The sequence below is a fragment of the Microcella sp. genome (assembly GCF_025808395.1).
In the GTDB taxonomy this organism is placed as follows: Bacteria; Actinomycetota; Actinomycetes; order Actinomycetales; family Microbacteriaceae; genus Microcella.
The window spans coordinates 1,651,845-1,767,187 of sequence record NZ_CP075524.1; the positions used below are offsets into that span (position 1 = coordinate 1,651,845).

Genomic DNA, 115,343 nt, shown 5'->3' on the forward strand with positions numbered 1-115,343 from the left:
GACATGCCCCCATGCTAGGGCGCTTGTAGACTGACGCACGACACCGTGGAGGACGAATGGCTCAGCTGTTGATCCTGACCTCGCAGGTGAACACTGACGTTCTTCCGGCGCTGGGGCTGCTCAGTCATCGGGTGCGCCGCATTCCGGCCGAGCCCGCTGCGCTCGTCGGCGCGCCTCCGGCCGATGTCATCATCGTCGACGCCAGGGCAGACCTGCAGAGCGCGAAGTCGTTGTGCAAGATTCTGACCGCCACGGGGGCGGGGTCGCCCATCATCGTGGTGCTCACCGAGGGCGGCCTCACAGCGGTGAACGCCGAGTGGGGCGTCGATGACGTGCTGCTCGACACCGCGGGCCCCGCCGAGGTGGATGCTCGACTGCGCCTCGCCGTCGGCCGCCAGTCGCGCGACGAGGGGTCGAGCATGATCCGCGCCTCGGGGGTCACGATCGACGAGGCGAGCTATTCGGCGAAGGTGCACGGCCGCACGCTCGACCTCACGTTCAAAGAGTTCGAGCTGCTGCGGTTCTTCGCCACGCACCCGAGTCGCGTGTTCACGCGCGAGCAGCTGCTGAGCGAGGTGTGGGGCTATGACTACTTCGGCGGCACCCGCACCGTCGACGTGCACGTGCGGCGCTTGCGCGCCAAGCTCGGCGACATGGAGTCGCTCATCGGCACGGTGCGCAATGTGGGCTACCGGTTCACGGTGCACGAAGACGACGCCGAGCAGGCCGCGAACCGCGTCGGCGCCTAACGGCTGAGGGCCGCCAGCCGGTCTTCGCCCACTGGCTCGTCGCCGAGCAGCGGCAGCACGGCGACCCTCGGGGCGAGGGCTCTCACGCGGTCGATCTGCTCGAGCTCGGCCCGTGCGCGCTGGCGCAAGAACGGCGACTCGGGCTGCGCCGCAGCGACCGAGTTGTTGATGACCCACGCCCAGGGCGTGATGCCCGCTCGAGCGAGGTCTGCCTGCAGCTCTGCCGCTTCGAGCACGGGGGTCGTCTCGGCCAGGGTCACGATGATCATCTTGGTGAGCGCGGGGTCTTGCAGCCGCATCATGGGGGTCGTGAAGTGCATGCCGGCCGGCATGTTGCGGGCGATCTCGCGGTGGTACGACCCCGTGGCGTCGAGCAGCAGCAGCGTGTGGCCGGTCGGCGCGGTGTCGACGATGACGAAGCGCGAGCGCGCGGCCGAGATGACTTTCGAGAACTGCTGGAAGACCGCCACCTCGTCGGTGCACGGCGACATCAGGTCTTCTGCCAGCGCCGCGCGCCCCGCACCGTCGAGAGCGGCCCCTTTCGTCGCCATGACGTGCTCGCGGTACAGGCGCGTCGACTCGGCGGGGTCGATGCGCGAGACGGTCAGGCGGTCGACGTCGCCGTGCAGGGTCTCGATGAGGTGCGCCGCGGGGTCGGTGGTCGTCAGATGCACATCATGGCCCCGGTGCGCGAGCGCCACGGCGAGCGCGGCGGCGACGGTGGTCTTGCCGACCCCGCCTTTGCCCATGCACATGATGAGTCCGTGCCCGTCGCGCTCGAGCTCGTCGACGAGCGCGGCGAGGCCGCGGTCTGCGAGTGCGTGAGCTTCGAGGTTCGGGATGCTCGCCGCGACCCCCGCCGCCTCTGCCGTCTCGGCGGCGGGTGGTGCGAGCAGCCCGCGCAGAGCATCCACCCCCACCATGTTCACGGGGCGAAGGTCGATGAGGTCTCGCGGCAGCTCGGCGATGCCGGAGGGCATGGCCGCGATCGCGGCCTGCTCGCGGTCGCGCACGGCTCTCGCCAACGGCTCGTCGCCGGCCCGCTGCGGCAGCACGCCGTTGATCACGAGGTGCGCCTCGGTCATGCCGATCTCGGCCAGTTCGTGGTGCGTGCGATGCAGTTCGGCGAGCGACGATGGCTGGGCTCGCGCCACCAGAATCATGCGTGTCGACTGCGGGTCGGCGAGCACTCGCACGGCGGCGGCATACATCTCGCGCTGTCGCTCGAGCCCTGCCATGGGGCCGAGGCACGAGGGGTCGCCCTTGCCGTCGTCGAGAAAGGTCGTCCACGACCCTGGCAGCTGCAGCAGGCGGATGGTGTGCCCGGTCGGCGCGGTGTCGAAGATGACGTGGTCGAACTGCGCGGTCAGCGACTCGTCGGCCAGAAAGCCGGTGAACTCGTCGAATGACGCGATCTCGGTCGTGCACGAACCGGAGAGGCTTTCGACGATGCTCGCGAGCTCTGCCTCGGGCAGCAGGCCTCGCACGGGGCCGACGATGCGCTCGCGGTACTGCTCTGCCGCCTGCTCAGGGTCGATCTCGATGGCCGAGAGGCCGGGCACCGAGGGTATGGGGGTGATCGCGTTGCCGATCGTCGCACCGAAGACCTGCCCGACATTCGACGCGGGGTCGGTGCTCACGAGCAGCACTCTGGCGCCCTCGTCGGCGAGGTGGATGGCTGCTGCACAGGCGATCGAGGTCTTGCCGACGCCGCCTTTGCCGGTGAAGAAGGCGAAGCGGGGCAGCGCCGTGAGAAACCGCGCCGCAGTGCCAGAGGGCACCGGCAGAGTCGTGGGCATGACTCCATGCTCCCACTGAAGTGATGCGTGCCGCAGGGTGACGAGCGCGCGCTGGTCTACAGCGGTCGCACCTCGATGCCCAGCTCGAGCGCCAGCTCGCGCACGTGCGAGGCGATGAGGTCGCGGGTGTGCCGAATTCCCGACTTGCCGCTCGTGCTCTCGAGGGTGATGCTCCACGTGCGGAAGGGGTGGCCCTCGAGCGCGGTGAGCGAGTCGTTGCAGTTGAGCACGACGATGTGGTCTGCCGCGGCGATGAACTCGGGCACGACGGGCTTCGGATACTCGCCGAAGACCGCGACCCCCACCTCGTCGAGCGTCTCGATCACTGCGGGAAGCACGCGTGCCGAGGGGGTGTCGCCCGCGCTGACCACGCGGGTCTCTGGCGAGGCCGTCGCCCGCAGAATCGCCCCCGCGAGCTGCGAGCGCCCCGCGTTGCCCGAGCACACGAACAGCACCGACGGCGGCCGCGGAGCGTCTCGGTAGTGCTCGACCCAGCGCAGCGCCTCGAGTCGATCGGCGGCGAGCTGCGCGGTGAGCGCTCGAGCGTGCTGCGAGGGATGATCGAGGTGGCGGTAGCGTCGCAGGCTGTCGAGCACGATCTCGTGCACGACGTCGTCAGAGAACTGCGGCGCGAACTTGCCCGAGAGCCTTGCGGCCACCCGATCGACGACGGCGAGAGCGTCAGGTGCCTGCACGGTCATGCCTGTCGCCCCCATGGTCGTCAGCGCCGCACGCTCTGTGACGGTCGCGTAGCCAGCAAACGCGCACCGTGTGAACGGGCGGTGAACGTGCTGCAACTGCCGCGAATCCATTGGGCGATTGCTGACACAATGGCGCCATGCACGACTCGGGAATGACAGACACCGGCTACCAGGTCGACGGCGGTGTCGGCGGCGACTTTCTCGACGACTACGACGAGTCGACGAGCATCGACGACGGCACCCTGCCGATCGAGCGCTATCTCGACCGAGAGTTGAGCTGGTTGCGCTTCAATCAGCGCGTGCTCGAGCTCGCCGAAGACGCAGCGGTGCCCTTGCTCGAGCGTGCCAATTTTCTGGCGATCTTCGCGAGCAACCTCGACGAGTTCTTCATGGTGCGTGTCGCGGGGCTCAAGCGACGCATCGTCACGGGCCTGGCGGTGCCCACGAACACCGGGCGGGCGCCCGCCGACGTGCTCGCCGACATCAACGCTCTCGCCCTCGAGCTGCAGCTGCGGCACGCGGCCGCCTTCCATGACCTGGTGAAGCCCGCGCTCGACGACGCCGAGATCCACATCGAATCGTGGGCAGACTTGAGCGAGAGCGATCGCACCAGGGTCGACGAGATCTTCACGCAGCAGATCTTTCCGGTGCTCATGCCGCTCGCGGTCGACCCGGCGCACCCCTTCCCTTACATCTCGGGCCTCTCGCTCAACCTGTCGATCCGGGTGCGCAACCCGAAGACGCAGAAGGTCGAGTTCGCGCGCCTCAAGGTGCCGCAGATGCTGTCGCGCTTCGTGCAGCTGCCAGACGACGGCTCGGGCAGACTGCGGTTTCTGACCCTCGAAGACCTCATCAGCAATCACCTCGACCAGCTCTTTCCCGGCATGCAGATTCTCGAGCACCACGAGTTTCGCGTCACGCGCAACGAAGACGTCGAGATCGAAGAAGACGAGACCGAGAACCTCATTCAAGCGCTCGAACGCGAACTGCTGCGCCGCCGATTCGGCCCGCCCATCCGCCTCGAGATCACCGACGACATGGATGCCCTCACTCTCGAACTGCTCGTGCGCGAGCTCGGCATCACCGAGCAAGAGGTCTATCGCCTGCCGGCTCCCCTCGACCTGGGCGGGCTCTTCGAGATCGGCAAGCTCGATCGCCCCCACCTGAAGTACCCCAAGCACGTGCCCGTCACGCCCGTGCAGCTGCAGCCCGCCGAGCCGAACTCATCGCCCGACGTCTTCGCCGCCATCTCGCGCGGCGACATTCTCGTGCATCACCCCTATGAGTCGTTCGCCACGAGTGTGCAGGCGTTTCTCGAGCAGGCGGCACGCGACCCCAACGTGCTCGCCATCAAGCAGACGCTCTACCGCACGAGCGGCGACAGCCCCATCATCGAGGCGCTCATCGACGCCGCCGAGGCGGGCAAGGCCGTGCTCGCCCTCGTCGAGATCAAGGCGCGGTTCGATGAGCAGAACAACATCGAGTGGGCGCGCAAGCTCGAGAAGGCCGGAGTGCACGTGGTCTACGGGCTCGTCGGCCTCAAGACCCACTGCAAGCTCGCGCTCGTGGTGCGGCAAGAGAGCGACGGCACACTGGCGCACTACGCGCACATCGGCACGGGCAACTACAACCCCAAGACGAGCCGCATCTACGAAGACCTGGGGCTGTTCACGAGCGACGACCAGGTGGGCAAAGACCTCACGCGGCTGTTCAACGAGCTCTCGGGTTATGCCATCGAGAAGAAGTTCAAGCGCATGCTCGTCGCCCCTCGCTATCTGCGCCGCGGGCTGCTCAAGCTCATTCGCACCGAGACCGAGAATGCCCGCGCGGGGCGTCCGGCGGGCATCCGCATCAAGATCAATTCGCTCGTCGACGAAGCCATCATCGACGCGCTCTACCGGGCGAGCCAGGCGGGCGTGCCCGTCGACATCGCCGTGCGGGGCGTGTGCGCGCTGGTTCCGGGCATGGATGGCCTCAGCGAGACCATCCGCGTGCGCAGCGTGCTCGGCCGCTACCTCGAGCATTCGCGCATCTTCGCGTTTCACAACGATGGCGACCCGCAGGTGTTCATCGGCAGTGCCGACATGATGCACCGCAATCTCGACCGCCGCATCGAAGCGCTCATCAGGCTCACCGATGCTGCGCATCTCGCGCAGATCGACGAGCTCTTCGACACCACGATGAGCGAGTCGACGGCGTCGTGGCACCTGCAGCCGTCGGGCGATTGGCTGCGTGTGCACCAAGATGAGAAGGGTGAACCACTCGCTGACCTGCAGAATGTCGTCATGAGTTCGATCGCGAGCCGACGACGAGGCGGGGCTGCCCGCGCATGACGCCGCCCTCGGTGACGACCCGACCTGACATCGTGCAGGCGGCCGGCGCTGTCGTGTGGAAGATGGTCGACGGAAAGGCACGCATCCTGCTCGTGCATCGCACGCAGCACAAAGACGTGTCGTTGCCCAAGGGCAAGGTCGATCCTGGCGAGACGCTGCCGCACACGGCGGTGCGCGAGATCGCTGAAGAGACGGGCTTCGACGTCGTGCTCGGTGCGCCGCTCGGCGCCGTCGAATACACCCTGCCGAACGGGCGCGACAAGATCGTGCACTACTGGTCGGCCGAGGTCGACGCCGGCGCCGCCGAACGCCACAGCTATGAGGCCAACGGCGAGATCTTCGCGCTCGAATGGGTGCCGCTGACGAAGGCGGCCAAGAAGCTCACCTACGAGCACGACGCAGACGTCGTCGAGCGCTTCGCCGCCCAGGTCGACGCCGGGCGCGCGCGAACGTTCGCGCTCATCGTGCTGCGGCACGGCAAGGCGATGCCTCACGAGCGCTGGGACGGCCCCGACCACACCCGCCCCTTGCTGCACCAGGGCATCGAGCAGTCGGCCTCGGTCGCGGGCGGCGTGGCCGCCTTCGGCCCTCAGGTGCTCGTGAGCAGCCCGGCCGCCCGATGCGTGGCCACCATCGCTGCGACAGCAGCGCTGACCGACATCGCCGTCAAGCACTCGCGCAGCATCAGTCAAGATGCCTACAGCAGCGACGGCGATCGGGTGAGGGCTCACGTCGCCAAGAGGCTCGCGAAGCGGCGCACCACTGTGCTGTGCAGCCACGGCCCGGTGATTCCGCAAATCATCGCAGCGGCCGCCGAACTCGGCGGGGCAGCGGTGACGCCCGAGCTGCGTCGAGGTGCCGCGTTGTCGACCGGGGAGTACACCGTGATGCACTTCGCGCTCGAGGGCGAGCGGCCGTGGCTCGTAAGCATCGAGACGCACTCTCCCGTGCTGGTCTGAGTCAGCCGCTCGCGCGTTAACCTGCTGTTAACCTTTCTCGGCCTGAATGTGCTTGACTTCGCTGGCGGCGTTCGCGCGTCGACCCGTCGTGCTGTTGACCTCCATCGAAAGGGCTCGGGTGCTGTTCTCGCGCATCGCCGTCGGCGCCCTCGCACTCGCCTCGGTGGTGAGTCTCGCGGCCTGCGCAGTGAACGAACGAGACCGCGTGATTCTGCCCGGCAGCCTCGTCGGAACCCTCGACGGCTCAGGCTCGTCGGCTCAGAGCGCCGCACAAGAGGCGTGGATCGCGATGGTGCAGAACGCCAACGGCGGCCTCACCGTGAACTACGAGCCCTCGGGCTCGGGCGCCGGCAGAGAAGCCTTTCTCTCAGGGGGCGTCGACTACGCGGGCTCTGACTCGCCGCTCTCGCCCAGTGAGCTCGAGGGAGCGTTCGGGGGATGCGTCGACGGCACGACAGGCATCGACCTGCCTCTCTACATCTCGCCGCTGGCGATCATCTTCAACGTCGAGGGGGTCGACCGGCTCCGCCTCGACGCCGCGACGACGGCGCGCATCTTTCGGGGTGACATCACGCGCTGGAACCACCCCTCGATCGCCGCACTGAACGAGAACACCCGGCTGCCTGACGCCACCATCACCGCGGTGCACCGCTCAGACGCCTCCGGCACGACGAAGAACTTCACCGACTATCTGGCTCAAGCCGCGAGCGACGAATGGGGGGTCGACGCAGCCGACAACTGGCCGTTCGGCGGCGAGTCGGCGCAAGGCAACTCGGGCGTCGTCAACGCCGTCACCAACGGCATCAACACCATCGGCTACGCCGATGCCTCACGGGCAGGAGGGCTCGGCATCGCCTCGCTGCTGGTAGGCGACGAGTTCGTCGACTACACGCCCGAGGCCGCGGCCAGAGTGGTCGAACTCTCTCCGCTCGAAGACGGCCGAGCCGCGAACGACCTCGCGATCGCGATCGACCGCACCATCGACGAGCCGGGCACCTACCCGCTCGTCCTCGTGAGCTACGTCATCGCCTGCGAGCAGTACCGCGACCCCGACACTGCAGAGCTCGTACGGGGCTTCCTCGAGTTCGTCGCGAGCCCCGAGGGCCAGGCGGTCTCGGCCGAGTTCGCCGGTTCGGCCCCGCTGAGCCCTGGGCTCGCCGAGCGAGTGACGGCAGCGATCGGCAGCATCCGATGACGGCGACCGCGCCACGAGACACGCTGGCCTCTGCCGCCCGCGCTCGACTGGGCGACGTGGTCTTCAGGCGACTCGCGGTGGCGGCTGGTGTCACGATCTTGCTCGCGCTCGCCGCCGTCGCCGTGTTTCTCGTCGCCCAGTCGATTCCGGCGCTCATCGCCGACCCCGCCGACCTGCGGGGCCAGCCCGAGAGCTTCTGGCACTACGTCGGGCCGCTCGCTTTCGGCACCGTGTGGGCTGCGGCACTCGCACTGCTCATGGCGGTGCCGCTGTCGATCGGCATCGCGCTCTTCATCTCTCACTACGCCCCTCGTCGACTCGCCCAGCCCCTCGGCTACATCGTCGACCTGCTCGCGGCGGTTCCGAGCGTCGTCTACGGGCTCTGGGGCATCACGGTGCTCGCACCAGCGGCCGTGCCGTTCTACACCTGGTTGACCGAGAACCTGGGGTGGATTCCTCTCTTCGCGCCGCCCGCCTCAGGAACGGGACGCACGGTGCTCACGGTCGCCATCGTGCTCGCGGTCATGGTGCTGCCGATCATCACCGCCCTGTGCCGCGAGGTCTTCGTGCAGACCCCCGTGCTGCACGAAGAAGCGGCGTTCGCCCTCGGCGCCACGCGCTGGGAGATGATTCGCATGGCGGTCTTTCCCTATGCACGATCGGGCATCGTCTCAGCCTCGATGCTCGGGCTCGGGCGCGCACTCGGCGAAACCATGGCGGTCGCGATGGTGCTCTCTCCATCGGCGATCGTGAGCCTCGCCATCTTGACCCCCGAGAACCCGTCGACCATCGCGGCCAACATCGCCCTCAACTTTCCTGAATCGGCCGGTCTTCAGGTGAATGCACTCATCGCCACCGGGCTCATCCTCTTCGTCATCACGCTCGCCGTGAACTCGATCGCCCGTGCGATCGTCACGCACCACGAGCGAGGGCTGGAGTCACGATGACCTCGGTCGCCGCACAGCCCAACGCCTACACCTCGGGGCGACTGCCCCGGTGGTTCGCGCCGACCCTGCTCGGGGTCTCAGTCGCGGCAGGCATGGGCGTCATCGGCCTGCTGGCGGGTGCCGGTGCGATCGCCGAGTTCTCGATCGTGCCAGCGATTCTGCTCGGGGCACTCACCTACGTCGTGATGATCACCGTGATCTCACGAGCGGCCGAAGGCGGCCGCGCAGCGACCGATCGACTCGTCACGGCACTCGTCGTCTCGGCCTTCGTGATCGCGCTGCTGCCGCTCATCTCGCTCTTGACCACCGTGATCATCAACGGCACCGACCGGTTCGACATCACGTTCTTCACCCACTCGATGCGCAGCGTCATCGGCGACGGCGGAGGCGCGCTGCACGCCATCGTCGGCACGCTCATCATCACGGCTCTCGCCACCGTCATCTCGGTGCCGGTGGGGCTGTTCACTGCGATCTACCTGGTGGAGTACGGCCGAGGGCGCCTGGCACGATCGATCACATTCTTCGTCGACGTGATGACGGGCATCCCCTCGATCGTCGCAGGGCTGTTCGCCTACGCGCTCTTCGCCCTCATCTTCGGCGAGGGCTTGCGCATGGGGTTCGCCGGGTCGATCGCGCTCGCCGTGCTCATGATTCCCGTGGTCGTGCGATCGAGCGAAGAGATGCTGAAGCTCGTGCCGCAAGAGCTGCGTGAGGCCTCATACGCGCTCGGTGTTCCGCGCTGGCGCACGATCGCCAAGGTCGTCTTGCCGACCGCCGCCGCCGGCATCATCACGGGCATCACGCTGGCCATCGCGCGCGTCATCGGCGAGACGGCGCCGCTCTTGATCGTGGCCGGCTTCACCTCGAGCATGAACTACAACCCCTTCAGCGAGCGCATGCAGAGCCTGCCCGTGTTCGTCTACACGCAGTACGCCAACCCCGGTTCGCAAGTCGACTACTACCTCGAACGCGCGTGGGCCGGAGCCTTGACCCTCATCCTCATCGTGATGGCGCTGAACCTCATCGCCCGACTCGTGGCGCGCGCCTTCGCACCGCGCACGCGCCGCTGACCCCGAACCGCACCAGGAGCCCGACGTGTCGAAACGCATCGAAGTCACCGACCTCAACGTCTACTACGGCAGCTTTCTCGCTGTGGAAGGGGTCACCCTGACGATCGAGCCGCGCAGCGTGACCGCCTTCATCGGGCCTTCGGGCTGCGGAAAGTCGACGTTCTTGCGCACGCTCAACCGCATGCACGAAGTGATTCCCGGCGCTCGCGTCGAGGGCGAGGTGCTCATCGACGGCAACAATCTCTACGCCCCCGGTGTCGACCCCGTGCTCGTGCGGCGCCAGGTCGGCATGGTGTTTCAGCGCCCCAACCCTTTTCCGACCATGTCGATTCGCGACAACGTTCTCGCCGGAGTCAAGCTCAACGCACGCCGCATGCCCAAGGCAGAAGCTGACGAGCTCGTCGAGGCCTCGCTCAACGGCGCCAACCTCTGGAACGAGGTGAAAGACCGTCTCGACCGTCCGGGGGCGAGCCTGTCTGGCGGGCAGCAGCAGCGCCTGTGCATCGCCCGCGCCATCGCGGTATCACCCGATGTGCTGCTCATGGACGAGCCCTGCTCGGCCCTCGACCCCATCTCGACCCTGGCGATCGAAGACCTCATCGAGCAGCTCAAAGACGACTACACGATCGTGATCGTCACGCACAACATGCAGCAGGCCAGCCGCGTGAGCGACAAGACAGCCTTCTTCACGATCGCGGGCACGGGCAAGCCGGGCCGACTCATCGAGTACGACGACACCACGACGATCTTCTCGAACCCCGCGCAGAAGTCGACCGAAGACTACGTGTCTGGCCGGTTCGGCTAGACCGAGGCGATCACCCGAAGCGGCCCGAGATGTAGCCCTCGGTGCGCTCGTCTTTCGGCTGCTCGAAGATCTGCGTCGTCATGCCGTACTCGACGAGCGTGCCCGTGCGGCTACCGGTCGCCTCGTCTTGTAGCACGCTGAAGAACGCCGTGCGGTCGGCGACTCGAGCGGCCTGCTGCATGTTGTGCGTGACGATCACGATCGAGTACGTGTCGCGCAGCTCGTGCATGAGGTCTTCGATGCGACCGGTCGCAATCGGGTCGAGGGCCGAGCAGGGCTCATCCATGAGGATGACGTCTGGGTCGGTCGCGATCGCGCGTGCGATGCACAGGCGCTGCTGCTGACCGCCCGAGAGTCCGTAGGCGTTCTGCTTGAGCTTGTCTTTCACCTCGTCCCACAGTGCCGCGCGGCGCAGCGTGCTCTCGACGAGGTCGTCCATGTTCTCGACGTTCATGCCCGTGACGCGAGGGCCGTAGGCGATGTTGTCGTAGATCGACTTCGGAAAGGGGTTGGGCTTCTGGAAGACCATGCCGATGTGACGGCGCACCTCGATCGGGTCGATCTTGGGCCCGTAGATGTCGATGCCGTGGTACTCGACGCGCCCCTCGACGCGCGCGGTGGCCACCAGGTCGTTCATGCGGTTGAGGCACCGCAGCACCGTCGACTTGCCGCAGCCCGAGGGCCCGATGAGCGCCGTGATCTCATTGACACCGAACGCCAGGTCGACGTTGCTCACGGCGTGGAAGTTGCCGTAGTAGACGTTCAGATCGTCGATGGTGAACACCGTGCGGTGCGGCCAGGATTCTGGACGGGTCTTTGCGGCTGGGTCAGTCATGAGATTCCTCAGTTCGTGGTCGGGTCAGAGTTGGCGGGCGTACCTGGCACGCAGCCAGATCGCGACCGAGTTCATGGTCAGCAGCAGGGCGACGAGCACGAGGGCGCCCGCTGCGGCCAGCACGCGGAACTCGTCTTGCGGACGCACCGCCCACTGGTAGATCTGCACGGGAATCGCGCTGTACGCACCCTCGAACGCGCTCTCGGGCAAGAACCGCACGAAGGTGGTCGCGCCGACGAGCAAGAGCGGGGCGGTCTCACCGATCGCCCGTGACATCGCGAGGATGGTGCCCGTCAGAATGCCGGGAACCGACAGCGGCAGCACCTGACGCCAGGTCGTCTGCCACTTCGTGGCACCGAGCCCCAGCGACGCGTCGCGCAGGGTCGGGGGCACGCCTCGAATCGCCTCTCGAGACGAGATGATCACCGTGGGCAGCACCATCATCGCGAGGGTGAGCGACCCCGCGAACGCGACGAAGCCCAGGCTCAGGGGGCCGCGCACGATGAAGGCGAGGCCGAGAATGCCGAAGACGATCGAGGGTACTGCGGCGAGGTTCTGAATGTTGACCTCGATGACGCGGTTGTACCACTTGTCGCGGTCTGCATACTCTTCGAGGTAGATCGCCGCGCTGACACCGAGCGGAACGATCGTGACGAGCGTGCCGAGCATGACATACGTCGTGCCGACGATCGCGGGCAGGAAGCCCGAGGTGTCGGTGTTGATCGACGACGGCATCTGCGTGAACAGATTGAGGTCGAGACGGTCAGAACCGCGAATGGCGACGAAGATGAGCAGCGTCGCGAGCATGACGAGGCCGAGCATGATCGAGAACAGCAGCACGGCGCGGAAGAGCTCGCCCTTGATGTCGATGCCGACGCGATCGAGTCGAATCGTCGAGCTGCGGGTCGCCTCCACGGCGATGCGGGTGCGCCCTGACGTCTTGCTCATTCGTATACCTCTCGGAATCGACGCACGAGTGCGATCGCGATCAAGTTGACCGTCAGCGTGATCAAGAAGAGCAGAGCGCCGACGGCGAAGACGGTGTAGTAGGCGGTGGTGCCGGTCGAGACATCTCCCGTGGCAGTGCGCCCGATGAACGCGGTCATGGTGAGAATCGGGTCGTTCGGCCACAGCGAGATGTTCGCCATCGCACCAGCGGCCATGAGCACGACCATGGTCTCGCCGACCGCGCGCGAGAGGCCGAGCACGAACGAGGCCGTGATGCCTGAGAGAGCGCTCGGCACGATGACCTTGGTCGCCACCTGCATGCGCGTGCTACCGAGACCGTAGGCGGCCTCGCGCAGGGCACGCGGCACTGCGTTCATCGAGTCGTAGGCCACCGAGGCGACGGTGGGAATGATCATGACGCCGAGCACGAGCCCGGCCGCAAGCACGAACTGGAATCCGGGCTCTTCACCGAGCTTGCCGGGAATCCAGGTGGGCCAGTTGTCTTTCAGCAGCGGCGCGACGAAAAAGAGGGCGAAGATGCCGTACACGACGGTCGGGATTCCCTCGAGAATCTCGAGCAGCGGCTGCAGAACCTTGCGCGTTCGCGGGCCCGCGTACTCGCTCATGTAGATAGCCGAGGCGAGCCCTGCGGGCAGAGCGATGACCGACGAGTAGATCACGATCGCCGCGGTGCCGGCGACGATGTGCACGACGCCGTAGGTGGGGGTCGCGAACAGGGGCGCCCACGGCTCCATTGAGAAGAAGCGGTCGAAAGGCACCTCGCGGAAGAAGTCGATCGTCGGCAGGATCAGTGCGACCACGATGCCGATCGTGATGAGCACGGCGAGCGCGGCAGCCAGAAACAGCCACGCCACGATCATCTTCTCGCCGATGCGCTTCGTCTTCGCGGTGAGCGAGAACTCTGCATCGGGGGTACTGGTGATCGTGGTCGTGGCCATTCCTGGACTACCTTCGCTCGTTGGTGTGCGGTGCTATGCCGAGTTAGAGCAGCGACTGCAGACGCTGCAGCGCCTCAGCCTCTTGGTCGGCGTTCAGCGGGATGAAGCCCGCCGTCTCGGCGATGCGAGCCTGGTTGGTCACGTAGAACTCGAGGAACGCGAGCACCTGAGGCTTCTGCAGAGCGTCAGCCGAGGGGTACACGTAGAGCTGGCGACCGAGCGGGCTGTACTCGCCCGTCAGCACGGTGTCGAGCGACGGTGCGACGCAGTCGCCGTTGTCGTTCGCGACCTCGATGGCGCGGATCGAGTCACCCGCGGCCTCGACGAACGAGAGCGGGATGAAGGCCGAGTTGCCGAGGCCGCCCTGCACACCGAGCACCGCAGCGTTGTCGTCTTCGCCGATGTCGTTGTAGGCCGCGTTGATCGCACCGCTCTCACCGTTGATCTCTGAGGTGAAGAAGTCGAAGGTGCCCGAGTCGGTGCCGGGGCCGTAGAGGATGATCTCTTGGCTCGGGAAGCCGGCGCGCACGTCGGCCCAGTTGGTGACGGGGTTCTCGGGGCGCCACATCGACGAGATCTCGTCGACCGTGAGGCACGTAGCCCAGTCGTTGTCGGCGTTCACGACGACTGCGAGGCCGTCGTTGGCGACACCGAGCTCGACGAAGTCGATGCCGTTGGCCTCGCAGCGCTCGGCCTCGTCGTCTTTGATCTGACGCGATGCCTCCGAGATGTCGGTCTCACCGTTGCAGAACTTCTCGAAGCCACCGCCGGTGCCCGAGACACCGACCGAGACCTGCACGTTGGGCTGGATCTCTTCGAAGAGCTCTGCGGCGACCTCAGTGTTGGGGGCAACCGTCGACGAGCCATCGATGATGACCGCGCCGCTGAGCAGCTCTTCGCCCGCGGGGGGCTCTTCGGCGGGAGCGTCGGCTCCGGCACAGGCGCTGAGCACGAGGGCGGCGGCCGCGAGCGTCGCCGCGAAAGCCCCCGTCTTGCTGTATTTGTTGAACACTTTTGCGATCCCTTCGTTGGCGGCGTGAGGGCCGCCTACCAGAATGTGACGTGTCAGCCGGTGGCCGACGCCCTCATGCAATCCACCGCACATGGACGGCAAGTAAACGGCCGGAGTCTTGCAGGGCAATACCCCGTGCCAGAGTCACCGCGGCGCCCAGACCCGCCCGCATGCCTGTCGGCTGGCGGTCGAGAACGCGGTCATGAGTGCGAGCATCGGCCCTCTCGGTGAACGACGGGTGAACGCCGAACGACGAATCGGGGCTCAGCGTGCGGCGATGAGCAGCCTCACGAGGGCGAACCCGATGGCGGCGCCCACGAGCTGCGCGGCGATGAACGGCAGCACGCTCTCGGGGGCGATGCCGGCGAAGCTGTCGCTGAGCATGCGGCCGACGGTGATGCCGGGGTTCGCGAAGCTCGTCGAACTCGTCGCGAAGTAGGCGCTCGTGATGTAGAGGCCCACCGCGGCGGGCACCCAGGCGCGCTGATCGCGACGGACGAGGGTCAGGATGACCGCCACGAGCCCGGCCGTGGCGACGAGTTCGCCGAGCAGCAGCCCTGGTTCGCCGCGCACGGTCGTGCTGACCGAGAGGGCGACCGACCGGAACATGAGGTTGGCGACGACAGCGCCCGCTGCGAAGCCCAGCAGCTGCGCGGCGATGGTGGGGGCGATCTCGCGTGCCGGCACGCGTCGGTCGGCGACGAGCGCGAGCGTGACGGCGGGGTTCAGGTGGGCTCCGCTGACCGGCCCCAGTATAAGGATGAGCACCGTGAGCGCCGCGCCGGTAGCGATCGCGTTGATGAGCAGCTGCACTCCGACGTCGTCTGAGATCAGGGTTGCCATGATGCCCGAGCCGATCACCGTGCCGCCCAGCACGCCGCTGCCCAGCGCCTCGGCGGCGAGTCTGATCGGCAGTCGCCGGGGGGCCACGACGACCGCGTCGGCAGAAGAGGATTCAGTCACGACGTCACTGTACGGGAACGAATAGACTCAGGTCTATGCAACATTCGCCGCGGGAGCCATCGGGTGGCGTGCGCGGGCTCGCTGCGCCGGGCCTGGCCGCTCTGGGCGACGCGACTCGTGCAGAGATCGTTCGCATTCTGCGTGATGAGCCCTCGCGCTCAGCGACGGTCGGGCGCCTCACGGCGTCGCTCGGCCTGCGTCAACCGACCGTGTCGCACCATCTCAAGGTGCTCGCGAGTGCAGGAGTCGTCGAGCGAGAGCCGCGCGGGCGCGAGGTGTGGTACTCGTTGCCCGACGCCGTCTCTGCCCGCCTCGACGAATGGCTCGAGCCGCCGGCGCCCGGCACGGTGAGCGGCAGCCTGCTGTCGAAGATCATCGATGACCTGACGATGAGATTCGTCGGCACCTTCTCGCGAGAGAGCGTCGAGCGGGTCGTGCTCGAGAGCTACGACCTCTTGCGCGAGCGCGACGGCTCTGGGCGCTCGCTGTCATCGGCGACCGCGCAGTTCGCCGCCGAACGACTGGCCGCGCGCGCGAGGGGCGACCGACGCGCCGACGCGGGCGACCCCGTCGAGGTGCTCTTCGTCTGCGTGCAGAATGCTGGTCGCTCGCAGCTCGCGGCGGCGATCATGCGCCACGTCGGAGGCGAGCGCGTGCGCGTGCGCACCGCAGGCTCGGCCCCGGTCGACCGCATTCGACCTGCCGTCGTGACAGCCCTGGACGAGATCGGGGTGCCGCTCGGCGGCGAGTTTCCGAAACCCCTCACCGACGACGTCGTTCGGGCAGCCGACATCGTCGTGACGATGGGCTGCGGTGACGCCTGCCCGGTGCTTGCCGGGCGCCGCTATCTCGACTGGCAGGTCGATGACCCGGCAGGGCAACCGCTCGAACGAGTGCGTGCGATTCGTGACGACATCGATGAGCGTGTGCGGCAGCTGCTCGCCGAGGTGCTGGGCTGAGCATCCCGCTCGCTCAATATCGACCTGCGTCTATACTTTCAGCATGACCTCTCACGCCCCCGACCGACCCACCGTGCTCTTCGTCTGCGTGCACAACGCCGGGCGCTCGCAGATGGCCGCCGGCTACCTGCAGCATCTCGCCGGCGATCGCGTCACCGTGCTGTCGGCCGGCTCAGAGCCCAAAGACCAGATCAACCCCGTCGCTGTCGCCGCGATGGCAGAAGAGGGCATCGACATCGCCCACAACGTACCGAAGGTGCTGACGACCGAATCGGTCGCCGAATCTGACGTCGTCATCACCATGGGCTGCGGCGACGTGTGCCCGGTCTTTCCCGGCAAGCGCTACGAAGACTGGGCGCTCGACGACCCGGCAGGGCAGGGCATCGACTCGGTGCGCGTGATCCGCGACGACATCAAGGGTCGCATCGAAGCGCTCATCGCCGAGATCGCGCCGGCGCACTAGCCGAAGCCCTCACACTCTGTCGGGCTCGCGCAGCGCGAGGGCGATCGAGGGCAGGGTCAGCGCCAGACCCTCGAAGGCCCAGAAGATCGCCATGGCGGCACCCCACGAGATCTCGACCGTCACCAGGTCGTTCTCGCTGACGATGACGAACCAGATCAGTGCCGCAGTCGCGGCGACGAGCGTCAGACCGACGAACCAGCGGTAGGCGTCGACGTACGACCTGTCGCGCTGCCGCGATTGGCGCTCATCGAGATACTCTTCGGGCAGGTCGGCGATGACTCGCACCGACATGCGCAGCGCCCACCAGGCGACGGCGGCGAGGCCGACCACCCCGAGCGCGGCGAGCGCCGGCAAGAACAACCACGCGAGTGGCATGGCGACGAGCATCGCGATCATGACGCCGACGACCGCGAGGCGGCCGCCGCGCGTGCGCAGGGCATCCCATCGCGTGTCGCGCATGACGCTCTCTGCCATCTCAGACACGGCCTTCTCGTTGCGCTCTCGAGCGCTGAGCTTCTTCTCGCTCATGGTGACTGCTCCACTTCTGTCTCGGCGAACGGGGTCAGGGAGAAGAGCTGCTCGACCGGCGCGCCCACGAGGTGCGAGATGCGCAGCGCCAGCGCCAGCGACGGGGCGTACTCGCCCCGCTCGAGGTAGCCCACCGTCTGGTAGTGCACTCCGACGGCGTCGGCGAACTCTTGTCGGCTCAGCCCCACGCGCACTCGGTGGTCTTCGATGCGCGTGTAGACCGGGTCTTCTGACTTCGGCTTTCGTCCCATGTCTGTAGCATAAATACTATGTAGTAATAATACAACACTGGAGTGCGACGCGGTGCAGAGACCGTGCCGGCGCGCTCAGGCGGTGGCGCTCAGGCGGTCGCGATCGCCACGATCGGGTCGGTCGTCGGAGCCGGGCTGCCCGACGCGGGCTCGACGGTGACCCCCACGATCGTGCCCGCTTCGAAGACGCCCTCGAGCACCTGCACGACGGTCTCACCCTCGTCGACGGCGAACAGGCCCGCCGGCGTCGGAACCCCGTCGGTGATGTACCACAGGGCGTAGCGCTCGTCGTCACTCAGCGGCTGCAGGCCCTCGAACACCATGACCGAGAGGCCCACAGACTCTGACGACACGAGCGTGGCCGAAGCGCCGCCCGCCACCGGTGAGACCAGCGTCGACACATCGGGTGCCGCGACGATCGCGGCGAGCTGCTCGCTGGCGCTCGACTCGACCGGTCGCACCAGGTCAGCCGCGAGCACGCCGCCGAAGAACACCGCGGCCGCGGCAGCCGCCGCCGTCACGAGCATGACCGGCCGAGAGAACCAGCGTGCGTTCGCACGACGCTCGGCTGGCGACCCGGCACCGCGCTCGAGGGTCGACTCGTCGGCGGCATCGTCGGCGGCAGGCGAGAGCTGAGGGGTCGAGGCGATTGCCGCCATGATCGAGCTCTTCAGCCCGGCAGAGGGCTCGACCGGTGGCACTGCGAGCCCCAGTGCCGCGCGCACGTCGTCGAACTCTTCGTCGCGCATCGCATCGGTGCCGTCGACGTCGTCATCGAATCGACTCATGACGCCACCCCCAGTTCTTCGCGCAGCCGCATCATGCCGTCGCGCAATCGAGTCTTCACTGTTCCCATCGGAATACCGAGCATGGCCGACACCTCGCTGTGGCTGTAGCCGCCGTAGTAGGCAAGCTCCACAGCCTGCCGCTGCAGCTCGGTCAACCGGCTCAAGGCCTTCTCCACTCGGTCATGTTCGATGCGGATCTCGACGCTCTCGACAACCGAATCGAAGTCTCGATCGAGATCACGGATGCCCACCCGGGTGTCGCGGTCGCGCGACGACTGCGCGCTGCGCACGCGATCGATCGCCCTCCGGTGGGCCATGGTGAGCATCCACGTCACCGCTTTTCCCTTATTCGGATCAAAGCGGGGAGCGGTTTGCCACACCTCCAGCAGCACCTCCTGCACGACCTCTTCAGACTGCGCGTGGTCTTTCAGCACGTGACGCACCAGCCCGAGCATGCGCGGGGCGATGATGTCGTACAACTCGCTGAACGCGCGCTGGTCGCCCTGCGCCACACGCAGCAGCAGAGCATTCGTGGTCTCGACCAGAGTGTCGCCCGCAGGCGCGGCATCGTCGAGTTCGATATCGGAGGGCACGAGTACCAGCATCTCAGCTACTCCCTGTCGAGACGGCCAGAAAGGCCGGTGAGGCGGGTCTCGGGTACCCTCCCCACCGGCCGGTGGTCGGCGCTGGCGCGCCAGCTGGTGCTACTGAATGCCGAGGTTCGCGGCGATACCGCCCGCAAGAGCCTGCGCGGTCATCGGCATGTGGCTCGCAGCCTCTTTCAGCAGGTCGAAGTACGCCGGGTCGCCGGCGATGTTCGCGTCGATCGCCGCGAGCAGGGTCACAGCGTGCATCTCGAGCTCGGCCTGCACTGCTTCGGCAGGCAGCTCGGGCACCACAGAGTTGATCAGCTGCCCGAACGACACCGCGTAGGCGCCCAGGTCGGCGACCGCCTGCTCGGCCATGGCCTCGTCACCCGTCGCCTTGCCGAGCGTGTAGTTCACGAAGAACGGAATGTGCGAGCGCCATGAGTCGAGAAACGGCTGCTCAGCGTCTGGATAGGCCGAGCCCACGAGTGCGGCCACCTCGACCGAGTTCGCGTCGAGAGCTGCGACAGCCGCCTGCACGTTCGGCGTGGTCAGGTCGCCACCGTCTTGCAGCGCCTGATCGATCGCGGCACCGGCGAGGTAGACGTGGTCGGCGAGCAGAGCGGTGAGCGCCGCGCGCAATCCGGCACCGTCACTGTTGACCGTGTCGATCGTGGTGGCGGCAGGTGCCTCCATCGGTTCGTCGGCCGGGGCTGCGGTCGAGCAACCGGTCAGAACGAGAGCGGCAGCCAGGCCGAGGCCGGCGAATGCGGTTGTGGTGCGCATGATGTGATCCCCTTATGTGTTGGTGATGGTGCGGTGATGGTGCGGTCATTCCTCGACGATGACGCGAGCGTTCATCGTGAGGTGCGGCTGGCAGAAGTACAGGTACTCCCCCGGCTCGGTGAAGGTGAACGAGAACTCGTCACCGGGCTGGCCCGCCGGCGCAAGAGCGTGATCGAACAGTCCGTCGGCCGCTTGCTCGCCGCGAAGCCCGGTGCTCTCATTGACGTCGCCCCAGGCACCCGACGTGATCGTGTGCCCGATGGTCTCGCCGTTGCGCCAGGTGACGGTCGTGCCGACCGCCACCGTGATGGTGTCTGGCATGAACCGCAGCCCGACAGTGATCACCTCGTGCTCGCCAGGCTGCTCGCTCGACTGCCCTGCGCAGCCCGTGAGGGCGACGACGAGGGCGACGAGCGTGGCGCTGAGGCGCAGACGGTTCGCAGTCGGTGACATGCCTCGTGTTCGGCGCCCAGGGGGTGACGGTTTGCCGACGACCGGTGCCCTCGGCGAACTCTCAGGTTCAGCGACGCTCGGCACCCGACGTTCGGGCATGAGAAAGCCGAGCCGCAGAACGCCTCTCGGCGAGTGGCCGCTCGTAGCGGCGAGAATTGGAGCCCGGGGTTACTGCGGCCCGGCTAGAGCAGTGTAACCGCGATGACCTGTGCGGCATTCCCCGAGCATCCGTCGCCGTGGGATGCTCGGTCTCAGTCGAGCGAACCGCTGCGCTCGAGGCGGGCGCTCGCCGTGAAGTCGTGCGCGCTCGAGTCGAGGCGCGCGGCCCGAGTCGTCAGCTCTGACGCCCGAGCGTCGTCGGCGGCCGAGTCGGCGTCGTCAGCGAGATCGGCGGCCCCGGCCGCTGCAGTGCGGCAGAACGCCGCAGCGCGGTCGAGCGCGATCGCGAAGTCGCCCTGGTATGCACCCCGCAGCACCTCGTCGGCGAGGCGCTGAATCTCGGCGGGGCCCGTCGGGCTCTCGGCGCCCGCGACGACGACATCAGCCGTCGAGAGCACCTCGCTGCCCCGCTGGTAGATGAGCGCGACGCCCGCCGGGTCGGCGCGGATCAGCGCGCGCAGCAACGACAGCCGCCACAGCACCCCCGGCAGCGAGCGCGCCGCCGCCTGCGACCACAGTTCGGCCAGGGTGTCGAGGCCGTGCTCATCGGTGTAGGCCACCATGCGCTCGATCAGGTCGGGGTCGTCGCTCGCACGCACTCGGTGCACGAGGGCTCGAGCAGAGTCGTGCGCGATGCGCAGCGTCACCGCCGGGTCGAGCCCGCCCTGCTGCACATCGAAGGCGTCGCTCGGCAGCCGCACCGGGCGACGTGGACGATCAGACATGCGGTCAACGCTAGCCCGCAACACTGTGCGCCGCGGCGCGGTAGATTAGAAGGTGCGGGCCTCTAGCTCAGTTGGTAGAGCAACGGACTTTTAATCCGTGGGTCGTGGGTTCGAGCCCCACGGGGCCTACTCTTCACTTTCGTGACCGTGCACTGCACGCTCACGCAAGCCCGACGGGGCCTACTCTTCTCAGTTTCTGAAGCCGTCGCGCGGGCCGGGGGTGTCGGCCGTCACCGTGAACTGGCCGATGACGGTCTCACCGTCTGACAGATACACCTTCACACTGAAGACGGCGTTCGGGTTCGTCGTCGACTTCGCCGAGTTGCGCGCCAGATCGAGCTCGCTCACCCGCACATAGCCGACCTCGCCCTCGTCAGAGAGCGTGAGCATGAGCTTCGGCACCGAGTCGTTGATCGGGCTACCGTACGTTTCGCCGTTCGCGTTGACGGCGAACTCGACAGGTCCGCCGAGAATCTCGCTCGAAGGCGACACCGAGTCGGTGAACGCGTCACCCAGCAGGGGCGCGACAGCGAATCCGCCGCCGACCACGGCAAGCCCCACCACCACCAGAACGATGGTCTTCGGTGCTACTGCCATGCGATTCCCCCGTCGACGATTCGTGCGTCGAGCACGCGGAGGGCATCCCCCTGCCCCCTGTGCTCATCCAACCAGTACCTCGGCTCGGGGTACAGCCCTGCCCGCACCCCCCTTTCGCGGGGAAACCCCCGGTTCTACGCGGGGCGGCAGATGCCCCAGCTGCCCGACCACGACGCACCGGGCGCGAGCCAGCGCAGCCCGGCCCCTGAGTTGAGGGCATCGGCCGGTGCCGTCATCGGCTCGACGGCGATCGCCGTGACGGGGCCGTCTGCCGTCGGAAAGATGCGGGTGATGAACAGCTGCAGCCACTCCCAGTCGCCGTCTTGCCACACTTCGGTCTCGGTGCCGTCGGGCGCGGCGAGCACGGTGCGGATGACGCCGTCTGGGTCGGGCTGCACGCGGAAGGCGTCGTCGAGGGCGAGCTCGCCGACGACTCGGCCCTCACTCAGATTCCACAGCCCCGTGGCCGGCTCCATGCCGACCGGGTTCAGTCGGTCATCGACCATGACGTGCTCGACGGTGCGAGCCGTGATCGTCAAAGAATCGACCGGATGCGCACCGACTCTGATGAACGGGTGGGTTCCGACAGCGAGGGGCGCCGACTGCGCACCCAGGTTCGTCGCCGAGTGGGTGACGCGAACACCGTTGCCGGTGAGCCGGTACTCCACCGTCGTCCACAGGTGAAACGGCCAGCCGTGCTGCGGCACGACTGCTGCGCCCAGCGTCACGGCATCGTCGCTGCGCTCGACCAGCTGGTATGTGGTGTTGCGCAGCAGGCCGTGAATCGCGTTGTTCTTGTCGACCTCGGTGATGTCGAGCTGCTGCGCTGCGCCGTCGAGCATCCAGACGCCGTCTCGCACCCGATTCGGCCACGGGGCGAGCACGATGCCGCAGCCGAACGGCGCCGTCGAGCTCTCGACATAGCCCTGCACGAGGTCGTGACCGTCGACGGTGAGCGACCGCAGCGATGCGGCCACGGCCGTGATCGTCGCTTCGACGGTGCCGTGCGCTCCGTCGTGGCGCAACGAGTGCTGCGTGCCGGTGGGGGGAGCGGGGTGGTGGGTGGCCTGGTCGTGCGTGGTGGTCATTCCGTCAGCCTAGTGAGCGCGCACTCTGACGAGCGAGACCGCCAGGCCCACGGCCCGCAGTGCTGCGACTCGGTCGGCGGGCGCCGCGTCGTCGGTGATGAGCTCGTCGAGCTCGTCGAGCGCCGCGACGCGGCCGAGGTGCACCTGCCCGAGCTTGGAGGAGTCAGCGACGAGCACGCGCCGCGCAGCACTCGCCACCATGCGGCGCTTCACCTCTGCCTCGGGAAGGTTGACGTTGGTGACGCCCGCCTCGGCATCGACGCCGGTCGCCCCCAGCACGGCCAGGTCGACGCGCACATCGTCGAGCAGCGTCGTGGCGAGCGGGTTGACGAGCGAGTGCTGCAGCGAGCGCAGTGTGCCGCCGGTGACGACGACGGTGAAGCGGGGCATCGCCTTCTCGAGCGCGAGCGCGATCGTGAGGCCGTTCGTCACGACCACGAGCTCGTCGAGGTCGGCGCGAGCAACAAGAGCGTGGGCGACCGCGAGCGTCGTCGACCCCACGTCGAGCAGCAGGCTGTCACCCGACCGCACGCGCGACGCCATCTCGACCGCGATCGCTCGCTTCGCCCTGCTCAGTCGCGTGCGCGACTGCTCGACACTGCTCTCGCGCTCGGCGACGAGGCCCCGCGGCATCGCGCCGCCGTGCACTCGCGTGACGCGGCCGTCGCCCTCGAGCACGGCGAGGTCGGTGCGCACGGTCACCTCGCTCACCCGCAGTTCACGGGCGAGGTCGACCACGCGGGCGAAACCGCGGTCGGCCACGAGGGTCGCGAGTCGTTCGCGACGCTGCGGTGCGGCATCCATGGTGCGCCCTTTCGATACTTGTCGATATCGAAAGCGTACTCTTTGCGAGATCGCAAGCCCCTCGCCGTACCATCGGGGAGTGCCGATTCGCTTTCATGCCACGACCCTTGCCGACGGGCGCGAGCTCATCTACGTCGACGACGCCGACACGACCCTCGGCGACACGCGCTCGATCGACCGCCGCGTGCTCGACCCACGCCCCGAGACCGCCAGCATGCGGCAAGACGTGCTGAGCGGAGAATGGGTGTCGATCGCGAGCAACCGGCAGAACCGTGTCTTCATGCCGCCGCCCGACCAAGACCCGCTCGCACCCGCCAGCGACGAGAACCCGAGCGAGATACCCAGCAACTACGACGTGGCCGTGTTCGAGAACCGGTCACCCAGCTTCGGGCCGGCGCTCGAGCACGAGAACGCGCCGAAGGGCCTGAACGACCTCGCCGAGATCGGCATCGGCCGCACCCGCACGAGCGTCGGGCGCTGCGAAGTGGTCTGCTTCTCGCCCGAGCACGAAGGCTCGTTCGGCTCGCAGAGCGTCAGCCGCGCGCGCACCGTCATCGAGGCATGGGCGCACCGCACGGCCGCGCTCAGCGCGATGCCCGGCATTCAGCAGGTGTTCCCCTTCGAGAACCGCGGCGCCGAGATCGGCGTCACCCTGCCCCACCCGCACGGGCAGATCTACGCCTACCCCTTCGTCACCCCGCGCACCCGCACGCTGCTGCGCTCGATCGAGCAGGTCGGGCCAGACCTCTTCGCCCGCGTGCTCGAGAGCGAGCAGGCGAGTGAGCGCGTCGTGCTGCGCGGCGAGCACTTCACCGCGTTCGTGCCCTTCGCCGCCCGCTGGCCCCTCGAAGTGCACGTGCTGCCCCACCGGCACGTGCCCGACTTCGCCGGGCTCACCGACGACGAGAAGGACGAGCTCGCCCCGTTCTATCGGCGCCTGCTGCGCGGCATCGACGCGCTCTACGAGACCCCGACGCCCTACATCGCCGCCTGGCACCAGGCACCCGTGCACGTCGGGCGCGACACCGTGCGGCTCATGCTGCAGGTGACGAGCCCCCGCCGCGGCGCTGACAGACTGAAGTACTTGGCCGGGTCGGAGGCCGCGATGGGCGCCTTCATCGGCGACGTCGCCCCCGAAGCCCAGGCCGAGTTCATTCGCAACGGAATCGAGAGCACCGGCAATGACTGACATTCGCGACGACGCCCGCGAGGGATTCGAGGCCGTCTTCGGCCATGCGCCCGACGGCCTCTGGTCGGCCCCCGGACGCGTCAACCTCATCGGCGAGCACACCGACTACAACGAGGGCTTCGTGCTGCCCTTCGCGATCGACCGACGCACGGTCGTCTCCCTCGGCGTGCGCGACGACCGCCTCGTGCGCGTCGCGAGCACCTTCGCCGACGAGCTCGCCGAGATCGACCTCGACGCGCTCTCGCCCGACGCCCTCGGCGGCTGGTCTGCGTACCCGCTCGGTGTCGCGTGGGCGTTCAGCGAGTTCGGTGCCGACCTCGCCGCCGTGCCCGGCGTCGACCTGTTCATCGACTCTGACGTGCCCGTCGGCGCGGGGCTCTCGAGCTCGGCCGCGATCGAGAGCGCCGTCGCCCTCGCCCTCAACGATGTCTGGCAGCTGGGCCTCGACCGCCGCACCCTCGCGCGCGTCGGCCAGCGGGCCGAGAACGTCGCGGTCGGCGCCCCCACGGGCATCATGGACCAGTCGGCGTCGCTGCTGGGTGCACTCGACCACGCCGTCTTTCTCGACTGCCGCACGCTCGAGAGCGAGCTCGTGCCGCTCAGACTTGTCGAAGCCGGGCTCGCCATCCTCGTCATCGACACTGGCGTCAAGCACAGCCACGCCACCGGCGGCTACGGCGAGCGCCGTGCCGCGTGCGAGCGCGGGGCCGCCGCGATGGGCGCATCGTCACTGCGCGACCTCACCGTCGACGACCTGCCGCGCGCGCAGCAGCTGCTCGATGACGTCACCTATCGGCGCATCCGCCACGTCATCACCGAGAATCAGCGCGTGCTCGACACCGTTGCCGTGCTGCGTGATCAGGGCGCATCGGCGATCGGCGAGCTGCTGGATGCCTCGCACCGCAGCATGCGCGACGACTTCGAGATCTCGGTGCCCGAGCTCGACCTCGCCGTCGAGACCGCGAACGGCGCCGGCGCGATCGGCGCCCGCATGACCGGCGGCGGATTCGGCGGCGCGGCCATCGCCCTGGTACGCGTCGACGACCTGTCACGAGTGCACGTCGCCGTCGACAACGCGTTCGGCGAGCACGGCTTCGGCCAGCCAGACACCTTCGTCGTCACGGCCTCAGACGGGGCCGCGCGCAACTAGCGGGTGATAGCGAGCGTCTGCGCCGTCGACTCGAGCACCTCGGCGGCGAGCGCCGGGTCGTCGCCGATGCTGCGGCCATAGCTCGGCACCATGCGGCGCAGCACGGGCCGCCACGCTTCGAGTCGGTCTGGGAAGCACTTCTCGATGACCTCGAGCATGATCGGTGCTGCCGTCGAGGCTCCGGGCGACGCCCCGAGCAGGCCAGCGATCGAACCATCGGCCGACGCGACCACCTCGGTGCCGAACTGCAGCACACCGCCCTTGCCCGGCTCGTTCTTGATGATCTGCACGCGCTGCCCGGCCGTCATCGCGTACCAGTCGTCAGCCTTCGCGTTGGGATAGAACGCGCGGAGGGCATCCAGCTTCTTCGATGGCGACGCCAGCAGCTCGCCCACCAGATAGGTGACCAGATCGAGGTTGCGCAGCGCGACCTGCACCATCGGCACGATGTTGTGCCAGCGGATCGAGGCGAACAGGTCGAACCACGAACCGGTCTTCAAGAACTTCGGCGTGAACCCTGCATACGGGCCGAACAGCAGGCTCGCCGTGCCGTCGACGACGCGAGTGTCGAGGTGCGGCACCGACATCGGCGGTGCACCGACCGACGCCTTGCCGTAGACCTTCGCGTGGTGCTGGGCGACCACGCTCGGCTCGTCGCACCGCAACCAGCCGCCGCTGACCGGAAAACCCCCGAAGCCGCGAATCTCAGCAATACCGCTCTTCTGCAGCAGCGGCAGAGCATGACCACCGGCTCCGACGAAGACGAAACGAGCCGTGACCTCAACCGGCGTCATGCCGACCTCGTGCCGCAGGCGAAGCTTCCAGAGCCCGTCGCGCGTGCGCGAGATGCCGGTGACCCGGTGCTCGCGCTGCACCGTCGCGCCCCTCGACTCGAGTCCCTCGACGAGCAGCTTCGTGAGCGCACCGAAGTCGACGTCGGTGCCCGCCGTCGTGCGCGTCGCCGCCACGGGCTGGCTCTTCACGCGGCCCGGCATGACGAGGGGCGCCCACTCGTGAATCTGCGCAGGGTCGTCAGAGAACTCGAAACCGGCGAAGAGGGGGTGCTCGCGCAGAGCCTCATAGCGCTTGCGCAGGTACTCGACGTTCTTCTCGCCCCACACCATGCTCATGTGCGGGGTCGCGCTCAGAAAGCTGCTCGGGTCGGGCAGCACCGATTCGCCCACCAGGTATGACCAGAACTGCCGCGAGACCTGAAACTGCTCGTTGATGACGACGGCTTTGGCGATCTCGATCGAGCCGTCGGGCCGCTCGGGGGTGTAGTTGAGCTCGCAGAGTGCCGCGTGGCCGGTGCCGGCGTTGTTCCACGGGTTCGAGCTCTCGAGGGCCACATCGCTGAGTCGCTCGTAGATGCGGATATCCCACTCGGGCTCGAGCTGCTGCAGCATCGTGGCGAGCGTGGCGCTCATGATGCCTCCGCCGATCAGCACGGCGTCGACGGGTGTCGCCTCAGAGGGTTCGGTCACGCCACGAGTTTACCGGCGCGCCGCAGTGCCGCCGTCGACCGCCGTTAGGCTGTGCCGGTGACTCTTGCCCTTCTTGCCGTCGGCGCAATTGGGGGGCTTTTCTCGGGACTGTTCGGGGTCGGCGGGGGCCTGCTCATGGTGCCCCTGCTCATGTGGTGGGCCCGCATGCCCCAGCGACGGGCCACCGCCACCTCGCTGCTCGCCATCGTGCCGACCGGCATCGTCGGATCGATCGGCTACGCCATCGGCGGTCAGATCGACGTGCTCGCCGGCGTCATCATCGGCGCAGGCGCCATCGCGGGCGCACCCCTCGGCACGCTGCTGCTGCGACGACTGCCGATCGTGTGGCTGCGGTGGATGCTCATCGCGGGCATGCTCGCCGCCGCGGTCTACCTCATGCTCGTCGAACCCGATCGCGGGGCAGCACTCGCACTGACGCCCGCCTCGGTGGCGGGCCTCGTGCTGCTCGGCGTGACGATGGGAGTGCTCGCCGGCCTCTTCGGGATCGGCGGCGGCATCGTCGCCGTGCCCGTGCTGATCGCGCTGTTCGGCATGGGCGACCTGCTCGCGAAGGGCACCTCGCTCGTCGCCATGATTCCCGCCGCAGTGGTGGGCACGCTCTCGAACCGTCGCGCTCGACTCGTTCGCGTGCGCGACGGGCTCATCGTCGGTGCCGCCGCCGTCGTCTTCTCACTGGCCGGGGTCGCCCTCGCCTTCGTCATTCCGCCTGCGCTGTCTGGCCTGCTGTTCGGCCTGCTGCTCGTCGCCGCGGCAGTGCAGCTCATCGTGCGCACGCTGCGACAGCCTCGCACCGAATAGCGGCTACAGCCCGAGCTGCTTCAGCGCGGCATCCATGCGCTCGGTCATGAGCGCATAGCCCTCGTCATTGGGGTGCAGCCCGTCACTCGCCATCTCTCCCGGCCTGCCCGCTATCCAGGTGCCGGCACCGGCGATGTGGTCTGCGCCGATCGCGAGCGCTTCACGCTGCACCCAGCCCGCGATGATGCCGAACGACTCCGGTTGCCGAGCCGTGTACCAGAACGGTTCGACGACGATGATGCGGGCATCCGGAAGCCCCTTGCGAAGCCGCTGCAGGTCGGTGGCGATCTGCGCCTCGATCGCGTCGGCCGCGTACGGAAAAGCGAAGTTGTCGTTGAGCCCCATGGTCACGAAGACGATGTCGGGGCGCTTCTCGATGATCATCGAGGGCAGGTCGCCGTCGCCGAAGAGCGTGCGGCGGTTGATGAAGCCCAGACCGTTGACGCTCGGGTTGAACTCGCGCCACCCGCGGTTCTCGGCGATTCGCGTCGACCAGCGTGCGCTCGGGTCGCTCGCGCCCGTGCCGAGCGTGTACGAGTCGCCGTAGAAGGCCGCGAGCGGCGCGGCCGCGCCGCTCGACGGCGACGGCGACGGGGCGGTGGATGCGCACGCGACGAACAGCGCGGCCACCACGCCCCCGGCGAGCACAGCGAGGGTAGCGCGGCGAGTGGTCATGCCGAGTATTCGACGCCCTCGGGCTGACAGTTCGCCGAGCGCAGCGGTCAGAGATCGGCGGCGGTCACCGGCTCGAGGGTTGGTCGCTTGGGTTCGCGATTGTCGCCAGAAGACCGGCCGGTGAGCCGACGGCCGATCCACGGCAGCACATAGTGCCGCCAGTATTCGGCGGTGCGCGGGCGCACGAGCTCGTCGTGATCGTCTGGCGCCGTCGAGGCATCAGCGATGGGCACCTGCAACGCGGCCAGCACATTGCTCGCGGCGATGGCATGGCCGCGAGCGTTCAAGTGCAGCCGATCGATCGACCAGTACTGCAGGTCGGGCAGGCGATCGTCGAACCAGTTGTCGACGAACACGATGCCGGTGCCCTCGAGTCGGTCACGCACAGCCTCGGCGAGCGCATCACCGCGCTTCTCGAATGACGCCCCCATCGGAATGTGCCGCGTCGGGTTGCCGCCGCTGACGACCACGGTGCTCACGCCGGTTTCGGCCGCCCTGACCGCCGCCTCGACCAGTCGGTCGGCGACCGCCGTGATCGAGACCCGCGGCCGCAGAATGTCGTTGCCGCCGCCGTTGATGCTGAGCAGCCGCGGGCCGAGCTCGAGAGCTGCGGGCAACTGATGGTCGATGATCGGCGCGAGCAGGCGCCCCCGAATCGCGAGGTTGGCGTAGCCGATCGACCCGCCCGCCGCGTGCGCGAGGCCGACGGCGACGAGATCGGCCCAGCCGCGCGGTGTTCCGTCGGCCCGCTCGTCACCCATGCCCTCGGTGAAGCTGTCACCGATTGCGGCGTAGCTCGTGACGGGCTCGGCGCGTGTGACGGGCTCGGCCATCGCGGCTACGCGGCGACGACGAGCTGCGCAGCCACCAGCTCGGCGAGCTGCACCGCGTTGAGCGCTGCGCCCTTGCGCAGGTTGTCGTTGCTGATGAACATCGCGAGGCCGCGGCCGTCTGGCACTCCCTCGTCGGCGCGGATGCGACCGACCAGAGACGGGTCGACTCCGGCGGCGTCGAGCGGGGTGGGAACATCTGCCAAGGTCACGCCCGCAGCGTTTGCCAGAAGCTCGCGCGCGCGCTCGGGGCTCAACGGCCGTTCGAACTCTGCGTTGATCGAGAGCGAGTGGCCCGTGAAGACGGGCACGCGCACGCACGTGCCGCTCACCAGCAGATTCGGCAGCTCGAGAATCTTGCGGCTCTCATTGCGCAGCTTCTTCTCTTCATCGGTCTCGCCGAGGCCGTCGTCGACGAAGCTGCCCGCCTGAGGAATCACGTTGAAGGCGATGTGGGTCGGAAACTTCTGGGCGTCGGGCATCGACACAGCGCGCCCGTCGCGCACGAGGCCGATCGCGTCTTGCGCGACCGCGGCCGTCGCCTGCTCGAGCAGCTCTTCGCCGCCCGCGAGCCCCGCACCCGAGACCGCCTGGTAGGTGCTGACGATGAGTCGCCTGAGACCCGCTTCGGCGTCGAGCACCTTGAGCACCGGCATGGCCGCCATGGTCGTGCAGTTGGGGTTGGCGATGATGCCCTTCGGCGGGTTCGCGAGGGCGTGCGGGTTCACTTCGGCGACCACGAGGGGCACCTCTGGGTCCATTCGCCAGCCGCTCGAGTTGTCGATGACGGTGACGCCCGCGGCGGCGAAGCGGGGCGCCTGCGCCTTGCTGGTCGTGGCGCCGGCGCTGAAGATCGCGATGTCGAGACCGCTCGGGTCGGCCGTCGCGGCGTCTTCGACGGTGATCGGAGTGCCATCGAAGTCGATGGTCGTTCCGGCGCTGCGCGCGCTCGCGAAGAAGCGGGTGCTCGCCAAAGGCATCGCGCGCTCGATCAGCAGCTGCCGCACGACGGCGCCGACCTGGCCAGTGGCGCCGACGACGCCGAGGTTCACGGGGGTGGTCATGAGGGTCAATCGTACTCGGGGCGCTCGCCGCGTGACGCTAGCGGCCGGTGCCCGCGTAGACGACGGCTTCAGCCTCGCCGTCGAGACCGAATGCCGTGTGCACGACCTGCAGCGCCTGGTGAAGGATGTCGGCGCGCATGACGACCGAGATGCGGATCTCTGAGGTGCTGATCATCTCCATGTTGATGCCCGCATCTTTGAGCGCCGTGAAGAGCTGAGCAGACACGCCCGCACTCGTGCGCATGCCACCGCCGATGACCGACAGCTTGCCGATCTGGTCGTCGTAGCCGAGCGCTTCGAACCCGAGCGTCGACTGGGTCGCGCGCAGAGCGGTGAGCACCTTCTCGCCGTCGCTCTTCGGCAGGGTGAAGCTGATGTCGGTGCGGCCCGTCGTCGCCGCCGACACGTTCTGCACGATCATGTCGATGTTGGCGCCCGTCTCGGCGACGATCGTGAAGATGTCTGCTGCCATGCCCGGGGTGTCGGGAACCCCGGCCACAGTGATCTTGGCTTCACCCAGGTCGCCGGCGACTCCGGTGATGATCGGCTCTTCCATGACTTCTCCCTCTTTCGGGGTGACGACCCACGTGCCTTCATTGTTCGTGAACGAACTGCGCACGTGCAGCGTGACGCCGTGGCGTCGAGCGAACTCGACGGCGCGAATGTGCAGCACCTTCGCACCCGCCGCAGCGAGCTCGAGCATCTCTTCGGTGGTGACGGTGTGCACCTTGCGGGCGTGCTTCACGATGCGCGGGTCTGCGGTGAACACTCCGTCGACGTCGGTGTAGATCTCGCACACCTCGGCCCCGAGCGCCGCAGCGAGGGCGACGGCGGTCGTGTCGCTGCCACCACGGCCGAGCGTGGTGATGTCGCGGCTGTCACGGTTGAAGCCCTGAAAGCCTGCGACGATCGCGATCGCACCGTCGTCGAGCGCCTCACGCACGCGCACGGGGGTCACGTCGACGATGCGAGCGGCGCCGTGCCGGGCATCGGTGATCATGCCCGCCTGGCTGCCCGTGAACGACCGTGCGTCGTACCCCATGCTCTTGATCGCCATCGCGAGCAATGCCATCGAGATGCGCTCACCCGTCGTGAGCAGCATGTCCATCTCTCGCGGCTCAGGAAGCGGAGACACCTGGTAGGCCAAGTCGATCAGCTCGTCAGTGGTGTCGCCCATCGCGCTCACGGCGACGACGACCTCGTTGCCGGCCTTGCGCGTCTCGACGATGCGCTTCGCGACCCGCTTGATGCTCTCGGCGTCTGCCACCGACGACCCACCGAACTTCTGCACGATGAGGCTCACGGCGGTTCTCCTGGCGGGGCGGGGACGGATGTCGATGGCGGCGGGAGCTGTGTGGATGCGCGCCCGCGGCGACGGCGCGACGGCGGTGACGAGCCTTGAGCCTCGATTCTACTGCTGAGGGATGCCCGCCGCGGCATGCAGCGCTTCACCGTGCGCTGCTCAGCGCTCAGTGCTCGACGGTGCGACGACCTTCGAATGCACGGCCCAGCGTGACCTCGTCGGCGTACTCGAGGTCTCCGCCGACGGGCAGACCGCTCGCCAGCCGCGACACTCGCAGGCCAGGCTGCACCAGCAGACGGGTGAGATAGGTAGCTGTCGCCTCTCCTTCGAGGTTGGGATCGGTGGCGATGATGACTTCGGTGACGGTGCCGTCGTTGAGCCGCGTCAGCAGCTGCGCGATGCGCAGATCGTCGGGGCCGATGCCGTCGATCGGGCTGATCGCCCCGCCGAGCACGTGGTACAGACCCCGGAACTCTCGGGTGCGCTCGATGGCGACGACGTCTTTCGCCTCTTCGACGACGCAGATCGTCGTCGGACTGCGTCGCACATCGCGGCAGATCGAGCACTGCGCCTCTTCGGCGACGTTGCCGCAGATCTCGCAGAACCGCACCTTCTCGCGCACGTCGACGAGCAGCTGGGCGAGGCGCCCGACATCGAACGACTCGGTCTGCAGTATGTGAAACGCGATGCGCTGCGCCGACTTCGGCCCGATGCCGGGCAAGCGCCCGAACTCGTCGATGAGGTCTTGAATGATGCCGTCGTACACGTCAGCCTTCGTCTCGGAATGGGTCGGGAGCATCAGCGCTCGACGGTCGGTCGAGGTCGACGGGGCCGGCCGGCGTGCTGACGCTCGTCGATGAGACCGGCGACACCGTCGGCTCGAGCACCTCTTCGAGCAGGAAGGTCGCGCCGAGCACTTCGCGCACGACGGCTTCGCCGTACCGTTGACGACCAGCGGCCTCAGCAGGATGCTGCCCTGCGGGCTTCGGCGCTACGGCGGCCTCTGCGATGGGCTCGGTCGACTCGGTCGACTCAGGCGGAGTCTGCTGAGCTGATGCTGGCTCGGTCGCCGCCGGCTCGGCGGAGGCTGAAGGCCGGGGCGTCGGAGGGGTGGATGCCGACTCTTGCTGCCCGACGCTCGCCGTATCGGTCGTCGACCGGGGAATCGGTGCGACGACCCAGTCGGTCACCGCTGCGGCTGGCACCGTCGGCGCGGGAGGGCCAGGGTCACCCGGCGCTCGGGTTGCGGCAGGGTCGGGGTCTGAGGCCGCGTCAGCGGGGGCATCGGTCGCTGAAGAGGGGGTGGCCGCCTCTGAACGCGCGACGTCACGCTGCCCGGGCTCGACCCTGATGCGAAACTTCACTCGCACGCCCGTCACCCGCTCGATGGCGGCTCGAACATGCTCACTCACACTGTCGGCGGGTGCGGCGCGTTCTTTGAATGCGGCGGCATCTGCTTCGCTCGTGAAGCTGATCGTGAGAACGTCTTCGTCGAGGGCTGCCGGCGTGGTCGCGAAGACGACCGTCCACGAGCTGCGCTTGACCTGCTGCACAGCATCGAGCACGGCGGGCCAGGCCTCGCGCACGGCATCAATCGTGAGGGGTGCGCGGGCGGGAGTCGGCTCGGCCGCCACCGCGGGCTTCGGCGAGGCGACGTCGGGAACTGCGGGTTTCGGTGCAGCGACGTCGGGAACTGCGGGTTTCGGCGCGGGCAGGTTCTGCGGGGGTGCAGCGGCTGGTGCCGCGCTTGCCGGGGCAGCAGCGACAGGCGCCTTCGGCGCCTCGTCGCCACCGAGTGCGACGAGCACCCGGGCGGTCATGAGTTCGAGGTGCAGGCGGGGCGAGGTCGCTCCGGTCATCTCGGTGAGCGCACGGTTGACGACGTCGGCTGCTCGAGAGAGCTCGGCCGGTGCGAAACCGTCGGCCTGGTCGCGCATGCTCTGCAGGTCGACGTCGGGGATTCCGTGCAGCACGGTCGCCGCGTTGTCGGCGGTGGCCTGCACGACGATGAGGTCGCGCAGGCGTTCGAGCAGGTCGTCGACGAATCGTCGCGGGTCTTGACCCGTCTGAATGACCCGGTCGACAGCAGAGAATGCTGCAGCCGCGTCTCTCGCCGAGATCGCGACGACGACCTCGTCGAGCAGCGCGCCATGCGTGTAGCCGAGCAGGGCCACGGCGCGCGCATAGGTGACGGTCGACTCGTCGCTGCCGGCGATGAGCTGATCGAGCAGCGACAGCGTGTCGCGCACCGAGCCGCCGCCCGCGCGGACGACGAGCGGCAGAACGCCCGGCTCGATGGTGACCTTCTCGCTGTCGCTGAGCTGCTGCACGTAGTCGAGCAGCTGCGCCGGCGGCACAAGCCTGAACGGGTAGTGGTGCGTGCGCGAGCGGATCGTGCCGATGACCTTCTCGGGCTCGGTCGTGGCGAAGATGAACTTGATGTGCTCTGGTGGCTCTTCGACGATCTTGAGCAGAGCGTTGAAGCCCTGCGGAGTCACCATGTGGGCTTCGTCGAGGATGAAGATCTTGTAGCGATCGCGGGCTGGCGCGAAGACGGCTCGTTCACGCAGGTCTCGAGCATCGTCGACACCGTTGTGGCTGGCGGCGTCGATCTCGACGACGTCGAGCGAGCCGCCGCCGTCACGGCCGAGCTCGACGCAGCTCGGGCAGACTCCGCACGGGGTGTCGGTGGGGCCTTCGGCGCAGTTGAGGCAACGAGCCAGAATGCGGGCGCTCGTCGTCTTGCCGCAACCTCGGGGCCCGCTGAACAGGTAGGCGTGATTCACGCGGTCGCCGCGCAGCGCTGCGCGCAGCGGGTCGGTCACGTGACTCTGGCCGATGAGCTCGGCGAACGTCTCGGGCCGATAGCGGCGATAGAGGGCGGTGACCACGTGCCCAGCGTAGTCGTCACCTCTGATGCTCGGGCCGGGCATCCCCGCCTCAGTGAACGAGGCGCGAGGCGGCGTGCGCGATGGCGAGCTCTTCGTCGGTGGGCACGACGAGCACCGCGATCGGCGCATCGTCGGCCGAGATCACGCGGGCGTCTCGAGAGCGCGCGGCGTTGCGGTCTGCATCGATCTCGAGCCCCAGGTGACCGAGGCCGTCGAGCGCGCGCGCCCGCAACGACGACGAGTTCTCGCCGATACCGGCGGTGAAGACCACGGCATCGAGCCCGCCCAGCTGAGCGAGGTAGGCCCCGACGTAGTGCCGAATGCGGTGCGCCCAGACGTCGAGCGCGAGCGCAGCATCCGCGTCGCCCGCCTCGAACGCCGCTTCGACGTCTCGCATGTCAGCCGAACCGGTGAGCCCGACCATGCCGCTGCTCGCGTTGAGCACGGAGTCGAGTTCGGTGCCCGAGAGGCCAGAGCGCAGCAGGTGCAGCAGCACGCCGGGGTCGACGTCACCCGAGCGCGTGCCCATCACGAGGCCCGCCAAGGGCGTCAGCCCCATCGAGGTGTCGATCGAGCGACCAGCGTCGACCGCGGTCACCGACGAGCCGTTGCCGAGGTGCAGCACGATGAGCTTGAGCGTCTCGAGCGGGCGGTCGAGTAGGGCAGCGGCGCGCTCGGCGACGAACTGGTGGCTCGTGCCGTGAAAGCCGTAGCGTCGAATGCCGTGCTCGGCGGCCACGCCCCGGTCGATCGCATAGGTGTATGCCGCTGGCGGCATCGATTGGTGGAAGGCGGTGTCGAAGACGGCGACATGCGGCACATCGGGCAAGGCGAGGCGAGCGGCTCGGATGCCCGCCAGGTTCGCCGGGTTGTGCAGCGGCGCGAGCGGCACGAGGGCTGCGATCGCCTGCTCGACCTCGTCGTCGATGCGCGTCGGTGCCGTGAAGCGCGAGCCGCCGTGCACCACCCGGTGCCCGACTGCGGCGATCGACGCGGCGTGCGAGCCGAGGCGCTCGAGCACGAGCCGCATGCCAGCCTCGTGGTCGACCGCGTCGCCACCGTCGTGCCCGATGCGCTCGAGCAGCCCCGAGAGCACGACGTGCTCGGTCTCGACGTCGACGAGCTGATACTTGATCGAGCTCGAGCCCGAGTTGACGACGAAGACGCGCACTAGCCCACGCCCCCGATGGTCGAGATGGGGGTGGTCGGGGGCGGCGGTGTGCGCTGCGCCTGAATCGCCGTGATGGCGACGGTGTTGACGATGTCGTTCACGAGGGCGCCGCGACTGAGGTCGTTGACGGGCTTGCGCAGCCCCTGCAGCACTGGCCCGATTGCGACGGCCCCGGCCGAGCGCTGCACTGCTTTATAGGTGTTGTTGCCGGTGTTGAGGTCAGGAAACACGAAGACGGTCGCGCGCCCCGCCACCGACGAGCCGGGCATCTTCGAGGCGGCGACACTGGGCTCTGCTGCCGCGTCGTACTGCATCGGCCCGTCGACGAGCAGCTCGGGAGCCCGCTCGCGCACGAGCCGCGTCGCCTCACGCACCTTCTCGACGTCGTCGCCCGACCCCGATTCGCCCGTCGAGTACGACAGCATCGCGACGCGCGGTTCGATCGCGAACTGCGCCGCAGTGCCGGCCGAGCTGATCGCGATGTCGGCCAGCTGTGTCGCCGTCGGGTCTGGCACGACCGCGCAGTCTCCGTAGACGAGCACCCGGTCAGACAGCGCCATGAGAAACACGCTCGAGACGATGCTCACTCCCGGATCGGTCTTGATGATCTCGAAGCTCGGCCGAATGGTGTGCGCCGTCGTGTGGGCGGCCCCCGAGACCATGCCGTCGGCGAGGCCGAGGTGCACCATCATCGTGCCGAAGTAGCTGACATCGGTGACGACGTCTCGCGCCGTCTCATAGGTGACGCCCTTGTGCGCCCGCAGCGTCGCGTATTCGTTCGCGAATCGTTCGCGCAGCGCCTCATCGAACGGGCTCAGGATGCTCGCTGCACCGAGCTCGAGCCCGAGCTCGGCCGCGCGGGCCCGAATCGCCTGCTCGTCTCCGAGAATCGTCAACTCGCACACGCCGCGCTGCAGCAGGGTGCTGGCCGCGCGCAGCACGCGGTCGTCGTCGCCTTCGGGCAGCACGATGTGCTTGCGGTTGCTGCGCGCGCGCTCGAGCAGGTCGTGCTCGAACATGAGCGGCGTCACGACGTCGGGCCTCGTCACCTCGAGGCGGTCGAGCAGCGCTCCGGCGTCGATGTTGTTCTCCCAGAGGCTCAAGGCCGTGTCGTACTTGCGCTGGCTGTCGGCGGCGAGCCGGCCGCGAGCATCCATCATCGCCAGAACGGTGTCGTAGGTTCCGGTGTCGACGGTGATGATCGGCAGGCTCGGGTCGAGCCCGTCGATGAGGTTCTGCACGGCGTCTGGCGTCTCGAAGCCGCCGTAGAGCACGATCGCCGCGATGCTCGGAAAGGTCTCGCTCGTGTGCGCCATGAGCACGGCGAGCAGCACGTCGCTGCGGTCGGCCGGCACGAGCACGATCGAGCCCTCGGTGAGCCGGGGCAGCACGTTCTCCATGCTCATCGCCGCGACGACCGCGCCGAGCACTTCGCGCTGCAGCAGCTCGGCGTCGCCCCGCACGAAGGTGCCGCCGCAGGCCTGCATGACAGCCGCCACAGTGGGGGCGATGAGGAATCGGTCTTCGGGTATTGCGCCCACCATCGCATCGGGGGCGAGGGTCGCGAGGGTGCTGACGATCTCGTCGAGCCGTTCGGGGTCGGCGCGGTTGGCGATGATGCCGAGCAGCTGGGCGTGCTCGTGCTGCAGCTCGGCGATGGCCACCTCGCCCGCGCGTCGAAGATCGTCGGCCGAGCGCGCCCCCGGGTCGGCGAGCCCTCGGCCGCTCGTCTCGCTCGAGTCGCGCCCTCCGAGCACGAGCAGCACGGGTGCGCCCAGGTTGGCAGCCGCTCGAGCGTTGACGCTCAGCTCGGTGGGGCTCGAGACGTCGGTGTAGTCGCTGCCGACGATGACGACCGTGTCGCACTGCTGCTCGACGAGGTGAAAGCGATCAACGATCTCGGCGAGCGCCGCATCGGGGTCGGCGTGCACCGCGTCATACCCCACGCCGATGCTGTCGTCGTAGCCGACCACGACGCCGTTGTGGGCGAGCAGCACTTCGAGCACGTAATCGCGCTCATCTCGTGAGCGCGCAATCGGCCGGAACACCCCGACTCGTTGCCCGCGTCGCGAGAGCGCGTCGATGACCCCGAGGGCCACGGTCGACTTGCCCGAGTTGCCTTCGGCTGAGGTGATGTAGATGCTGCTCGACACGGGGGTCAGCCTAGGGCGGTGGGCTGGGCGCGCCCAGAGCCGATGGTCCCGTCGACAGCTCGACGCATGCAGTGCTCGCACACTCCCGGTCGTCGCGCAAGCCCCTGACAGCGACCATGCGAGCCGCTTAGCGTCGAGGCACCGTTCGAGAGAGGAAGCCCAGATGTCATCGCTCTGGCTCGACCGCGCTGCCGCCATCGAGACCGACCCGTTCGAGCCCGAGAGACGCTACGACGTCGTCGTCGTCGGCGCCGGACTCACCGGACTCACGAGCGCGCTGCTGCTCGCACGCGCCGGGCGTCGGGTGGCGGTGCTCGAGGCGCGCTCGGTGGGGGCCGTGACCACAGGCAACACGACGGCGAAGGTGTCGTTGCTGCAGGGGTCGCACCTGCAGAGCATCCGTCGGCACAGCGGCCGCACGATTCTCGATGCCTACGTGCGTGCGAATCGGGCGGGCTTCGACTGGCTGCTGGGGTACGCCGACGAGCACCGCATTGCGGTGCAGCGCCGCTCGGCCGTCAGCGTCGCCCTGACGAGTGCCGGAACCTCGACCGTCCAGCGTGAATTCGAGGTCGCCCGCGACATCGGGCTACCGGTCGAGCTCGCCTCTGCCAGCGACCTGCCCCTGCGCACCTACGGCAGCGTCGTGCTGCCCGACCAGGCGCAGTTCGATCCGCTCGACGTGCTCGCCGCCATGACGGCAGAGCTTCGATCGCTCGGCGGCGTGGTCGTCGAGGGCGTTCGCGTGACGTCAGTGGTCTCTCGCCACGAGCCCGCTCGTGTCATCACCTCGAGTGGCGAGGCCAGTGCGAGCACCGTCGTCGTCGCCACGGGCACCCCCGTGCTCGACCGCGGCCTCTACTGGGCGAAGGTCAGCCCGCATCGCTCGTACGCCACCGCCTTTCGGGTGCCCGGCGCCCTGCCGACCGGCATGTACCTCAGTGTCGATGATCCGACGCGGTCGGTGCGCACCGCGCCCGACGGCGACGGAGGCGAACTGCTGCTCGTCGGCGGCAATGGGCACACGGTGGGGCGCGCCGACTCGCCAGCGGCGCTGCTCGACGAGCTCACCCGATGGACCACCTCGCACTGGCCGGGCGCCGAGCGCACCCACGTCTGGAGCGCGCAAGACTATGCGACCCCCCACCGAGTGCCCTACACCGGGTGGATGCCTCGCGGCTCGGGCCGCGTCTACCTCGCGACCGGCTACGACAAATGGGGCATGACGAACGCCGTGCAGAGCGCGCTGCAGCTGACCGCCGCCATCACGGGCGACGACGCCCCCGACTGGGGCCGCACGCTCGGTCGACGCATCACCACACCCCTCGCGCTCGCCTCCGGCATCGGCACCAACGCCGCCGTCGGCTGGTGGTATGCGAAAGGCTGGGCCAGGATGCTCGCCTCGCGGCTGCCCGCCGACCGACCCGCCGAGGGCGCAGGCTCTGTGGGCATGGCCGAGGGGCGCCCCACGGCAGAGTCGACGGTCGACGGCGCGACGTGCCGAGTGTCGGCGCTGTGCACGCACCTCGGCGCGGCCCTCAGCTGGAACGACCTCGAACGATCGTGGGATTGCCCTGCACACGGTTCGCGCTTCGCCGCCGACGGCACACTGCTGGAGGGGCCGGCGACGCGAGACCTCGCGCGGCGCTGAGCGGGCATCCCGCAACGAAAAGGACCCCTCGCGCACCCGCCAGAGCCTGGTTACCCTTGCTGCATTTCTGCCCTGGGGGAGTTGGCCTGGATGGCGCCACGCGAGGAGCCGCCTCCAGTTTACGGGTACGATTGCCCGAGTCGCGCGGCCTCGCTGCACGACCGCCTGGAGGATTCGCCTAGTGGCCTATGGCGCACGCTTGGAAAGCGTGTTGAGTGCAAGCTCTCAGGGGTTCGAATCCCCTATCCTCCGCTCTCAGAGTTCTAGCGATGAAAGACTCTCGCCAAGGGGCGCCCGCGTGGGGCATGATGAGCGCAGAGTGCGCATGATCATGCGTGCCGGAGCCGGAGGTCTCGCCCCATGTCTGCAGGTTCAGTCGTCGAGACCAGGTCGTCCTGGCTCCCTCTCATCGTCGTCATGCTGGCCCAGGTGCAATTGGCGTTCAACGCCTGGAACGTGTCGATCACCGGCATCACCGAAGACCTCGGCATCTCGCCGACCACGGTCGGTCTGGCGAACACCGCGAGCACCTTCGCCGTGTCTGCCTTCCTGCTGCTCGGCGCCAAGATCACGGCGAAGATCGGCCCCGTGCTCGCCTTCCGCATCGGTGTCATCATTCCCGCGCTCGCCGCGATGCTCATCGCGACCGCGCAAGACGGCTCGGTGCTCTTCATCGCGCAGTCGATCACGGGTGCGTCGAACGCCATCACCCTTCCGGCACTGACGATCATCATCGCGGCGAGCTTCCGCGGCAAGCAGCAGGCTTCGGCGATCGGCTACTTCGCAGCGAGCATCCCGCTCGCCCAGGTGGTCTCGCTGCTCATCGCCGGCCAGTTCGCCTCGACCATCGGCTGGCGCTGGTCGTTCGTGCTCGTGGCGTCGATCGGCCTGCTCAACTTCGCGCTCAGCTTCTTGCTCAAGCCGGTTCCGCCGCAGAAGAACCTCATCGTCGACTGGACGGGCGGCGTGCTCGCCGCGACCTCGATCATCTTGATCAGCTTCGGCATGAGCGTCATGAACGACTGGGGCCTGCTCACCGCGACGGGCAACGCGCCGATCTCGATCGGCGAGTTCTCGGTCGTGCCGTTCTTCTTCGTCGCCGCCGTCATCTTCGCGCAGCTCTTCCTCAGCCGCACACGCAAGCGCATGGCCGAGCAGCGCGTGCCGCTCGTCAACCTCGACATCGTGCGTGAGCCCGGTGAGCGCGCCACCGTGTGGGTCATGGGCCTCATGCTGTTCGTCGGCACCGCGGTGAGCTTCTTGATGCCGCTCTACATGCAGGTCGTGCAGGGCTTCGTGGGCATCCAGGTGTCGTTCGCGGTCATTCCGTACACGATCTCGATCTTCATCGCGAACACGCTCGTCGCACGGCTCTACGGCCGGTTCGCTCCGCGCTCGATTGCGAGCGTGAGCATGACGGTGGTGGCGCTAGCCCTCGTGTGGCTGTCGTTCACGATCGCGAACGACTGGGGCCAGGCGTCTGTCGTGCTCGGGCTGATCGTGCTCGGACTCGCCCAGGGCTGCGTCGTCGCCCTCGTGTTCAACTCGCTGCTGACCTCGGCTCCGGCCGAGAATGCGGGCGACGTCGGCGCCATCCGCGGGCTCACGCACAACCTGTCGGGCAGTGCGGGCATCGCGGTCGCGTCGGCGTTCGCCGTCGGCCTGCTCACCTCGAGCGCCTACGCGGCCGCGAACGACTCTGAGGTGTTCACGCCCGAGATCGTGCAGCAGATCAACTTCGACAACGTGAACTTCTTCACCAATGCCCAGCTCGAGCAGGTGCTCACCGAGCGCACCGACGCGACCGAGGCCGAGATCGCCTACGCGGTCGAGCAGTTCACCGAGTCACGCCTGAACGCGCTGCGCACCACGATGCTCGTGCTGGGCGGGCTCGCCGCGCTCGCGATCGTGCCCGCGCGCCGCATGCCCGGCTTCCAGAAAGAAGACCTGTTCGTCGGCTACCCCGAAGACCAGGAGCGCAAAGACTAGATGCGCGGGGCGACACCGCGAGATGACTGCGGGAGCTACGCGGCGAAGCGCTTCTCGACCGCGGCGAGCAGCGTGCGCAGCGAGACGCCCGTCGCACCCTCGGCGAGGTAGCCATAGGCCGGGCCCTCGTTGACGGCGGCACCCGCGATGTCGAGGTGCGCCCAGGGGATGGGGTTGCCGTCTGCACCCTTGCCGACGAACTCTTTCAAGAAGGTTCCGGCGACGAGCATGCCGCCGTCGCGGTTGCCCGGCTTGAGGTTGGCCATGTCGGCGAAGCGCGAGTCGAGCTGCGCGCGCAGCTCGGCGGGCAGCGGCATGTGCCAGTGCGGCTCGCCGGTCTGCTCGCCCGCGGCCACGATCTCGCCGACGAGGTCTGCATCGCCCATCACCCCGACGGTGCGACGACCGAGCGACACGATCGCTGCTCCCGTCAGCGTCGCCACATCGATGAGCGCGTCGGGCTGCTCTTCGCTCGCGAGCACCATGCCGTCGGCCATCACGAGGCGCCCCTCGGCGTCGGTGTTCATGACCTCGACCGTGGTGCCGCCGCGCATCGTCAAGATGTCGTTCACCCGAATCGCCGTCGACGACACGAGGTTCTCGGCCATGCACAACCACGCCGTCATGCGCACCGGCAGCCCGAGCCGAGCACTGGCGAGCACGAGCGCGAGCGTCACCGCCGCACCGCTCATGTCGTTCTGCATGCCGCTCATGGCCTCGGCCGGCTTGAGCGAGTAGCCGCCCGTGTCATAGGTGATGCCCTTGCCGACGAGGGCCACGTGCGTCGTGGCGCCCTCAGGCTGGTAGCTGACCTTGATGAGGCGCGGGGGGCGCGATGAGCCCTGACCGATGCCCATGATGCCGCCGCAGCCCTCGGCGACGAGCTTCTTCTCGTCCCACACCTCGACGGTCACCGGCGCACCCTCAGCGGCTTCGGTCGCCGCGTCGGCGAATGCCTGGGGGTAGAGGTCGCCGCCCGAGCGGTTCGTCAGATCGCGAACGAGGGCCACGTGATCGGCGATGAGCCGCACACGGTCGATCGCCTCGTCGCTGACCGTCGCCGACGTGCACACCGTCGCCGACGCCACCGGTGACTTCACCTTGACGGCCGTCTTCACTCGATAGTTGGTGAAGGCATACGCGGCGATGCTGGCGCCCTCGATCATCGCGTGCACGTGGCTCTCATCGTCGAGGCCGAAGGCGAGCGCCACCGACTCGGCACCGGCGAGCTGGCGCACGGCCGAACCAGCGGCCTGGCGGGCCGTGGTCGCCGTGACCTCAGCGCCGAGGCCGACGATCGCGACCGACGCGCGCGAGCCCTCGAGCGCGGGCAGGCGCACGAACTCATCGGCTTTGCCCGTCACTCCGATGGCGGCGAGGTGCTCGTGCAGGTGCGCGAGCGACGAGTGCGAGACGAGCTCGGGGCCGTCAGCACCGGCGCGCGATGCGACGACGACGACGTCGACATCGAGAGAAGCGGGGGCCTCGGCTGACGTGGTGATCGAGATGGTGGTCATGGTGGTTCCGTTTCTCGCACAGGGGAGTGACGAAGTGTCGCGCTCAGGCTATTCGCTTTGCGCTCTGAACGATATGGTGACGATGATTCTGTCGGCCACCTGGCGGCAGTCAGAGAGGCGCCGAGCATGCAGTCAGAATCCGAACCGAGCACCGGCGAGTCGAACGTCGGCTCTGCCACGAGCTTCTTGCGCAAGGGGCCCTTCGTCATCGGCTTCGTCGGCACCCTCGGCGTGCTGCTCGCGCTGGTGCTCGGCGCAGCGGTGTCGCAACTGGCCTATACGATCACCCTCATCTTCTTGGCGACCTTCATCAGTCTCGGGCTCTACCCCGTGGTCACCCGACTCGAGCGCCGCGGCCTGCCGAAGCCGGCTGCCATCGGCGTCGTGCTCGCAGCTTTTCTCGCCGTCGTCGCCGTGCTGCTCGTGCTCATCGTGCCCATCGTCATCGAGCAGGCCACCGAGCTCGCCCGCACGCTGCCCGAGAACCTCACCGACATCGAGAATCAGGGCTGGTTTCTCGACCTCGACGGGCAGTTCAACGGGTATCCGTTCATCTTGCTCGAGTGGGTGCGGGTCAGCTCTGCCGACCCCAACCTGTGGATCACCCTGGGCGGCGGTGCCCTGCGCATCGGCGCCGACATCATCAACGGAAGCTTCGGCGTGCTGCTCGTCGTCGTCATCACCCTCTACTTCGTCGCCTCGCTCGACAGCATGAAGAACGCCCTCTACGAGCTCGTGCCCGCCTCGAAACGCGCGGGCTTCGCCGAGATCGCCGAAGAGATCTTCGAGTCGATCGGCAAGTACCTGAGCGGCCAGATCGTGCTCGCGGCGATGAACGCCGCCTTCTCGTTCATTCTGCTGAGCGTCTTGGGCGTGCGCTATGCCGGAATCCTCGCCTTCATCGCCCTCTTCATCACCCTCATCCCCGTCATCGGCCCCCTCATCAGCACGACGCTCATGGTGCTCGTCTCGTTGTTCACCTCGCCGGCGACAGCCCTCATCGTGGCGATCGTCATGATCGTCTACATGCAGGTCGAGGCCTACCTCTTCACGCCGCGCATCATCGGCAAGGCGATCAGCATTCCCGCCTCGCTCGTGCTCATCGGGGCCGTGATCGGCGGCACCCTGCTCGGTCTGCTCGGGGCGCTGGTCGCTTCGCCGGTCGTGGCGAGCATCCTGCTGATCTTGAAGAAGGTCGTCGTGCCCCGCCAACGGGCGAGGTAGCACCTCATGCCTGCTGAGGTGAGCGCACTGCTGCCGGCGCTGCTGGTCGTGCTGCACGTCGTGCTCGGCTCGATCGCCGTCATCGTCATCTCGGCCCGCCGACGGCCCTCGACGGCGATCGCGTGGATGCTCACGATCATCTTCATTCCCTACCTCGGGGCGATCGCATTCTTTCTCGTGGGCTTCAGCCGGCTTCCGAAGGCTCGGCGCGACAAGCAGCGCGAGGTGAGCGAGCTCATTCTCGCCCGCACCGAGGGGCTCGACCGCGTGAGCCATCGCGACGAGTGGCCCGACTGGCTCGGCTCGTCGGTGCGGCTCAACGAGAACCTCGGCGCCCTGCCGATGGTGGGCGGCAATCGCGCCGAGCTCACCGACGACTACGAGGGCTCGATCGCGTCGATGGCGGCCGACATCGACACGGCCGAGCACTATGTGCACGTCGAGTTCTTCATCCTCGCGCTCGATGGCACGACCGAGCCGTTCTTCGCCGCGCTCGAGCGGGCGACCGCGCGCGGCGTCACGGTGAGGGTGCTGAGCGACCATCTGATGAGCATCCTGTCGCCCGCCCGAAAGGCGACGCTCGCCCGCTTGGCCGCAATGGGCGCTGAATGGCACGGGATGCTCCCCCTGCGCCCGCTGCGGGGCCAGTGGCAGCGCCCCGACCTGCGCAACCACCGCAAGCTCGTGGTCGTCGACGGGCGCGTGGGCCACACGGGCTCGCAGAACATGGTGCAGAGCAACTACGGCAAGAAGAAGGCCATCAAGCGCGGCCTGCACTGGCACGAGGTCATGGTGCGGCTCGAGGGCCCCGTCGTGCGCGAACTCGACGCCGTGTTCGTGACCGACTGGTACAGCGAGACCGACGAGCTGCTGCCGCTCGACACCTCACCGGTGGTGCTCGGCGACGACCCCGCCCTGCTCGACGCGCAAGTGCTGCCGAGCGGCCCGAGCTTCGAGAACGACAACAACCTCAAGCTCTACACGACGCTCATCCACAAGGCCGAGCGGCAGGTGAGCATCACGAGCCCCTATTTCGTGCCCGACGAGGCGATTCAGCTCGCGATCATCACGGCGGCGTCTCGCGGGCTGCTCGTCGAGCTCTACGTGAGCGAGATCGGTGACCAGTTCTTCGTCTACCACGCGCAGCGCTCGTACTACGAAGACCTGCTGCGCGCGGGGGTGCGCATCTACCTCTACCAGGCGCCCACCGTGCTGCACTCGAAGCACTTCACGATCGACGACGACGTGGCGATCGTGGGCTCGAGCAACATGGACATCCGCTCATTCAGCCTCAACATGGAAGTCTCTGTCATGGTGCACGGCGGCGAGTTCGTCGAGCGCATGCGCGAGATCGAGGCGTCGTATCGAGCACAGAGCCGCGAGCTGCACCTCGACGAGTGGGTGCGACGACCGTGGGGCGAGAAGGTGCGTGACAGCCTTGCCCGCCTCACGTCGTCACTGCAGTGAAGGCTAGGCGAGCGCCTTCGCCTTGATGGCGTCGAACTCTGCCTGCGAGATCGTGCCGTCGGCGAGCAGCGCCTTGGCCTTGGCGATCTCGTCGGCCGGGCTGGCGCCGGCGACGTCGCGAATGTAGGCCGCTGCGGCATCGTGCGACTTCTGCGCCTTCGCCTGGCTGCGCGCCGCCATGCCGCCACCGCGAGCGATGAGATAGACGAAGAGCGTCACGAAGGGCACGAACCAGATGAAGAGCAGCCAGACGGCCTTCCAGCCGCCGCTGAGCGACTCGTCACGGAAGAGATCGACGACGACGCTGAACAGCGTGATGAAGTAGGCGATGAACGCGAACGAGATGAAGAAGAGCAGAACGAGGTCCCAGACGTTGCCGAGAAACCCTTCCATGGGGTGTTCCTTTCGATGAAACGATGCGCGGCGATGCGTTCTCCGCAGGGCTCACTCTAGGGAGAAACCCTGCACTCGGTTAGTGTCTGATCGTGAGCGATATCGCGGTGACCATGCTGATACTCGCGATCGTCGTCTTCGCCTTCGTGAGCAATCGCATTCCGGTCGGTCTCATCGCGATCGGAGCCTCGCTCGCGCTGTATGCCACGGGCATTCTCGACCTCGGTCAGACCTTCGCCGGATTCGGTGATCCGGCCGTGATTCTCATCGCCAGTCTGTTCGTTGTGGCCGAGGGTCTCGACTCGTCGGGCCTCACGGCGTGGACGGGGCAGCGCCTCATCGCGAGCGGTGGCGGCAGCTCCCGCACGCTCACGGTCATCATCATGCTCGTCGTCGCTGTGCTCGCCGCGCTCATCAGCGTCAACGGAGCCGTGGCCGCTCTGCTGCCGGTCGTCGTCGTCATCGCCACGAAAATGTCGGTCGCCTCGGCGCGGCTGCTGCTGCCGCTCGCCTTCGGCGCCCACGCCGGCTCGCTGCTCACGCTCACCGGTTCACCCGTGAACGTCATCATGTCTGAGTTGGCCGAGGAAGAGACCGGTCGAGCGTTCGGCTTCTTCGAGTTCGGGCTCGTGGGGGTGCCCATCGTGGCCGGCACCATTCTCATCACGGTGCTCTTCGGCAATCGCCTGATTCCGGCCCGCATCCCCTCGACCCTCTCGACAGATCTCGGCGACCACGCTCGAACGCTGCTGGCCCAGTTCGGGGGCGCGCAGCCGTTCGGTCGCGTGCGCGTGCTCTCTGGTTCGCCACTCATCGGCAAGACCGAGAGCGAGATCGTCTTCGAGTCAGCGACCGCCGTCACGCTCATCGCCATCCAGTCGCCGTCGGCGCCAGGCGTGCGCGATGCCGACGCAGCGATCCGCGCCGGAGACGTGCTCATTCTGCAGGGAACCCCGACGGCCATTCGCTCGGTGAGCGACGACTCGAAGCTCGAAGGCGTCGGCACGAGCACGGTGGCCGCGAACTGGGCGACCCTCGACGCCGAATATGGCGTGGCCGAGATCGTCATCCCGCCTCGATCACGGGCGATCGGAGACCCGGTGTGGCCGGGCATGATCACCGAGAGCGGCGACCTCATCATCGTGGCCATTCAGCGCGGCGGCGACGATGTCGGCGACCAGACCGACCTGCGGCTCGAAGCCGGCGATATTCTGCTCGTGCAGGGCAGGTGGGATGCCCTCGATGAGAATCTGCGCGACCCCTCGGTCATGGTCGTCGATGCTCCCGACCAGATCCGCCGCCAGGCGGCTCCGATCGGCCGCCGTGCATACACCGCCCTCGTCGTGCTCGTGCTCATGGTGATCGCGCTCGCCACGGGCATCATGCCGCCCGCCGTCGCGGGCTTGCTCGCTGCGGGCGCGATGGTGCTCACCCGCACCGTGTCGATCGAGAAGGCCCACCGTTCGATTCAGTGGACGACCGTGCTGCTCGTCGGCGGCATGATTCCGGTGTCGACCGCGATCACGCAGACCGGTGCCGCCGATCTCATCGCCACCGGCATCGTCGACGTCGTCGGGTCGTTCGGGCCGCATGTCGTGCTCACGGCGCTGCTCGTGGTCACGCTCATCTTCGGGCAGCTCATCAGCAACACGGCGACGGCGCTCATCGTCGCGCCGATCGCGATCTCGGTCGCCTACGAGCTCGGCGTCTCGCCCTTGCCCTTCTTGCTCGCCGTCGCGGTGGTGTCGGCCGCCGCGCTGCTCACCCCGGTCGCGACGCCCGCCAACCTCATGATCATGGCGCCGGCGGGCCTGCAGTTCGGTGACTACTGGAAGTTCGGGTTGCCGATCATGGTGCTGTTTCTCGCGGTCGCCGCGCTGCTCGTGCCCGTGCTGTTTCCGTTCTAGCGACCCGACCGGTCAGCGCCGACCGAGGGTTCCGAAGATGCCGCGCACGACTTCGCGGATGACGGTCTGGCCAGCGCGCGAACCCAGCAGGTCGCCGACGACATCGCCGGGTCCGGCGGGTGCCTTCGTGGTGCGGCGCGTCGTGGTGCGCGTGGTCGTGCCGTCTCTCTTCTTGAGATCGCGCAGCGCTTTCTCGTACTCGGCCTGCGCCTTGTCACGCTGCGCGTCGGCATCTCGTGCCGCTTGCGCCTCGGCCGCCGCGTTCATGCGCGCCGCGAGCATCTCGTGCGCAGACTCGGGGTCGATCGCCTGGCCGTAGCGCGCCATGAGGGGCGACGAGGCGACCGAGTGCGCGATGACGTCGGCCGGGGCGGGATCCATCGAACCCTGCGGCGCCCGCAGCCTCGTCCAGGCCACGGGCGACGGGGCGCCCTTCTCGTTCATGACGGTGACGATCGCCTCGCCGATGCCGAGGTTCATGAGCACCTGCTCGAGGTCGTAGCCCGAGTTCGGGTAGGTGCGCACGGTCGAGCGCAGCGCCGTTTGGTCGTCTGGGGTGTGCGCTCGAAGCTGGTGCTGCACGCGTGACCCGAGCTGGGCGAGCACGTCAGACGGCACGTCTTTCGGCGTCTGCGTGACGAAGAAGATGCCGACCCCCTTCGAGCGGATGAGCCGAACGGTCTGCGTGATCGCCGAGAGAAACGCCTTGCTCGCATCCTTGAACAGCAAGTGAGCTTCGTCGAAGAAGAAGACGAGCTTCGGTCTGTCGATGTCGCCGACCTCTGGCAGGTCGTTGAACAGGTCGGCGAGCAGCCACATGAGAAAGGTCGAGAAGAGCGCGGGCTTGTCGGCGACGCCGGGAACTTCGAGCAGGCTCACGATGCCCCGCCCGTCGGCGGTGGTGCGCAAGAACTCGGCGGTGTCGAACTCGGGTTCGCCGAAGAACACGTCGGCGCCATCGGCGGCGAAGGTGATGAGCTCGCGCAGAATGACGCCAGCGGTGGCCTTGCTCAGCCCGCCCAGCTCGGCGAGGTCTGCCTTGCCCTCGGGGCTCGTCAAGAACTGTATGACGGTGCGCAGGTCGGTGAGGTCGACGAGCGGCAGCCCGTGCAGGTCGGCGTAGTGGAAGACGAGGCCGAGGCTCGACTCTTGCGTCTGGTTGAGCCCGAGCACTTTCGACAGCATGAGCGGCCCGAAGCTCGACACCGTGGCCCGCACGGGCACACCGTGCCCGACGCCGCCGAGGCAGTAGAACTCGGTGGGGTGCGCCGTGGGCTTCCAGTCTTGACCGATGCCGGCGGTGCGCGCGAGCAGCTTCTCGCCGCCTGCGCCCTCGACCGCGATGCCGCTGAGGTCGCCCTTGATGTCGGCGGCGAAGACGGGCACCCCTGCCGCACTCAACTGCTCGGCGAGCACCTGCAGCGTCTTCGTCTTGCCGGTGCCGGTGGCGCCGGCGACGAGCCCGTGCCGGTTGGTCATCGCGATCGGAATGCGCACCGGCACGTCGGGCATCGCGTCGCCGTTGACGAGGGCGCCCATCTCGAGCACTGCGCCCTGCATCGAGTACCCAGAACGGATGCTCGCCACGCGCTCGTCGTCGAGCGGGCCGCTCGCGGGTGCAGTCGGGGCGGTCACCGACTCTGCCGCCACGGCCTGCCGCTGCGCCGCCTCTGTCGCTGCGGCGAGCGCTGCCTGTGCCTCTTCGAGCGCCTTCTGGGCGGCCTCGACCGCGTGCTGGGCATCAGTCATGAGCACAGCCTACAAATCAGCGAGCAGCGCGGGCACGCTGCCGCAGCACCCCCCAGGTGAGCATGCCCGCGGCGAGCACCGCCGAGACGATGCCGAAGGTCAGCGAACCCCAGGCGAGGATGAGCGGCACCGAGAACGCGGTGATGAGCCCACCGCCGAGAAACGGTTCGTAGCCGAGCTGCTTGTAGCCGTAGGCGGTCGTGGCCTTGGTGCGCCGTTGCGGGTCGACCATGTCGGCGAGCACGAAACCGGTGGCCACGTTGCCCTGCGATTGACCGAAGTCGGCGATGGCATGCTCGAACCAGTCGCGCCCGTGAATGCGCGGGCCGAAGACGAGCAGCGCCACGACGCTCCAGGCGACGGCGATGACCGTGAAGACGACGAGCGCGGGAATGTTCGAGCCGAGTGCGGCGAGCGACATCGTGCCGATGGCCGAGGCGATGAGCACGTCGAGCGCGACCGCTGAGATGCCGTTGACGGCGCGCTTCGAGATGAGGTGGTCGTGCTTCAGGCGAGTGGCCGCAAGCTGCACGACGAACCCGCCGATGACCGTGAACGGAAAGAGCGGAAACGACTCGAAGACATCAGAGCCGAAGGCGCCGGCGATGGCGCGCAGCGTTTCGAGCAGCACCATCGCGAGCGCGATTGAGAGCGCGATCGCCACGACCGCCACCGTGACGGGGCCCATGCCGCGGTTCTCTGGCTCGGGAGCGTCGCCCTCGGGGTCGACGCCCGAGGCGTTGAGATCGTGAGCCTCATCGCGGCTGGGCGGAGTGGTGCGTGCGACGCTGATGCGCGGGTTGCGCACGGCCCACTTCACGAGCAGCGAACCGATGACGATGCCGGTCACCATCGAGATGGTGGCGAGCCCGAGCCCGAGGTCGATGAGCTCAGCCGCCCCGGCATCGGTCAAGAGTGGCCCCATGCCGGCGATGGTGCCGTGCCCGCCCGCGAACGACAGCTCGATGATCGAGCCGGCGAGGTCGCTGACACCGAAGAAGGGGGTGAGGATGAGCACGACGGCGAGCGAGCCCAAGGCGAACTGCCCGAACGACAGCGCGCTGCCGAAGATGACGTGCGGCGCCGAGGTCGTCCAGATCTCACGTGCAGATGGCAGCGCCTTGCCGAGCATGACGGCGGCGAAGACCACGTTGATGAGCAGCGCGGGCAGCGTGGCCCACACGGCGAGCACCGGTGCAGGTATCAGGCCTTCGGTGCCCGTCCAGAGCCCGAGCGCCTGCGGGCCGATGAGCAGAATGAGAAACCCTGCGATCACCGAGGTGGGGATGAACAGCGAGGCGAGCAGCGGCACGAACCTGCGCAACACCGCAGAGACGAGCAGCACGAGCCCGAGAACGACGATCGAGAAGCCCGCCCACTGTGGGGCGGTCAGGTCGAGATCCATGCCTCCAGTCAATCAGCAAGGTGCGCTGAGGCGAGCCTGGCTCCCGCGCGTCGCAGCCACTGCAGCGGTTCGCTCATAGCAGAGTCGGCCGAGCCCGCCACGTCGGTGAGCGAGACGGCGTCGCTGAACGCCGTCGTCTCTGCGTCGATCGCCCCGGCCACGAGCGCGCAGGGTACCCCGGCTGCCTCGGCGAGCCTGGCGACCTCGACGGGCGCCTTGCCCCCGGCCGACTGCCCGTCGAAGCGACCCTCACCAGTGATGACGAGGTCGGCGTCTGCAATCGCCGCGGGCAGGCCGATGGTCGCGGCGAGCTCGCGAGCGCCGGCGGCGAGCTCGGCGCCCCACGAGAGCAGCCCGAAACCGACTCCGCCCGCCGCTCCGGCGCCCGCGGCAGCAGGCGAGACGCCCTCGGGCGAGCCTGCAGCGAGCACTGCAGCGAGTCGCTCGAGCCCGCGCTCGGCGTCGAGCGCCATCGTGTCATCGATGCCCTTCTGCGCCCCGAAGACGGCGACCGCCCCTCGGCTGCCGAGCAGCGGGTTGTCGACGTCGGTGAGCACCACGGCGCCGCCCGGGGGCGGCGGCACGGCCGTCGTGAGGTCTGCGTGGTCGAGAGCGTGCAGTGCAGCATTGCCCAGCTGCAGGCTGTCGCCGTGCCCGTCGACGAGGGTCGCGCCGAGGGCGAGCAGTGCACCCGCGCCGCCGTCGGTCGAGCAGCTGCCCCCGATGGCGATCAGCAGCCGGTCGACCCCCGAGTCGAGCGCCGCGCGCATGACTTCGCCGAGACCGAGCGTGTGCGCCGTGAGCGGGGCCGGCTCGCTGAGCAGCAGCAGGCCCGAGGCTTCAGCGAGCTCGACGAGAGCGGTGCGACGCCCGGCGCCGTCGACGAACCGCAGCCAGGCAGCCTCGACGACGCGGCCGTCTGGCCCGGTGACGCGAGTCGACAGCACCTCACTGTGCGGCAGCGCTGCGGCCACAGCATCCACCGTTCCCTCTCCGCCGTCGGCCATCGGCACGATCGTGACCAGGTCTCTGGGGCGGATGCTCTGCCACCCCTCAGCGATCGCCCGCGCCGCCTCGGCCGCGGTCGCTGAGCCTTTGAGCGAGTCTGGTGCGACGACGATGCGCATCAGCTCACGGGGTGGGCTCGTCGAGCAGGGTCATGATCGAATCATAGGGAGCGAGCACGCGCACCTCTGACTCGGTGCGTGCCGACGGCGCGCCCCCCGCAGAGGCGAGCGCACTGGTCTCGAGCAGCACTCGGCCGGGAATCTGCAGCGTCACCGGCTCGGAGCCGTGGTTGATCACCGTCAGCACCGGCCCCCGCCGGGCGACCTCGACGGTGCCGGGCACGTCGCCGGCAGTCAGCTGGCCTCGTCGCAGCACCTCGCTCTCGCGCAAGTGCGCCCCCGCGAAGACCGGGTCGGCGAGAAGATGGTCGACGAGGGCGAGGGCAGTGTCTCTGTCGGGCAGCGTCGCGAGGTAGCGCGCTGCTCCGGCCCCGTGCGCGTGGCGCGTCAGTGCAGGGTCGCCCGCGCGCCGCCCGGCGCTGAATCGCGCCTCGGCCTCGGCCCCCGCCAGGTGCAGGTGCTCTGCGAGCAGGGTTCCGACGCCGTGCGGGCCGGGGCGGGCATCCGGTGCCGCATCATCGGTGGACGGGCCAAAGGGTGCCAGGCGCTCGCCCGGCTCAGACGCAGGCGCGTCGGGGGAGACGAGCGCTCCGAAGTCTTCGAGTCTGATGCCCAGCAGGTCTCGCCACCGCTGCTGGTAGCCGGGCCGGCCGTCGCTCGGCGTCGGAAAACGATCGAACTCATCGACGATGTCGGTGAACGGGCCGGCGAGCAGCTGGCCGCCGGCCGCCACCCAGTCAGCGATGTGCTGCGCATCGTCGTCGGTCAGCAGGTAGAGCGCCGGAGCGATGACGAGTCGGTGGTGAGGGGCCACCCGGCTTGGCGAGACGATGTCGACCATGACGTGGCGCTCGTGCAGGGCGTCGTACCAGCGCCACAGAATGGCCTGCTGGTCGAGAGCGACGGGATGGTCGGGGGCTTCGAGCGCCCACCAGCTGGGCCAGTCGAGCACGATGGCGACGCGAGCGTCGTCGACCGCAGGCGGAGGAAGCTCGGGCAGCGCGGCGAGACGAGCGCCGAGATCGACGACCTCGCGCCAGGTTCTCGTGTCGGTTCCGGCGAGCGGCAGCATCGCCGAGTGGAACTTCTCAGCCCCCGCTCGCGATTGCCTCCACTGGAAGAACAGCACCGAGTCGGCACCGCGGCCGATCGCCTGCGCGCTCAGCGCGGCCATCTGCCCCGGCGCCTTCGGTGCATTCGACGGGCGCCAGTTGAGCGCGTTCGTCGACTGCTCGAGCAGCAGCCACGGTGTGCCCGGCTTGAGCGAGCGCATGAGGTCACGCTGCAGTGCCGAGCGTCGAAAGCTCTCTGGGTCGTTCGGGTCGGGGTAGGCGTCGTCGCTGATGACGTCCATGTGTTCAGCCCACGCGAAGTAGTCGGTGGGCTTGAAGGCGCCCATCATGTTGGTGGTGATCGGCTGTCGTGCGCCGGCATCGCGCACAGTCTGCTTCTGCTGCAGATACCAGCTAAGCAGGGTGTCGCTCGTGAACCGTCTGAAGTCGAGCAGCTGCCCTGGGTTGTGCGAGTAGGGCGCCAGGCGGGGCGGCACGATCTCGTCGAAGGCTCGGTAGCGCTGCGACCAGAAGTTCGTGCCCCACGCCTCGTTGAGCGCGTCGACGCTGCCGTACCGGTCGGCGAGCCAGACCCTGAAGGCGTCGCGCGCCGCGTCGGAGTAGTCGAGCGGCAGGTGGCAGCCGAGCTCGTTGTCGACGTGCCAGAGCACGACCGCGGGGTGATCGGCATAGCGCTCGGCGAGTCGACGCACGAGCTCGAGGCCGTATCGGCGGTAGACGGGGCTCGCCACAGCGTGATGCTGCCGGCTGCCCGGCCAGTAGGCGGCTCCGCGCTCGTCGGCGGCGAGAGTCTCGGGGTGCAGGTGCGCCAGCCACGGCGGCGGGCTGGCCGTGGCCGTGGCGAGATCGACGGCGATGCCGCCCTCGTGCAGCAGCTCGATGACTCGATCGAGCCAGTCGAAGCTCCACTCGTCTGGCGCCGGCTGCAGCCGCGACCACGAGAAGATGCCGAGGCTCACCATGGTGACGCCGGCGTCACGCATGCGGGCGATGTCGTCTGGCCACACGCTCTCGGGCCATTGCTCGGGGTTGTAATCGGCGCCGTAGTGCACGGCGGCCTCCTTCTGTCGCGGTGTCAGTGGGCGGATTCGATGAGCGGATGCTCGCGCGCGATTCTGCGTTCGACGACGACCGCGGCGGCGAAGGCGAGGCAGCCGAGCGCGGGCACGATGAGCGGAGGCAGCTGCCATGCCGCGATCGCCGTGAGCCCGACGGCGACGACGAGCAGCACCGTGCCACCGACATCGGCGGTGAGGGCGGGTCGCAATGCTCGCGCCGCCTCCGCCCACCCGAGGGTCGGCCGCCACAGCGAGGCGAGTGCGACGAGCGCGGTGAGCACGGCCACGGTCGCGAGCGCGCACACCACCAGCACGAGCTCGCGACCGGGAAGGGAGGTGGTCGAGGCGACGAGTGCCGAGGCGCCGATCAGGCCGAGGGCGCCGATCACCGCCAGAGCCGTGACCATGCCGGGCAGCACCGCCGAGCGCACGTCGCGCCAGAACTCGGCAAGGCCGCTGCGCTCGGCGCGCAGGTAACGGCGCAGAGAGCGCACCCCCGCGGCCAGTGCCGCCGGCAGGGTCAGCAGGGGCAGGCCCACGACCGTCACGATCACCCCGATCCACAGCACTTCTCCAAAGAGCGTGAAGCCTGCCGCGGCACCGGGCCATCGCAGCCGACTGCCGTCGACCGGCTGCCGCTGCGGGCGACGGTGTGCGGTCATCCTGCGATTCTCAGCCCTTGAGGCCCTGCGTGGCCACACCTTCGACGAGAAAGCGCTGAAACACGATGAAGAACAGCAGCACGGGCAGCAGTGCGAGCACCGAGACGGCGATCGTGGCTCCGTAGTCGCTCACGAAGGTCTGGTCGTTGAAGATTCGCAGGGCGAGCGGCAGCGGGTAGTTGCGTGGGCTCGTCAGGTAGAGCAAGGGGCCGAGAAAGTCGTTCCAGCTCCAGATGAAGGCGAAGATCGACGACGTGATGAGCGCGGGCTTGATGAGCGGCAGGGTGATCGAGAAGTAGATGCGCGCGTGGCCGCAGCCGTCGATGCGCGCGGCCTCGTCGAGCTCACGCGGCAGGCTGCGGATGAACTGCACCATGAGGAAGACGAAGAAGGCTTCGGTGGCGAGGAACTTGCCGATGAGCAGCGGCCAGAACGTGTCGATCATGTCGAGGTTTCTGAAGATGATGTACTGCGGAATGATCAGCACGTGGAAGGGCAGCAAGAGCGTGCCGATCATGATGGCGAAGAACGCTCCTCGGCCCTTGAACGAGATGCGAGCGAAGGCGTAGGCGGCCATCGAGGCCGAGATGACGGTGCCGATGACCGAGCCGATGCCGAGCAGGAACGAGTTCAGGAAGAAGACTGCGAGCGGCACCCCGCCGACGCCGTCGAAGACTTTGATGAAGTTGTCGATTGTCGGAGCGATCGGGAAGAACGCCTGATTGCTGCCGAACTCGCTGTTGGGCTTGAACGAGGCCGAGACCATCCACGCGAGCGGGTACAGCACGACGAAGGTGAGTGCCAGAATCACGGTCGTCCAGATCGCACCCGTGACGCGGCGGTAGAGCTTCATGCCGGGCCGCACCGGGATGACGCTCGTGATCGGCATCGTGCGGGTGTCGTCGAGGTCGATGCTCGAAAGGGGCGCGGTCACTTGGAGTCTCCTGCGTAGTGCACCCACGATCGCGAGGTGCGGAAGAGGATGAAGGCGATGATGCCGACGGCGATGAGCAGCACCCAGGCCATGGCCGAGGCGTACCCCATCTGGCTGTTGGTGAAGGCGCGAGTGTAGAGGTAGACGGTGTAGAAGTTCGTCGCATCTGCCGGGCCGCCTGTTCCCGAGCCGATGATGTAGGCAGAGGCGAACACCTGGAAGGCGTTGATCATCTCGAGCAGCAGATTGAAGAAGATGACGGGCGAGAGCATGGGCAGCGTGACGCTTAAGAACTTGCGGATGGGGCCCGCACCGTCGACACTCGCAGCTTCATAGAGCTCGTGCGGCACTTGCTTGAGCCCGGCGAGGAAGATGACCATGGGTGCACCGAACTGCCAGACGGCGAGCAGGATCATCATGGGCAGGATGAGTGCGGGAATACCGACCCAGCCGCCGATCTCGATGCCGAAGAAGCTCAGCCCCGAGTCGACGGGCCCGTTGGTCGAGAACATCGCGCGCCACACGATGGCGATGCTCACGCTCGCTCCGATGAGCGAGGGCGCATAGAAGGCGCTGCGGAAGAACCCGGTGCCCCTGCGCGGCATGTTGAGCAGCATCGCGATGGCGAGGGCCGCCGCGAGCTTGATCGGAACGCCGACGAGCACGTAGAGCAGCGTGATGCGCACCGACCCCCAGTAGCGCTGATCGTTCATCATGCGCTCGAAGTTGGCGAAGCCGATCCATTCGGGGGCGTTGAAGATGCCGTAGTTGGTGAAGGCGAGGTAGAGCGACGCGAGCATCGGGCCGGCCGTGAGGGCGAAGAAGCCGAGCAGCCAGGGCGAGAGAAAGACGTAGCCCGCGATCGTGTCGCGGCGGCGAGTGCTCATGGCCCGCCCCGCCCGGGGGGCTCCCGCCCGGCGCTGCTGCGCCGGACGGGAGCCGGAGCCCGACTCACCCGGTGTCGCCGACCCTGCGGTCGTGTCGATCGTGGTCATGGGTCGTGACTCCTTCGTGCGGTAGGGCTCGTGTTGCTAGAGGCCGAGAATGACGGCGGCCTCGTCGAAGAACTGCTGCACAGCATCATCGACCGAGATCGCGTTCAGGCCGATCGACTTTCCGAGGCTCCAGAAGGTCTGCTCGAGCGAACCGTAGCCGATGACGGGCACGGGCGGCGCCGCACCGATGCGGTCGGCGACCGACTCGAGGTAGTCGGCGACCTGCGCGTCAGCGCCCTCGAGGTTGGCACCGGCGAGCTTGGTGCTCGAGGCGGGGAAGCCCAGTGTGGTGCCGAAGATCTCTCCGGCCTCGGGGCTGTTCACCACGAAGTCGAGGAAGAGGGCTGCGGCTTCGGGGTGCGCGGTGTTGGCCGAGATCGCCATCTGCAGACCGGTCTGGCGGTAGAGGTCTTGGCCGCCGGGCACGTCGAGCGGAGGGGCGACCATCGAGAGCGAGGCGGCGCCCGACTCGGCGAGGTATCCGCCGAGGAAGTTGCTCCAGCCCATCTCGCTCGCGGTCAGTCGAGCACCGAAGCCCGAGACGGGCGAGATCTCTTCGAGTCGCGACTGCGGAATGGTCACTGAGGCGCGGTCGGCCGCGCCCGACTCCCAGTAGGCCCTGAGGTCGTCTTCGGTGAGGCCGAGACCGCCATCGGCCGTGTAGAGGTTCTTGCCCTGGGCGCGCAGCACGTTCTCGAAGCTCTGGATGCGCTGCGTGAAGTCGGTGCCGCCGTAGACGCCGGCACTGGCACCGGCCGCGGTGACCTCGGCCATCCACGCCGAGTACTCGGCGTAGCTCGTTCCGCCCGGGTAGGGCTCGACGCCGAGCTCGGCAAGCAGGTCGTCGTTCTGGAAGACCGCCCACGCGCTGTAGCCGGTCGGCAGCGAGTACTGCGTGCCGCCGAGCTGGCCGGTGCCGAGCAGCGCGTCATCGAACGCCGAGAAGTCGACGTACTCAGAGACCGTGCCGAGGTCGAGCAGCAGGCCTGGCTCTGCGTACTGGCGCAGGTACGAGTCGCTGAATTGCCACACGTCGGGCAGTCCGCCGCCGGCGGCTTCGGTCTGTCGCACCTCCCAGTAGCTCGGGAAGTCGGTGAAGTTGCCGTTGATCGTGATGTTCGGGTGCTGCTCGTTGAACGCGTCGATGAGCGTCTGGTAGCGGGCGGCACGGTCGTCGTTGCCCCACCACGTGAAGGTGAGCTCGACCTCTGCCTCGGGGTCGAACTCGCTGGGGGCGTCGGCGGGCGCGCAGCCCGCGAGGGCGAGTGCCGCGGCTGCGGCAGTGGCGGTGGCCGCGAGGGCCATGCGCCGAGTGCGATTGCTGAACATCATTGTCCTCCTGGAAGACGTCGCTGTAGACCACGGATAGTCGCGCTTGGGAAAGCGTTATCCCACACCGTAGGCGACACGGTGTCGCTCGTCAAGCCTGAATGGGAATTCGCTTTCCCACACCGTGTCGAGGCGCCCAGCGGCACCCTCGGCGGCACATCCCGATCGACCCGAAGCTCACCGTCGACGACCACGGCCCGCGCGACGTGCACTGCACTGCGCTGCGCCTCGACATCGCGCTCGCCCACGCCGGCGATCTCTGAACCATCCCACGCCGGGTGGGTGAAGTAGATGATCCACGCCTCGTCGCCGAGCACCACGACATCGGCGTGACGAGCGACCTGGCGGTCATCCGGGTGCGCGCCAGGGGCATCGAGCACGAGCCCCAGCGTCGACCATGAGCGCGCGTCGGTCGAGCGGTGCACCCTGAGCCCGCGCCACTCGTCGGTGAGCATCCACCACCACCCCCCGAGGGCGAACGCCACCGGCCCCTCATGCGGGCGCCCCCCGATGGCGACTCCCTCGTAGTGCCACTCGGCGAGATCATCGCTCACGGCGACGGCGGTCGTCGAGCCTGCCGCCTCGTCTTTGCACCACAGCCGCCAGCGCCCGTCAGGGCACCGCGCGACGGCTGCGTCGATCACCCGCTCGCTCGGCAGCTCGACGCGGCCCTCGTGGCTCCACGCGCGAAGGTCGACTGACGTGAACCGCTCGATCGTGCGGGCGTGGCCGTGCCACTGCGTCGGAACGCCCTCGATGACGGTGACGAAGAGGTGATAGCGGCCGGCATCGCGCACGATCGCGGGAGCCCAGAAGGTGTGGACGCCCGGGCCGAGCCCGGCGACCTCTAGCCCCTCGAGCACGCCGGCGTAGTGCCACGACGCGCCGCCGTCGTGCGACACCGCCGAGCCGATCGCGCTGCCGTGCACCCAGCCGACGCCCGCATCGGGCGCGCCCGGTCGGCGCTGGGTGTAGAGCATCCACCACTCGCCCCCTGGTGCGTCGACGACGACCGGATCGGCCGCCCCGTCGGTCACCGGGTCGCGAAAGATCGCGGCGCTCACGCGAGCAGGCCCTCGAGCTCGCCCGCCGATGCGGCGCCGTCGATCGCGAGCACCGTCCACTGCCAGGTCGCCCGCCCGCCCACATCGAGCAGCCACTCCTCGTCGAAGAACGGTGCAGCGCACAGCATCGCCACGGGGTCGACGCGCACGAACCACGGGCTCGGGCTGACCGGATTCGCCGCGTGCGCTGCGATGGCCACCGTGGCTTCGGCCGATCGCAGGGCGGCCCAGGCACCAGGCATGCCCATCGCGGCATCGGCAGCCACGATCTCGCCGTCGATAAGCAGTTCGGCACCGATCAAGCCGGGTGCGCCGCGCAGAAACAGCCCGCCGTAGCCAGCGGAGGGTCGGCCCGCCGTCGTCGGGCTGCCGAACCGCAGGGGGGTCGCCGACGCATTGACGAGAGAGCTGCTCCACTTGAGCACGGTGGCAGAGCCGCGAGCGGCGCCGTCGTCGTGCAGTCGAAGGTGGCGGCTCTCGCGCACCAGAACCCGGCCCTCGGTCGTGCACCATTCGAGCTCTTCACGCGAGGCTCCCGTCGTGATGCGTCGCTCGATCAAGCGCTGCGTGCCGTTGTTGGCGAGCTGCACATACTCTGCGCCCGAGAACGTGGGGCCTCCCCAGAAGTTGTGCGCGACCGCGTCGGCGGCGTCGACGTTCGCCACCGCGAATGAGAGCCCTCGATGCCAGGGGTGGTCGAGCGGCTGGTCATCGGTGACCCGCACCCCGCTCGGTGTTGAGAGAGGGTGCACCCAGGGGCGCGGAGAGTCGTTGCCGCACCCCGGTTCGGGTGCGTTGAGCACGACGCCCGACGCGAGCTCGCGAGACGCCACCACCGTCATCTGCGCCCTCTCGTCGAGCGCAGGTCGCGCACGGCCGTGCCGAGGGGCCCGCGCAGCGCAGGGTCGGCGAGCTCGTGCCGAGTGACGACAGCGCCGCGACCGGCAGAGGCGTAGAGGGCCGTCACGATCTCGAGCGCTCGCGCGGGCTCGGCCGCGACGGGCGGCACGGGCTGGCCCGCAGCGATCGCCGCGTACACCTCGGCGAGCAGCACATCGTGACCGCTCGCGACCTCCGTCTCGGGCAGAGCCCACTGGGCGGCCTCAGCGGGGTCGATCGACTGCGCCGGGGTGATGCGCCAGTGGTCGTGGCCGTGGCCGTAGAGGTGGACGAGCTCGATGGTGGCGCGCTCGCAGTCGAGTCGAATGATCGACTGCTCGCGGGGAGCGAGCACGGTCGAGACGACGCTCGCGACGACCGGAGTGCCCGCGTGCTCGAACAGCACCGTGCCCGTCGCGAGGTCTTCGGTCTCGAGGTCGCGATCGAGACGCCAGAGCGTCGCCGAGGCTTCGCGCCACTCGCCCAGCAGGTGCGCAAGCAGGTCAAGCTGATGGATGCCGTGGCTCAGCAGCGTTCCGCCACCCTCGCCTGCCCAGGTGCCGCGCCACGGCACCTCGTAGTAGTCGCCGTCTCGATGCCACAGGGTGTGGCAGATCGCGAAGCGGGGAGCACCGAAGGCCCCCGCATCGAGCAGCCTCTTGACGTGCTGCACTGCGCTGCCGGTGCGCTGCTGAAAGACCACCGCGAGCCGACGGCCGGCAGCGGCCGCCGCTGCGGTCATGCTGTCGAGCTCGGCGAGCGAGAACGCTGGCGGCTTCTCGACGATGGCGTCGCACCCTGCGCCGACGACGGCATTCGTCTGGGCCGCGTGACCGCCCGGCGGTGTGCAGAGGTGCACGACGTCGAGCTCAGCGGTGGCGAGCATGCTCTCGAGCGAGTCGTGCACACTCGGCACCGCGCCCCCCGCCGCCCATCGGGCCGCGAAGTCTGCGGCGCGATCAGCGCTCGAATCGCTCACGGCGACGAGCTCGACCCGCGGCATGAGCGCGAGCGCCTGGGCATGCAGGTGCGCAACAGCACCGGTGCCGAGAATGCCGGCCCGCACGCGGGTGCTCTCGGTGGTTGCCTCTGGCACGTGACCTCCTCGATCGCCCCGAGCCTAGCAAGGAAAGCGCTTACCCACCGTGGGCACCACCGTCGGCCGCGCAGTGCGTGGCAAGATGTCCCACGATGACCGCCCCCGAGAACCCGCCGCAGGCGCCGCTGCCGGCCGAGAGTCGTGCCGCGGTGACGCTGCACGACGTCGCCCGCGAAGCCGGAGTCTCGCTAGCGACGGCCTCGCGCTCGCTCAACGGCAGCACGCGTAAGGTGGCCGAAGAGTATCGCCAGCGCGTGCTCGCTGCGGCAGAACGCCTTAACTACACGCCCAACCTCTCGGCCCAGGCCGTCGCTCGCGGCTCGACGCGCACCGTCGCCCTGCTGGTCGCCGATATCGCCGACCCCTACTTCTCGACCATCGCCTCGGGCGTCGGCGCAGCAGCCGACGAAGCGCAATTGCTCGTCACCATGGCGGCCACCGAGCGCGACCCCGAGCGCGAGCTCGAACTCGTGCGCACCATGCGCGGCCAACGGCCTCGCGTCATGATCCTCGCCAGTTCTCGCCGCACCGATGACCCGCTCGCTCCCGCCCTGCGGGCCGAGCTCGAGGCCTTCGAGCAGACGGGCGGGCGCGTCGTCGTCATCAGCACCAACGACTTGAACTTTCGCACCGTGCTGCTCGACAACGCCGCGGGTGCGCGCGACCTCGCCCTCGCACTCGCCGATCGCGGCTACCGCCACGTCGCCGTGCTCGCCGCACCCGAAGGGCTCGTGACCTCTGAAGACCGGCTGCGCGGATTCACCGAAGGGCTCGCTGCGCGCGGCATCGAGCTCGACCCTGCGGCAGTCGTGCGCACCGGGTTCACGCGCGATGGCGGATACGAGGGCATGCAGCGGCTGCTCGCGATGGGGCGTGAGATCGATCTCGTCTTCGCCGTGAACGATGTCATGGCGGTCGGCGCGCTCTCGGCGGTGCGCGATGCCGGGCTCACCCCCGGTGTCGATATCGCCCTCGCGGGCTTCGACGACATTCCGACCGTGCGCGACGTCACTCCTCCCCTGTCGACCGTCGCGATCCCGCTCGCCGAGGTGGGGCGCCGCGCACTGGCGATGGCGCTCGACGAACCGGCTGCCGGCAGCCATGAGCCCGTGGCGACGACGGTCGTGCTGCGAGCATCCACCCCGCACCGTCACTGAACCGGGCGGTTCTCACACCGCATCTCGCGACACTTTCGTGCGCCCTCTTGCTTCGACGCGCAACTCGCTCTACAGTTTGGTAAACGCTTTCCCGTATCGTGGGCACTGCCTCGCCATGTTCACGCGAAACCCCTGAGCAGAGAGAACCACCGTGTCAGAGTCGACCATCGGCATCATCATGAACGGCGCCTCCGGGCGCATGGGCTACCGGCAGCACCTCGTGCGCTCGATTCTCGCGATTCGCGACGAGGGCGGCGTCGAGCTCGCCGACGGCACTCGCGTGCAGGTCGAGCCCATGCTCGTCGGCCGCAACGAAGAGAAGCTCGCCGAACTCGCCGCCCGCCATGGCATCGAGCACTACTCGACCGACCTCGACGCGGCGCTCGCCGACCCGCGCTGGCAGATCTACGCCGACTTTCTCGTCACCAAAGCCCGCTTCGCTGCCATCCAGAAGGCGATCGCCGCCGGCAAGGCGATCTACACCGAGAAGCCCACCGCCGAGTCGTTCGACGACGCCTTGACCCTCGCGCGCCTCGCCGCCGACGCCGGCGTCAAGAACGGCGTCGTGCACGACAAGCTCTACCTTCCTGGGCTGCAGAAGCTCAAGCGGCTCATCGACTCCGGCTTCTTCGGCCGCATTCTCAGCGTGCGCGGCGAGTTCGGCTACTGGGTCTTCGAAGGCGACTGGCACCCCTCGCAGCGCCCCAGCTGGAACTACCGCAGCGAAGACGGCGGCGGCATCACCGTCGACATGTTCCCGCACTGGAGCTACGTGCTCGAGAACCTGTTCGGCCGGGTCGAGTCGGTCTACTCGCGCGCCGTCACCCACATTCCCTCGCGCGTCGACGAAGCCGGCACGCCGTACGCCGCCACCGCCGACGACGCCGCCTACGCCGTGTTCGAACTCGAGGGCGGCATCATCGCGCAGCTCAACTCGAGCTGGGCGGTGCGCGTCGACCGCGACGAGCTCGTGCAGTTTCAGGTCGATGGCACGCACGGCTCTGCCGTCGTCGGGCTCTTCGGCTGCAAGATCCAACCGCGCAACGCGACCCCGAAGCCCGTGTGGAACCCCGACCTCGTCGACGAGATCGACTACGACTCGACGTGGGTCGACGTGCCCACCAACGAGGTCTTCGAGAACGGCTTCAAGACGCAGTGGCAAGACTTCATCCGCCACGTCGTCGACGACGCCCCCCACCACTACGACTTCTTGGCCGGAGCTCGCGGCATGCTACTCGCCGAGAAGGGCCTCGAGTCGTCGCGCGACGGTCGGCGGGTCGACGTGCCCAGTGTCAGCGTCGACTCGCCGGTCGGCGCGCAGATCGCGTAGTCGACGATGGATGCCCTGACTCTGGTCTCGGCCGAGGGAGCCGTGTCGAGCATCCCGCTCGCCGAGGCACCCGCGCTGACCCGCCCGACCTCGCCGCTGCGCAGTCGCGTGGCCTACGCCGCCGCGCACGTCGTGCCGAAAGCGCACGCCGAGAACGTGCCCGGCCACCCCGCCGACATCGACTGGGATTCCACTCTCGCCTTCCGCCACCACCTGTGGTCGTGGGGGCTCGGAGTGGCCGACGCGATGGATACCGCGCAGCGCAACATGGGACTCGACGCCGCCGCCACCCGCGAGCTCGTGCGCCGCAGCGCTCACGAGGCGCGCAGCGTCGGCGGTGCGGTCGTCGTGGGCGTCAACACCGATCACGTCGATGAGCCGACGATCTCGCTGACCGCCGTCATCGATGCCTATCGACAGCAGCTGCACGAGACCGAAGAGGCCGGGGCGGGCGTGGTGCTCATGGCCAGTCGGCACCTCGCGCGCGTCGCCGAGCACGCCGACGACTACGTGCGCGTCTACGACGCGGTGCTACAGCACGCCACGACTCCCGTCGTGCTGCACTGGCTCGGCACAGCTTTCGACCCGCAGCTCGCCGGCTACTTCGGCAGTGACGACACCGAGGCGGCGACCCGCACGCTGCTGCGCATCATCGAGGCGCACCCCGACACGGTGCGTGGCGTCAAAATGAGCCTGCTCGATGCTGACGCCGAGATCGCGGTGCGCGCCGCCCTGCCGGCGCACGCTCGCATGCTCACGGGCGACGACTTTCACTACGTGAGCCTCATCGAGGGCGACGGCAGCCACCACTCCGACGCCCTGCTCGGCGCGTTCGCAGCGCTCGGGCCGCTCGCCTCCGCCGCCATCCAGCGGCTCGACGCCGACGACGTCGACGGCTACCGTCGACTGCTCGGCCCGACCGAAGAGCTCTCGCGGCAGATCTTCGCCGCACCCACGTGGTTCTACAAGACGGGCGTCGCCTTTCTCGCCTGGCTCAACGGCCATCAGCCCGCATTCTCGATGGTCGGCGGCTTGCACGCCGGTCGCAGTGTTCCGCATCTCTCGCGCATCGTCGAGCTCGCGAACGGCTGCGGAGCACTCGAGCGCCCCGAGCTCGCCCTGCGCCGGTGGCACCACCTGCTCGCCACGCACGGAATCTCGTCGTGAGCATCCGGCGCCTGTCGCTCAACCAGGCCACCATCAAGCACGCCGACCTCGCGACAGCACTCGCCGTGACCTCCGGTGCGGGCATCGAGTCGATCGGCCTCTGGCGCGAACCCGTCGCAGCGGTGGGTCTCGCGACTGCTGCCACCATGCTCGCCGACAGCGGACTGCGCTTCTCGAGCCTGTGCCGCACGGGGTTCGTGACCGATGCCGAAGGGCCGGCTCGACGCGCGGCCATCGATGAGAACCGGCGCGGCATCGACGAGACCGCCGCTCTCGCGGCTGCGGGGGCGCCCGGCTCGGCCGCCGTGCTCGTCATCGTCGCCGGCGGGCTGCCCGAAGGCTCGCGAGACCTCATCGGGGCTCGCGAGCGCGTCGCCGAGGCACTCGACGAACTCGCGCCGCACGCGGCCGCGGCAGGGGTCACGCTCGCCATCGAACCGCTGCACCCGATGTATGCGAGCGACCGCGCCGTCGTCTCGACGCTCGCCCAGGCGCTCGACCTCGCCTCGCCGTTCGCCCCCGAGACGGTGGGCGTGGTGATTGACAGCTTTCACGTCTGGTGGGACCCGGCACTGCTGCCGAGCATTGCGCGCGCCGGCGCTGAAGGCCGCATCGCGAGCTATCAGGCCTGCGACTGGCGCACTCCGCTGCCCGCCGACGTCTTGCTGTCGCGCGTCTACCCCGGCGAGGGCATGATCGACTTCGGCCCCATGACCCGCGCCGTCGAGCACGCGCGCTACCGCGGCGACATTGAGGTCGAATTGTTCCATGCCGAGATCTGGGCCGATGACCCTGCCGCGGTGGCGGCCAGCACGGTGCGCGGCTTCGCGGCGGCCGTCGCCCCCCACCTGGCAGACTCGACGTCATGAGTGCAGCACGCATCACCGCCCACCCCGCGTTCGTCACCGGGGCGATCGACCGCCGCATCTTCGGGTCGTTCGTCGAGCACCTCGGCCGGGCCGTCTACACGGGCATCTACGAGCCCGGCCACCCCGCAGCCGATGCCGAGGGCTGGCGCACCGATGTCGCCGAGCTCACTCGAGAGCTGGGCACCACGGTCGTGCGATACCCGGGCGGAAACTTCGTGTCGAACTATCGGTGGGAAGACGGGGTGGGGCCGCGAGAGTCCCGACCGACCCGCATCGACCTCGCCTGGCGCACGATCGAACCGAATGCGATCGGCACCGACGACTTCGTGCGGTGGTGCGCACTGACGGGCACCGAGCCCATGATGGCAGTCAACCTCGGCACGCGAGGGGCGGCCGAAGCCGCCGATCTGGTCGAGTACTGCAACACGCCAGGCGGCACCACGCTCAGCGAGCTGCGGCGCGCAAACGGCGCAGACGCACCGCACGACATCAGGCTGTGGTGCCTCGGCAACGAGATGGACGGCCCGTGGCAGATCGGGCACCGCACGGCCGACGACTACGGCCGGCTCGCGAGCCAGGCAGCGCAGGCGATGCGCCGAGTCGACCCGACCATCGAGCTCGTCGCGTGCGGCAGCAGCGGTCGAGAGATGGCGACGTTCGGCGAGTGGGAGCGCGTCGTGCTCGAGCACGTCTTCGACGACGTCGAGTACATCTCGGTGCACGCCTACTATCAAGAGCGCGACGGCGACCGCGCGAGCTTTCTCGCCTCGGGCGCCTCGTTCGAAGCGTTCTTTCACGAGGTCATCGCGACGGCAGACGCGGTCGCGGCGAGGCGTCACTCGAGCAAGCGCATCAAGCTCTCGGTCGACGAGTGGAATGTCTGGTACATCGACGACTTCGCGGGCGAGACCAATCTCGAGCTGGCCGAGCGGCCCCGGCTCATCGAAGACGTCTACTCGGCTCTCGACGCCGTCGTCGTCGGCGACCTGCTGACGACGCTCGTGCGCAACGCCGACCGCGTCGCCGTCGCCTGCCTCGCGCAGCTCGTGAACGTCATCGCACCGATCATGACCGAGCCCGGCGGCGAGGCGTGGCGGCAGACGACGTTCTATCCGGTGGCGCTGCTGGCCCAGCATGCGCGGGGCGTGGCATTGGATGCTCGACTCGACGCACCGCGACTGACCACCGCGAAGCACGGCGAGGTCGACGCGCTCTCGGCCGCGGTGGTCTGGAACTCAGAGGCGGGCGAGCTCGTGCTCAGCATCACGAACCGTTCGACCGAGTCGGTCAGCACCGCCCTCGACCACGTCGGCTTCACCGACGTCGAGCTCATCGAGGCCGTGACCCTGGTCGCCGATGACGAGGGCCCCCGCCGCACGGCAGCCGAGGTGGCTGACGCTGCGCCTCGGCCCCTCGAGGGAGTCGTCGCGGGCGAGCACTCGACCTCGCTCACCCTGCCGCCCGAGAGTTGGAGCCTCGTGCGCCTGCGGGCGAGCGCCTGACGCCGGCGCAGCTCGGCCTCGCCGGGGTTCAGGGCGCCTGCACCCGGTGCAGCTCGGCATAGCGGCCGCCTGCCGCGAGCAGCTGCTCATGGTCGCCGATCTCGACGATGCGGCCCTGTTCGAGCACGACGATGCGGTCTGCCGAGCGGATCGTCGACAACCGGTGGGCGACCACGAGCGTCGTGCGACCAGACATGAGGCGAGCGAGGGCTTCGGCGATGGCGGCTTCAGACTCGCCGTCGAGCGCGCTCGTGGCCTCGTCGAGCAGCAGAATGCTCGGGTTGCGCACGAGGGCCCGCGCGATCGACAGCCGCTGCCGCTGGCCCCCTGACAACCGTGCACCGCGCTCGCCCACCACGGTGTTCCAGTCGTCGGGCAGCGAGCGCACGAATTCGAGCGCGTTCGCATCGCGCAGTGCGCGCTCGACGCGCTCGTCGTCGACCTCGCCGAGACCGTAGGCCACGTTGTCGCGCACGGTGCCTTCGAACAGCACCGACTCTTGAGGAACGACCGAGACGTGCCTGCGCACCGTGCGCACGTCGAGCTCGGCCATGTCGACGCCGTCGAGCAGCACGCGGCCGCCGGTCGGCCGCACGACCCCGAGCACCAAGTTGAGCAGTGTCGACTTGCCCGAGCCAGATGAACCGACGAACGCGATCGTCTCACCCGCGGCGATGTGCAGGTCGATGCCGTCGAGGGCGTGGAGCGCAGCATCCGGATACCGGAACGACACCCTCTCGAGCGCGATCTCGCCGCTGACGCTGTCGACGGCACGGCGGCCCTCATTGCGCTCGAGGTCGGGCTCGTGCAGCACTTCGGCGATCGATCGCACCGACTCGGTGCCGCGCGCGATGATCGGCAGCAGCATGAGCAGTCCGGTGGTGCTCGTCGTGAGCAGCGCGAAGTACGAGCTAAGCAGCACCACTTCTCCGGGAGTGATCGGCAGCAGGCCGGTCAACGAGAACCACGCGGCGAGCACCAGGCAGCCGACGCCGAGCAGCTGCAGGCTCACCCATGAGAGCGAGGCGAACCGACCGTTGAGCAGATCGAGAGCGAAGCCGGCGCTGCGCACGCCTTCTGCCCCGGCGGCCACGCGCTCGCGCGCCACCGACTCGAGGCCGTGCGCTCGCGTGATCGGCATGAGGGTGGCCATCTCGCCCACTCGCGCCGAGAAGTGCTCGACCTCGCGTCGAAAGGTCTCGTTGCGTGCATCGCTGCGGCGCTGCAGCACAGCCTTCAGCACGACGGCCAGCGGTATCGCGAGCGCGTAGACGGGCAAGAACTGGGGCACGCTGATCGCGGTCATCGTGACGGCACCGATGAGCACCATGGTGGCCGAGAGCATCGGGTGGGCGGTCTGCTGCAGCATCACCTCGATGTTCTCGACATCGCGCACCACCTTGGTCTGCACGATCGCAGAGTTTGCGCGCGCGTGAAACCCGATCGAGAGCTCTTGCAGTCGCGCGGCGAGCGCGTTGCGCAGGTCTGCACCGATGGCGCGCACAGCGCCCATGAAGAACCGGGTGTACGCGACATGGCCCGGATAGTTCTGCAGCAGCGCGACGACAGCGATGGCGGCCCAGAGTGCGAGCGACTGCACCGGGCCGCCGTCGACGACGATGTCGATGATGGCCGCCGTGATGACGGGCATGAGCCAGAGCGGCGTGTCTTTGACGGCGAAGAACGCGACGGCGATGAGCACGCGACGACGGTGGATGCCCAGCAAGCGCAGCACGCTGCGCACCGCCCGGCGTCCGTCGACGGCGTGCTGCACGGCGGCAGCAGTGTCGGAAAGCGTTTGCCGGGCCATGCCTCGATTCTAGAGTGACCGTCAGTGGGCGGGCGTGCGCTCTTGGAGGCCCCAGGCCTGGCCGTAGCCGCCCTCGGCCTCGGGCCTCGCCATGAGGTCGAGAAACGGCTCGGCGTCGAAGGCTTCGGGGCCGAGCACGCCTGCGCCGCTCCAGGCGCCGGTGGCGAGCAGCTCGAGGGCGATGACGGGGTTGAGCGCGGTCTGCCAGACGACGCACTGAGCCTCGTACTCGGCCATCGTCCACTCGTTGTCGCTCACGTGATACAGGTAGACATCGCGGGGCGAGCCGTCGACTCCGGTGCCGGTGACCCAGAGGCCCGCACAGGTCTTGCCGGTCATCCGTGGGCCGAGCGTGGCAGGGTCGGGCAGGCCGGCGGCGACGACGTCGCGCGGGGCCACCTCGACGGGGCCGTTCGCAGACCGCACGCGAAGGGGCTCGGTCTTGTCGAGCCCCAGCTGGTTGAGCGTCTTGAGAATGCCGATGAACTCGTCGCCGAGCCCGTACTTGAAGGTGACGCGCTTGGCGTCGACCCAGCGCGGCATGAGCAGCACTTCTTCGTGCTCGACGTTGACGCACTCGACTTCGCCGATGCCCTCGGGAAAGTCGAAGACCTCGGGCTCGCTGAACGGCGGCGTCGTGAACCAGCCCTTGTCTTTCTCCCAGATGACGGGAGGGTTGAGGCATTCTTCGATGGTCGTCCAGATGCTGAACGATGGAGCGAAGATCTCGTTGCCCTCGTCGTCGCGCACGACCAGGTTGGCGCCGTCGCGCGTGCCGAGCTCATCGATCTCGCTGAAGAGGTGGTCGGCGGCGTAGCGCGCGAACACGTCGCTGAGCCCCGGCTCGACGCCCATGCCGACGAGCGCGAGGCGCCCGGCAGCCTGCCACTCGTCGGCGACGGCGAACTGCTCGTCGCCGAGCTTGACGCCGGTCTTCGCATGCGGCTCGTCGGGGTGCGGCACCGACAGGCTCATCGCCATGTCGACGTAGTCGGCGCCTGCCGCTCTCGCGCCCGTGAAGATCGGCATGACGAACTTCGGCTCGACAGCGTTCATGACGTGGGTGGCTGCGTGCTCACGGGCGACCTTCTCGACCACGGCCGCGTCTGAGGCATCGATCTGGGCGGCGACGAACCGGTCGCCCTGCGGGCCGTGCTTCGCCGTGATCCGGGCGATCGTGCGCTCGGCGCGGCTGATGTCGTAGTCGCTCACGATGATCGTCTCGAAGAACGATCGACGGGCAGCGATCTTGGCGATGGCGTCTCCGACGCCTCCGGCGCCGACCAGCAGTATTCTCATGCGCTCATGTTATCCAGATGGACAACAGTTGCGCCAGCCCCTTCTCTGCGCCGCGGGATGCTCTGCCGACCATGCGACGAGGGGGCGGCCGCACGGCCGCCCCCTCGTCGTCAGCACATCGCTAGCGCGCGACGCTCGCACCCGAGCGGCGCTTGTTGTAGACGTCGAAGGCGACCGCGAGCAGCAGCACCAGGCCCTTGACGGCCTGCTGCCACTCGATGCCGATGCCCATGATCGACATGCCGTTGTTGAGCACGCCGATGATGAGACCACCGATGATGGCGCCGCCGACCGTGCCGATGCCGCCTTGCACTGCCGCGCCGCCGATGAAGGCCGCCGAGATGGCCTCGAGCTCGAAGCCGTCACCGGCCTTCGGCCCTGCCAGGTTGAGACGAGCCGTGAACACGAGGCCGGCGAGTGCAGCGAGTAGACCCATGTTGACGAACAGCCAGAAGTCGACCGAGCGAGTCTTGACACCCGACAGCTCGGCTGCGCGACGGTTGCCGCCGACCGCGTAGATGTGCCGGCCGAAGACGGTGCGGTTGGCGATGATGCCGTAGGCCATGACGAGCACGGCGAGCACGACGAGCGTGACGGGAATGCCCTTGAACGTCGAGAGCGCGTAGAAGAACGCACCGATGCCAATGGCCACGAACGACATCTTGATGATGAACCAGACCGTCGGGTCTACCTCTTGGCCATACTTCTTGCGCCCGTTGCGGGTGCGCAGCTGCTGGGCGATGAGGCCGATGATGGCGATGAGGCCGATCATGAGCGTCACGACATCGATCTGACCCCCGCCGAGTTCAACGGGAAAGTTGATGAAGCCGTTGCCGAGCGCTCGATACTCTTCGGGGAACGAGCCGATGTTGGCGTTGCCGAGCGTGATGAGGGCGAGCCCGCGGAAGATGAGCATGCCCGCCAGCGTCACGATGAACGCTGGTATGCCAACATACGCGATCCAGAAGCCCTGCCAGGCTCCCACGATGGCGCCGACGACGAGGGCACCGATGATCGCGAGCCACCACGGAAACCCGAGGTCTCGAATGAGCACACCAGACACGGCACCGATGAACGCGGCGATCGAGCCGACCGAAAGGTCGATATGGCCCGCCACGATGACGAGCACCATGCCGATCGCGAGAATCAAGATGTAGCCGTTCTGCACCACGAGGTTCGAGATGTTCTGCGGACGCAGCAGAATGCCGTTGGTCGTGATCGAGAACAGCACGACCACGGCGATGAGGGCGATGAAGATGCCGTTCTTGCCGAGGTCGGTGACGATGTGCTGCAGGGTGGGCGGTAGCGTGATGCGGCCGAGCTTCTTGGCCGGGGCTTTCGTCGCGGTGTCAGACATTAGCGCTGCTTCTCCAGGGTCATGAGCTTGAGGAGGGCTTCGGGGGTGGCGTCGGCCACGGGCATCTCGCCCGTGATCCGACCTTCAGAAAGTGCATAGATGCGATCGCAGATGCCGAGCAGCTCTGGCAGCTCAGACGAGATGACGATGATCGCCTTCCCTTCACTCGCGAGTCGATTGATGATCGTGTAGATCTCGTACTTGGCACCGACATCGATGCCGCGCGTGGGCTCGTCGAGAATGAGCACCTCGGGGTCGCTGTAGATCCACTTCGAGAGCACGACCTTCTGCTGGTTGCCGCCCGAGAGCTGCCCGGTCTTCGCGAGCACCGTGGGGCTCTTGATGTTCATGCTCTGCCGGTACTCGTTCGCGACTCGGTACTCTTCGTTGTCGTCGACGAGCCCGAACGTCACGAGCTTGCGCAGCGAGGCCATCGAGATGTTGCGCTTGATGTCTTCGATGAGGTTGAGCCCGAAGGTCTTGCGGTCTTCGGTCGCATAGGCGAGCCCGTTGCGAATCGCCTCGTCGACCGTGCGGGTCTTGATCTCTGTGCCCCGCTTGAAGACCTTGCCCGTGATGCGGCTGCCGTAGGTCTGGCCGAACAGGCTCATCGCGAACTCGGTGCGCCCCGCGCCCATGAGCCCCGCGATGCCCACGATCTCACCGGCGTGCACCTTCAGGTTGACGTTGTCGACCATCACGCGGTGCGAGTCTTGCGGGTGATGCGCCGTCCAGTTCTCGACCCGCAGCACCTCTTCACCGATGTGCGGTGTGTGGTCGGGGTAGCGGTGCTCAAGGTCGCGGCCCACCATGCCCTTGATGATGCGGTCTTCTGAGACATCGGCATGCTCGATCGTCTCGATCGTCTTGCCGTCGCGGATGACCGTGACAGAGTCGGCCACCTTCTTGATCTCGTTGAGCTTGTGGCTGATGATGATCGACGTGATGCCCTGGCCCTTGAGGTGCCGCATGAGGTCGAGCAAGTGATCTGAGTCGCTGTCGTTGAGGGCTGCCGTGGGCTCGTCAAGAATCAGCAGCTTCACCTCTTTCGAGAGCGCTTTGGCGATCTCGACGAGCTGCTGCTTGCCGACACCGATGTCGATGATGCGCCGCGTGGGGTCTTCGTCGAGCCCGACGCGCGCGAGCAGCTTCTTGGCTTCGAGGTTGGTGCGATGCCAGTCGATGAGCCCGAGCGGGCCCTTGACCTCGTTGTTGAGAAAGATGTTCTCGGCGATCGAGAGATAGCGGCTCAGCGCGAGCTCTTGGTGAATGATGACGATGCCCTTGGCTTCGCTCGCGCGGATGTCGCGAAACTCGACGACCTCGCCTTCGAAGACGATGTCGCCCTCGTAGGTGCCGTGCGGGTAGACGCCCGACAGCACCTTCATGAGCGTCGACTTGCCGGCACCATTCTCACCGCAGATGGCATGAATCTCGCCGCGGGCGACCTCGAGGGTCACATCGGCGAGCGCCTTCACGCCAGGGAAAGTCTTCGTGATCGACCGCATCTCGAGGATGTTCTGGGTCACGTTGAGCCCACTTCCTTACGTCTTCGGGGGAGGAGCCGGTGGTGGGGAGCCTAATCGCACTCCCCACCACCGGCCAGTATCACCTGGTGATGGGTGACCCGGTCTGGTTACAGACCGAGGTCAGCCGCCGTCCAGTAGCCGGTGTCGACGAGCGCCGACTGCACGTTCTCGGCGATGACGGGCACCGGGCCGAGCAGGTACGACGGCACGATCTTCACGCCGTTGTCGTAGGTCTCGACGTCGTTGATCTCGGGCTCGCCGCCCTCGAGCAGCGCCCTAGCCATCTGCGCCGCAACCTTGGCCAGCTCACGCGTGTCCTTGAAGATGGTCGCGAACTGCTCGCCCGCGAGAATCGCGCGCACCGAGTCAACCTCGGCGTCTTGACCCGAGATGATCGGGAAGTCGACGCCCACGGCGTAGCCGGCGTCGGTCAGGGCCGAGATGATGCCACGGCTCAGGCCGTCGTAGGGCGACAGCACTGCGTCGACCTTCGTGCCGTCAGAGTAGTTCGCCGTCAGCAGGTCTTCCATGCGGCTCTGGGCGACTTCGCCGTCCCAGCGCAGCGTGGCTGCCTGCTCGATCGAGGTCTGACCCGACTTCACGACGAGCGTTCCGTCGTCGATCAGCGGCTGCAGTTCGTTCATGGCGCCGTTGAAGAAGAAGAACGCGTTGTTGTCGTCGAGCGAGCCGGCGAACAGCTCGATGTTGAACGGTCCCGACGGTGCATCGGCCGCGGGGTTGCCCTCGAGGTCGGTGAGTCCGAGGCCGGTGAGCAGCGTCCACGCCTGCTGCTGACCCACGAGGAAGTTGTCGAAGGTCGCGTAGTAGTCGACGTTCGCCGAGTCGCGGATCAAGCGGTCGTAGGCGATGACGGGAATGCCGGCGTCAGCCGCATCCTGCAGCACCTGCGTCAGGGTCGTGCCGTCGATCGAGGCGATGATCAGGGCTTCTGCGCCCTGGGTGATCATGTTCTCGATCTGGTTGACCTGGGTCGGGATGTCGTCTTCGGCGTACTGCAGGTCGACGCGGTAGCCCGCGGCCTCCAGCTCAGCCTGAACAGCGTTGCCGTCAGCGATCCAGCGCTCTGACGAGCGAGTGGGCATGGCGACGCCGATGAGGCCTCCGTCGCCATCGCCACCGTTTTCTGCGGCGGGAGCCGCGCAGGCTGCGAGGCCGAGCGTCATAGCGCCCGCTGCGAGACCTGCGAGAAGAATGTTCTTCTTCACTGTGTGTCCTTTCATTGGGGATGTGGTGGTGCTTCAGTCAGCGTCTCTCCGACGAGTCGCCGACCGTTCTCGGGGCATGCCCCGAGAGGTCTGAGTGATCGACGCCGGGGTCATAGCCCCTGTGCCAATCGGTAGTAGGCGGCGTTCGAGCGCACGTCGCGCTGGAACCCCTCGAGCGTGGTCGCCTCGTCGATGACGAGCAGCTCGACGCCGGCCATCGTGGCGAAGTCTCGAAAGACGTCGACACCCACCTGAGTGGTCATGACCGTGTGATGGGCGGCTCCGGCCGTCAGCCAGGCTGCGGCAGAAGTGGTGAAGTCGGGCGCGGGCTTCCACACCGCGTGGCCGACGGGCAGGTGGGGCATCGGCGCCGGCAGGGCGACGTTCTCGACGACGTTCGCCACCAGGCGAAACCGGTCGCGCATGTCGCTGAGGGCTGCCACCACGGCCGGGCCGGCGTCGGCCGTGAAGACCAGTCGAACCGGGTCGTCTTTGCCGCCGATGCCGAGCGGGTGCACCTCGAGTCGAGGCTTCTGCGACGTGAGCGAGGGGCTCACCTCGAGCATGTGCGCACCCAGAATGAGTTCGTTGCCGGGCTCGAGGTGGTAGGTGTAGTCCTCCATGAGCGACGCACCGCCGGGCAGCCCGGCGCCCATGACGGCGGCCGCGCGCACGAGCACCGCGGTCTTCCAGTCGCCTTCGGCGCCAAAGCCGTAGCCGTCTGCCATGAGGCGCTGCACCGCGAGGCCCGGCAGCTGCTTGAGGTCGGCGAGGTCTTCGAAAGAGGTGGTGAAGGCGCCGAAGCCCCCTGCTTCGAGAAACCCGCGCAACCCGAGTTCGATCGCCGCTCCGTAGCGCAGCGACTCGTGCCGCTCGGCGCCCGGGTGCAGTTCGGGCGCCACGTCGTAGAGCTCGAGGTACTCGGCGACGAGTGCGTCGATGTCGGCATCGCCGACGGCGTGCACGGCGTCGGCGAGCTCGGTGACGCCCCACGTGTTGACCTGCACGCCGAACCGCAGTTCGGCCTCGGTCTTGTCGCCTTCGGTCACGGCGACGTAGCGCATGTTGTCGCCGAACCGCGCGAGCTTGAGCGCGTGCGTCGCGTGCCACCCTGCCGCAGCGCGAGCCCAGACCGCGACTCGGTCGGTCACGGCGGGGTTCGAGACATGCCCGACGACGGTCGTGCGCGGCACGCTCAAGCGCGCGGCGATGTACCCGAACTCGCGGTCGCCGTGGGCGGCCTGGTTGAGGTTCATGAAGTCGAAGTCGATCTCGCCCCACGGCAGCTCGGCATTGGCTTGCGTGTGCAAGTGCAGCAGCGGCTTGGTCAGGGCGTCGAGTCCGCTGATCCACATCTTCGCCGGGCTGAAGGTGTGCATCCACGTGATGACGCCGATGACGTTCTCGGCGGCGTTCGCCTCGCGTATGACGCGCAGAATGCTCGCCGAATCGACGAGGGTCGGCTTCCAGACGATCGAGACCGGGATGCTCGCCGCAGCTTGCAGCCCCGCGACGACCTGCTGCGACTGCTCGGCTACCTGGCGCAGGGTCTCATCGCCGTAGAGGTTCTGGCTTCCGGTGAGAAACCAGACCTCGTAGGTCGTCAGGTCGGGAACGATGCTGCGGGTCACTGAGTGCCTCCTGCTAGTGCGTCGACGGCGCGACGCTGAATGTCGAGCCCTGCCTCGTAGCGCGCGAGGTAGGCGGCGAAACCTGCCGTGTCGTCGGCGTGCGGCGCGACGATGTGCGTGTCGGCGCTCGCGAAGACGCGGCTCTCGAGAAAGGTGTCGAGGTCTCCGCCGCCGCTCGCGGCGAACGCGGCGAGCACGGCGATGCCCCAGGCTCCGCCCTCGGAGGCGCTCTCGGCGACGCCGACGGGGGCGTCGAGGGCCGTGGCGAGGTAGCGCTGGGCGACACCCGGCGTGCGGAACAGGCCCCCGTGCGCCTGCATGCGGTCGATCGCGACGCCCTCATCGTGCAGGGCGCGCATGCCGAGGCTGAGGGTCGCGAAGACGCCGAAGATGTGGGCGCGCATGAGGTTCGCGAGCGTCAGACGACTCTCGGGCGTGCGCACCACGAGCGGTCGACCCTCGGTGAGGTGGGCGATGGGCTCGCCGGCGACCTGGTTGTAGGCGAGCACTCCCCCGGCGTCGGGGTCGGCCTCGAGCGCCTCAGTGAGCAGGAGGCGGTACGACTCGTCGGCGTCAACGGGCGCGCCCGAGAGCTCGGCGAACCGGCGGAAGACCGCGACCCATTCGGCGAGTTCGCTCGTGCCGTTGTTGCAGTGCACCATCGCGACGGGATGCCCCGCCGGGGTTGCCACGACGTCGAGTTCGGGGTGCACCCTCTGCAGGGGTCGCTCGAGCACCACCATCGCGAAGATGCTCGTTCCGGCGCTGACGTTTCCGGTGCGGGGTGCGACGGCATGGGTCGCGACCATGCCGGTTCCGGCGTCGCCTTCGGGCGGGCAGAACAGCGCGCCGGGCTGCAGCGCACCGCTCGGGTCGAGCAGCAGTGCGCCCTCATCGGTCAGTGCGCCGGCGGCGTGACCCGCGGGCAGAACGGCGGGCATCAGGCTGGCGAGCGGGTGCGCGAGGGCCGAGCCCGCCGCGGCCGCGTCGTACCGCGCGAGCAGCTCGGAGTCGTAGTTCTCGCCAGCTGCATCGATCGGAAACATGCCCGAGGCATCGCCGATGCCGAGCACGCGCTCACCCGTGAGCTTCGCGTGCACATACCCGGCGAGGGTCGTGATGAAGCGCACCTGCGAGACGTGGCTCTCGCCGTCGAGCACCGCCTGGTGTAGGTGGGCGATCGACCACCGCAGGGGGATGTTCACGCCGAACAGGGCGGTGAGCTCAGCGGCCGCGGCGCCCGTGCTCGTGTTGCGCCAGGTGCGGAACGGCACCAGCAGCTCGTCGGCGTCGTCGAAAGCGAGGTAGCCGTGCATCATGGCCGAGACGCCGATGGCCGCCACGGCAGTGAGCTCGGCGCCGTGGCGCTCGCGCGCGTCGACCACGAGAGCGGCGTATGCACCCTGCACCCCGGCCCACACCTCGTCGAGCGAATACGTCCAGACACCGTCGACGAGCTGGTTCTGCCACTCGTGCGAGCCGGTCGCGAGCACCTCGCTCGGGTTCTCGCCCACGAGGCACGCCTTGATGCGCGTCGAGCCGAGTTCGATGCCGAGCACGGCGCGGCCCTCGGTGATGATCTGCGCGCCGCTCATCGGGTGTCACCGCCCTGCGCCCCGGGCTGGCCGTAGACGTTCTGGTAGCGCTCGAAGAGAGCGTCAATCGCGGCAGGCTCGATCGGCAGTGGGTCGCCGAGCTGTCGGGCGATGTGCACCGTTCGGGCCACGTCTTCGAGCATGACGGCTGCCTTGACCGCGTCTCGCGCGTCGCGGCCGATGGTGAAAGGCCCGTGATTGCGCATGAGCACCGCGCGTGAGCGGTGGCCGGTGAGGGTCTCGACGATGCCGCGGCCGATCGAGTCGTCGCCGATGATCGCGAAGGGCCCGACGGGAATCTCGCCGCCGAACTCGTCGGCCATCGCCGTGATGACGCACGGAATGCTCTCGCCGCGCGCGGCCCAGGCCGTGGCGTAGGTCGAGTGGGTGTGTACGACGCCGCCCACCTCGGGCATGGTGCGGTAGACGTAGGCGTGCGCCGCCGTGTCGCTCGAGGGCGCGCGGTCGCTGCCGGGAGTGTCGGGCACCACGGCACCGTCGAGGGTGCACAAGATCATGTTCGCAGCGTCGAGGTCGTCGTAGCTCACACCACTCGGCTTGATGACGAAGAGGTCGGCGCCGGGCACTCGGCCGCTGACGTTGCCCCCCGTCCAGACCACGAGCCCGTAGCGCACGAGTTCAGCGTGCAGTGCGGCGACCTCGTCGCGAACGCGCGCGATGGCGACTTGCACTTCGGGGCTCAGCGCGTTCACGAGACTCCATCGTCACTGCGGCGACGGTTGCCCGGCGCCGGGTAGCTTGCAGGGGGTGCGGTGTCGGCGAACCGACGACCCGCGCCGTGTGACCGTGATGTGACCGTTCACAAAGCGCTAGGTGACAGTACAGGCGAAACGGTCACATCTGTCAAGCCGATGCCGAGACGAAACGGTCACAAGTCGGTAACGACCGCGGAATAGCGAGTGCTAGTGGCGAGGCGCCGTCGATTCGCGCACCACGAGCTCGGGCTGCACGGGCTCATGGTTCATGCCCACATCACCGCGCAGCTCGCCCAGCAGCAGGGCCACGGCCCGCCTGCCGATCTCGGCAAAGTTCTGCCGCACGGTGGTGAGCGGCGGCGAGAAGTGCGCCGCCTCAGGAATATCGTCGAAGCCGACGATCGAGATGTCGCCCGGCACGTCGAGGCCCGACTCGCGGCACGCGTGCATGAACCCGAGCGCCATCTGGTCGTTGCCGATGAAGGCGGCCGTGAAGTCGCCGTACCGCAGCAGCTCGATGCCGGCGTAGTACCCGAACGAGGCCGTCCAGTCACCCAGGATGGGCGCTCGTGTGCGCAGATCGGCGTCGCTCAGCTCGCGCAGAAAGCCCTGCATGCGCGCCTCGGCCTCGATCCAGTCTTGCGGGCCAGAGATGTGCATGATCTCGGTGTGCCCCAGTTCGATCAGGTGCCTGGTCGCCAAACGGGCACCCTGAATCTGGTCGACCCACAGCGAGTGCGACGTGTTGAGCCCGGTCGCCTCGAGCGTGACGAAGGGCACACTGACTTGCAGATCGTTGATCGCCTCGAAGACTCGCACTTGCGGCGCGATCACGATGAGGGCCTCGATCGACTGGCTCATCAGGTAGTCGAGGCCCGCCTTGATCGAGGCGTAATCGCTCGAGTTGATGTTCGTGATCGACAGCCGATAGCCGGCTTCGCGCGCCGCCGTCTCGATGGCGTGGATGCTCGTCGCCGGCCCGTAGTGCACGGTCTGCGACGAGAGCACTCCGATCGTGCGTGAGCGGCTCGTGACGAGCGCGCGCGCCGCCTGATTCGGTCGGTAGCCGAGCTGCGCGATCGCGTCGCGCACGCGCTGCAGCGTTTCGGGCCGGATGTTCGGGCTGTCGTTGAGCACGCGAGACACCGTCTGGTACGAGACCCCGGCCACCCTCGCCACGTCGCGGATATTGGGCGCGCGAACGCGCTCGGGCTCAGCCGAGTGCTCGTCGTCGGTCGCCATCGAAGTCCGTTCGCGTCGCGATGTGTACGTTCACATCAGCACGCCCATTATGCACGCACTGGCGCTCTCACAGCACTGTCACGGGGCCTCACTAGACTGTGGCGACGATCCGGCGGCCCCGCAGTCGCCCCCGAGGAGGACACCCATGCTGCACACCGACATCCCCACCGACGAAGAACTGCGCTCGCTCGCCTCGACTCGCTCGCTGCACTGCGTGTCGATCTACCTGCCGACAAGCACCATCGCCGCAGAGGCCGAGCAGTCGCGCATCGAGCTCGGCAACCAGCTCACCGCGGTGGTCACGCAGCTCGAAGAGGTCGGAGCAGACAAAGCGGATGTCGCCGGAGTGCGCGAGCTCATCACGAACCTCATCGACGACTCCTTCTTCTGGAGCTATCAGTCGACGAGCCTCGTCATCTTCGCCACCCCCGAGCGCTTGCTCACCTATCGCATTCCCAACCGCGTGACGCCGACCGCGCAGGTCTCTGACCGCTTCCACCTCAAGCCCCTCCTGCGCGCCGTGAGTTTTCCGCAGGCGGCGTTCGTGCTCGCGCTCTCGCAGAATGCAGTGCGGCTGATCGAGGTGACGATCGACGGGTCGGCCGAAGAGGTGTCAGTGCCCGACCTGCCGGCCGACGCCTCTCGCATCTTCGCGACCCGTGGCGACAAGGGTTCGGCCCGCCTCATCGGCGCTGAAGGAGAAAAGACCCTGCTCGGTCACTACGCCCGGCAGATCGACGACGCGATCAGGCCCGTCGTCAACGGACTGCATGTTCCCCTCATCGTCGCCGCCACCGAGCCGCTGGCGAGCATCTTCACGAATGCCAGCCGCTACGCCGCGGTCGCGGGCGAGACCATCGGCGGCAACGCCGAGACGATGAGCCCGAATGAGCTGGCCGCCGAAGCCCGCCCGATTCTCGACCGGCTCTACGCCGGTGAGGTCGCCGCCCTCGCCGAGCGCGTCTCAGACGCCATCGGCAGCGGCACGGGGTCGTCTGACCTGAGCGACCTCGCGCGTGCGGCGACCTACGGCGCGCTCAGCACGCTCATGGTCGACATAGACGGCGTGATTCCCGGCTTCCTCGACGAGCAGTCTGGGGCCATCACGCTGTCAGAGGCCGACGACGCGATCGACTACGGCATCGTCGACGAGATCGCACGGCGTGCGCTGCTCACCGGTGCACGGGTCGTCGCCGTGCGGGCCGACGACGTGCCGGGCGACAGCCCCGCGGCGGGCATCATGCGGTTCGCCGTCTGACGACCGCGCGACTACAGGGCGTCGAGAGCCTGTCGCACATCGGCGACGAGGTCGTCGGCCTCTTCGATGCCGACTGACAGTCGAATGATGGCATCGCTCACCTCGAGGTCGGTGCCGCGCACCGAGGCGTGGGTCATCTCGCTCGGGTAGTTGACGAGCGACTCGACCCCGCCGAGCGATTCGGCGAGGCTGAAGACCCGCAAGCTCTCGGCGAAGGCGCGTGCCGCTGCGGCACCGCCAGCGAGCTCGAGCGAGAGCATCCCGCCGAAGAGTCGCATCTGGCGTGCGGCGAGCTCGTGACCGGGGTGGGTCGGCAGGCCGGGGTAGTAGACCCTTGCCACCGCCGAGTGCCCCACGATCGACTCGGCGATCGCGTGGGCATTGGCCGAGTGCTGCCGCATGCGCACCGCGAGGGTCTTGATGCCGCGAGTGGTGAGCCAGGCATCCATCGGGCTCGAGACGGCCCCCGCCGCGAACTGCAGAAACTGCACCTGCTCGGCGAGCTCTGCGTCATTCGTGACGACGGCTCCGCCGAGCACATCTGAGTGGCCGCCGAGGTATTTCGTCGTCGAGTGCACCACGACGTCGGCCCCGAGCACGAGCGGCTGCTGCAGAAAGGGGGTGGCGAAGGTGTTGTCGACGACGACGAGGGCTCCGACGCCGTGCGCGAGCTCGGCGAGCGCCGTGATGTCGGTGATCTTCATGAGCGGATTGCTCGGCGTCTCGAGCCAGAGCACGCGCGGGCGCAGCGACTCGAGCGCGTCGCGCGCGGCAGCGAGGTCGCTCAGTTCGAGGGTCGTCAGGCCGACACCCCACGGTTCGAAGATGCGGCGAACCAGTCGATGGGTGCCACCGTAGACGTCGTTGCCCATGAGCACGTGGTCGCCCGGGCGCAGCACCGCGCGCAGCAGGGCGTCTTCGGCGGCGAGACCCGAGGCGAACGACAGCGCGAACCCGGCGCCCTCGAGCGAGGCGAGCTGCGTCTGCAGCGCATCGCGCGTGGGGTTGCCGCCGCGCGCATACTCGTAGCCGCCCCGCAGGTCGCCGATCGATCGCTGCACGAAGGTCGACGTGAGATAGAGCGGCGGAATCACCGCTCCCGTCGTGGGGTCGAACTGCTGACCGGCGTGAATCGCCCTCGTCGCGAAGCCGTGCATCATCTCGTCGTCGCTCATCGGGCGTCACCCGAGGCCGACGAGAGCGCCGCGATGAGATCGGTGCGTGTCAGCAGCCCGATCGGGTTGCCTCCGTCGAGCACCATCAATGCTTCAGGATGCCGTCCGCCCGCCCCCCGATCACCGAAGCGCTCGCGAGCAGACTCGAGGCTCTCGTGTGCGCCGACCACGGGCAGGCTCGGCCCCATCGCCGCCGTCACCGGATCAGCGGGGGTCACCTCACCGGTCGCGAGCGCCCGCAGCAGGGTCGCCGAGTCGACCGAGCCGATCACTTCGCCGAGCACGACGGGAGGCTCGGCGGCGAGCACCGGCACGGCTCCCCCGGTGGCTTCGAGCACCGAGATCGCGTCGGCCACCGAGTGCTCGCGCCGCACGTGCGCGAGTGCACGCGGCGGGCTGCCGAGCAGCGCGGCGACGGTCGGCGAGCCTGTGGCGTGCGTGAAGCCGTGGCGGCGCATCCACCCGTCGTTGAAGATCTTGCCCAGGTAGCCGCGACCGCCGTCGGGCAGCAGCACAACGACGACGTCTTCGGGGCCGAGTTCGCGCGCCACTTCGAGTGCGCCTTCGGCGGCCATGCCGCATGAGCCGCCCACGAGCAGCCCCTCTTCGCGCGCGAGGCGCACGGTGAGGTCGAACGACTGCTGGTCGCTGACTGCGACGATGCGATCGACGACCGAGGGGTCGTAGGCCGCTGGCCAGAAGTCTTCGCCGACGCCCTCGACCAGGTAGGGGCGGCCGGTGCCGCCAGAGTAGACGCTGCCGACGGGGTCGACGCCGACGATCTGCACGCGACCGCCCGCGCGGTCGGCGCTCACCTCGCGCAGGTAGCGCCCCGTGCCGGTGATGGTGCCGCCCGTGCCGACGCCGGCCACGAAGTGCGTCACTCGGCCTTCTGTGTCGCGCCAGATCTCGGGGCCGGTCGTCTCATAGTGGCTGAGGGGACCGTTCGGGTTCGCATACTGGTTGGGCTTGAACGCCCCGTCGATCTCGCGCGCGAGGCGATCACTCACCGAGTAGTACGACTCGGGGTCTTCGGGCGCGACGGCGGTGGGGGTCACGACGATCTCGGCGCCGTATGCGGTGAGCACGTTGCGCTTGTCTTCGCCGACCTTGTCTGGCAGCACGAACACGCAGCGATAGCCGCGCTGCTGCGCGACGAGGGCGAGGCCGACGCCGGTGTTGCCGCTCGTCGGCTCGACAATGGTGCCGCCGGGCTTCAGCAGCCCCTCTCGCTCGGCAGCGTCGATGATGCGCGTCGCGATGCGGTCTTTCGCCGAGCCGCCCGGGTTCAGGTATTCGACTTTGGCGAGCACCGTCGCGGCGATGCCCTCGGTCACGCGGTTGAGCTTGACGAGCGGGGTGTCGCCGATGAGATCGACGATCGTGTCGGCGTACTTCATGCCCGCGAATCTATCAGCGGGCTTCGGTGTGTGACGTCGCCGCGGTCGTGATCGCCTAGTACGCGATCGCTCTCGACCCCGCCGGAACCTCGAGCCCTGCTACCGCGAACGCCTCGCGCACGAGCTTGCGCCGGTTGTCGATCTCGCGCCCGAAGTCTCGAGCGAGCTCTGGCTGCTCGTCGACGAGCTCGTCGACGACGTCGACCGGCACGAAGAGCACCGTCATCTCGGTGAGCGCGTCGACGACGGCGTTGATGCCCTGCCGCGTGAGCGAGGTGAGGCCCAGAATGGCGTCGCGGCCCAGCTCGGTCACGGGCACGCGAACCCCGCCGGCCGCTTCGACCATCATGCGCGCGGCACCCGAGACGACGAAGCGGATGCCGTTGGGCACTTCGCCCACGTGCTGCACGCGCTCGCCCTCGACATAACGTTCGACGCGCACGCGTCCGGCCAGATCGCGCACGCGCTCGGGCGTGCAGTAGAGCGCCGCGGCGAACTGGATGAGCAGCTCGCGCCGTCGCTCGACCGTGTCGTAGTCGACGTAGTAGTCGCCGTCGAGGTGCAGCCCGGCCCGACGCGCCGCGTACCAGAGCCTGCGCCGAAACTCGGTGAGCGCGTCGTACTCGTCGCCGGGCGTCGGCACCGGCAGGTTGATCTCGTACTCGCCGTCGGCGAAGGTGCCGACACTGGGCGTTGCTCCCGGGGCGAGCTGCGGCTGGTCGGCCGCGGTCTGCGTCATGACGCGGATGACGGTCTCGGGAGGGTCTTCGGTGGCGAACCGCACCATCGCGCACGCCGTGTATGGCGCGCGCTTGGCGGTGAAGTTGCGAAACGACGAACCAGCGAGCTCGGAGTTCGGCACGATGACGATGCCCGAGACGGTGCGAATGTGCACGCTGCGCCAGTTGACTTCAACCACGCTGCCCCGCACGTCGCCCACCTGCAGCCAGTCGCCGAGCTGGAAGGGCTGCTCGAACAGCAGCAGCAGGCCAGACAGCACTGAGCCGACGGCGTTCTGCAGCGCGAGGCCGATGACGATCGACCCGATGCCGAGCGCGGTGAAGAGCCCGCCGACGTCGGCGCCCCACACCCAGGAGAAGAGCAGGGCGAGCGAGATGATGATGAGCAGAAACCGCCCGACGTCGATGAAGATCGAGGGCAGCCGATCGCGCCAGGTGCCCTTGCGCGCGGTGGCGAACAGGGCGACGTTGACACCGTTGATGAGCACGAGAATGACGAGAAAGCCGAGCACGGTCGCGACGATGCGGCTCCACGAGGCATCGACCTCGGCTTGGTCGACCTGGCTCAGCAGCACGAGCAGCGCCGCGATCGGGGCGATCCAGTTGCGAATCAGTCGCACGACCCGCTCGGCGGGGTTGCCGCGCCGCACGAGCGCTTCGAGCACCTCGCTCAGCACGAGCAGCACGATGGGCAGACCGACGATCACGGTGAGCGAGGGCCAGAACCAGCTCTCGTTCCAGATCTCAGTCACCGCCGACCAGCCCTTCGACGCGCCAGACCCGCTGCGAGCCCTGCGTCGTGCGCACCTCGCCCACCTCGGTGAGCCGCACCCCATCAGACAGCCCTTGCGCAACGCGCTGGGTGACGAAGATGCCCGACTCAGAGCGGTCGGCCTGAATGCGGAACGCCAGGCTCACCGCTTCGCCCCAGAGGTCGTAGACCATGTGCGCCCTGCCGACGAGCCCGCTCGACGCCGAACCCAGGTCGAGGCCGGCACGCAGCGCGAGCCTCGCCCCCCACTGGGCGCTGAACCGATCGAGAATGCGCTGCAGCTCGAGCGCGAACTCGACGATGCGCCTGGCGTTGTCGATGCGCGGCACCGTGAGGCCGCTCGACGCGAGGTAGCCCTGCGTCGTCGTGCGCACGTGCTCGACGCCGATGGCCGCCGCGGCGTCGTCGAACTGCCGCACGAGATCGTTGTAGGCCTCGAGGGTCGCTTCTGAGTCGAGCGCCAGAGTGAACTCGTCGAACCCGACGACGTCGGCGTAGAGCACGGCGACATCGTCGTGGTCTTCGGCGATCGTGTGCTGGCCTTCGCGATAGCGACGGATGATCGGCTCGGGCATGAGCGCGCGCAGCAGCGTCTCGCTCTCAGCGCTCTGAGCGTCAAGCAGCTCGGCCTTGACCTGCAGGCTGCGGCTCATGTCGTTGAAGGCCGAGGCGACGCTCATCATCTCGTCGCTGTTGCCCGCGTCGACCGTCACGCCCGTCTCACCCGCCGCGATGCGCTGCGCCGCGTCGCCGAGGCGGCGCAATGGCCGCACGAACACGCGGGCCAGCAGCAGCGACAGCACCGAGACGATGAGCGCGAGCACCGCCGACGAGATGACGAGGTTGCGCGTGAACTCTGATACGGGCGCGAACGCCTCGCCCGTGTCGACCTCGGCGATGACGATCCAGCCGAAGCCGTCGATGTCGACCTGGCCGAAGGCGCTCAGCGTCTCGCGGCCCAGGTAGTTGGTGGCGATCATGGTGCCTTCGCCGCCGGCGAGCGCAGCGGCCGCTGCCGCCGACCGCACCGGCACGACGTCGAGCGTGCTCTGCCGCACGAGCGCACGATCGACGGCGGCGGCAGGCACTCCCGCGCCCGTTGCTGCCGTCGCGAATGCCTCGGCGTCTTCGAGCAGCAGTCGCGAGGGCGACCGCATGAGGCCGTCGGCGCCGACCAGATAGGTCTCGCCCGTGGCACCGAGCCCGCCCTGGCTCCAGTCGCCGTCAGCCGTCATGACGTTGCTCAACCGTTGAATGGGCAGCTCGACGGCCATGGCGCCGACGAGCTCGCCACCCGAACCGATCGGCGTCACCGCCCAGGCCGCGGGCAGGCTGAGCGAGGGGGGATACTCGGCGAAGTCGGTGAAGGTCACGGCGCCCAACTGGTTGGCGCTCATCGCCGCGCTGTATGAGGTGGCGAGGTTCGAGAACCGGTAGGGCCCGGTGAGCACGTCGGTGCCGAGGTCGACGCCCTTGAACGCGCTGTAGACCACGATGCCGTCGGCGTCGATGAGCAAGACGTCTTCGTAGTCGAGCCGCTGAGTCATCGTTCTGAAGTAGTCGTGATACCGCGCGTGCGTCTCAGACCACGCGCTGCCGTCGCCGGCATCATCGACGGCGATGGCCGACGAGAACTCGGTGTGCGGCGCGGTGTAGTGAACGTGCAGGTAGCGCGCGGCGGCAGAGCTCGGCACGAAGCTCGACACATCGACCGGCCCGCCGGTCGCCTCGGCGAGCGCCGGCCCGAACACCGTCGAGTAGTAGGCGTCGAGCTCGGCGACCTGCTCGTCGGTGAGCTCTGCGTCGGCGAGTTCGTCGTATCCGGCCGAGAACGCCTGCACGGCGGCGACGACGCTCTCACCTCGAGCGTGCACTCCGACGGTGTTCTCGATCGTGGTGAAGAGTCTGGCGACTTCGCGCGCCCTCGAGTCGCGCACCTCGACGAGCCGCTCGAAGGCGGCATCGCGCAGCGAATCGGTCGCGTTGACATAGCCGATCATGCCGACGAGCACGTTCGACGAGAGGCTGACGCCCAAGAGCATGAGCAAGACGGTCGACTGGATGCTCAGCCCCGCCCGCTGGCGTCGCGCCCGAGCCGCGCGTGCCGCGGGCGGCGACTCATCGACAGCGTGCACCATGGGCTTCCTCGTGCTCAGTGGACGTCAGGCGGAGGGCGCGCAGAACGCGCGCGTGGGTTCACAGTACCGGTGCACCACCGGTTCTGGGGAGGGTAGTCGAGAACGCTTCACAGCGGCCGTCAGGAGTTTTCTGACATTCTGGGGGTCGGTGGCGTCGACGATCCGGCGCCTGAGCCTGCCCTCGCACCCCGACTGGAGCACCCCCGTGGCCGAGAACGACACCACTTCTGACGCCGATCTCACCGTCAAGCAGCAGCGTGAGAAGCGCCGCGCTGAGAAGGTCGCCGCCCTCAAGAAGAAGCAAGAGCGCGAGAAGCGCAACCGCATGATCGGCATCGTCGCGGCCTCGATGGCCGGTCTGCTCATCGTCGGCACGCTCGTGACGATCGTCGTCACGTCGGCAACGCCCCCGCGCGACCCCGCCGCGATCGAGATCGAGGGCCTGCAGACGTTCGATTCGCTCGAGGCCGTGCACGTGCAGAGCGCCGTCGAGTACACCATGACTCCCCCGGCGGGCGGCCCGCACAACCCCAGCTGGCTGAATTGCGGCATCTACGAGCAAGAGGTGCCGGCCGAGTACGCCGTGCACTCTCTCGAGCACGGTGCGGTGTGGGTCACCTACGACCCCGAACTCGTGAGCGGCGGCGACCTCGACGCGCTGCGCCGCGCGATGCCGAGCACCTACATCATCTTGTCGCCGTTCTCTGGTCTGCCCGCACCGGTGGTCGCGAGCGCATGGGGTTCGCAGGTCGCCCTCGATGGCGTCGACGACCCGCGCTTGAACGACTTCATCGTCAAGTTCCGCTTGTCTCCTGACGCCCCCGAGCCGGGCGCGCTCTGCAGCCAGTCGCTCGACGGGCCCGGCAAGATCTCGTGACCGTGACGACGCCCCCGGCCCCGGCGGGGCGCGCACGCGTGGTCGTCGCGGTCGGTCTGCTCGTGCTCGTGGCGCTCGTCGTCGGTGTGCTCGTCGGGCGGGTCACCTCACCCGGAACCCCGATGCCCACCGAGTCGAGCGCCGAGGCGGGCTTCGCTCGCGATATGCAGGTGCATCACGCGCAGGCCGTCGAGATGGCGCTGCTGGTGCGCGACCGCACCGACGACCCCGAGATCAGGCTGCTCGCCCTCGACATCGCCACGGCGCAGACGCAGCAGCAGGGGCAGATGTTCGCCTGGCTCGTCATGTGGGGGCTGCCCCAGACCAGCAGCGCGCCCGAGATGGAGTGGCTCTCGCGCCCCGTCATCGACGGCTCTGCCGGGCACGGCGGGCACGACTCGCACACCCCGGGCGAGCCCATGCCCGGTGTGGCGACCTTCGAGCAGATGCAGGCGCTGCAGAACGCGACCGGGGTCGACGCCGAACGCCTCTTTCTCGAGCTCATGATCGCCCACCACATCGGCGGGGTCGACATGGCCGAAGCCGTGCTCGCACGCAGCACTCACCCGCTCGTCACGCCTCTGGCGCGGGGCATGGTGCAGTTGCAGGCGAAAGAGATCGGCTACATGGAAGAGCTGCTCGCCGACCGGTCGTAGTCTGCCGACTGCTGCACGACGAGCCGCGCATAGACTCCGCTGAGAGCGACGAGCTCTGCGTGCGTGCCCGATTCGACGATGCGGCCGCCGTCGACGACGTTGATCACGTCGGCCGCGCTGATGGTCGAGAGCCGGTGGGCGATGGCGATCGTCGTGCGGCCGCGGCTCGCCGCGTCGAGCGCTGCCTGCACGACGCGCTCTGAGACAGAGTCGAGGGCGCTCGTGGCTTCGTCGAGAATGAGCACCGGCGGGTCTTTCAGCAGCACCCGCGCGATCGCGACGCGCTGCTTCTCGCCGCCCGACAGTCGATAGCCGCGTTCTCCGACGATGGTGTCGTAGCGGTCGGGAAAGCTGTCGATGGTGGCGTGGATGCTCGCCGCACGGCACGCGGCCTCGAGCTCAGCATCCGTCGCCTCGGGCCGCGCGTAGCGCAGATTCTCGGCGATCGACGCGTGAAAGAGGTAGGTCTCTTGGCTGACGATGCCCACGTGATCGATGAGGCTCTGCTGGCGCAGCCGGCGCACATCGACCCCTGCCACCTCGACGGTGCCGCCCGAGACGTCGTGCAGTCGTGGCACGAGGTACGAGATCGTGGTCTTGCCGGCACCCGAGGGCCCCACGAAGGCGACGAACTGGCCGGGCTCGATCGTGAATGACACTCCGTCGAGAGTGGGCGGGCTGTCGGCCGCAGCGTCTGGGTAGCGAAACGTGACGTTCTCGAAGGCGACCCGGCCGCGGTGGCGCTCGTCGATGTCGCGAGCGTCTGGCGCTTCGACGATCTGCGGCGCCAGATCGAGATATTCGAAGATGCGGGCGAACAGCGCGCCGCTGGTCTGCAGATCGAGCGCGACCCGCATGAGCCCCATGAGGGGAAAGGTGAGTCGAGCCTGCACCGTCGTGAAGGCGACGATCGTGCCCGCGGTCACCGAGACCTCCTGCTCGATGAGCCATGCCGCCACAAGGTAGACGACCGCGGGAATCACCGAGAGAAAGACGTTCACCGTGGCGAAGAACCATTGGCCGCTCATGGCCAGCTGCACTTGCAGTCGCCGCTGCGTGTCGTTCTCGAGCGAGTAGCGCTCGACCTCGCTCTGCTGCCGGAAGAAGCTTTTCGCGAGCAGGATTCCCGACACGCTCAGCGCCTCTTGCGTGATCGCCGTCATGTCGCTCAGCGACTCTTGGGTCTTGGTCGCGATGCGCGCACGCACTTGGCCGACGCGTCGCTGCGCCACGACCAGCACGGGCAGCAGCACGACCGCCACGATCGTGAGCTGCCAGCTCAGCAGCAGCATCGCCACGAACGCGGCGATGACCGTGACGGTGTTGCCGATGACGCTCGAGACCGTGTTGCTGAGCACGCCGGCGACCCCGCCGACGTCGTTCTGCAGTCGAGACTGGATGATGCCGGTCTTCGTGCGGGTGAAGAAGCCGAGCTCCATCGACTGCAGGTGCGCGAAGAGTCGAACGCGCAGGTCGGCCATCACGCTGTTGCCGATGCTGGCCGTCAGTCGAGTCTGGGCGATGCCGATGCCCGCCGCGAGCACCCAGAGCGCGAGCATGACGCCGACGATCTGCAGCAGCACCGGAACGTTCGGGCTGCCCTCCGGCGGAAAGAGGCCCACGTCGAACGCCTGCTGCGTGAGCAGGGGCGGAGCGACGCTGAGCGCTGCCGAGACCAGCACGAGCGCGATCGTGATCGTGAGGGCGCCGCGATGAGGCCTGAACAGGGCCGCGATGCGCGGCAGCAGGTCGGGAATGCGCGGCGCATCGGCGTTGGCGGCCCGCTGCGCCTCGGCGTCTGCGCTCGAGACGCGAGAACCCCGGCGGCCCCCACCCATGCTCATGGACTGAGCCTAGGCGGCACCACCGGGGTTCTCGGTGTCAGCAAGCGCGACGAGCCGCACTCATCCCTTCGTCGAGCCCGCCAGCAGGCCGCGCACGAAGTAGCGCTGCAGGCTGAAGAACACGATGAGCGGAATGATGAGCGAGATGAACGCCGCGGCTGGGAGTCGCTCGGTGTTGCGACCGAAGTTGCCGACCAGCTCGGCCAGTCGCTGCGTCAGCGGCGCGACATCGGCTGTGCCGCCCGAGAACACGAGCGCCACGAGCAGGTCGTTCCACACCCACAAGAACTGGAAGATGCCGATCGAGGCGAGCGCCGGCAGCGACAGCGGAATGATGATGCGGAAGAAGATCTGCGTGTGGTTCGCGCCGTCGACTCGAGCCGCTTCGATGACCTCTCCGGGAATCTCGCTGATGAAGTTGTGCAGCAAGAAGATGCACAGCGGCAGACCGAAGATCGTGTGCGCGATCCACACCGCGGGGAATGTTCCGCTGATGCCGAGAACGTTCGAGAAGATCTGCAGCAGGGGCACGAGTGCCATCTGCAACGGCACGATCTGCAGCGCGAACACGAGCACGAAGAGCGGGCCAGCACCGGGAAACTTGATCCAGGCGAAGGCATAGGCGGCCATCGTCGCGAGAGCGATCGGGAAGATCGCCGCCGGAATGGCGATGACGAGCGAGTTCACGAAGTACTGGCCCAGGTTCGCCGATGACGCGCCCGAGACCGTCAGCACTTCGAAGTAGTTCTCGAGCGTGAAGCTCGGACTGACGAAGATGTTCCACCAGCCGTTCGAGCGAATCTCTTGCGGCGTGCGGAACGACGAGACCAGCAGGCCGAACGTCGGGATCGTCCACAGTGTGGCGATGAGAATGGCCGCCGCCGTCGCCCACGGCGAGGTGAGCTTCTGCTTGACCCGCCGTGACTTGCTCGGCTCGCGCTCGACCTCGGTGGGGTCGGCGTTCTTCTGGCCGAGCGGGCGATCGAGCTTCTCCTCTGGCCGAGTCGTCGCGTCGCTCATCGGATCTCCTTCTGCTTGCGCATGACGCGCACGTTGTAGATGACGATCGGCATGACCATGACGAAGAGCACGAGGGCGAGCGCTGAGCCCTGCCCGAACTCTCCTCGGTTGAAGGCCTGCGTGTACATCTCGTTCGCGACGACCGAGGTGTCGAAGTTGCCGCCGGTCATGGCTCGCACGATGTCGAACACCTTCAGCGTCGCGATCGAGATGGTCGTGACCACCACGACGAGCGTGCCGCGGATTCCGGGCACCGTCACGTTCCAGAACTGCTGCCAGGGGTTGGCGCCGTCGAGTCTCGATGCTTCGATGATCTCGACCGGCACGCCCTTGATCGCCGCCGAGAGCAGCACCATGGCGAAACCGGTCTGAATCCACACCATCACGACGATCAAGAAGAACGTGTTCCACGGCGAGTTCTGCAAGAACTGCTGCGGCTCTTGACCGAGCCACACGAGAATCTGGTTCAAGATGCCGATCTGCTCGCTGAAGCCCACCGCACGGTACTCGTAGACGAAGCGCCAGATGATGCCGGCGCCGACGAACGAGATGGCCATCGGCATGAAGACGAGCGACTTCAGCACCTTCTCGCCCTTGCTCTTGTCGATGAAGACGGCGTAGGCGAGGCCGAAGACCGTCGACAGCGTCGGAACGAGCGCCACCCAGATGAGGGTGTTGCCGAGGGTGATGAGGATGGTCGGCTCGGTGAACATCCAGATGTAGTTGTCGAGACCGACGAACTCACGGCTGTTGCGGTTGAAGAACGAGATGATCGCCGTGTTGATCGCCGGGTAGATGAGACCGACGGTCAGCAAGATCATCGCCGGGGCGAGGAAGCCCAGCAGCTGCCAGATATCTCGACCCCGCTTCGGGGCCCGATCGGCAAGGAAGAGTATGAGACCGATGGCCGCAGCGAAGGCGGCGAGGCCTCCGAACATGACCCCGAATTTCTCGACGAGGTCAGACCAGAATGCCGACGTCATGCGTTAAACCTCCGTTGGTTTGAGACACACGCTACCTGACGACCTGGCCCACTGAGCAAGCGCTCAGTGGGCCAGGTGCAGGGTTGTTCACATCAGTGGCGGTAGACCACTGAGCCTTACGGGAACGTGCTGTCGATGAACGTCAGCAGTTCTTGCGTGCTGCGGGTGCCGCTGACCCAGTCGACCATGCCGGTCCAGAACGAGCTGGTGCCGACTTCGGCGGGCATGAGGTCAGAGGCGTCGAAACGGAACACCGTGTCTTCACCCTGGAGGATCTCGACCGACTGGCGGGCGAGGTCAGAACCGGCGAGCGACGGGTCGAGGCCCTTGTTCGCCGAGATGACACCACCGAGTGCCACGCGGTTGTTCGCCCACAGGCCGCTGGCCAGGTAGGTCTGAACAGCCGCGGTCGCCTCACGGTCGTTGAACGCCGCGACGAACTCGCCGCCACCGGTGACGGCAGCACCGTCATCGGCGTTCATCGGCGGGGTCAGGAACGCCCAGATGTCGCCGTTCTCAGACACGTCGACGCCAGCGCCCCACTGGGCCTCGTAGAACGAAGCCTGGTGGTGCAGCGAGCAGTTGCCGTCGAGAATCGCGAGGCCACCGTCTTGGAAGCTGGTCGAGATGATCGAGTCGACTCCACCGAATCCGCCGTTGACGAACTCAGGGTTGAGCAAGATCTCGCCGACGAGCTCGAACGCCTCGGTGATCTCGGGGCTCGAGAAGGGCAGGTCGCCCGCGACCCACGCGTCGTAGGCCTCAGGGCCTGCGGTGCGCAGCACGGCGTCTTCGACCCAGTCGGTTCCCGGCCAGCCGGTGGCGTCGCCCGAACCGAAGCCGACGCACCAGGGGCGGTATGCACCCTCGTTGCGCTCGGTCATCTGCTCGGTGAGTGCGACCATCTCGGCCCACGTCGTCGGAACCTCGTAGCCGTTCTCGGCGAAGTCGGCGGGCGAGTACCAGATGTAGCCCTTGACGCTCGCCATCAGCGGTGCAGCGTAGAAGGTGCCGTCGATGGTGCCGTAGCCCTTCCAGCTCTCGCTCCAGAACTCGTCGACGTTGGCTTCGACCGAGGCCGGGGCCGGAACGACGTAGCCGTCGCCGACGAGACGCTGCAGCAGGCCTGGCTGGGGGATGATCATGAGGTCGGGGGCGTCGCCCGCGGCCGCACGCACGTTGATCTGCGTCTCGGCTTCTTGCGTGCCCACGTAGCGGATGGTGATGCCGGTGCACTCCGAGAAGTCAGACCAGCTGGTGACGAGGTCGTCGGCCTCGACGTCGATGATGGTCGCGTAGACCTCGACGCTCTCGCCGTCGAACGTGCCGTACTGCTCGTACTCCGAGCAATCGACGTCGCCGCCGGCTCCCGGCTCTTCGGTGTCGGCCGCACAGCCGGCGAGAACCAGGCTGAGGGCGCCTACTGCCGCTGCAGGCGCTAGAAGCCTGCGTCGGAGAGTGGAACTCATGTGTTTCCTCCTCGTTGAGGTGGTCAGCGCGCCAGCTGGCGCGCGTGGTGGTGATGGTGCAGGGTGCGGAACGTTCGATGCCCTGCGAGCGCCAGTGGACACTCCATCGGGAACCGGTTCCAGGGGTCACGGTACGTCACGGCGCGCGCGCCCGCAACCCGTGTGCCCAGGCCCGTTACCGATCCGTTGCTCAACTCACTGGCTGCGCCCAGATATCTCCGATCGCAGATCACCGCCGCACCCCGTCGTTCCTGGCACCGGTTCCAGGTTCGTGGTATTCGGGCTACACTGGCGCGACGGCGTGCCCGATCGGCCTCAAGCCCAGCGCAGAACGTCGAGCGAGCATCCGTCGCCACCCCGTCGCGAACACGCCGCAGTCCAATGGAGGGCCCGAGGCAATGAGCATCTTGGCCGATGTCGCCCGCATCGCGGGCGTCTCGAAGTCGACGGCGTCGCGCGCCCTCAGTGGCCGCGGGTATGTCTCTGACGACACACGCCGGCGGGTCGAGGCGGCAGCGGCAGAACTCGGCTACGTGGTGTCGAGCACGGCGGCGAGCCTCGTCACCGGCCGAACCCGCAACGTCGGCGTCGTGATTCCCTACATCAATCGCTGGTACTTCGCCGAAGTGCTCGAGGGCATCGAGAAGGCACTCATCAGGTCGGGCTACGACCTCACGCTGTATCGGCTGAGCATGGACACCGACCTGCGGCGGCGAGTGTTCGACTACTTTCTGGTGCGCAAGCGCGTCGACGCCGTCATCGCCGTCACGATCGCGCTCAGCCCGCACGAAGTGCAGATGCTGCAGGCGCTCGGCAAGCCCCTCGCCGGCATCGGCGGTCGCATCGCCGGCATACCCTCGCTCTCGATCGACGACATCGAGACCGCACGACTCGCGACCGAGCACCTCATCAGTCTCGGACACCGCCGCATCGTGCACGTCGGGGGCGACCAGAACGAGCAGATGGACTTTCGTGTGCACTCGCAGCGCTACACGGGCTTCTGCCACGCGCTCGCCGACGCGGCGATCTCGACCGACGGGGCGTTCAGAGAAGCTGACTTCTCGATTCCGGGCGGCTACTCGGTGGGCCTCTCGCTGCTCGGCGACCCGCGCACCCGCCCGACGGCGATCTTCGCCGGCTGCGATGAGATCGCCATCGGCATCATGATCGCGGCTCGGCAGCTCGGCATCAGCATTCCCCAAGAGCTGTCGATCATCGGCATCGACGACCACCCCATGGCCGAGATGTTCGGCCTGACGACCCTCGCGCAACGACCCGGCTCGCAGGGCGACCGTGCCGTCGAGTTTCTCATCTCGCAGATCGAGCACGCCGATGCCTCGGTGCCCGACGAGCACGTGGTCTTGCCAACCCAGCTCATCGTGCGCACCTCGACGGCAGCCCGTCGCGACGCCTGACCGCCCCCGGTTCGCCCCGCAACGCAGCAGTGCCCGGCGCCGCTCTCGCGGAACCGGGCACTGCAAGGTCGCAGCTGAAGCCCCCTTCGGGGCGTCGACTACTTGAGGGTGACGGTGGCGCCAGCCTCTTCGAGCTGAGCCTTGGCCTTCTCGGCGGCCTCCTTGTTCGCACCCTCGAGCACGACACCGGGGGCGCCGTCAACGAGAGCCTTCGCCTCACCGAGGCCGAGGCTGGTGAGGGCGCGCACCTCCTTGATGACCTGGATCTTCTTGTCACCAGCGGCCTCGAGAACGACGTCGAACGAGTCCTTCTCCTCAACCTCTTCAGCGGCGGCTCCGCCACCGGCGGGGCCCGCTGCGGCCACGGCGACGGGGGCCGCGGCGGTGACCTCGAAGACCTCTTCGAACTTCTTCACGAACTCGCTGAGCTCGATGAGCGACAGCTCTTTGAACGCCTCGATGAGGTCGTCAGTGCTGAGCTTGGCCATGATTTCTCCTTCTTGCTTCGGTGGGTGTGGTGTGTCGTCAACCGGTCAGCGTCAGCTGCCGGACTCTTGCTTCTGCCGCAGGGCGTCGACCGCGCGGGCGGCCTGAGCCAGCGGCGCGTTGAACATGTACGCGGCACCGAACAGCGAAGCCTTGACGGCGCCGGCCAGCTTGGCCAGCACCACTTCACGGCTCTCGAGCTCGGCGAGCTTGCTGACCTCGGAGGCGTCGAGAGGCTTGCCGTCGAGGTAGCCGCCCTTCACCACGAGGTTGGGGTTCGCCTTGGCGAAGTCACGCAGAGCCTTGGCGACGTTCACGGGGTCTCCGTGCACGAACGCGATCGCAGACGGGCCAGCGAGCATGTCATCGAGTGAGTCGATGCCTGCCTGGTTCGCCGCGATCTTGGTCAGCGTGTTCTTCACCACGGCGTACGACGCGTCGTCACGAATGCTGCCGCGCAGCTGCTTGAGCTGCGCCACCGTGAGACCGCGGTACTCGGTGAGCAGTACGGCGGTCGAGCTGGAGAAAAGTTCTGTCAGCTCGGCGACCGTTGCTTCCTTGTTCGCCATGGTGCTCCTCTTGTTGGGGTTGGTCTTGCCATGACCACCCGGCACACATGACGAAAGGCCCCTGCGCATGCGCACGAGCCTCTTCGCGCACCCGATTCAGAACTCGGAATGCACGGCTTCAGTTCATTGCACCTGCGCGGGCCGTCGCCAGCTTCGTGAGAAGCCTGCGAACCTTCGATCGTCATGCGCCGCTCGCACACGAGGTGCTCGAGCAGGCACGCCGATAACCGGCGGTCTATGGCAAGAGGCCAGCATACGGTACGGCGAGCACGCACCGCAAAGCGAACGAGCGCCGGCTATACGTGGTCGAGCCACGAGTGGCTCGGAGCGTACCCGAGGTCTCGCCGAGCGGCGTCGATCGAGAGCAGGGTCTCGCGGCCGGTGACGGGGCGCGAGAGCGGAACTTCCGCGAACTCCTCCGCCATCAGCGCCGCCGAATCGCGCCGCATGACCGTGTCGGCGGCCGCGATGATGTAGGTCTCGTACCCTGGCCCGCGCACCGTGAGCGCGCGCTCGACCGCGTGGGCGCCGTCGCGGCGGTCGATGTACCCCCAGAGGTTCCAGCGGCGCACCGAGGCGTCGTCTTGCCACGACTCGAACTCGGCATAGTCGTCGGTGGCCATGACGTTGCTGAAGCGCAGCCCCGTGATCGAGAGCGATGGCGTGATGCGGCACAGCTTTCTGCCGAACTCTTCTTCGAGGTGCTTGCCGATCGCGTACATGAAGTTGGGTCGGGTCGGCTGGCTCTCGTCGATCGGTGCCGAGGGCGGCGGCTCGGTGAGCGGCAGGCCGAGCAGCGTCTCGCTCGACGCGTGCACGATGCGGCTGATGCCCGCCCGACGGGCGGCCTGGAACACCGCGATCGTCATCGACAGGTTCTCGTGCAGCAGCACCGTATCGGGGCGGATGCCCGGCGCGGGTGTCGCCGCCAGGTGCACGATCGCGTCGAGGCCGTCGTGACGTTCTTCGACCCCCGCGAGGGCGTCGAAGACCTGGCCCGCGTCGGTGAGGTCGACCCGCACGAATTCCTCACCGGGGGCGCCGACGGCGTCGAGACCGGTCACGGAGTGCCCGGCCTCGACCAGGTGGGTGACGACGGCCTGCCCGAGTTTTCCGGCCGAACCGGTGACGGCTACACGCATGGCCCGAGCCTAGGCGGTCTCGGTCGCGTCGTCTGATTCGGTGGCGGCGAGCGGCACGCTGACGCGGAATACGGTCTCGCCTGGCTGCGACGAGAAGCTCACCTCGCCATCGTGCGCCTGCACCACCGCCGCGACGATCGCGAGGCCGAGGCCCGTCGACCCGGTGGCGCGCGATCGCGACGTGTCGGCGCGGGCGAAGCGCTCGAAGAGCACGGGCTGAATATCGGGGGGTATTCCCGGCCCGGTGTCGACGACGGTGACGATGGCCCGACCGTCGAGCACGCCGAGCGCCGCCGTGACGCGAGTGCCCTCGGGCGTGTGGATGCGCGCGTTCGCCAGCAGGTTCGCGATGACCTGATGCAGGCGATGCTGATCGCCCTGCACGATGACGGGGTGCGACGGCAGCCGCTCGACCCACTCATGGGCGGGCGACGTGGCGCGGGCATCTGCGACGGCATCGGCGACGACGCTCGCGAGATCGACGGGGTCGTGTCGAAGCTCGCGCCCCTCGTCGAGTCGCGCGAGCAGCAGCAGGTCGTCGACGAGTTCTGACATGCGCACCGACTCAGACTCGATGCGAGCGAGGGCGTGACGAATGTCGTCGGGCAGCTCGTGCCCGCTGCGGCGGGTGAGCTCGCTGTATCCGCGAATCGCGGCGAGCGGCGTGCGCAGTTCGTGGCTGGCATCGGCGACGAACTGGCGCACCTTCTGCTCGCTCGCCTGTCGAGAGTCGAACGCCTGCTGCACGTGGTCGAGCATGCGCGTGAACGCTGCGCCCAACTGCCCCACCTCGGTGGTCGGGTCGGTGTCGAGCTGGGGCAGCCTCTCGGCCAGAGCGACCGCGCCTCGATCGAGGGGCAGCGTCGTCACGGCGGTGGCCGCCTCGCGCACCCGGGTGAGCGGGCGCAGGCCGAGGCGTACGACTTCGCGGCCCAGCACGGCCGCGCCGATGAGAATGCCGGCGAGCACGGCGGCGATCACCGCACCGAGCCGCGCCACCGTGATCGACACGTCTTTGGTCGAGATGCCCACGATGAGCACGGCGTCGGCGGCCGTCGGCGTCGCGAGCACCCGAAACTCGCCGAGACCGGCGGGCAACCGCACCGTGTCGGGGTGCCCGAGCGCGCGGGCGGCGAGCACTCTCACCTGCAGCGGCGTGAGCTCGCGCACGACGGCGTCATCATCGAGGTAGGCAGCCACGGCGCTGCCGTCGGCCTGCACCACGCCGATGAGCGAGCCGAGCGGCAGCCCGGGCCCGTCGAAGCTCGACGCCGGGCCGCGGCCCGGTGCCGAGATGCGCTCGATGCGGCTCGTCGTGATGCGCAGTTCGTCGTCGAGCTGCGCGAGCAGGCTGGCACGCACGAAGTAGACGCTGAGCACGCCGATCGCGAGCGTGGCGATGAGCAGCAGCGCCAGAATTCCTGCGACCAGCCGCTGGCGCAGCGACCAGCCGCCGACCATCAGTTGACCGGCTTGATCAGGTAGCCGACCCCGCGCACGGTGTGGATCATGGGCGGGCCGAGCGTGTCGATCTTCTTGCGCAGATACGAGATGTAGATCTCGACGATGCTCGAGCGGCCGCCGAAGTCGTAGCTCCATACCCGGTCGAGAATCTGCGCCTTGCTGAGCACGCGTCGCGGGTTGCGCATGAGGTAGCGCAGCAGCTCGAACTCGGTGGCGGTCAACTCGATCTGCGTGTCGCCCCGCTGAACCTCGTAGCTCTCTTCGTTGAGCACGAGGTCGCCCACGCGAATCTCGGGGTCTGCCCGTTCGCTGACGACGAGCGCGCTGCGGCGGATGAGTCCGCGCAGCCTGGCCACGAGCTCTTCGAGGCTGAACGGCTTGGTGACGTAGTCGTCGCCGCCCGCGGTCAGCCCGACGACTCGATCGTCGACGGAGTCTTTCGCGGTGAGGAAGAGCACGGGAACATCGGCGCCGTCGGCGCGCAGTCTGCGCAGCACCTCCAAGCCGTCGAGGTCAGGAAGCATGATGTCGAGCACGACCACGTCTGGAGCGAACTCGCGGCCGTGCTGCAGGGCCTGCTGTCCGGTCAGGGCGGTACGCACATCCCACCCCTCATATTTCAGCGCCATCGAGACGAGGTCGGCGAGCGACGGTTCGTCGTCGACGACGAGTGCTCGAACCGGCGAACCGTCTGGGCGCGTCAGGCGGGGAGTCTCAGGAAGCTCGTCGTGGGCCATCGTTCTAGTCAGCCTCACCACCCTATGAGTCACCTAGGAGCCTGCCATGCCCGTGATGGCTGCAGCATGCCGCGAGCCCCGGCCACGAGGGGTAGGTGGCCGGGGCTCGGGGAGCCGGAGGAAGTGGCTCAGGCGCGGTGCGCGCCGCGGGGCTTGCGCCCCGTTCCGGCAACGCCGGCGATGAGTGCGAAGAAGCCGATGAGCGAGAGGATCAGCACCAGGGGAAGAGAGATCATCGGTCTCACCAGCTTTCTTCGAACGTGTCAGGCGGGCATCGGCTTCGGGTGTCGATGTCGGCACTGTGGGGGACACGGGTTGTCCCCCTGCAACCAGTGTGCGTTAAGCGAACAGTGCTCGCAGTCCCCCCTCCGGGGGTGTTTCGGTCCCCACTATGGGGGACTCACTGTTTCACTTTTTGTACCCCGACCGGCTCGGCCGGTCGCACTAGTCCTGGTTCGAGAACGCGGCGTCGAACGACTGCTCGGGCAGATCCCAGAGCAGCGACCGCACGAACTGCACCGCCTCGGCGGCGCCGTGCAGCCTGCTCATGCCCGCGTCTTCCCACTCGATCGAGATGGGGCCGGCGTAGCCGATCGACTTCAATGCACGAAACGAGTCTTCCCACGGCACGTCGCCGTGGCCGGTCGAGACGAAGTCCCAACCGCGCTTCGGGTCGCCCCACGACAGGTGCGACCCCATGACGCCGGCGCGGCCGTACTGCGGCCGCACGCGCGTGTCTTTGCAGTCGACGTGGTAGATGCGGTCGGCGAAGTCGACGATGAAGCCCACCGGGTCGATGTTCTGCCACATCATGTGCGACGGGTCCCAGTTGAAGCCGAACGCCTCGCGGTGGTCGATCGCCTCGAGCGTGCGCACGCTCGTCCAGTAGTCGTAGGCGATCTCGCCGGGGTGCACTTCGTGGGCGAAGCGCACGCCCTCGCTGTCGAACACGTCGAGAATCGGGTTCCAGCGTCGAGCGAAGTCGTCATAGCCGCCGTCGATCACGCTCGCCGGCACGGGCGGGAACATCGCGACGTACGGCCAGATGCTCGATCCGGTGAAGCCCACGACCGTGTCGACTCCGAGCCGCCGCGCCGCGCGCGCCGCGAACTGCAGCTCGGTGGCGGCGCGCTGCCGCACCCCCTCGGCGTCGCCGTCGCCCCACACGCGGCTCGACAGAATCGCCTGGTGCCTGAAGTCGATCGGGTCGTCGCAGACCGCCTGCCCCGCCAGGTGGTGCGAGATGGCGTAGACCTTCAGGTTGTGCTTCTCGAGAATGTCGAGGCGGCCCTGCAGGTAGGCGTCGTCTTCGACTGCGCGCTGCACGTCGAGGTGCTCGCCCGAGGCTGCGATCTCGAGGCCGTCGTAGCCCCACTCGCTCGCGAGCTTCGCGACCTCTTCGAGCGTCAGGTCGGCCCACTGGCCGGTGAACAGGGTGACGGGGTGCGTGGCCATGATGACTCCTTCGTCGAGGTGCGGGGTTTAGAGGTCGACCCAGCCGCCGGTGCGGGCCGAGGTGAGAACAGCGTCGGTGATGCGGGCGGCACGCACGCCGTCGGCGAAGACCGGCAGGCCGCCGGGCGCGACTCCGCGCACCGCCGCATAGGTGTCGGCGGCGAACGCCGTGAAGGCATCCTGGTAGCCGAGCGGATGCCCGGGCGGCAGCACGGCGAGGCGCGCAGCATCGGCGTGCAGCTCGTCATTGTTGCGCAGGTGCGCGCGACTGCCCGTGCGCGAGCCGACCCAGAGCTCTTCGGGCCGCTCTTGCTCGAACCGCAACGACTCTGCCGCACCGTGCACTTCGAGCATGAGAGCGTTCTTGCGCCCGGGCGCCACTTGCGACACGAGCAGGCTGACGACGGCACCGCTCGACGTCTGGGCGAGCACGCCGACGAGGTCTTCGGTGCTGACCGGCCCCGTCGATGCCCGCTCGGCGAACACCGTGCTGGTCACCGCCTGCAGGCGGGCGAGTCGCTCGCCCGTGACGAACTCGAGCAGGTCGCAGACGTGCGACCCGATGTCGGCGAACGCACGCGACTCGCCGCCCGCGTCGGTCGAGACGCGCCAGTTGTCGTCGTCGGCCGCGAGCAGCCAGTCTTGCAGGTAGGCCCCCTGCACGCTGAACAGCCGCCCGACCTGCCCCGTCGCGATGCGCGCACGCGCCTCGCGCACCATGGGGTGAAAGCGGTAGACGAAGGGCACGGTCGCCACGACGCCCGCCGCCGTCGCCCGCTGCTCGAGGTCGACCGCGTCGTCGACGGTGGTCGCGAGCGGCTTCTCGGTGACGACGTGCTTGCCAGCGGCGATGGCACGCACGGTCAAGTCGTGGTGGGTGGCGTTCGGCGTGACGATGTGCACGACGTCGACGCTCGCGTCGGCGAGCAGAGCATCCACGTCATCGAAGGCGCGGTCGGCGCCGATGCGCTCGGCGGCCGCGCGCGAGCGTTCGGCGGTCGAGCTCGTCACGCCGATGATGCGCGCGCCGGCAGCGCGGGCTGCTCGGCTGTGCACATCGGCCATGAATCCGCCGCCGATGAAGGCGACACCCAGGGTCGAATCGGTCATGATGGCTTCCTACAGCGTCTGCTCGGTCGGGTTCCAGGTCTCGGGCAGCGCGGGCGGTATCGGCACCGTACTGGTGATGTCGACGGCGGCGCCATCGGTCTCGGCCGACAGCTGCGTCGACACCATGATGTCGAGCACGTGGAAGGCGAATTCGCCCGAAGCCCGCTCGGGCCGCCCGGCGCGGATGGCGCGGGCCAGTTCGACAACCCCGGCACCGCGCGAGAACGTCGAGCCGGTGGCGGGCACCACTTCGGCCTCAGACTCGTCGAACATGCCGTCGCGCCAGATGCGCAGCTCGCCGTCGAACATGTTCGGGTCGGGCAGGCTCAGGGTGCCTTCGGTTCCGGCGATCTCGACGACGCCCACGCGGGGTCGGCTCGACTGAAAGCTGAAGGTGCTCTGCGCGGTGGCGCCGCCTTCGAAGTCGATGAGCGCCGACACATGAGTGGGCACTTCGACGGCAAACGACTCGCCCTGGCGCGGCCCCGAGGCGATGATGCGGGATGCTCGCGCTTGCGACCCGCGGGCGGCGACCCGCGCCGCGGGGCCTAAAAGCTGCACGAGGGTCGAGAGGTAGTACGGGCCCATGTCGAACAGCGGCCCTGCACCGCGTGCATACAGAAAGTCGGGGTTGGGGTGCCAAGCCTCGGGGCCAGACACCTGGAAGGCCGTGAACGCCGTCAGCGGCGTGCCGATCGCGCCAGACTCGAGCAGCCGCCGGCCGGTCTGCACGCCCGCGCCGAGCACGGTGTCGGGGGCGCACGCCACGCGCAGGCCCACCCGATGCGCCTCATCGAGCAGGGCCTGCCCGCTCTCGAGGTCGAGCGCGAAGGGCTTCTCGCTCCAGACGTGCTTGCCGGCGGCCAGGGCGTCGAGCGCCACCGGCACGTGGGCGGCAGGAATCGTCAGGTTGACGACGATCTCGATGTCGTCGCGCGCGAGTAGCTCGCTCACCGTGCCGCTCGAGGGCACACCGTAGGCGGCGGCCTGGGCTGCGGCCCGCGCCGGGTCGAGGTCGGCGACCATGAGCACGGCGAGGTCAGCGGCGGTGACGAGGTTCTCGAGGTACTGGTTGCTGATGACGCCTGCGCCGATGACGCCGACGCCGACGGGGCCCGACATCACTGCACTCCGAGGGTGCGCACGTAGGCGACGCTCGCGGCGATGCCGTCGAAGATGTCGCCGGCGTATGCGTCGAATTCGATCACGGGGCGAGCCGTCGGTGCCGCAGCGAGCACCTCGGCGATGGCCATGACTCCCTGACCGGCCGGTTGCTGGGCGCTCGTCTCCATCGTGGCGGGGCCGTCTTTGACGTGGATGGCGACGACGCGCTCACCGAGTCGACTGAGCAGCGCCACGGGGTCGACGCCCCCGACCGCGCTCCAGTAGGTGTCGACCTCGAGCACGACCTCGTCGCCGACGAGGTCGGCGAACACTTCGAGCGCCGGCGTGCCGTCGATGCGCTGCTCGAGCTCCCACCAGTGATTGTGGTAGCCGACGCGTAGACCGTGGTCGGCGGCGGCGCGGGCCACGTCGGTGAGTGCGCGAGCGGTCTCGGCGATCGCCTCGCGGGTGCTCCAGGCCTCGTCGCGCACGTAGGGGTCGATGAGCGTCTCGACTCCGAGCCGCTTCGCCGCCGCGAAGGCCTCGTCGTGGCGGCCATCGAGCAGGCTGACGTGGCTCGTGGGTGCCGTGAGCGAGGCAGCGCGCAGGGCCGGCTCGAGGCTGTCGACGGCGTCGGTGAGCCCGAACGGCTCGACGGCGGTGAACCCGATCTCAGCCAATCGCGCGAGCGTCGCTTCGGGGTCGGCCGCGAGTGCGTCGCGCACGGTGTACAACTGCACAGAGACAGGGGGACGGGTCACAGCAGTGCTCCTCAGAGGTGGTCGATGGTGGCCTGCACCACTCTAGGCGCGGTCGGTGCGCCCTTCAACATAGGTATGATCTATTCGCTCCTGGCGCCCCGTTGCCCGACGCTCGTGCGCGAGAGGCGAATGACGCCTGCCCCCGTCAACCCGATGACGGCAGCGATCAGAATGACGTAGAACGCCACAGACAAGTAGCCGTTGGCCGAGAGATCGGGGTTCAAGAACGGGTAGGGGTACCACGCGCCACCCGTGACCGAATCGAACGTCAACGGCCCCCGCACGAGCGTGTAGACGGCCCACACCATGGGGAAGGCGATGATCGTGCCGATGTGCTTCCACTCGAGGCGGTGCCGCCCGGGGGCGAAGATCCAGTCGGCGAGCACATAGAGCGGCCCCCACAGATGCAAGATCTCATTCGACCACTCGAGGGTCGCCCCCTGCGGCAGCTCGATGCCGCGCAGCAGCAGGTTGTAGACGATGCCCGTCGTGACCATGAACGTCGTGACGACGGCTCGCAGCACCGAGAACCACATCGGACTCTGCTTCATGAGCGTGAGCCCCACGGCCATCACGAGCACCACGGTCGCGGCGACGTTCGACTCGATCGTGAAGAAACTGAAGAAGTTCGTCAACCTGAAGCCTATGTCGGTGAGCCCCTGCGACTGCCAGAAGGCGAGCGAGGTGACGATCTGACCGACGACGGCCGCGCCGATGGCGAGGACGGCCACGATGCGCAGCACCACGAACACAGCAGTCATGAGTCGGCCTTTCAGCGATGAGGGCGGTGAGAGCAATGCTATTGCTCCCACCTCTTCTCGCCACCGTGACGCCGCGTTAACACGATCGACCATCGCGTCGTGTTCACTAGACGCAGCAGGGAGGAGCCCGCGATGACGACGATGCGCGCGATGGTGGCAACAGGGGCCGGGGGGCCCGAAGTGATCGAATCGGCCGACTGGCCGCGTCCGGTTCGGGCGGGAGCCGAAGCACTCGTGCGCGTGCTCGCCTCGAGCATGAACCCGATCGATGCGAAGACTCGGGCGGGGCGGGGGGCCGCGGCGGCCATCCGGTCATACCCGGTCGTGCTCGGGCACGATCTGGCCGGCATCATCGAAGAAGCGCCGTACGAGGCGCACGCGCTGCAGCCCGGTCGAGCCGTCTACGGCATGACGCTCGTGCCGCGCTACGACGGCACGCACGCCGAGTTCGCCTCAGTGCCCGAGATGTTTCTCGCGCCCAAGCCTGCGAGCCTGAGCTTCACCGAAGCCGCCTGCGTGCCGCTCGCCGCCCTCACCGCCTGGGGCATGGTGGTCGACGTCGCCCGCGCCCACGAGGGCCAGCGCATGCTCATCCATGCTGGGGCCGGCGGGGTCGGCCACTTCGCGGTGCAGCTCGCCGCCTACTTCGGGGCGACCGTCACGGCGACGTGCTCGACCCGCAACGTCTCGTTCGTGCGCGAGCTCGGCGCCGCGCGCGTCATCGACTACACCGCCACACGGTTCGACGACGAGGTGAGCGACCACGATGTCGTGATCGACCTCATCGGCAATGTGCACGACGACACCGCCACACGGTCGCTGCGCACCCTGCGCCCCGGCGGGCTCATCGTCAACGCCCCGACCGGCAGTTGGCCGACCATGCACGACGAAGCCGCCGCCGCCGGAGTGCGCGCCACCTCGTACAAGCTCTCGCCGAGCGGCGCGACACTGGCCGTGCTCACGCGCATGATCGACGCTGGCGACCTGCGCGTGCACGTCGACCGGGTGTTTGCGCTCGACCAGGTCGCCGACGCCCACCGGTTCATCGACGAGGGCCGCACGCGCGGCAAGATCGCCATCGAGGTCGCCCGCGAGTAGCGCCGCTCACTCGAGCAGGCGCTCGCGCACGAAGTCGTCCTCGATGACCTCGCCGACGAGAAAGCCCTTGCGGCCGACGACGTCGAAACCCGCCTTCTCGTAGAACCGGTTGGCCCGTGCATTGTGGATGTTCACGCCGAGCCACACGCTCACCGCACCCTGCACGGCCGCAGACTGCAGCGCGTGCTCGACGAGCGCCGAGGCGACACCGCCGCCGTGCTGAGCCGGATGCACGTAGAGCTTGCTCAGCTCAGCCGTGGGGCGGCCCTGCACGGCGCGGGCGACGTCGGGGTCGCTCGGCTCGCCGTGCACGAGCATCGCGTAGCCGATGAGGCTCGTGGGCTCGGTGCCGCCCGGGCTCGACTCGGCTCGTCGCTCGGCGACGAGCACGAGGCGCTGCGGGTCGGCGAGGTACGACCCGAAGGCTGCGCGGCTCAAGTGCTGCTCGATGAACGCGGCCTTCGCCGACTCGGTCGTCGACGGCGGGCACGCGAGCGGAAACGTCAGCGCAGCGAGGGCGTGCAGCACCCCGGCCTCACCCTGCGCGGCAGGCCGCACCGCGAACGTCTCGTCGAGCATCCCCCCATTCTGCCCTCATCACACAACGCAGAAGGCCCCGCCGAAGCGGGGCCCTCCACGGTGAAACCCGTGAACTAGATGACGTTGACGTCGAGCGGAATGCCGGGGCCGAACGTCGTCGACACCGAACCCTTCTGCAGGTAGCGACCCTTCGAGCTCGACGGCTTGAGCCGCATGACCTCGTCAAGCGCCGCCTTGAGGTTCTCGCTCAGCTGCTCTTGCGTGAACGCCGTCTTGCCGACGATGAAGTGCACGTTGGCGTGCTTGTCGACGCGAAACTCGATCTTGCCGCCCTTGATGTCGGTGACAGCCTTGGCGACGTCGGGGGTGACGGTGCCGGTCTTCGGGTTGGGCATGAGGCCGCGGGGGCCCAGCACCTTGCCGAGTCGCCCGACCTGGCCCATGAGCTCGGGGGTCGAGACTGCCGAGTCGAACGCGGTGTAGCCGCCCGCGACCTTCTCGATGAGTTCGGCGCCGCCGACCTCGTCGGCTCCGGCGGCGATCGCTGCCTCGGCCGCGGGGCCGGTCGCGAACACGATGACGCGGGCAGTCTTGCCCGTGCCGTGCGGCAGGTTGACGGTGCCGCGCACCATCTGGTCTGCCTTGCGGGGGTCGACGCCGAGCTTCAGCGCGACCTCGACGGTCGAATTGGTGTTCTTCGAGCCGGTCTCTTTCGCCACCGCCACCGCCTCGTCGGGGGTGTAGTACTTGCCGGGCTCGATCTTCTCGGCCGCGGCCCGGTAGGCCTTCGACTTCTGTGCCATGTTGTGTCTCCTAGTAGTGAGTTCGCGGTTGACGAGCCTGGCTGGCTCTCCCGCTGTGTGTGTGTTCTGTTGTTGGGCGCCCAGTGAGCGGGCGCAGTCGCGCTCGATGTCGACGCCCACGACCCGTGGTGACGAGTTGCTGTCACGCCATCACTGGTCGAATAGCGACATGTCGCTATTCGACAGTGATGCCCATGCTCCGCGCCGTGCCCGCGATGATCTTCTCGGCCGCCTCGATGTCGTTGGCGTTGAGGTCGACCTGCTTGGCCTCGGCGATGCTGCGCACCTGCTCTTTGGTGAGCTTGGCGACCTTGACGGTGTGCGGGGTCGACGACCCCTTCTGCACTCCGGCAGCCTTCTTGATGAGCTCGGCGGCGGGCGGAGTCTTCAAGATGAACGTGAACGAACGGTCTTCGTACACGGTGATCTCGACCGGAATGACGTTGCCGCGCTGCGACTCGGTCGCGGCGTTGTACGCCTTGCAGAACTCCATGATGTTGACGCCGTGCTGACCGAGCGCCGGCCCGATGGGCGGGGCAGGGTTGGCGGCGCCGGCCTGAATCTGCAGCTTGATCAGACCCGTGACCTTCTTCTTCGGTGCCATATTCTTCTTCTTTCGTGTCGAGCAGCATCCAGGTGGATGCTGCGCTCCCGCCTGCGTGCCCTGTGCACGCCGCGGTGATCTCTGGTGTTACAGCTTGGTGACCTGGTCGAAGCTGAGCTCGACCGGGGTCTCGCGCTCGAAGAGCGAGACGAGCACGATGAGCTTGCCGCTCTCGGGCTTGATTTCGTTGATCGTTCCGGGCAGGCCGGCGAACGAGCCCTCTTTGATGGTGATGGTCTCGCCGACCTCGAAGTCGATCTCGGCCGGAATGACGCGAGCGGTGAGCCCGCTGCCCTTCGCGGCGCCCGCCTTGGCCGGAGCCTCGGCGATCTGCACGGTCGACTTCAGCATCTGAAACGCCTCGTCGAACCGCAGCGGGGTCGGGTTGTGGGCGTTGCCCACGAAGCCCGTCACTCCGGGAGTGTGGCGCACGACCGACCAGCTGTCTTCGTTGAGGTCCATGCGCACGAGCACGTAGCTCGGAATCCGCACGCGGGTGACGAGCTTGCGCTGCCCGTTCTTGATCTCGACGACGTCTTCCATCGGAACCTGCACCTCGAAGATGCTGTCTTCCATGTTCATCGAGACCTTGCGGTTCTCGATGTTCTGCTTGACGCGCTTCTCGAAGCCGGCGTACGAGTGCACGACGTACCACTTGCCGGCCTTCATGCGCAGTTCGAGCTTGAACTCTTCGTAGGGGTCGACGTCGACCTCTGCCTCGTCGTCGTCGCCCGACTCGTCGTGCGTCGCCTCGGCGGCGGCCTCGGCCTCGTCGGCAGAGTCGATGTCGAGGGCGTCGTCGACGACGGCGTCGGCCTCAGGGTCGACGGCCGCTTCGAGCGCGTCGAGCAGGCCTTCGAGGTCGGGCTCGGCGTTCTCGTCGACGACGTGCATCGCGCGGTGCTCGGCAGCGTCTGCCGAGTGCAGTTCGGCGTCGAGCACGTTGCCCTCTTGCGCCTCGTCTTCTTCAGACGACTGCTCTGCGGCAGTCGCGAGGTCGAGGTCGCTGGGCAGCTTCTCAGTCACTATCTCTCTTTTCGTTGCAATGCGGGGCGTGAGGTTCGGTGTGCGGCCTACTGGCCGAGCAACGCCGACCCGTCGCCGAAGACGAACGACACGACCCAGCCGAACACGATGTCGAGGCCCGAGACGATCGCCATCATGATGATCACGAAGACCAGCACGACGAGCGAGTAGGTGATGAGCTCGCGCCGGGTGGGGGTGACCACCTTGCTGAGCTCGTTGAGCACCTGGCGAATGAACAGGGCGAAACGACCGAAGGGTCCGCGCTTCTCGGCGCGATCACGCTTCGCCTTGGCGACGACGTCTTCGCCGCCCTGGTCGTCGATCACACTGCTCACGTGTTGCTCTACCTTCGTCGCTCGCACTGGGTGGTTCGGGTGGGTGGTGCACACCGCCGTTCTCGGCGCTCGCTCTCGAACTGCGAGAGTGAGCGCCGAGCCAGCGACTGTGCAGGGCGGACAGGACTCGAACCTGCAACCTGCGGTTTTGGAGACCGCTGCTCTACCAATTGAGCCACCGCCCTCTGCGGTGAGGTGCCGATCGCGGGCATGCCGAAGCATGGCAGAGATCAACTACCGGTCTCCAGTGTAGGCGACACCGGATGCTCTGCAAATCGAGAGTCGAGCATCCACTCGCTCGTTCTGTGCTCGTCACCCCGCGCGCTCTAGAGTTGAGAGCGTGACCGCCGACTCTGCACGCATCGCCCGCCGCATCGCCGCCATCAGCGAATCGGCGACGTTGAAGGTCGACGCGAAGGCGAAGGCGTTGAAGGCTGCCGGGCGCCCCGTCATCAGCTACGCGGCGGGCGAACCCGACTTCGCCACCCCCGAGCACATCGTCGAAGCGGCCGCGGCCGCGGCCCACGACCCCCGCAACCACCGCTACACACCCGCCGCCGGCCTGCCCGAGCTGCGCGAGGCCGTCGCCGAGAAGACGAAACGCGACAGCGGGCTCGACGTCCCGGCGAGCCGCGTCATCATCACCAACGGCGGCAAGCAGGCGGTGTTCCAGTCGTTCGCGACGATCGTCGACGAGGGCGACGAGGTGCTGCTGCCCGCCCCGTACTGGACGACGTATCCCGAAGTCGTGAGGCTGGCCGGAGGGGTGCCGGTCGAGGTGTTCGCCGGCGCCGACCAGAACTACCTCGTGACCGTCGAGCAGCTCGAAGCGACCCGCACCCCGCGCACAAAGATGCTGCTCTTCGTGAGCCCCTCGAACCCGACCGGCTCGGTCTACAGCGCCGAGCAGACGCGCGCGATCGGCGAGTGGGCGCTCGAGCACGGCATCTGGGTCATCACCGACGAGATCTACCAGTCGCTCACCTACGACGGCGAGCGCGCGGTGTCGATCGTCGAGGCGGTGCCCGAGCTGGCCGAGCAGTGCATCTTGGTCAACGGCGTCGCCAAGACGTATGCGATGACGGGCTGGCGCGTGGGGTGGATGGTCGGCCCGGCCGACGTCATCGCTGCCGCCTCGAACCTGCAGTCTCACCTGTCGAGCAACGTCGCCAACGTGTCGCAGCGCGCGGCGCTCGCCGCCCTGACCGGGCCGCAGGATGCCGTCGAGCTGATGAGAGCGGCCTTCGATCGGCGGCGTCGCGTGGCCGTCGCCGAGCTCAACCGCATCGCCGGCATGGTGACGCCCACACCCACGGGAGCGTTCTACGTCTACCCCGACGTCACCGGGCTGCTGCACCGAGAGTGGAAGGGCGTGACGCCCACGACCTCACTCGAGCTCGCCGACCTCATTCTCGAGCACGCCGAAGTGGCGGCCGTGCCCGGTGAGGCGTTCGGCCCGAGCGGCTATCTGCGCTTCAGCTATGCGCTCGGCGACGACGACCTGCTCGAGGGCATCCAGCGGCTGCAGGCGATCTTCGCCTGAGTCTCGGCGCGGCCGGCGCCACGGGGGCCGCCCGGCGCACTGCTGCAGGGGGCAGGTGCAGGGCGCCGGGCGGAGTCAGATCACGGGCGTGAGGCAAGCCGCCTCATGAGCAACAGTGCCAACCCGAGTGCGAGCAGGGTTGCCGCGATGGCAGCCCAGGGCAGCCACTCTGCCGGGCCGGTGCTGCCGAGCTCGCCCGGGTTGTACGGCACCTCGGTCGGCGCGCACGCCACGAGGGGGTCGTCGGTGCACGCGCTCTCGACGATCGGCGGCGAGTAGCCCGCGGGGTTCACGAGCGTTGCCCGGTTCACGAGTTCGTCGCTGCCCTGAATGACGTTGACGGTGGCCACCACGGTGAAGACGACCGAATCGTCTCGGTCGAGGGAGGGCACCTGCCACGTGATGACGCGCGTCGTGGGGTCGTAGGTGCCGCCACCGTCGGCCGAGACGAACGTGAGCCCGCTCGGCAACTGGTCGTCGACAGTGGTGGCGACGCTCGCGACGGTGCCCACATTGGTCACGGTGATCTCGTAGGTGAGCGTGTCACCCGGCCGTGCCTCGTCGTGATCGACGGTCTTGTGCAGCGAGAAGCGCTCGTCTGAGCCAGTGATGCCGACTCGAGGCGACTCGGTGGGCAGCAGCGCGAGCCCTCCCGTCGTCTGAGCGAAGGCGGCGACGGTGTTCCACGCCACCATGTCTTTGTCGATCGACGGAATCGCGGTGAAGAACGAGACACTGAACCCCTCACCCGTCTGGTAGCTCTCAGTCGAGACGTATCGCAGCGCATGCACGTTCTCGAGACCGCCGACCGCGTCAGGGTCGGTGCTCCAGTCGTCGTCGCACGCACCCTGCGCCGGATAGACCTCTGCGCGACACGGGTTCTGCGAGGCCGAGTACGACACCGTCACGCCGTCGGGCGCCTCGACCGGGGCACTCACGATGGGCCTGAACTCGCTGCCGCGAGCCTCGCCCGCCTGGTCGCCGCTGATGCCCGTGTCGCCGATGTGCGGCAGCACGTCGTAGACCACGACCCCATTGAGGGTCGGGGCGCCCGTGTTGGTCCACGTGATGCCGAAGACGGCAGTGCCATCGTCGAGAGCAACATGACCGAGGTTCGGAAACCCTTGCGGCGAATCATCGCGGTCACCCTGCACGTTCTTAGTGAGCGCGAACTGACCGCTCGTCGACGTGACGGTGCGCATCTCTGCGTGCGCCTCGCAGTGGCGGGGCGTCGTCGATTCGTCTCCTCGAAGCAGGTCGGGGTCGTCAGACTGGTAGTCGCCGGCGAAGCACTGACCGGCGAGCGTCGCACTGTCGTAGAACGACTGCGCGCGGTTCAGATAGATGCCCGGTTCTGACGGCTTCGTCACGACGAAGCTATCGACGACGAAGGTGAATCGCCCAGCTTGTGCGGGCAACTGATCGACTCGCACGGTGATGCGCACGAGCTGCTGGCCGTCGACTGCGTCGTCGATGACGTCGACGTCGAGCTCGTTAGCCGCAATCTGGACGGCAGGAGAGCCTGCGGGGCGAATCTCGATGCCGATGGTCTCGGGGTCGTCGACGAGCAGTGAGCCCACTGGCAGCAGGTCGGTGATGATGAACGCTGCCGAGGGCACACCAGGTGTCAGCAGCGTGGCCGTGAGGTCGACGCGCGCCTGCGTGCCCGTCGCGCCACCCACGTTCGTCATCGACTTCGCGATGCCGATCTGCGGGGTGTCGAGAATGAAGATGTCGGCGTTGGGCGAGTTCTGCGTGCGTACCGCAGTGGCGCCGTCACGCAAGAACCACTCGATGCTCGCCTGGTTCTGCAGCACGTCGCCGTCGGTCAGCGAGTCGTCGGCGAAGCCGTCGATGCGAATGTTGTCAGCACGGCGCCACTCTTGGCTCGCGTCGGTGGGAATCACGACCACGGCGACCTGCCCGAGTGAGCTCGTCGGAATCGTCCAGGTCGACCACTGCGCTGCTGTCGTGTCGAGCACCATGGCATGCTCGTCGCCGCTCGTGTCGATGAAGCGGGGCGCGTAGGCGGCGTCGGGCGCAGCGCCCGACCAGTCGATGCGAACGCCGAGCACGTGGAACGCGGGCTCGGCGCAGATGCCGGTGTCGACGGGCCGATAGACGACTCCGGTCTTGTTGCTCAAGCACGGCACGGGGTCGGTGATCTCATAGCGGTGCTCTTCGTATTGAATGCGCGGGGTCAACCGGTAGCTCGCGGGGTTGCCCTCGCCCATCGATGCGGGGCGCGCACTGTTGTCACCGTTGGGCAGCCAGCGGCCGGGGTACGTGGCGCGGAAGTCGGGTGATGCATCGTCTGAGCGGTTCAGAGGTGCGCTCGAGGTCTTGCCCAGCGAGGTCGTGCCCGTGATCGGGTCGTCGTTCTCGCCGAGGGCGATGATGGTGCGGCTCGCGTCGCGCGTCGACTCGTCACCGCCGCCGAGCGGCACCGCGGTCACCGTCACCGTGTTCACCACCTGGTCGTAGGGGGTGACGGGCTCGCCGTCGACCGCGCCCATCGTCGCGGTGACGGTCTGGGTCGCCGAGGCGGCGTCGGGGGCGGTTCCGCCGCACGCGGTCGGCACCGCTTCGGGTGTCGGGTATGTCCAGGTGATGGTGCGCTCTGCCGGGTTCCACACTCCGTCGCCCGAGGCCGCGGCGAAGTCGAGGCCTTCGGGCAGCGTGTCGACGATCGTCATCGCCGAGGCGTAGAGCGAACCGTGCGGCTTGCTCGACGGGCACGTGGCCGTGATGGTGTAGGTGATCGTCTCGCCTTCGGCATAGAAGGTTCGATCGCTGGTCTTGGCGGCGGTGAGCGGCACGGTTGCCGTCGCGGTGCCGACCGCGGCCGCAGGGGCGATGCTGCCGTCGGTGTCGGGGTCGTCAGTGATGATGGTGGGGCGCAACGACCAGCTGGTGCCGTCTGGGGTCACGAGGTTCGGCGGCGTCACCGTGAGCACGATGCTCTGCGAGGTGCCGGTGGCGATCGTGTCGGCGAGAACGATGACGAGCTCGTCTGCCACGACCGACCAGCTCTGCACGAAACCGGCGGGGCCCCCCGTGACGGCGAACGCCCACGCGGTCATGTCCCACGGGTCACCGTTCGAGGTCGCGTCGAGCGGAATCACGATGCTCGTGCCGTTGCAGCTCGGGTCATTGGCTCCCGCGCACGCCATGTTGATCTGGTAGGTGAAGGTGGCCCCCGATGGCTGGGTCGTGGCATTCGAGGCTTGGATGCTCACCGTCGTCGATGCGACAGCGTGAGCCGCACTGGCTCCGGCAAGCGCGGTGCCCACTCCGAGCAGCAGTGCGATAGCAGCCGAGAGGGCTCGACGCACGGCGCTCCTCGAGTGGTGTTTCTGGGCAGAATCGAGCGGGGCAGCAGGGGTTGGCATCGAGAGCGTCCTCGTCAGTTGAGCATGGCGGAGTCAGAGAGCACACGAATGCGCTCACCTACCTACATGCGAAACTCGCCCGGATATGACGCGAACTCTCGAGATTCGGTCGTCACCGACTTTTTTGCTCGTTCGGCGTCATAATCAGGCCTGAAGTCGCGTGTCAGTATTGAAGGGCGTCCGTCGGCTCAGGCTGGCGACGACAGGCTGAAGCACGCGGGGGGCGAGAACATGGGGGGTCGGGTCGACGACGTCTCTGACGATGCTCTGGCAGAACGGGCGCGCGACGGCGACACCGAGGCGTACGGCGAGCTGTGGCGGAGGCACGCGCACGCCGGGCTCGCGTCAGCTCGACAGTTTCAGTCGATCGCCGAACCAGAAGACATCGTCTCTGAGGCGTTCGCGCGCATTCTGCGAGCACTGCATCGCGACGGCGGACCCCGCGCGGGGTTTCGCCCCTACCTGTATCGCACGGTGCGCAATGTAGCGCTCGAGTGGGGGCGGTCGGCCCCTCCGCTCGAC

The 115,343-nt window shown here is 68.1% G+C and carries 102 protein-coding genes, 3 tRNA genes and 1 other RNA gene (2 of these 106 cut by a window edge); 31 read left to right on the forward strand and 75 right to left on the reverse strand.

Annotated elements, in window-relative coordinates:
- On the reverse strand, positions 1-5 hold the beginning of the coding sequence (locus tag KIT89_RS08020) for a hypothetical protein (protein ID WP_297600055.1). It extends 274 nt beyond the left edge of the window; 5 of the gene's 279 nt are visible here — the first part of the coding sequence; its start codon is at positions 3-5; its stop codon lies beyond the left edge, outside the window.
- A gap of 51 nt (positions 6-56) precedes the next feature.
- Here KIT89_RS08020 and KIT89_RS08025 point away from each other — a divergent pair, with 51 nt between their 5' ends.
- Positions 57-749, forward strand: a complete 693-nt coding sequence (locus KIT89_RS08025; RefSeq protein WP_297600057.1) for a response regulator transcription factor — start codon at positions 57-59, stop codon at positions 747-749.
- Here the strand turns inward: KIT89_RS08025 and arsA are convergent.
- Positions 746-2,548, reverse strand: a complete 1,803-nt coding sequence (arsA, locus tag KIT89_RS08030) for an arsenical pump-driving ATPase (RefSeq protein ID WP_297600059.1) — start codon at positions 2,546-2,548, stop codon at positions 746-748. The genes KIT89_RS08025 and arsA overlap by 4 nt on opposite strands.
- A gap of 56 nt (positions 2,549-2,604) precedes the next feature.
- A complete protein-coding gene (locus tag KIT89_RS08035; RefSeq protein WP_297600062.1) occupies positions 2,605-3,249 on the reverse strand; it encodes a hypothetical protein in 645 nt (214 codons plus the stop codon).
- Between the two features lie 152 nt (positions 3,250-3,401).
- Here KIT89_RS08035 and KIT89_RS08040 point away from each other — a divergent pair, with 152 nt between their 5' ends.
- From KIT89_RS08040 to pstB (KIT89_RS08065), 6 genes are read left to right on the forward strand one after another with little or no spacing between them, the layout of a single operon-like run.
- Positions 3,402-5,582, forward strand: coding sequence for an RNA degradosome polyphosphate kinase (locus KIT89_RS08040; protein WP_297603941.1), 2,181 nt, complete (start codon positions 3,402-3,404; stop codon positions 5,580-5,582).
- 11 nt (positions 5,583-5,593) lie between these two features.
- Positions 5,594-6,541, forward strand: coding sequence for an NUDIX domain-containing protein (locus KIT89_RS08045; protein WP_297600064.1), 948 nt, complete (start codon positions 5,594-5,596; stop codon positions 6,539-6,541).
- Positions 6,542-6,587: 46 nt separating this feature from the next.
- Positions 6,588-7,736 carry a phosphate ABC transporter substrate-binding protein PstS gene (locus tag KIT89_RS08050; protein ID WP_367275863.1) on the forward strand — a complete coding sequence of 383 codons (1,149 nt, stop codon included), beginning with the start codon at positions 6,588-6,590 and terminating at the stop codon, positions 7,734-7,736.
- A complete protein-coding gene (pstC, locus tag KIT89_RS08055) occupies positions 7,733-8,683 on the forward strand; it encodes a phosphate ABC transporter permease subunit PstC (RefSeq protein ID WP_297600067.1) in 951 nt (316 codons plus the stop codon). The genes KIT89_RS08050 and pstC (KIT89_RS08055) overlap by 4 nt, the downstream gene beginning before the upstream one ends.
- Positions 8,680-9,753 carry a phosphate ABC transporter permease PstA gene (gene pstA, locus KIT89_RS08060; RefSeq protein ID WP_297600069.1) on the forward strand — a complete coding sequence of 358 codons (1,074 nt, stop codon included), beginning with the start codon at positions 8,680-8,682 and terminating at the stop codon, positions 9,751-9,753. Before pstC (KIT89_RS08055) ends, pstA (KIT89_RS08060) begins: the two co-directional genes overlap by 4 nt.
- A 25-nt stretch (positions 9,754-9,778) precedes the next feature.
- Entirely contained in the window at positions 9,779-10,558 is a 780-nt protein-coding gene (pstB, locus tag KIT89_RS08065; RefSeq protein ID WP_297600072.1) for a phosphate ABC transporter ATP-binding protein PstB, read from the forward strand.
- Between the two features lie 10 nt (positions 10,559-10,568).
- Here pstB (KIT89_RS08065) and pstB (KIT89_RS08070) read toward each other — a convergent pair whose 3' ends face one another.
- The 5 genes from pstB (KIT89_RS08070) to KIT89_RS08090 form a co-directional block, all read right to left on the reverse strand.
- Positions 10,569-11,393, reverse strand: coding sequence for a phosphate ABC transporter ATP-binding protein PstB (gene pstB, locus KIT89_RS08070; RefSeq protein WP_297600076.1), 825 nt, complete (start codon positions 11,391-11,393; stop codon positions 10,569-10,571).
- Positions 11,394-11,417: 24 nt separating this feature from the next.
- A complete protein-coding gene (pstA, locus tag KIT89_RS08075; protein WP_297600079.1) occupies positions 11,418-12,341 on the reverse strand; it encodes a phosphate ABC transporter permease PstA in 924 nt (307 codons plus the stop codon).
- Complete coding sequence (gene pstC / locus KIT89_RS08080) at positions 12,338-13,300, reverse strand: phosphate ABC transporter permease subunit PstC (RefSeq protein ID WP_297600081.1); 963 nt, start codon at positions 13,298-13,300, stop codon at positions 12,338-12,340. Before pstC (KIT89_RS08080) ends, pstA (KIT89_RS08075) begins: the two co-directional genes overlap by 4 nt.
- A gap of 43 nt (positions 13,301-13,343) precedes the next feature.
- Positions 13,344-14,312 (reverse strand): phosphate ABC transporter substrate-binding protein PstS family protein, encoded by a 969-nt coding sequence (locus KIT89_RS08085; RefSeq protein ID WP_297600083.1) that lies wholly within the window; start codon positions 14,310-14,312, stop codon positions 13,344-13,346.
- A 264-nt stretch (positions 14,313-14,576) separates the two neighbouring features.
- A complete protein-coding gene (locus tag KIT89_RS08090) occupies positions 14,577-15,275 on the reverse strand; it encodes an MIP/aquaporin family protein (RefSeq protein ID WP_297600085.1) in 699 nt (232 codons plus the stop codon).
- A gap of 35 nt (positions 15,276-15,310) precedes the next feature.
- Between KIT89_RS08090 and KIT89_RS08095 the strand changes: the two genes are divergently transcribed.
- Entirely contained in the window at positions 15,311-16,234 is a 924-nt protein-coding gene (locus KIT89_RS08095) for a metalloregulator ArsR/SmtB family transcription factor (RefSeq protein ID WP_297600086.1), read from the forward strand.
- A 43-nt stretch (positions 16,235-16,277) separates the two neighbouring features.
- On the forward strand, positions 16,278-16,697 hold the full coding sequence (locus KIT89_RS08100; protein ID WP_297600088.1) for an arsenate reductase ArsC: 420 nt from the start codon (positions 16,278-16,280) through the stop codon (positions 16,695-16,697).
- Between the two features lie 9 nt (positions 16,698-16,706).
- Here KIT89_RS08100 and KIT89_RS08105 read toward each other — a convergent pair whose 3' ends face one another.
- The 7 genes from KIT89_RS08105 to KIT89_RS08135 all read right to left on the reverse strand — a co-directional run bounded on the left by KIT89_RS08105 (position 16,707) and on the right by KIT89_RS08135 (position 20,974).
- On the reverse strand, positions 16,707-17,225 hold the full coding sequence (locus tag KIT89_RS08105; protein WP_297600090.1) for a hypothetical protein: 519 nt from the start codon (positions 17,223-17,225) through the stop codon (positions 16,707-16,709).
- Complete coding sequence (locus KIT89_RS08110; RefSeq protein WP_297600092.1) at positions 17,222-17,476, reverse strand: helix-turn-helix transcriptional regulator; 255 nt, start codon at positions 17,474-17,476, stop codon at positions 17,222-17,224. Before KIT89_RS08110 ends, KIT89_RS08105 begins: the two co-directional genes overlap by 4 nt.
- An 89-nt stretch (positions 17,477-17,565) precedes the next feature.
- On the reverse strand, positions 17,566-18,264 hold the full coding sequence (locus KIT89_RS08115; RefSeq protein WP_297600094.1) for an anti-sigma factor: 699 nt from the start codon (positions 18,262-18,264) through the stop codon (positions 17,566-17,568).
- Complete coding sequence (gene sigK / locus KIT89_RS08120; protein WP_297600096.1) at positions 18,261-18,869, reverse strand: ECF RNA polymerase sigma factor SigK; 609 nt, start codon at positions 18,867-18,869, stop codon at positions 18,261-18,263. The genes KIT89_RS08115 and sigK overlap by 4 nt, the downstream gene beginning before the upstream one ends.
- 99 nt (positions 18,870-18,968) lie before the next feature.
- Positions 18,969-19,637 carry a hypothetical protein gene (locus tag KIT89_RS08125; protein WP_297600098.1) on the reverse strand — a complete coding sequence of 223 codons (669 nt, stop codon included), beginning with the start codon at positions 19,635-19,637 and terminating at the stop codon, positions 18,969-18,971.
- Between the two features lie 45 nt (positions 19,638-19,682).
- Positions 19,683-20,090 carry a plastocyanin/azurin family copper-binding protein gene (locus KIT89_RS08130; RefSeq protein WP_297600100.1) on the reverse strand — a complete coding sequence of 136 codons (408 nt, stop codon included), beginning with the start codon at positions 20,088-20,090 and terminating at the stop codon, positions 19,683-19,685.
- A 251-nt stretch (positions 20,091-20,341) separates the two neighbouring features.
- Positions 20,342-20,974: a DNA-directed RNA polymerase subunit beta gene (locus KIT89_RS08135; RefSeq protein WP_297600104.1), complete on the reverse strand. Its 633-nt coding sequence runs from the start codon at positions 20,972-20,974 to the stop codon at positions 20,342-20,344.
- Positions 20,975-21,030: 56 nt separating this feature from the next.
- Between KIT89_RS08135 and KIT89_RS08140 the strand changes: the two genes are divergently transcribed.
- A tRNA-Lys gene (locus KIT89_RS08140) sits at positions 21,031-21,103 on the forward strand.
- 60 nt (positions 21,104-21,163) lie between these two features.
- Here the strand turns inward: KIT89_RS08140 and KIT89_RS08145 are convergent.
- The 3 genes from KIT89_RS08145 to KIT89_RS08155 form a co-directional block, all read right to left on the reverse strand.
- Entirely contained in the window at positions 21,164-21,571 is a 408-nt protein-coding gene (locus tag KIT89_RS08145) for a hypothetical protein (protein ID WP_297600107.1), read from the reverse strand.
- Between the two features lie 134 nt (positions 21,572-21,705).
- Positions 21,706-22,659 carry an aldose 1-epimerase family protein gene (locus tag KIT89_RS08150; RefSeq protein ID WP_297600110.1) on the reverse strand — a complete coding sequence of 318 codons (954 nt, stop codon included), beginning with the start codon at positions 22,657-22,659 and terminating at the stop codon, positions 21,706-21,708.
- Between the two features lie 9 nt (positions 22,660-22,668).
- Positions 22,669-23,463 (reverse strand): DeoR/GlpR family DNA-binding transcription regulator, encoded by a 795-nt coding sequence (locus KIT89_RS08155; protein ID WP_297600112.1) that lies wholly within the window; start codon positions 23,461-23,463, stop codon positions 22,669-22,671.
- Positions 23,464-23,542: 79 nt separating this feature from the next.
- Between KIT89_RS08155 and galT the strand changes: the two genes are divergently transcribed.
- Positions 23,543-24,652 (forward strand): galactose-1-phosphate uridylyltransferase, encoded by a 1,110-nt coding sequence (gene galT, locus KIT89_RS08160; RefSeq protein WP_297600114.1) that lies wholly within the window; start codon positions 23,543-23,545, stop codon positions 24,650-24,652.
- The gene (gene galK, locus KIT89_RS08165; protein WP_297600117.1) at positions 24,645-25,802 is read left to right on the forward strand and encodes a galactokinase; all 1,158 of its coding nucleotides are present in this window, start codon (positions 24,645-24,647) and stop codon (positions 25,800-25,802) included. The genes galT and galK overlap by 8 nt, the downstream gene beginning before the upstream one ends.
- Here the strand turns inward: galK and KIT89_RS08170 are convergent.
- Complete coding sequence (locus tag KIT89_RS08170; protein ID WP_297600120.1) at positions 25,799-27,286, reverse strand: malate:quinone oxidoreductase; 1,488 nt, start codon at positions 27,284-27,286, stop codon at positions 25,799-25,801. The two genes, galK and KIT89_RS08170, sit on opposite strands and share 4 nt — an antisense overlap.
- A 57-nt stretch (positions 27,287-27,343) precedes the next feature.
- Between KIT89_RS08170 and KIT89_RS08175 the strand changes: the two genes are divergently transcribed.
- Positions 27,344-28,105 (forward strand): sulfite exporter TauE/SafE family protein, encoded by a 762-nt coding sequence (locus KIT89_RS08175; protein ID WP_297600122.1) that lies wholly within the window; start codon positions 27,344-27,346, stop codon positions 28,103-28,105.
- Positions 28,106-28,108: 3 nt separating this feature from the next.
- On the opposite strand, the gene KIT89_RS08180 is transcribed toward KIT89_RS08175, so the two are convergent.
- From KIT89_RS08180 to pta, 8 genes are all read right to left on the reverse strand, one after another.
- Positions 28,109-28,780, reverse strand: coding sequence for an SGNH/GDSL hydrolase family protein (locus tag KIT89_RS08180; protein WP_297600125.1), 672 nt, complete (start codon positions 28,778-28,780; stop codon positions 28,109-28,111).
- A gap of 47 nt (positions 28,781-28,827) precedes the next feature.
- The gene (locus KIT89_RS08185) at positions 28,828-29,613 is read right to left on the reverse strand and encodes an SGNH/GDSL hydrolase family protein (protein WP_297600128.1); all 786 of its coding nucleotides are present in this window, start codon (positions 29,611-29,613) and stop codon (positions 28,828-28,830) included.
- A 5-nt stretch (positions 29,614-29,618) separates the two neighbouring features.
- Positions 29,619-30,674, reverse strand: a complete 1,056-nt coding sequence (locus tag KIT89_RS08190; RefSeq protein ID WP_297600130.1) for an aspartate-semialdehyde dehydrogenase — start codon at positions 30,672-30,674, stop codon at positions 29,619-29,621.
- 37 nt (positions 30,675-30,711) lie between these two features.
- Positions 30,712-31,977: an aspartate kinase gene (locus KIT89_RS08195; protein ID WP_297600133.1), complete on the reverse strand. Its 1,266-nt coding sequence runs from the start codon at positions 31,975-31,977 to the stop codon at positions 30,712-30,714.
- Between the two features lie 166 nt (positions 31,978-32,143).
- A complete protein-coding gene (recR, locus tag KIT89_RS08200) occupies positions 32,144-32,743 on the reverse strand; it encodes a recombination mediator RecR (protein ID WP_297603943.1) in 600 nt (199 codons plus the stop codon).
- A gap of 1 nt (position 32,744) precedes the next feature.
- Positions 32,745-34,868: a DNA polymerase III subunit gamma and tau gene (locus KIT89_RS08205; protein WP_297600136.1), complete on the reverse strand. Its 2,124-nt coding sequence runs from the start codon at positions 34,866-34,868 to the stop codon at positions 32,745-32,747.
- 49 nt (positions 34,869-34,917) lie between these two features.
- Entirely contained in the window at positions 34,918-36,039 is a 1,122-nt protein-coding gene (locus tag KIT89_RS08210) for an acetate/propionate family kinase (protein ID WP_297600139.1), read from the reverse strand.
- Positions 36,039-38,192 carry a phosphate acetyltransferase gene (pta, locus tag KIT89_RS08215; RefSeq protein ID WP_297600141.1) on the reverse strand — a complete coding sequence of 718 codons (2,154 nt, stop codon included), beginning with the start codon at positions 38,190-38,192 and terminating at the stop codon, positions 36,039-36,041. The genes KIT89_RS08210 and pta overlap by 1 nt, the downstream gene beginning before the upstream one ends.
- Positions 38,193-38,355: 163 nt before the next feature.
- Here pta and KIT89_RS08220 point away from each other — a divergent pair, with 163 nt between their 5' ends.
- Positions 38,356-39,843, forward strand: coding sequence for an FAD-dependent oxidoreductase (locus KIT89_RS08220; protein WP_297600143.1), 1,488 nt, complete (start codon positions 38,356-38,358; stop codon positions 39,841-39,843).
- Positions 39,844-39,859: 16 nt separating this feature from the next.
- Here KIT89_RS08220 and ffs read toward each other — a convergent pair.
- Positions 39,860-39,956, reverse strand: an RNA gene (gene ffs, locus KIT89_RS08225) — signal recognition particle sRNA small type.
- Between the two features lie 54 nt (positions 39,957-40,010).
- Between ffs and KIT89_RS08230 the strand changes: the two genes are divergently transcribed.
- Together KIT89_RS08230 and KIT89_RS08235 are read left to right on the forward strand one after the other, a co-directional pair.
- Positions 40,011-40,095: transfer RNA gene (locus KIT89_RS08230), tRNA-Ser, on the forward strand.
- 108 nt (positions 40,096-40,203) lie between these two features.
- On the forward strand, positions 40,204-41,832 hold the full coding sequence (locus KIT89_RS08235; RefSeq protein ID WP_297600146.1) for an MFS transporter: 1,629 nt from the start codon (positions 40,204-40,206) through the stop codon (positions 41,830-41,832).
- 35 nt (positions 41,833-41,867) lie between these two features.
- Here the strand turns inward: KIT89_RS08235 and KIT89_RS08240 are convergent, their stop codons facing one another.
- The gene (locus tag KIT89_RS08240) at positions 41,868-43,349 is read right to left on the reverse strand and encodes a leucyl aminopeptidase (RefSeq protein WP_297600148.1); all 1,482 of its coding nucleotides are present in this window, start codon (positions 43,347-43,349) and stop codon (positions 41,868-41,870) included.
- Positions 43,350-43,475: 126 nt separating this feature from the next.
- Here KIT89_RS08240 and KIT89_RS08245 point away from each other — a divergent pair, with 126 nt between their 5' ends.
- Together KIT89_RS08245 and cls are read left to right on the forward strand one after the other, a co-directional pair.
- Positions 43,476-44,573, forward strand: coding sequence for an AI-2E family transporter (locus KIT89_RS08245; protein ID WP_297600151.1), 1,098 nt, complete (start codon positions 43,476-43,478; stop codon positions 44,571-44,573).
- 6 nt (positions 44,574-44,579) lie between these two features.
- Complete coding sequence (gene cls / locus KIT89_RS08250; protein WP_297600154.1) at positions 44,580-46,040, forward strand: cardiolipin synthase; 1,461 nt, start codon at positions 44,580-44,582, stop codon at positions 46,038-46,040.
- Positions 46,041-46,043: 3 nt separating this feature from the next.
- On the opposite strand, the gene KIT89_RS08255 is transcribed toward cls, so the two are convergent.
- On the reverse strand, positions 46,044-46,433 hold the full coding sequence (locus tag KIT89_RS08255) for an SHOCT domain-containing protein (RefSeq protein ID WP_297600157.1): 390 nt from the start codon (positions 46,431-46,433) through the stop codon (positions 46,044-46,046).
- A gap of 92 nt (positions 46,434-46,525) precedes the next feature.
- On the opposite strand from KIT89_RS08255, the gene KIT89_RS08260 reads away from it, so the two are divergent.
- The gene (locus KIT89_RS08260) at positions 46,526-48,340 is read left to right on the forward strand and encodes an SLC13 family permease (protein ID WP_297600160.1); all 1,815 of its coding nucleotides are present in this window, start codon (positions 46,526-46,528) and stop codon (positions 48,338-48,340) included.
- Positions 48,341-48,352: 12 nt separating this feature from the next.
- On the opposite strand, the gene KIT89_RS08265 is transcribed toward KIT89_RS08260, so the two are convergent.
- The 11 genes from KIT89_RS08265 to KIT89_RS08315 all read right to left on the reverse strand — a co-directional run bounded on the left by KIT89_RS08265 (position 48,353) and on the right by KIT89_RS08315 (position 61,711).
- Positions 48,353-50,089: a helicase HerA-like domain-containing protein gene (locus KIT89_RS08265; RefSeq protein ID WP_297600163.1), complete on the reverse strand. Its 1,737-nt coding sequence runs from the start codon at positions 50,087-50,089 to the stop codon at positions 48,353-48,355.
- Positions 50,090-50,105: 16 nt separating this feature from the next.
- Positions 50,106-51,494, reverse strand: coding sequence for a sodium/glutamate symporter (locus tag KIT89_RS08270; RefSeq protein WP_297600166.1), 1,389 nt, complete (start codon positions 51,492-51,494; stop codon positions 50,106-50,108).
- An 8-nt stretch (positions 51,495-51,502) separates the two neighbouring features.
- Positions 51,503-52,621, reverse strand: a complete 1,119-nt coding sequence (locus tag KIT89_RS08275; RefSeq protein ID WP_297600169.1) for a glycerate kinase — start codon at positions 52,619-52,621, stop codon at positions 51,503-51,505.
- Between the two features lie 4 nt (positions 52,622-52,625).
- Positions 52,626-54,746 carry a beta-galactosidase gene (locus tag KIT89_RS08280; RefSeq protein ID WP_297600172.1) on the reverse strand — a complete coding sequence of 707 codons (2,121 nt, stop codon included), beginning with the start codon at positions 54,744-54,746 and terminating at the stop codon, positions 52,626-52,628.
- 23 nt (positions 54,747-54,769) lie between these two features.
- Positions 54,770-55,414, reverse strand: coding sequence for a hypothetical protein (locus tag KIT89_RS08285; RefSeq protein ID WP_297600175.1), 645 nt, complete (start codon positions 55,412-55,414; stop codon positions 54,770-54,772).
- A gap of 10 nt (positions 55,415-55,424) precedes the next feature.
- Complete coding sequence (locus KIT89_RS08290; RefSeq protein WP_297603944.1) at positions 55,425-56,267, reverse strand: carbohydrate ABC transporter permease; 843 nt, start codon at positions 56,265-56,267, stop codon at positions 55,425-55,427.
- 77 nt (positions 56,268-56,344) lie between these two features.
- Positions 56,345-57,235 (reverse strand): carbohydrate ABC transporter permease, encoded by an 891-nt coding sequence (locus KIT89_RS08295; protein ID WP_297603945.1) that lies wholly within the window; start codon positions 57,233-57,235, stop codon positions 56,345-56,347.
- Between the two features lie 144 nt (positions 57,236-57,379).
- Positions 57,380-58,675: an ABC transporter substrate-binding protein gene (locus KIT89_RS08300; RefSeq protein WP_297600177.1), complete on the reverse strand. Its 1,296-nt coding sequence runs from the start codon at positions 58,673-58,675 to the stop codon at positions 57,380-57,382.
- Positions 58,672-59,736: a hypothetical protein gene (locus tag KIT89_RS08305; protein ID WP_297600180.1), complete on the reverse strand. Its 1,065-nt coding sequence runs from the start codon at positions 59,734-59,736 to the stop codon at positions 58,672-58,674. Before KIT89_RS08305 ends, KIT89_RS08300 begins: the two co-directional genes overlap by 4 nt.
- Positions 59,733-60,578: a DUF6807 family protein gene (locus tag KIT89_RS08310; RefSeq protein WP_297600183.1), complete on the reverse strand. Its 846-nt coding sequence runs from the start codon at positions 60,576-60,578 to the stop codon at positions 59,733-59,735. The genes KIT89_RS08305 and KIT89_RS08310 overlap by 4 nt, the downstream gene beginning before the upstream one ends.
- Positions 60,575-61,711 (reverse strand): Gfo/Idh/MocA family oxidoreductase, encoded by a 1,137-nt coding sequence (locus KIT89_RS08315; protein WP_297600185.1) that lies wholly within the window; start codon positions 61,709-61,711, stop codon positions 60,575-60,577. Before KIT89_RS08315 ends, KIT89_RS08310 begins: the two co-directional genes overlap by 4 nt.
- A gap of 95 nt (positions 61,712-61,806) precedes the next feature.
- Between KIT89_RS08315 and KIT89_RS08320 the strand changes: the two genes are divergently transcribed.
- From KIT89_RS08320 to KIT89_RS08340, 5 genes are all read left to right on the forward strand, one after another.
- Positions 61,807-62,871, forward strand: a complete 1,065-nt coding sequence (locus KIT89_RS08320; protein ID WP_297600187.1) for a LacI family DNA-binding transcriptional regulator — start codon at positions 61,807-61,809, stop codon at positions 62,869-62,871.
- A gap of 178 nt (positions 62,872-63,049) precedes the next feature.
- Complete coding sequence (locus KIT89_RS08325; protein ID WP_297603946.1) at positions 63,050-64,201, forward strand: Gfo/Idh/MocA family oxidoreductase; 1,152 nt, start codon at positions 63,050-63,052, stop codon at positions 64,199-64,201.
- A 6-nt stretch (positions 64,202-64,207) separates the two neighbouring features.
- Positions 64,208-65,368, forward strand: a complete 1,161-nt coding sequence (locus tag KIT89_RS08330; protein WP_297600189.1) for a dihydrodipicolinate synthase family protein — start codon at positions 64,208-64,210, stop codon at positions 65,366-65,368.
- Positions 65,365-66,237 (forward strand): sugar phosphate isomerase/epimerase, encoded by an 873-nt coding sequence (locus KIT89_RS08335; protein ID WP_297600191.1) that lies wholly within the window; start codon positions 65,365-65,367, stop codon positions 66,235-66,237. Before KIT89_RS08330 ends, KIT89_RS08335 begins: the two co-directional genes overlap by 4 nt.
- Positions 66,234-67,739, forward strand: coding sequence for an alpha-N-arabinofuranosidase (locus KIT89_RS08340; RefSeq protein WP_297600193.1), 1,506 nt, complete (start codon positions 66,234-66,236; stop codon positions 67,737-67,739). Before KIT89_RS08335 ends, KIT89_RS08340 begins: the two co-directional genes overlap by 4 nt.
- A gap of 28 nt (positions 67,740-67,767) precedes the next feature.
- Here the strand turns inward: KIT89_RS08340 and KIT89_RS08345 are convergent, their stop codons facing one another.
- The 9 genes from KIT89_RS08345 to KIT89_RS08385 all read right to left on the reverse strand — a co-directional run bounded on the left by KIT89_RS08345 (position 67,768) and on the right by KIT89_RS08385 (position 80,144).
- Entirely contained in the window at positions 67,768-69,549 is a 1,782-nt protein-coding gene (locus KIT89_RS08345; protein ID WP_297600194.1) for an ABC transporter ATP-binding protein, read from the reverse strand.
- A gap of 21 nt (positions 69,550-69,570) precedes the next feature.
- Positions 69,571-70,848: a saccharopine dehydrogenase C-terminal domain-containing protein gene (locus tag KIT89_RS08350; protein WP_297600197.1), complete on the reverse strand. Its 1,278-nt coding sequence runs from the start codon at positions 70,846-70,848 to the stop codon at positions 69,571-69,573.
- 121 nt (positions 70,849-70,969) lie between these two features.
- On the reverse strand, positions 70,970-72,205 hold the full coding sequence (mmsB, locus tag KIT89_RS08355; RefSeq protein ID WP_297600200.1) for a multiple monosaccharide ABC transporter permease: 1,236 nt from the start codon (positions 72,203-72,205) through the stop codon (positions 70,970-70,972).
- A complete protein-coding gene (mmsA, locus tag KIT89_RS08360) occupies positions 72,205-73,734 on the reverse strand; it encodes a multiple monosaccharide ABC transporter ATP-binding protein (RefSeq protein ID WP_297600203.1) in 1,530 nt (509 codons plus the stop codon). The genes mmsB and mmsA overlap by 1 nt, the downstream gene beginning before the upstream one ends.
- A gap of 107 nt (positions 73,735-73,841) precedes the next feature.
- Positions 73,842-74,960 carry a multiple monosaccharide ABC transporter substrate-binding protein gene (gene chvE / locus KIT89_RS08365; protein ID WP_297600206.1) on the reverse strand — a complete coding sequence of 373 codons (1,119 nt, stop codon included), beginning with the start codon at positions 74,958-74,960 and terminating at the stop codon, positions 73,842-73,844.
- A 110-nt stretch (positions 74,961-75,070) separates the two neighbouring features.
- Complete coding sequence (araA, locus tag KIT89_RS08370) at positions 75,071-76,591, reverse strand: L-arabinose isomerase (protein WP_297600209.1); 1,521 nt, start codon at positions 76,589-76,591, stop codon at positions 75,071-75,073.
- Complete coding sequence (locus tag KIT89_RS08375; RefSeq protein WP_297600212.1) at positions 76,588-78,186, reverse strand: xylulokinase; 1,599 nt, start codon at positions 78,184-78,186, stop codon at positions 76,588-76,590. The genes araA and KIT89_RS08375 overlap by 4 nt, the downstream gene beginning before the upstream one ends.
- Positions 78,183-78,899: an L-ribulose-5-phosphate 4-epimerase gene (locus KIT89_RS08380; protein WP_297600215.1), complete on the reverse strand. Its 717-nt coding sequence runs from the start codon at positions 78,897-78,899 to the stop codon at positions 78,183-78,185. Before KIT89_RS08380 ends, KIT89_RS08375 begins: the two co-directional genes overlap by 4 nt.
- Before the next feature lie 210 nt (positions 78,900-79,109).
- Positions 79,110-80,144 carry a LacI family DNA-binding transcriptional regulator gene (locus tag KIT89_RS08385; protein ID WP_297600218.1) on the reverse strand — a complete coding sequence of 345 codons (1,035 nt, stop codon included), beginning with the start codon at positions 80,142-80,144 and terminating at the stop codon, positions 79,110-79,112.
- Between the two features lie 145 nt (positions 80,145-80,289).
- Between KIT89_RS08385 and KIT89_RS08390 the strand changes: the two genes are divergently transcribed.
- On the forward strand, positions 80,290-81,402 hold the full coding sequence (locus KIT89_RS08390) for a hypothetical protein (protein ID WP_297600221.1): 1,113 nt from the start codon (positions 80,290-80,292) through the stop codon (positions 81,400-81,402).
- An 11-nt stretch (positions 81,403-81,413) separates the two neighbouring features.
- On the opposite strand, the gene KIT89_RS08395 is transcribed toward KIT89_RS08390, so the two are convergent.
- The 4 genes from KIT89_RS08395 to KIT89_RS08410 are packed head-to-tail and all read right to left on the reverse strand — an operon-like array spanning position 81,414 to position 87,627.
- Positions 81,414-82,577 (reverse strand): cystathionine gamma-synthase, encoded by a 1,164-nt coding sequence (locus KIT89_RS08395; protein ID WP_297600224.1) that lies wholly within the window; start codon positions 82,575-82,577, stop codon positions 81,414-81,416.
- Entirely contained in the window at positions 82,574-83,977 is a 1,404-nt protein-coding gene (locus KIT89_RS08400; protein WP_297600226.1) for a cystathionine beta-synthase, read from the reverse strand. Before KIT89_RS08400 ends, KIT89_RS08395 begins: the two co-directional genes overlap by 4 nt.
- Positions 83,978-84,032: 55 nt before the next feature.
- Entirely contained in the window at positions 84,033-85,469 is a 1,437-nt protein-coding gene (locus KIT89_RS08405; RefSeq protein WP_297600228.1) for a mechanosensitive ion channel family protein, read from the reverse strand.
- Positions 85,462-87,627, reverse strand: coding sequence for an adenylate/guanylate cyclase domain-containing protein (locus tag KIT89_RS08410; RefSeq protein WP_297600230.1), 2,166 nt, complete (start codon positions 87,625-87,627; stop codon positions 85,462-85,464). Before KIT89_RS08410 ends, KIT89_RS08405 begins: the two co-directional genes overlap by 8 nt.
- A gap of 148 nt (positions 87,628-87,775) precedes the next feature.
- On the opposite strand from KIT89_RS08410, the gene KIT89_RS08415 reads away from it, so the two are divergent.
- Positions 87,776-88,504 carry a DUF3105 domain-containing protein gene (locus KIT89_RS08415; protein WP_297600233.1) on the forward strand — a complete coding sequence of 243 codons (729 nt, stop codon included), beginning with the start codon at positions 87,776-87,778 and terminating at the stop codon, positions 88,502-88,504.
- A 2-nt stretch (positions 88,505-88,506) separates the two neighbouring features.
- A complete protein-coding gene (locus KIT89_RS08420) occupies positions 88,507-89,160 on the forward strand; it encodes a DUF305 domain-containing protein (protein ID WP_297600235.1) in 654 nt (217 codons plus the stop codon).
- Here the strand turns inward: KIT89_RS08420 and KIT89_RS08425 are convergent.
- The 4 genes from KIT89_RS08425 to KIT89_RS08440 all read right to left on the reverse strand — a co-directional run bounded on the left by KIT89_RS08425 (position 89,127) and on the right by KIT89_RS08440 (position 94,476).
- Positions 89,127-90,998, reverse strand: a complete 1,872-nt coding sequence (locus KIT89_RS08425; protein ID WP_297603947.1) for an ABC transporter ATP-binding protein — start codon at positions 90,996-90,998, stop codon at positions 89,127-89,129. The genes KIT89_RS08420 and KIT89_RS08425 overlap by 34 nt on opposite strands.
- 66 nt (positions 90,999-91,064) lie before the next feature.
- Positions 91,065-92,024: a carbohydrate ABC transporter permease gene (locus tag KIT89_RS08430; RefSeq protein WP_297600237.1), complete on the reverse strand. Its 960-nt coding sequence runs from the start codon at positions 92,022-92,024 to the stop codon at positions 91,065-91,067.
- Complete coding sequence (locus tag KIT89_RS08435; RefSeq protein ID WP_297600238.1) at positions 92,021-93,007, reverse strand: carbohydrate ABC transporter permease; 987 nt, start codon at positions 93,005-93,007, stop codon at positions 92,021-92,023. The genes KIT89_RS08430 and KIT89_RS08435 overlap by 4 nt, the downstream gene beginning before the upstream one ends.
- A 116-nt stretch (positions 93,008-93,123) precedes the next feature.
- Positions 93,124-94,476, reverse strand: coding sequence for an extracellular solute-binding protein (locus tag KIT89_RS08440; protein WP_297600242.1), 1,353 nt, complete (start codon positions 94,474-94,476; stop codon positions 93,124-93,126).
- Positions 94,477-94,874: 398 nt separating this feature from the next.
- On the opposite strand from KIT89_RS08440, the gene KIT89_RS08445 reads away from it, so the two are divergent.
- Positions 94,875-95,891 (forward strand): LacI family DNA-binding transcriptional regulator, encoded by a 1,017-nt coding sequence (locus KIT89_RS08445; protein WP_297600244.1) that lies wholly within the window; start codon positions 94,875-94,877, stop codon positions 95,889-95,891.
- Positions 95,892-95,989: 98 nt separating this feature from the next.
- Here KIT89_RS08445 and rplL read toward each other — a convergent pair whose 3' ends face one another.
- The 10 genes from rplL to KIT89_RS08495 all read right to left on the reverse strand — a co-directional run bounded on the left by rplL (position 95,990) and on the right by KIT89_RS08495 (position 105,480).
- On the reverse strand, positions 95,990-96,379 hold the full coding sequence (gene rplL, locus KIT89_RS08450) for a 50S ribosomal protein L7/L12 (protein WP_293171297.1): 390 nt from the start codon (positions 96,377-96,379) through the stop codon (positions 95,990-95,992).
- A 51-nt stretch (positions 96,380-96,430) separates the two neighbouring features.
- Positions 96,431-96,946 (reverse strand): 50S ribosomal protein L10, encoded by a 516-nt coding sequence (gene rplJ, locus KIT89_RS08455; protein ID WP_297600250.1) that lies wholly within the window; start codon positions 96,944-96,946, stop codon positions 96,431-96,433.
- 296 nt (positions 96,947-97,242) lie between these two features.
- Positions 97,243-98,088: an NAD(P)-dependent oxidoreductase gene (locus tag KIT89_RS08460; RefSeq protein ID WP_297600254.1), complete on the reverse strand. Its 846-nt coding sequence runs from the start codon at positions 98,086-98,088 to the stop codon at positions 97,243-97,245.
- Between the two features lie 9 nt (positions 98,089-98,097).
- Complete coding sequence (locus KIT89_RS08465; protein ID WP_297600256.1) at positions 98,098-99,549, reverse strand: cell wall metabolism sensor histidine kinase WalK; 1,452 nt, start codon at positions 99,547-99,549, stop codon at positions 98,098-98,100.
- On the reverse strand, positions 99,549-100,289 hold the full coding sequence (locus KIT89_RS08470) for a response regulator transcription factor (protein ID WP_297600259.1): 741 nt from the start codon (positions 100,287-100,289) through the stop codon (positions 99,549-99,551). The genes KIT89_RS08465 and KIT89_RS08470 overlap by 1 nt, the downstream gene beginning before the upstream one ends.
- Positions 100,290-100,733: 444 nt before the next feature.
- Positions 100,734-101,744, reverse strand: a complete 1,011-nt coding sequence (locus KIT89_RS08475) for a sugar phosphate isomerase/epimerase (protein ID WP_297600262.1) — start codon at positions 101,742-101,744, stop codon at positions 100,734-100,736.
- 27 nt (positions 101,745-101,771) lie between these two features.
- Complete coding sequence (locus KIT89_RS08480) at positions 101,772-102,854, reverse strand: Gfo/Idh/MocA family oxidoreductase (protein WP_297600264.1); 1,083 nt, start codon at positions 102,852-102,854, stop codon at positions 101,772-101,774.
- Between the two features lie 9 nt (positions 102,855-102,863).
- The gene (locus KIT89_RS08485) at positions 102,864-103,976 is read right to left on the reverse strand and encodes a Gfo/Idh/MocA family oxidoreductase (protein WP_297600268.1); all 1,113 of its coding nucleotides are present in this window, start codon (positions 103,974-103,976) and stop codon (positions 102,864-102,866) included.
- Positions 103,976-104,719 carry a sugar phosphate isomerase/epimerase gene (locus KIT89_RS08490; RefSeq protein WP_297600271.1) on the reverse strand — a complete coding sequence of 248 codons (744 nt, stop codon included), beginning with the start codon at positions 104,717-104,719 and terminating at the stop codon, positions 103,976-103,978. Before KIT89_RS08490 ends, KIT89_RS08485 begins: the two co-directional genes overlap by 1 nt.
- An 80-nt stretch (positions 104,720-104,799) precedes the next feature.
- Positions 104,800-105,480, reverse strand: a complete 681-nt coding sequence (locus KIT89_RS08495) for a Pr6Pr family membrane protein (RefSeq protein ID WP_297600274.1) — start codon at positions 105,478-105,480, stop codon at positions 104,800-104,802.
- Positions 105,481-105,612: 132 nt separating this feature from the next.
- Here KIT89_RS08495 and KIT89_RS08500 point away from each other — a divergent pair, with 132 nt between their 5' ends.
- The gene (locus KIT89_RS08500; RefSeq protein ID WP_367275864.1) at positions 105,613-106,578 is read left to right on the forward strand and encodes an NADP-dependent oxidoreductase; all 966 of its coding nucleotides are present in this window, start codon (positions 105,613-105,615) and stop codon (positions 106,576-106,578) included.
- Positions 106,579-106,584: 6 nt separating this feature from the next.
- On the opposite strand, the gene KIT89_RS08505 is transcribed toward KIT89_RS08500, so the two are convergent.
- From KIT89_RS08505 to KIT89_RS08530, 6 genes are all read right to left on the reverse strand, one after another.
- On the reverse strand, positions 106,585-107,157 hold the full coding sequence (locus KIT89_RS08505; RefSeq protein WP_297600276.1) for an N-acetyltransferase: 573 nt from the start codon (positions 107,155-107,157) through the stop codon (positions 106,585-106,587).
- Positions 107,158-107,231: 74 nt separating this feature from the next.
- Positions 107,232-107,921: a 50S ribosomal protein L1 gene (gene rplA / locus KIT89_RS08510; RefSeq protein ID WP_297600279.1), complete on the reverse strand. Its 690-nt coding sequence runs from the start codon at positions 107,919-107,921 to the stop codon at positions 107,232-107,234.
- A 175-nt stretch (positions 107,922-108,096) separates the two neighbouring features.
- Positions 108,097-108,525, reverse strand: coding sequence for a 50S ribosomal protein L11 (rplK, locus tag KIT89_RS08515; protein WP_297600282.1), 429 nt, complete (start codon positions 108,523-108,525; stop codon positions 108,097-108,099).
- Between the two features lie 87 nt (positions 108,526-108,612).
- Complete coding sequence (gene nusG / locus KIT89_RS08520) at positions 108,613-109,551, reverse strand: transcription termination/antitermination protein NusG (protein WP_297600285.1); 939 nt, start codon at positions 109,549-109,551, stop codon at positions 108,613-108,615.
- Between the two features lie 47 nt (positions 109,552-109,598).
- A complete protein-coding gene (gene secE, locus KIT89_RS08525) occupies positions 109,599-109,886 on the reverse strand; it encodes a preprotein translocase subunit SecE (RefSeq protein ID WP_297600288.1) in 288 nt (95 codons plus the stop codon).
- A gap of 112 nt (positions 109,887-109,998) precedes the next feature.
- Positions 109,999-110,071, reverse strand: a tRNA-Trp gene (locus tag KIT89_RS08530).
- 155 nt (positions 110,072-110,226) lie between these two features.
- On the opposite strand from KIT89_RS08530, the gene KIT89_RS08535 reads away from it, so the two are divergent.
- On the forward strand, positions 110,227-111,429 hold the full coding sequence (locus KIT89_RS08535) for a pyridoxal phosphate-dependent aminotransferase (RefSeq protein WP_297600291.1): 1,203 nt from the start codon (positions 110,227-110,229) through the stop codon (positions 111,427-111,429).
- An 80-nt stretch (positions 111,430-111,509) separates the two neighbouring features.
- Here KIT89_RS08535 and KIT89_RS08540 read toward each other — a convergent pair whose 3' ends face one another.
- A complete protein-coding gene (locus tag KIT89_RS08540; RefSeq protein ID WP_297600293.1) occupies positions 111,510-114,764 on the reverse strand; it encodes a DUF11 domain-containing protein in 3,255 nt (1,084 codons plus the stop codon).
- A 288-nt stretch (positions 114,765-115,052) separates the two neighbouring features.
- Between KIT89_RS08540 and KIT89_RS08545 the strand changes: the two genes are divergently transcribed.
- A protein-coding gene (locus KIT89_RS08545) for a sigma-70 family RNA polymerase sigma factor (protein ID WP_297600296.1) crosses the window boundary here: on the forward strand, positions 115,053-115,343 show its beginning. It continues 1,608 nt past the right edge of the window; 291 of the gene's 1,899 nt are visible here — the first part of the coding sequence; it begins with the start codon at positions 115,053-115,055; its stop codon lies beyond the right edge, outside the window.

Coding starts and splice junctions, on each gene's coding strand:
- KIT89_RS08025 (WP_297600057.1), top strand. CDS start 57: ATGGCTCAGCTGTTGATCCTGACCTCGCAGGTGAACACTGACGTTCTT.
- arsA (WP_297600059.1), bottom strand. CDS start 2,548: ATGCCCACGACTCTGCCGGTGCCCTCTGGCACTGCGGCGCGGTTTCTC.
- KIT89_RS08035 (WP_297600062.1), bottom strand. CDS start 3,249: ATGACCGTGCAGGCACCTGACGCTCTCGCCGTCGTCGATCGGGTGGCC.
- KIT89_RS08040 (WP_297603941.1), top strand. CDS start 3,402: ATGACAGACACCGGCTACCAGGTCGACGGCGGTGTCGGCGGCGACTTT.
- KIT89_RS08050 (WP_367275863.1), top strand. CDS start 6,588: ATGTGCTTGACTTCGCTGGCGGCGTTCGCGCGTCGACCCGTCGTGCTG.
- pstC (WP_297600067.1), top strand. CDS start 7,733: ATGACGGCGACCGCGCCACGAGACACGCTGGCCTCTGCCGCCCGCGCT.
- pstA (WP_297600069.1), top strand. CDS start 8,680: ATGACCTCGGTCGCCGCACAGCCCAACGCCTACACCTCGGGGCGACTG.
- pstB (WP_297600076.1), bottom strand. CDS start 11,393: ATGACTGACCCAGCCGCAAAGACCCGTCCAGAATCCTGGCCGCACCGC.
- pstA (WP_297600079.1), bottom strand. CDS start 12,341: ATGAGCAAGACGTCAGGGCGCACCCGCATCGCCGTGGAGGCGACCCGC.
- pstC (WP_297600081.1), bottom strand. CDS start 13,300: ATGGCCACGACCACGATCACCAGTACCCCCGATGCAGAGTTCTCGCTC.
- KIT89_RS08095 (WP_297600086.1), top strand. CDS start 15,311: ATGCAACATTCGCCGCGGGAGCCATCGGGTGGCGTGCGCGGGCTCGCT.
- KIT89_RS08100 (WP_297600088.1), top strand. CDS start 16,278: ATGACCTCTCACGCCCCCGACCGACCCACCGTGCTCTTCGTCTGCGTG.
- KIT89_RS08105 (WP_297600090.1), bottom strand. CDS start 17,225: ATGAGCGAGAAGAAGCTCAGCGCTCGAGAGCGCAACGAGAAGGCCGTG.
- KIT89_RS08110 (WP_297600092.1), bottom strand. CDS start 17,476: ATGGGACGAAAGCCGAAGTCAGAAGACCCGGTCTACACGCGCATCGAA.
- KIT89_RS08115 (WP_297600094.1), bottom strand. CDS start 18,264: ATGAGTCGATTCGATGACGACGTCGACGGCACCGATGCGATGCGCGAC.
- sigK (WP_297600096.1), bottom strand. CDS start 18,869: ATGCTGGTACTCGTGCCCTCCGATATCGAACTCGACGATGCCGCGCCT.
- KIT89_RS08125 (WP_297600098.1), bottom strand. CDS start 19,637: ATGCGCACCACAACCGCATTCGCCGGCCTCGGCCTGGCTGCCGCTCTC.
- KIT89_RS08130 (WP_297600100.1), bottom strand. CDS start 20,090: ATGTCACCGACTGCGAACCGTCTGCGCCTCAGCGCCACGCTCGTCGCC.
- KIT89_RS08135 (WP_297600104.1), bottom strand. CDS start 20,974: ATGTCTGATCGTCCACGTCGCCCGGTGCGGCTGCCGAGCGACGCCTTC.
- KIT89_RS08145 (WP_297600107.1), bottom strand. CDS start 21,571: ATGGCAGTAGCACCGAAGACCATCGTTCTGGTGGTGGTGGGGCTTGCC.
- KIT89_RS08150 (WP_297600110.1), bottom strand. CDS start 22,659: ATGACCACCACGCACGACCAGGCCACCCACCACCCCGCTCCCCCCACC.
- KIT89_RS08155 (WP_297600112.1), bottom strand. CDS start 23,463: ATGGATGCCGCACCGCAGCGTCGCGAACGACTCGCGACCCTCGTGGCC.
- galK (WP_297600117.1), top strand. CDS start 24,645: ATGACTGACATTCGCGACGACGCCCGCGAGGGATTCGAGGCCGTCTTC.
- KIT89_RS08180 (WP_297600125.1), bottom strand. CDS start 28,780: ATGACCACTCGCCGCGCTACCCTCGCTGTGCTCGCCGGGGGCGTGGTG.
- KIT89_RS08185 (WP_297600128.1), bottom strand. CDS start 29,613: ATGGCCGAGCCCGTCACACGCGCCGAGCCCGTCACGAGCTACGCCGCA.
- KIT89_RS08190 (WP_297600130.1), bottom strand. CDS start 30,674: ATGACCACCCCCGTGAACCTCGGCGTCGTCGGCGCCACTGGCCAGGTC.
- KIT89_RS08220 (WP_297600143.1), top strand. CDS start 38,356: ATGTCATCGCTCTGGCTCGACCGCGCTGCCGCCATCGAGACCGACCCG.
- KIT89_RS08235 (WP_297600146.1), top strand. CDS start 40,204: ATGTCTGCAGGTTCAGTCGTCGAGACCAGGTCGTCCTGGCTCCCTCTC.
- KIT89_RS08240 (WP_297600148.1), bottom strand. CDS start 43,349: ATGACCACCATCTCGATCACCACGTCAGCCGAGGCCCCCGCTTCTCTC.
- KIT89_RS08245 (WP_297600151.1), top strand. CDS start 43,476: ATGCAGTCAGAATCCGAACCGAGCACCGGCGAGTCGAACGTCGGCTCT.
- cls (WP_297600154.1), top strand. CDS start 44,580: ATGCCTGCTGAGGTGAGCGCACTGCTGCCGGCGCTGCTGGTCGTGCTG.
- KIT89_RS08255 (WP_297600157.1), bottom strand. CDS start 46,433: ATGGAAGGGTTTCTCGGCAACGTCTGGGACCTCGTTCTGCTCTTCTTC.
- KIT89_RS08265 (WP_297600163.1), bottom strand. CDS start 50,089: ATGACTGATGCCCAGCACGCGGTCGAGGCCGCCCAGAAGGCGCTCGAA.
- KIT89_RS08270 (WP_297600166.1), bottom strand. CDS start 51,494: ATGGATCTCGACCTGACCGCCCCACAGTGGGCGGGCTTCTCGATCGTC.
- KIT89_RS08275 (WP_297600169.1), bottom strand. CDS start 52,621: ATGCGCATCGTCGTCGCACCAGACTCGCTCAAAGGCTCAGCGACCGCG.
- KIT89_RS08285 (WP_297600175.1), bottom strand. CDS start 55,414: ATGACCGCACACCGTCGCCCGCAGCGGCAGCCGGTCGACGGCAGTCGG.
- KIT89_RS08290 (WP_297603944.1), bottom strand. CDS start 56,267: ATGAAGCTCTACCGCCGCGTCACGGGTGCGATCTGGACGACCGTGATT.
- KIT89_RS08295 (WP_297603945.1), bottom strand. CDS start 57,235: ATGAGCACTCGCCGCCGCGACACGATCGCGGGCTACGTCTTTCTCTCG.
- KIT89_RS08300 (WP_297600177.1), bottom strand. CDS start 58,675: ATGATGTTCAGCAATCGCACTCGGCGCATGGCCCTCGCGGCCACCGCC.
- KIT89_RS08310 (WP_297600183.1), bottom strand. CDS start 60,578: ATGACGGTGGTGGCGTCTCGCGAGCTCGCGTCGGGCGTCGTGCTCAAC.
- KIT89_RS08320 (WP_297600187.1), top strand. CDS start 61,807: ATGACCGCCCCCGAGAACCCGCCGCAGGCGCCGCTGCCGGCCGAGAGT.
- KIT89_RS08325 (WP_297603946.1), top strand. CDS start 63,050: ATGAACGGCGCCTCCGGGCGCATGGGCTACCGGCAGCACCTCGTGCGC.
- KIT89_RS08330 (WP_297600189.1), top strand. CDS start 64,208: ATGGATGCCCTGACTCTGGTCTCGGCCGAGGGAGCCGTGTCGAGCATC.
- KIT89_RS08340 (WP_297600193.1), top strand. CDS start 66,234: ATGAGTGCAGCACGCATCACCGCCCACCCCGCGTTCGTCACCGGGGCG.
- KIT89_RS08345 (WP_297600194.1), bottom strand. CDS start 69,549: ATGGCCCGGCAAACGCTTTCCGACACTGCTGCCGCCGTGCAGCACGCC.
- KIT89_RS08350 (WP_297600197.1), bottom strand. CDS start 70,848: ATGAGAATACTGCTGGTCGGCGCCGGAGGCGTCGGAGACGCCATCGCC.
- mmsB (WP_297600200.1), bottom strand. CDS start 72,205: ATGTCTGACACCGCGACGAAAGCCCCGGCCAAGAAGCTCGGCCGCATC.
- KIT89_RS08375 (WP_297600212.1), bottom strand. CDS start 78,186: ATGAGCGGCGCGCAGATCATCACCGAGGGCCGCGCCGTGCTCGGCATC.
- KIT89_RS08385 (WP_297600218.1), bottom strand. CDS start 80,144: ATGGCGACCGACGACGAGCACTCGGCTGAGCCCGAGCGCGTTCGCGCG.
- KIT89_RS08390 (WP_297600221.1), top strand. CDS start 80,290: ATGCTGCACACCGACATCCCCACCGACGAAGAACTGCGCTCGCTCGCC.
- KIT89_RS08395 (WP_297600224.1), bottom strand. CDS start 82,577: ATGAGCGACGACGAGATGATGCACGGCTTCGCGACGAGGGCGATTCAC.
- KIT89_RS08400 (WP_297600226.1), bottom strand. CDS start 83,977: ATGAAGTACGCCGACACGATCGTCGATCTCATCGGCGACACCCCGCTC.
- KIT89_RS08410 (WP_297600230.1), bottom strand. CDS start 87,627: ATGGTGCACGCTGTCGATGAGTCGCCGCCCGCGGCACGCGCGGCTCGG.
- KIT89_RS08425 (WP_297603947.1), bottom strand. CDS start 90,998: ATGGGTGGGGGCCGCCGGGGTTCTCGCGTCTCGAGCGCAGACGCCGAG.
- KIT89_RS08430 (WP_297600237.1), bottom strand. CDS start 92,024: ATGAGCGACGCGACGACTCGGCCAGAGGAGAAGCTCGATCGCCCGCTC.
- KIT89_RS08435 (WP_297600238.1), bottom strand. CDS start 93,007: ATGACGTCGGCATTCTGGTCTGACCTCGTCGAGAAATTCGGGGTCATG.
- KIT89_RS08440 (WP_297600242.1), bottom strand. CDS start 94,476: ATGAGTTCCACTCTCCGACGCAGGCTTCTAGCGCCTGCAGCGGCAGTA.
- KIT89_RS08445 (WP_297600244.1), top strand. CDS start 94,875: ATGAGCATCTTGGCCGATGTCGCCCGCATCGCGGGCGTCTCGAAGTCG.
- rplL (WP_293171297.1), bottom strand. CDS start 96,379: ATGGCCAAGCTCAGCACTGACGACCTCATCGAGGCGTTCAAAGAGCTG.
- rplJ (WP_297600250.1), bottom strand. CDS start 96,946: ATGGCGAACAAGGAAGCAACGGTCGCCGAGCTGACAGAACTTTTCTCC.
- KIT89_RS08460 (WP_297600254.1), bottom strand. CDS start 98,088: ATGCGTGTAGCCGTCACCGGTTCGGCCGGAAAACTCGGGCAGGCCGTC.
- KIT89_RS08465 (WP_297600256.1), bottom strand. CDS start 99,549: ATGGTCGGCGGCTGGTCGCTGCGCCAGCGGCTGGTCGCAGGAATTCTG.
- KIT89_RS08470 (WP_297600259.1), bottom strand. CDS start 100,289: ATGGCCCACGACGAGCTTCCTGAGACTCCCCGCCTGACGCGCCCAGAC.
- KIT89_RS08475 (WP_297600262.1), bottom strand. CDS start 101,744: ATGGCCACGCACCCCGTCACCCTGTTCACCGGCCAGTGGGCCGACCTG.
- KIT89_RS08480 (WP_297600264.1), bottom strand. CDS start 102,854: ATGACCGATTCGACCCTGGGTGTCGCCTTCATCGGCGGCGGATTCATG.
- KIT89_RS08485 (WP_297600268.1), bottom strand. CDS start 103,976: ATGTCGGGCCCCGTCGGCGTCGGCGTCATCGGCGCAGGCGTCATCAGC.
- KIT89_RS08495 (WP_297600274.1), bottom strand. CDS start 105,480: ATGACTGCTGTGTTCGTGGTGCTGCGCATCGTGGCCGTCCTCGCCATC.
- KIT89_RS08500 (WP_367275864.1), top strand. CDS start 105,613: ATGACGACGATGCGCGCGATGGTGGCAACAGGGGCCGGGGGGCCCGAA.
- KIT89_RS08505 (WP_297600276.1), bottom strand. CDS start 107,157: ATGCTCGACGAGACGTTCGCGGTGCGGCCTGCCGCGCAGGGTGAGGCC.
- rplA (WP_297600279.1), bottom strand. CDS start 107,921: ATGGCACAGAAGTCGAAGGCCTACCGGGCCGCGGCCGAGAAGATCGAG.
- rplK (WP_297600282.1), bottom strand. CDS start 108,525: ATGGCACCGAAGAAGAAGGTCACGGGTCTGATCAAGCTGCAGATTCAG.